At 56.0% G+C, this 115343-nt stretch carries 95 protein-coding genes and 9 pseudogenes (1 of these 104 running past the window's edge); 40 read left to right on the top strand and 64 right to left on the bottom strand.

What is annotated here, in order from left to right; all coding sequences use genetic code 11:
- The 3 genes from hcsS (C5B91_RS18530) to C5B91_RS21980 all read left to right on the top strand — a co-directional run.
- Positions 1–42, top strand: partial view of a halo-CC-star protein HcsS gene (hcsS, locus tag C5B91_RS18530; protein WP_394337592.1) — the end only. 141 nt of this gene lie to the left of the window's left edge; 42 of the gene's 183 nt are visible here — the last part of the coding sequence; the start codon falls outside the window, past its left edge; its stop codon occupies positions 40–42.
- A 62-nt stretch (positions 43–104) separates the two neighbouring features.
- Entirely contained in the window at positions 105–1715 is a 1611-nt protein-coding gene (locus C5B91_RS18525) for a transposase (RefSeq protein WP_115819492.1), read from the top strand.
- Between the two features lie 239 nt (positions 1716–1954).
- Entirely contained in the window at positions 1955–4252 is a 2298-nt protein-coding gene (locus C5B91_RS21980) for an AAA family ATPase (RefSeq protein WP_147298778.1), read from the top strand.
- Positions 4253–4359: 107 nt separating this feature from the next.
- Here C5B91_RS21980 and C5B91_RS18515 read toward each other — a convergent pair whose 3' ends face one another.
- The 3 genes from C5B91_RS18515 to C5B91_RS18505 all read right to left on the bottom strand — a co-directional run bounded on the left by C5B91_RS18515 (position 4360) and on the right by C5B91_RS18505 (position 9318).
- Positions 4360–5559 carry a site-specific integrase gene (locus tag C5B91_RS18515; protein ID WP_115819793.1) on the bottom strand — a complete coding sequence of 400 codons (1200 nt, stop codon included), beginning with the start codon at positions 5557–5559 and terminating at the stop codon, positions 4360–4362.
- Positions 5560–6298: 739 nt separating this feature from the next.
- The gene (locus C5B91_RS18510) at positions 6299–8080 is read right to left on the bottom strand and encodes a hypothetical protein (protein WP_115819490.1); all 1782 of its coding nucleotides are present in this window, start codon (positions 8078–8080) and stop codon (positions 6299–6301) included.
- A 5-nt stretch (positions 8081–8085) separates the two neighbouring features.
- Complete coding sequence (locus tag C5B91_RS18505; RefSeq protein ID WP_115819489.1) at positions 8086–9318, bottom strand: AAA family ATPase; 1233 nt, start codon at positions 9316–9318, stop codon at positions 8086–8088.
- A gap of 728 nt (positions 9319–10046) precedes the next feature.
- Between C5B91_RS18505 and C5B91_RS18500 the strand changes: the two are divergent.
- The 3 genes and pseudogenes from C5B91_RS18500 to C5B91_RS18490 form a co-directional block, all read left to right on the top strand.
- Positions 10047–10115, top strand: a pseudogene (locus C5B91_RS18500) (IS6 family transposase); the annotation flags it as partial.
- 465 nt (positions 10116–10580) lie between these two features.
- Positions 10581–11405 (top strand): sugar phosphate isomerase/epimerase, encoded by an 825-nt coding sequence (locus tag C5B91_RS18495; protein ID WP_158544177.1) that lies wholly within the window; start codon positions 10581–10583, stop codon positions 11403–11405.
- Positions 11406–11457: 52 nt separating this feature from the next.
- Positions 11458–12606 carry an ABC transporter ATP-binding protein gene (locus C5B91_RS18490; RefSeq protein ID WP_115819487.1) on the top strand — a complete coding sequence of 383 codons (1149 nt, stop codon included), beginning with the start codon at positions 11458–11460 and terminating at the stop codon, positions 12604–12606.
- A gap of 748 nt (positions 12607–13354) precedes the next feature.
- On the opposite strand, the gene C5B91_RS18485 is transcribed toward C5B91_RS18490, so the two are convergent.
- Positions 13355–14512, bottom strand: a complete 1158-nt coding sequence (locus tag C5B91_RS18485; protein ID WP_233547715.1) for a substrate-binding domain-containing protein — start codon at positions 14510–14512, stop codon at positions 13355–13357.
- 93 nt (positions 14513–14605) lie between these two features.
- On the opposite strand from C5B91_RS18485, the gene C5B91_RS18480 reads away from it, so the two are divergent.
- The 6 genes from C5B91_RS18480 (at position 14606) to C5B91_RS18455 (ending at position 20433) form a co-directional block, all read left to right on the top strand.
- Entirely contained in the window at positions 14606–15751 is a 1146-nt protein-coding gene (locus C5B91_RS18480; RefSeq protein ID WP_158544176.1) for a substrate-binding domain-containing protein, read from the top strand.
- Positions 15748–16752 (top strand): ABC transporter permease, encoded by a 1005-nt coding sequence (locus C5B91_RS18475; protein ID WP_233514210.1) that lies wholly within the window; start codon positions 15748–15750, stop codon positions 16750–16752. The genes C5B91_RS18480 and C5B91_RS18475 overlap by 4 nt, the downstream gene beginning before the upstream one ends.
- A complete protein-coding gene (locus C5B91_RS18470; RefSeq protein WP_115819484.1) occupies positions 16749–17504 on the top strand; it encodes an ATP-binding cassette domain-containing protein in 756 nt (251 codons plus the stop codon). Before C5B91_RS18475 ends, C5B91_RS18470 begins: the two co-directional genes overlap by 4 nt.
- A gap of 210 nt (positions 17505–17714) precedes the next feature.
- Entirely contained in the window at positions 17715–19085 is a 1371-nt protein-coding gene (locus C5B91_RS18465; protein ID WP_115819483.1) for a beta-agarase, read from the top strand.
- On the top strand, positions 19078–19365 hold the full coding sequence (locus C5B91_RS18460) for a helix-turn-helix transcriptional regulator (RefSeq protein ID WP_115819482.1): 288 nt from the start codon (positions 19078–19080) through the stop codon (positions 19363–19365). The genes C5B91_RS18465 and C5B91_RS18460 overlap by 8 nt, the downstream gene beginning before the upstream one ends.
- Positions 19366–20433, top strand: a complete 1068-nt coding sequence (locus C5B91_RS18455; protein WP_233514209.1) for a zinc-binding dehydrogenase — start codon at positions 19366–19368, stop codon at positions 20431–20433.
- Between the two features lie 24 nt (positions 20434–20457).
- Here C5B91_RS18455 and C5B91_RS18450 read toward each other — a convergent pair whose 3' ends face one another.
- The 5 genes and pseudogenes from C5B91_RS18450 to C5B91_RS18430 all read right to left on the bottom strand — a co-directional run bounded on the left by C5B91_RS18450 (position 20458) and on the right by C5B91_RS18430 (position 24244).
- Positions 20458–21321 carry an IclR family transcriptional regulator gene (locus tag C5B91_RS18450; RefSeq protein WP_233547713.1) on the bottom strand — a complete coding sequence of 288 codons (864 nt, stop codon included), beginning with the start codon at positions 21319–21321 and terminating at the stop codon, positions 20458–20460.
- A gap of 128 nt (positions 21322–21449) precedes the next feature.
- A pseudogene (locus tag C5B91_RS18445) lies at positions 21450–22270 on the bottom strand (IS5 family transposase).
- 160 nt (positions 22271–22430) lie between these two features.
- Positions 22431–23068: pseudogene (locus C5B91_RS18440) on the bottom strand (IS6 family transposase).
- A 62-nt stretch (positions 23069–23130) separates the two neighbouring features.
- Positions 23131–23223, bottom strand: a pseudogene (locus C5B91_RS18435) (IS6 family transposase); the annotation flags it as partial.
- A gap of 121 nt (positions 23224–23344) precedes the next feature.
- Positions 23345–24244, bottom strand: a complete 900-nt coding sequence (locus C5B91_RS18430; protein ID WP_233547711.1) for a hypothetical protein — start codon at positions 24242–24244, stop codon at positions 23345–23347.
- A gap of 591 nt (positions 24245–24835) precedes the next feature.
- Between C5B91_RS18430 and C5B91_RS18425 the strand changes: the two genes are divergently transcribed.
- Both C5B91_RS18425 and C5B91_RS18420 read left to right on the top strand, forming a co-directional pair.
- Positions 24836–26050 carry a hypothetical protein gene (locus tag C5B91_RS18425; protein ID WP_147298777.1) on the top strand — a complete coding sequence of 405 codons (1215 nt, stop codon included), beginning with the start codon at positions 24836–24838 and terminating at the stop codon, positions 26048–26050.
- 139 nt (positions 26051–26189) lie between these two features.
- A complete protein-coding gene (locus C5B91_RS18420; protein WP_115819478.1) occupies positions 26190–27260 on the top strand; it encodes a Gfo/Idh/MocA family protein in 1071 nt (356 codons plus the stop codon).
- A 117-nt stretch (positions 27261–27377) separates the two neighbouring features.
- Here C5B91_RS18420 and C5B91_RS18415 read toward each other — a convergent pair whose 3' ends face one another.
- The 5 genes from C5B91_RS18415 to C5B91_RS18395 form a co-directional block, all read right to left on the bottom strand.
- A complete protein-coding gene (locus C5B91_RS18415) occupies positions 27378–28808 on the bottom strand; it encodes a flippase (RefSeq protein ID WP_199519514.1) in 1431 nt (476 codons plus the stop codon).
- Between the two features lie 351 nt (positions 28809–29159).
- Complete coding sequence (locus C5B91_RS18410; protein WP_147298776.1) at positions 29160–31412, bottom strand: hypothetical protein; 2253 nt, start codon at positions 31410–31412, stop codon at positions 29160–29162.
- A 310-nt stretch (positions 31413–31722) separates the two neighbouring features.
- Positions 31723–33135: a sulfatase gene (locus C5B91_RS18405; RefSeq protein ID WP_115819475.1), complete on the bottom strand. Its 1413-nt coding sequence runs from the start codon at positions 33133–33135 to the stop codon at positions 31723–31725.
- Positions 33132–34784 (bottom strand): hypothetical protein, encoded by a 1653-nt coding sequence (locus C5B91_RS18400; RefSeq protein WP_147374889.1) that lies wholly within the window; start codon positions 34782–34784, stop codon positions 33132–33134. Before C5B91_RS18400 ends, C5B91_RS18405 begins: the two co-directional genes overlap by 4 nt.
- 370 nt (positions 34785–35154) lie before the next feature.
- Positions 35155–36162: a DUF1616 domain-containing protein gene (locus tag C5B91_RS18395; RefSeq protein WP_158544175.1), complete on the bottom strand. Its 1008-nt coding sequence runs from the start codon at positions 36160–36162 to the stop codon at positions 35155–35157.
- Positions 36163–36290: 128 nt separating this feature from the next.
- Between C5B91_RS18395 and C5B91_RS18390 the strand changes: the two are divergent.
- Positions 36291–36677, top strand: a pseudogene (locus tag C5B91_RS18390) (IS6 family transposase); the annotation flags it as partial.
- A 336-nt stretch (positions 36678–37013) separates the two neighbouring features.
- Here the strand turns inward: C5B91_RS18390 and C5B91_RS18385 are convergent.
- Positions 37014–37514, bottom strand: a complete 501-nt coding sequence (locus tag C5B91_RS18385) for a PIN domain-containing protein (protein ID WP_115819472.1) — start codon at positions 37512–37514, stop codon at positions 37014–37016.
- The gene (locus C5B91_RS18380; protein WP_115819471.1) at positions 37515–37823 is read right to left on the bottom strand and encodes a ribbon-helix-helix protein, CopG family; all 309 of its coding nucleotides are present in this window, start codon (positions 37821–37823) and stop codon (positions 37515–37517) included. It lies immediately after the preceding gene.
- A gap of 210 nt (positions 37824–38033) precedes the next feature.
- On the opposite strand from C5B91_RS18380, the gene C5B91_RS18375 reads away from it, so the two are divergent.
- Both C5B91_RS18375 and C5B91_RS18370 read left to right on the top strand, forming a co-directional pair.
- A complete protein-coding gene (locus tag C5B91_RS18375) occupies positions 38034–38396 on the top strand; it encodes a MarR family transcriptional regulator (RefSeq protein ID WP_004968172.1) in 363 nt (120 codons plus the stop codon).
- On the top strand, positions 38389–38733 hold the full coding sequence (locus C5B91_RS18370; protein WP_115819470.1) for a hypothetical protein: 345 nt from the start codon (positions 38389–38391) through the stop codon (positions 38731–38733). The genes C5B91_RS18375 and C5B91_RS18370 overlap by 8 nt, the downstream gene beginning before the upstream one ends.
- Before the next feature lie 262 nt (positions 38734–38995).
- Here C5B91_RS18370 and C5B91_RS18365 read toward each other — a convergent pair whose 3' ends face one another.
- Positions 38996–39922, bottom strand: a complete 927-nt coding sequence (locus C5B91_RS18365; protein WP_115819790.1) for a transcription initiation factor IIB family protein — start codon at positions 39920–39922, stop codon at positions 38996–38998.
- 382 nt (positions 39923–40304) lie between these two features.
- On the opposite strand from C5B91_RS18365, the gene C5B91_RS18360 reads away from it, so the two are divergent.
- Positions 40305–40490, top strand: coding sequence for a hypothetical protein (locus C5B91_RS18360; protein WP_049969016.1), 186 nt, complete (start codon positions 40305–40307; stop codon positions 40488–40490).
- A gap of 35 nt (positions 40491–40525) precedes the next feature.
- Here the strand turns inward: C5B91_RS18360 and C5B91_RS18355 are convergent, their stop codons facing one another.
- The 3 genes from C5B91_RS18355 to C5B91_RS18345 form a co-directional block, all read right to left on the bottom strand.
- Positions 40526–40933: an SWIM zinc finger family protein gene (locus C5B91_RS18355; protein ID WP_115819789.1), complete on the bottom strand. Its 408-nt coding sequence runs from the start codon at positions 40931–40933 to the stop codon at positions 40526–40528.
- Positions 40934–41241: 308 nt separating this feature from the next.
- The gene (locus tag C5B91_RS18350) at positions 41242–41673 is read right to left on the bottom strand and encodes a low molecular weight phosphatase family protein (RefSeq protein WP_115819469.1); all 432 of its coding nucleotides are present in this window, start codon (positions 41671–41673) and stop codon (positions 41242–41244) included.
- Between the two features lie 98 nt (positions 41674–41771).
- Positions 41772–42164, bottom strand: a complete 393-nt coding sequence (locus C5B91_RS18345; protein WP_115819468.1) for a helix-turn-helix transcriptional regulator — start codon at positions 42162–42164, stop codon at positions 41772–41774.
- 314 nt (positions 42165–42478) lie between these two features.
- Between C5B91_RS18345 and arsD the strand changes: the two genes are divergently transcribed.
- From arsD to C5B91_RS18315, 6 genes are all read left to right on the top strand, one after another.
- A complete protein-coding gene (gene arsD / locus C5B91_RS18340) occupies positions 42479–42808 on the top strand; it encodes an arsenite efflux transporter metallochaperone ArsD (protein WP_004062155.1) in 330 nt (109 codons plus the stop codon).
- Positions 42809–42811: 3 nt separating this feature from the next.
- Positions 42812–44743: an arsenical pump-driving ATPase gene (gene arsA / locus C5B91_RS18335; RefSeq protein ID WP_115819467.1), complete on the top strand. Its 1932-nt coding sequence runs from the start codon at positions 42812–42814 to the stop codon at positions 44741–44743.
- Positions 44740–45108: a halo-CC-star protein HcsL gene (gene hcsL / locus C5B91_RS18330; RefSeq protein WP_049905264.1), complete on the top strand. Its 369-nt coding sequence runs from the start codon at positions 44740–44742 to the stop codon at positions 45106–45108. Before arsA ends, hcsL begins: the two co-directional genes overlap by 4 nt.
- Positions 45099–45287, top strand: coding sequence for a halo-CC-star protein HcsS (gene hcsS / locus C5B91_RS18325; RefSeq protein ID WP_115819466.1), 189 nt, complete (start codon positions 45099–45101; stop codon positions 45285–45287). Before hcsL ends, hcsS (C5B91_RS18325) begins: the two co-directional genes overlap by 10 nt.
- A gap of 184 nt (positions 45288–45471) precedes the next feature.
- On the top strand, positions 45472–45831 hold the full coding sequence (locus C5B91_RS18320) for a helix-turn-helix transcriptional regulator (RefSeq protein WP_004977720.1): 360 nt from the start codon (positions 45472–45474) through the stop codon (positions 45829–45831).
- Positions 45824–46672: an arsenite methyltransferase gene (locus tag C5B91_RS18315; RefSeq protein ID WP_115819465.1), complete on the top strand. Its 849-nt coding sequence runs from the start codon at positions 45824–45826 to the stop codon at positions 46670–46672. Before C5B91_RS18320 ends, C5B91_RS18315 begins: the two co-directional genes overlap by 8 nt.
- A 468-nt stretch (positions 46673–47140) precedes the next feature.
- Here C5B91_RS18315 and C5B91_RS18305 read toward each other — a convergent pair whose 3' ends face one another.
- The 4 genes from C5B91_RS18305 to C5B91_RS18290 form a co-directional block, all read right to left on the bottom strand.
- Positions 47141–47749 carry an HD family hydrolase gene (locus C5B91_RS18305; RefSeq protein WP_004977714.1) on the bottom strand — a complete coding sequence of 203 codons (609 nt, stop codon included), beginning with the start codon at positions 47747–47749 and terminating at the stop codon, positions 47141–47143.
- A gap of 223 nt (positions 47750–47972) precedes the next feature.
- Positions 47973–48902 carry an ArdC-like ssDNA-binding domain-containing protein gene (locus C5B91_RS18300; protein WP_115819464.1) on the bottom strand — a complete coding sequence of 310 codons (930 nt, stop codon included), beginning with the start codon at positions 48900–48902 and terminating at the stop codon, positions 47973–47975.
- 73 nt (positions 48903–48975) lie between these two features.
- A complete protein-coding gene (locus C5B91_RS18295; RefSeq protein WP_013035091.1) occupies positions 48976–49314 on the bottom strand; it encodes a hypothetical protein in 339 nt (112 codons plus the stop codon).
- Between the two features lie 81 nt (positions 49315–49395).
- Positions 49396–49791 carry a hypothetical protein gene (locus C5B91_RS18290; protein ID WP_115819463.1) on the bottom strand — a complete coding sequence of 132 codons (396 nt, stop codon included), beginning with the start codon at positions 49789–49791 and terminating at the stop codon, positions 49396–49398.
- A gap of 413 nt (positions 49792–50204) precedes the next feature.
- On the opposite strand from C5B91_RS18290, the gene C5B91_RS18285 reads away from it, so the two are divergent.
- Complete coding sequence (locus C5B91_RS18285) at positions 50205–51395, top strand: orc1/cdc6 family replication initiation protein (protein WP_115819462.1); 1191 nt, start codon at positions 50205–50207, stop codon at positions 51393–51395.
- Positions 51396–51624: 229 nt separating this feature from the next.
- Here C5B91_RS18285 and C5B91_RS18275 read toward each other — a convergent pair whose 3' ends face one another.
- The 5 genes from C5B91_RS18275 to C5B91_RS18255 all read right to left on the bottom strand — a co-directional run bounded on the left by C5B91_RS18275 (position 51625) and on the right by C5B91_RS18255 (position 54699).
- Positions 51625–52116 carry a hypothetical protein gene (locus C5B91_RS18275; protein WP_115819460.1) on the bottom strand — a complete coding sequence of 164 codons (492 nt, stop codon included), beginning with the start codon at positions 52114–52116 and terminating at the stop codon, positions 51625–51627.
- A gap of 241 nt (positions 52117–52357) precedes the next feature.
- Entirely contained in the window at positions 52358–52840 is a 483-nt protein-coding gene (locus tag C5B91_RS18270) for a hypothetical protein (protein ID WP_115819459.1), read from the bottom strand.
- Entirely contained in the window at positions 52833–53522 is a 690-nt protein-coding gene (locus tag C5B91_RS18265; protein ID WP_115819458.1) for a nucleotidyltransferase domain-containing protein, read from the bottom strand. Before C5B91_RS18265 ends, C5B91_RS18270 begins: the two co-directional genes overlap by 8 nt.
- Before the next feature lie 420 nt (positions 53523–53942).
- Entirely contained in the window at positions 53943–54410 is a 468-nt protein-coding gene (locus C5B91_RS18260; protein ID WP_004062178.1) for a transcriptional regulator, read from the bottom strand.
- Positions 54391–54699, bottom strand: coding sequence for a DUF6516 family protein (locus tag C5B91_RS18255; RefSeq protein WP_049896049.1), 309 nt, complete (start codon positions 54697–54699; stop codon positions 54391–54393). Before C5B91_RS18255 ends, C5B91_RS18260 begins: the two co-directional genes overlap by 20 nt.
- A 417-nt stretch (positions 54700–55116) precedes the next feature.
- Between C5B91_RS18255 and C5B91_RS18250 the strand changes: the two genes are divergently transcribed.
- On the top strand, positions 55117–55401 hold the full coding sequence (locus C5B91_RS18250) for a PadR family transcriptional regulator (RefSeq protein ID WP_004062180.1): 285 nt from the start codon (positions 55117–55119) through the stop codon (positions 55399–55401).
- Between the two features lie 236 nt (positions 55402–55637).
- On the opposite strand, the gene C5B91_RS18245 is transcribed toward C5B91_RS18250, so the two are convergent.
- The 4 genes and pseudogenes from C5B91_RS18245 to C5B91_RS18225 form a co-directional block, all read right to left on the bottom strand.
- The gene (locus C5B91_RS18245; RefSeq protein WP_004968161.1) at positions 55638–56027 is read right to left on the bottom strand and encodes a hypothetical protein; all 390 of its coding nucleotides are present in this window, start codon (positions 56025–56027) and stop codon (positions 55638–55640) included.
- Between the two features lie 276 nt (positions 56028–56303).
- Positions 56304–57458, bottom strand: coding sequence for a PQQ-binding-like beta-propeller repeat protein (locus C5B91_RS18240; protein ID WP_115819457.1), 1155 nt, complete (start codon positions 57456–57458; stop codon positions 56304–56306).
- Between the two features lie 223 nt (positions 57459–57681).
- Positions 57682–58581, bottom strand: coding sequence for an SOSS complex subunit B family protein (locus C5B91_RS18235; RefSeq protein ID WP_115819456.1), 900 nt, complete (start codon positions 58579–58581; stop codon positions 57682–57684).
- Between the two features lie 1074 nt (positions 58582–59655).
- Positions 59656–60035: pseudogene (locus C5B91_RS18225) on the bottom strand (hypothetical protein).
- A 694-nt stretch (positions 60036–60729) separates the two neighbouring features.
- Between C5B91_RS18225 and C5B91_RS18215 the strand changes: the two are divergent.
- Positions 60730–65781, top strand: a complete 5052-nt coding sequence (locus C5B91_RS18215; protein ID WP_115819454.1) for a DUF4011 domain-containing protein — start codon at positions 60730–60732, stop codon at positions 65779–65781.
- 273 nt (positions 65782–66054) lie between these two features.
- On the opposite strand, the pseudogene C5B91_RS23095 reads toward C5B91_RS18215, so the two are convergent.
- From C5B91_RS23095 to C5B91_RS18115, 20 genes and pseudogenes are all read right to left on the bottom strand, one after another.
- Positions 66055–66364 (bottom strand): annotated as a pseudogene (locus tag C5B91_RS23095) (hypothetical protein).
- Entirely contained in the window at positions 66361–66726 is a 366-nt protein-coding gene (locus C5B91_RS18205) for a MarR family transcriptional regulator (RefSeq protein ID WP_115819453.1), read from the bottom strand. Before C5B91_RS18205 ends, C5B91_RS23095 begins: the two are co-directional and overlap by 4 nt.
- Positions 66727–66810: 84 nt before the next feature.
- On the bottom strand, positions 66811–67137 hold the full coding sequence (locus tag C5B91_RS18200) for a hypothetical protein (protein WP_115819788.1): 327 nt from the start codon (positions 67135–67137) through the stop codon (positions 66811–66813).
- Entirely contained in the window at positions 67137–67427 is a 291-nt protein-coding gene (locus C5B91_RS18195) for a hypothetical protein (RefSeq protein ID WP_115819452.1), read from the bottom strand. The genes C5B91_RS18200 and C5B91_RS18195 overlap by 1 nt, the downstream gene beginning before the upstream one ends.
- Before the next feature lie 73 nt (positions 67428–67500).
- The gene (locus C5B91_RS18190; protein WP_115819451.1) at positions 67501–68046 is read right to left on the bottom strand and encodes a hypothetical protein; all 546 of its coding nucleotides are present in this window, start codon (positions 68044–68046) and stop codon (positions 67501–67503) included.
- A 67-nt stretch (positions 68047–68113) separates the two neighbouring features.
- On the bottom strand, positions 68114–68548 hold the full coding sequence (locus C5B91_RS23090; RefSeq protein ID WP_115819450.1) for a hypothetical protein: 435 nt from the start codon (positions 68546–68548) through the stop codon (positions 68114–68116).
- Positions 68549–68556: 8 nt separating this feature from the next.
- Positions 68557–69090 (bottom strand): sugar-specific transcriptional regulator TrmB, encoded by a 534-nt coding sequence (locus C5B91_RS18180; RefSeq protein WP_115819449.1) that lies wholly within the window; start codon positions 69088–69090, stop codon positions 68557–68559.
- 149 nt (positions 69091–69239) lie between these two features.
- Positions 69240–69671, bottom strand: a complete 432-nt coding sequence (locus tag C5B91_RS18175) for a hypothetical protein (protein ID WP_115819787.1) — start codon at positions 69669–69671, stop codon at positions 69240–69242.
- A gap of 546 nt (positions 69672–70217) precedes the next feature.
- Entirely contained in the window at positions 70218–71729 is a 1512-nt protein-coding gene (locus tag C5B91_RS18170; RefSeq protein ID WP_115819448.1) for a primase-associated protein, read from the bottom strand.
- Complete coding sequence (locus C5B91_RS18165) at positions 71726–72610, bottom strand: DNA primase (protein WP_115819447.1); 885 nt, start codon at positions 72608–72610, stop codon at positions 71726–71728. Before C5B91_RS18165 ends, C5B91_RS18170 begins: the two co-directional genes overlap by 4 nt.
- A complete protein-coding gene (locus C5B91_RS18160) occupies positions 72607–76446 on the bottom strand; it encodes an ATP-binding protein (protein WP_115819446.1) in 3840 nt (1279 codons plus the stop codon). The genes C5B91_RS18165 and C5B91_RS18160 overlap by 4 nt, the downstream gene beginning before the upstream one ends.
- Complete coding sequence (locus tag C5B91_RS18155; protein WP_115819445.1) at positions 76439–78643, bottom strand: VirB4 family type IV secretion system protein; 2205 nt, start codon at positions 78641–78643, stop codon at positions 76439–76441. Before C5B91_RS18155 ends, C5B91_RS18160 begins: the two co-directional genes overlap by 8 nt.
- Positions 78636–79757: a hypothetical protein gene (locus tag C5B91_RS18150; RefSeq protein WP_115819444.1), complete on the bottom strand. Its 1122-nt coding sequence runs from the start codon at positions 79755–79757 to the stop codon at positions 78636–78638. The genes C5B91_RS18155 and C5B91_RS18150 overlap by 8 nt, the downstream gene beginning before the upstream one ends.
- A gap of 2 nt (positions 79758–79759) precedes the next feature.
- Positions 79760–80821 carry a hypothetical protein gene (locus C5B91_RS18145; RefSeq protein ID WP_115819443.1) on the bottom strand — a complete coding sequence of 354 codons (1062 nt, stop codon included), beginning with the start codon at positions 80819–80821 and terminating at the stop codon, positions 79760–79762.
- Positions 80814–81686: a hypothetical protein gene (locus C5B91_RS18140; protein ID WP_115819442.1), complete on the bottom strand. Its 873-nt coding sequence runs from the start codon at positions 81684–81686 to the stop codon at positions 80814–80816. The genes C5B91_RS18145 and C5B91_RS18140 overlap by 8 nt, the downstream gene beginning before the upstream one ends.
- Positions 81683–83419: a hypothetical protein gene (locus tag C5B91_RS18135; protein ID WP_115819441.1), complete on the bottom strand. Its 1737-nt coding sequence runs from the start codon at positions 83417–83419 to the stop codon at positions 81683–81685. The genes C5B91_RS18140 and C5B91_RS18135 overlap by 4 nt, the downstream gene beginning before the upstream one ends.
- A gap of 29 nt (positions 83420–83448) precedes the next feature.
- Complete coding sequence (locus C5B91_RS18130; protein ID WP_115819440.1) at positions 83449–83862, bottom strand: hypothetical protein; 414 nt, start codon at positions 83860–83862, stop codon at positions 83449–83451.
- Between the two features lie 4 nt (positions 83863–83866).
- Positions 83867–84115 (bottom strand): hypothetical protein, encoded by a 249-nt coding sequence (locus tag C5B91_RS18125; RefSeq protein WP_008094372.1) that lies wholly within the window; start codon positions 84113–84115, stop codon positions 83867–83869.
- Between the two features lie 468 nt (positions 84116–84583).
- On the bottom strand, positions 84584–85111 hold the full coding sequence (locus C5B91_RS22140; protein WP_042662858.1) for a hypothetical protein: 528 nt from the start codon (positions 85109–85111) through the stop codon (positions 84584–84586).
- Entirely contained in the window at positions 85108–85644 is a 537-nt protein-coding gene (locus tag C5B91_RS18115; RefSeq protein ID WP_115819439.1) for a helix-turn-helix domain-containing protein, read from the bottom strand. Before C5B91_RS18115 ends, C5B91_RS22140 begins: the two co-directional genes overlap by 4 nt.
- A 265-nt stretch (positions 85645–85909) precedes the next feature.
- Between C5B91_RS18115 and C5B91_RS18110 the strand changes: the two genes are divergently transcribed.
- The 8 genes from C5B91_RS18110 to C5B91_RS18080 all read left to right on the top strand — a co-directional run bounded on the left by C5B91_RS18110 (position 85910) and on the right by C5B91_RS18080 (position 94626).
- Positions 85910–86230 carry a hypothetical protein gene (locus C5B91_RS18110; protein ID WP_115819438.1) on the top strand — a complete coding sequence of 107 codons (321 nt, stop codon included), beginning with the start codon at positions 85910–85912 and terminating at the stop codon, positions 86228–86230.
- A 675-nt stretch (positions 86231–86905) separates the two neighbouring features.
- Positions 86906–87763: a ParA family protein gene (locus C5B91_RS18105; RefSeq protein ID WP_115819437.1), complete on the top strand. Its 858-nt coding sequence runs from the start codon at positions 86906–86908 to the stop codon at positions 87761–87763.
- Positions 87763–88194, top strand: coding sequence for a hypothetical protein (locus tag C5B91_RS18100; protein ID WP_115819436.1), 432 nt, complete (start codon positions 87763–87765; stop codon positions 88192–88194). Before C5B91_RS18105 ends, C5B91_RS18100 begins: the two co-directional genes overlap by 1 nt.
- An 831-nt stretch (positions 88195–89025) precedes the next feature.
- Positions 89026–90309, top strand: coding sequence for an orc1/cdc6 family replication initiation protein (locus tag C5B91_RS18095; protein WP_115819786.1), 1284 nt, complete (start codon positions 89026–89028; stop codon positions 90307–90309).
- A gap of 981 nt (positions 90310–91290) precedes the next feature.
- Entirely contained in the window at positions 91291–91866 is a 576-nt protein-coding gene (locus C5B91_RS18090; protein ID WP_115819435.1) for a hypothetical protein, read from the top strand.
- Positions 91863–92309 (top strand): hypothetical protein, encoded by a 447-nt coding sequence (locus C5B91_RS23085; RefSeq protein ID WP_115819434.1) that lies wholly within the window; start codon positions 91863–91865, stop codon positions 92307–92309. Before C5B91_RS18090 ends, C5B91_RS23085 begins: the two co-directional genes overlap by 4 nt.
- A gap of 311 nt (positions 92310–92620) precedes the next feature.
- Complete coding sequence (locus tag C5B91_RS21975; RefSeq protein ID WP_147298775.1) at positions 92621–93637, top strand: hypothetical protein; 1017 nt, start codon at positions 92621–92623, stop codon at positions 93635–93637.
- Between the two features lie 80 nt (positions 93638–93717).
- The gene (locus tag C5B91_RS18080; protein ID WP_115819433.1) at positions 93718–94626 is read left to right on the top strand and encodes an ADP-ribosylglycohydrolase family protein; all 909 of its coding nucleotides are present in this window, start codon (positions 93718–93720) and stop codon (positions 94624–94626) included.
- Between the two features lie 178 nt (positions 94627–94804).
- Here C5B91_RS18080 and C5B91_RS21970 read toward each other — a convergent pair whose 3' ends face one another.
- On the bottom strand, positions 94805–95107 hold the full coding sequence (locus C5B91_RS21970; RefSeq protein ID WP_147298774.1) for a hypothetical protein: 303 nt from the start codon (positions 95105–95107) through the stop codon (positions 94805–94807).
- A 785-nt stretch (positions 95108–95892) separates the two neighbouring features.
- Here C5B91_RS21970 and C5B91_RS18075 point away from each other — a divergent pair.
- Both C5B91_RS18075 and C5B91_RS21965 read left to right on the top strand, forming a co-directional pair.
- Entirely contained in the window at positions 95893–97152 is a 1260-nt protein-coding gene (locus C5B91_RS18075) for an orc1/cdc6 family replication initiation protein (RefSeq protein WP_199519513.1), read from the top strand.
- A gap of 474 nt (positions 97153–97626) precedes the next feature.
- On the top strand, positions 97627–97890 hold the full coding sequence (locus tag C5B91_RS21965) for a hypothetical protein (RefSeq protein ID WP_147298773.1): 264 nt from the start codon (positions 97627–97629) through the stop codon (positions 97888–97890).
- A gap of 892 nt (positions 97891–98782) precedes the next feature.
- Here the strand turns inward: C5B91_RS21965 and C5B91_RS21960 are convergent.
- The gene (locus C5B91_RS21960; protein ID WP_147298772.1) at positions 98783–99337 is read right to left on the bottom strand and encodes a hypothetical protein; all 555 of its coding nucleotides are present in this window, start codon (positions 99335–99337) and stop codon (positions 98783–98785) included.
- Between the two features lie 313 nt (positions 99338–99650).
- On the opposite strand from C5B91_RS21960, the gene C5B91_RS18060 reads away from it, so the two are divergent.
- A complete protein-coding gene (locus tag C5B91_RS18060; protein WP_115819430.1) occupies positions 99651–103262 on the top strand; it encodes an Eco57I restriction-modification methylase domain-containing protein in 3612 nt (1203 codons plus the stop codon).
- Positions 103263–103313: 51 nt separating this feature from the next.
- On the opposite strand, the gene C5B91_RS18055 is transcribed toward C5B91_RS18060, so the two are convergent.
- Together C5B91_RS18055 and C5B91_RS18050 are read right to left on the bottom strand one after the other, a co-directional pair.
- Positions 103314–107108 carry a helicase-related protein gene (locus C5B91_RS18055; protein WP_115819429.1) on the bottom strand — a complete coding sequence of 1265 codons (3795 nt, stop codon included), beginning with the start codon at positions 107106–107108 and terminating at the stop codon, positions 103314–103316.
- Between the two features lie 99 nt (positions 107109–107207).
- Positions 107208–109589, bottom strand: coding sequence for a hypothetical protein (locus tag C5B91_RS18050; RefSeq protein ID WP_115819428.1), 2382 nt, complete (start codon positions 109587–109589; stop codon positions 107208–107210).
- A 456-nt stretch (positions 109590–110045) separates the two neighbouring features.
- Here C5B91_RS18050 and C5B91_RS22680 point away from each other — a divergent pair.
- Positions 110046–110323 (top strand): annotated as a pseudogene (locus C5B91_RS22680) (site-specific integrase); the annotation flags it as partial.
- A 35-nt stretch (positions 110324–110358) separates the two neighbouring features.
- On the opposite strand, the gene C5B91_RS18040 reads toward C5B91_RS22680, so the two are convergent.
- The 3 genes from C5B91_RS18040 to C5B91_RS18030 are packed head-to-tail and all read right to left on the bottom strand — an operon-like array spanning position 110359 to position 113164.
- Positions 110359–111012, bottom strand: a complete 654-nt coding sequence (locus C5B91_RS18040; RefSeq protein WP_115819427.1) for a hypothetical protein — start codon at positions 111010–111012, stop codon at positions 110359–110361.
- A gap of 12 nt (positions 111013–111024) precedes the next feature.
- Positions 111025–112944 carry a cation-translocating P-type ATPase gene (locus C5B91_RS18035; RefSeq protein ID WP_115819426.1) on the bottom strand — a complete coding sequence of 640 codons (1920 nt, stop codon included), beginning with the start codon at positions 112942–112944 and terminating at the stop codon, positions 111025–111027.
- A gap of 4 nt (positions 112945–112948) precedes the next feature.
- Positions 112949–113164 (bottom strand): heavy-metal-associated domain-containing protein, encoded by a 216-nt coding sequence (locus C5B91_RS18030; protein ID WP_058365176.1) that lies wholly within the window; start codon positions 113162–113164, stop codon positions 112949–112951.
- 198 nt (positions 113165–113362) lie between these two features.
- Between C5B91_RS18030 and C5B91_RS18025 the strand changes: the two genes are divergently transcribed.
- Positions 113363–113887 (top strand): helix-turn-helix domain-containing protein, encoded by a 525-nt coding sequence (locus C5B91_RS18025; RefSeq protein ID WP_058365175.1) that lies wholly within the window; start codon positions 113363–113365, stop codon positions 113885–113887.
- 210 nt (positions 113888–114097) lie between these two features.
- Here C5B91_RS18025 and C5B91_RS18020 read toward each other — a convergent pair whose 3' ends face one another.
- The 4 genes and pseudogenes from C5B91_RS18020 to C5B91_RS18005 form a co-directional block, all read right to left on the bottom strand.
- Positions 114098–114391 carry a hypothetical protein gene (locus C5B91_RS18020; RefSeq protein WP_058365174.1) on the bottom strand — a complete coding sequence of 98 codons (294 nt, stop codon included), beginning with the start codon at positions 114389–114391 and terminating at the stop codon, positions 114098–114100.
- Between the two features lie 9 nt (positions 114392–114400).
- Positions 114401–114769, bottom strand: coding sequence for an SHOCT domain-containing protein (locus C5B91_RS18015; protein ID WP_058365173.1), 369 nt, complete (start codon positions 114767–114769; stop codon positions 114401–114403).
- A 126-nt stretch (positions 114770–114895) separates the two neighbouring features.
- The gene (locus tag C5B91_RS18010) at positions 114896–115117 is read right to left on the bottom strand and encodes a hypothetical protein (RefSeq protein ID WP_058365172.1); all 222 of its coding nucleotides are present in this window, start codon (positions 115115–115117) and stop codon (positions 114896–114898) included.
- A gap of 111 nt (positions 115118–115228) precedes the next feature.
- Positions 115229–115343: pseudogene (locus C5B91_RS18005) on the bottom strand (IS630 family transposase); the annotation flags it as partial.

The raw sequence follows: 115343 nt of genomic DNA, 5'->3' as shown, positions 1-115343 counted from the left end.
GTCGACTACGGCGATGCTTGCGATACTGACGATTGCTGTTAGTCGACAATCACCCTGATTTCGACGCAACCCTCAATCTATGACGTTAGCACAAGGCGATTGAGATGCCGGACTTGCTGGACCCGCTTTCAGATCGTGCCTGCCGGATGACCGATGCCTACAGTGCGGGGATCGAAATTACTGAACAGTTGAGAGCAGGGGACTCTCTCCGGTTGAGTATCGCAGAGAGTACGGTTCGAGCTGAATTACTTGATGATGGGTATCCCAAGTGGCATCCTGCTCCGCATTCGTTTCTCGGGATGGTCCGGCTCCTCATTTACCGGGAAATCACCGGTGACAGTTATCGGGCACTGGCTCGGTATCAGGAGCTCGCTGAGCCATTGGGTTTAGATCGGGTCCCCGACGAGTCCGTACTGTCGCGAACGTGGCGCAAACGCTTCGACGACGGTGTCCGCGAGTTTGTTCGGATTGCCGCCCACTTCGTTGTCAAAGAGATCCACGACCGTGATATCTCAGCCCCTAGTGTTCGACCGAAATCTGAGGTTGTCGACGAAGAAAACCGGACCACCGAGGACGACGAGGCATCTGGTCGAGAGTTCACTGACGAGCAAATCTACCGGACTACCCGACTCGCTCGGGACCACGGCTTTGGCGGGTTCGACTCTGGCCGCGCTGCTAATGCTACGTATGAGGATACGCAGTTCTTCGAGTTACAGACCTTCATGGGGATGGTTGGCTGTGGGACACCACAGGGTGCAACCCGGTTCCAGTACCGACACGGGGCGGACGGTAGTCCACACGGCGATACACATCTCAGAGCGGTCAAGCAGTTCGACCCTGACTCTTTGATCGATGGGTTCGAGGCGGCAACGGATCGACTACTCTCGGCGATCAAATCTGAAGCCTCGTTCCGTCGACCAGTCACGGTTGCTATCGACATTACGACCGTGCCATACTACGGTGATGTTGATGGGATGCCGATGGTTAGTGGGCTTGATCGGGAGAACCGAGCGTTCAAATTCGCCACGCTATCGATTGTCGGACTGAACATCCCACTCATTCTGGCTGTGGAACCTATCCGTGAGAGTTCAGCATGGGACGAGAACCCATCGAACCAGATTCACCGCGTCGTCCGTCGACTCGTGACACGAGCGAAAGAACACGTCCCAATTGAGACGGTACTCTGTGATCGAGAATTTGATGCGCAGCGAGTCTACCAGACACTCTCGAATCTCGGAGTGAATTACCTTGTCCCGAAACGAATCAACAGCACCGAGCAGGAAGTGATCGAGACGATGGAGGCTGACGGACAGGCTGTCGCGGTGGAATCGGCGTCTGTTCATGTTGAGGCAGGAAGCCATTCGATGCAGTTCCTGTACGTACCGTCAACCAAAGGTGATGGGACAACCGTCTTCGCAACGAACCTTCGAGTCGGGCCCGACGAAGCCGAGACGTTCTGTCGGCGCTACAGCCGCCGCTGGCAGATCGAAAACGAGTACAAGAGTATCAAGGGCGACTTCTTAGCGAAGACGTCCTCAAAGGACTATCGTGTACGGCTGTTCTACTTCGTGTTCGCCGTGCTATTGTACAATATTTGGCGACTCACCGATTTCCTGCTGAAAGCCGATGTTGACGGTGAGATGGACTACGCACCGGTTCTGACGGCTGGCGAGTGTGTCGAGTTGGTTTGCTCAGCACTGATCCCAGCTGATTAGTCGACTAAAGGCCCTCTGAGCCCGCCACTCAGGAGTAGCAACGCTGTTCTGGCGCAACGAAATCTACGGAATCCTCCATACTTGTCCGATAATTGTGGCTGTAGGCCGCTGAGTTAGTGTTCTTAGAGTGGAATACACAACAAATCGTCGCCAATCTAACTCGTAACGAGCCTATCCTCCGAAACTGTGAAGTACTGTGACCAGAGTTTGTTTATACCAATTGTTAGTATAATATCGTAGTGCAATCACTTCCATTCGTTGGCCGCCACGAGGAGTTCGCGCTCCTCAAAGAAAGTCCAACTCGTGATACGGCTCTGTATCCGGTCATTGGTCCAAGCGGTATAGGTAAATCTACACTCTTAGAACAGTTTGAGGTGTGGTGCGAGGACGAAGAGATTCCTATTCTAAAATACCGCGTCCGAGAGCCAGAGTCGCTTGAACAGTTTGGGGCGAGGCTCGCACAAACATGGCAAGAAACTCACCCAGCGGTGTTTGACGCATCGATTCGAGAGCGAATTTCGATTCGACCTCTTCTCTCGAAGGCTGGAGAGATCCTCTCGAATGCTCCTGGTGATGTGACGACAAAGACTGCAGGTGCTGCGCTCCAAGCGCTCAGCCAGCCCAGCCAAACTACTGAGACGGACGGTGTCTCCGACATCTCCAGTGATATTCTTTCGCTCATCGAGCAAACTTGTGAGCACTATACTGCAGACTACTGTGTATTAATCGTAGACCAGTTTGACCGAGCACATGTTGATGAGGACGTGTATCAGGACATTGCACGGACACTCCGTTCAGTAGCGGCTGCGCTTGGCGACACCGGATGTGTCTGTGTTGGTGCCCAAGAAAGATTCTACGATCGCACACACGACTTTATTACTGAGATTGAACTCGAAGAGTTCGATGTGGAGACTGTTCGCTCATATCTGTCTGCGTCTGGCCTCTCGTCAGAATATGCACCCGATGTCCATGACGTTTCTGCCGGTAATCCATACTTCACAACTCGAATCCTCCAGATTGCATTACAGTGCGGCGATCTCCAAACAGCGCTTGCGGACCACCCAGATATCCAAGAAGAGCGCTACGAATTGCTTGAATCCCGCCTTCTTGAGAGCTTGGATCAATCATACCGCTCGCTACTAAAACAATCATGTGCACTTCCAGAGCTGCGACCAGATATTGTCGCTGAGATTCTTGACCGCCCCCGTGAGGAAGTCGAACAATCATTCCGTGAACTCCGGCAACAAACAATTCTAAAGCGGTTAGGCTACGACCAAGGTATCCCTGTCTATCATCTTCATCAGTTGCAGCAAGAGTATCTCAAAGAACGTCGCTCCGATGACGAGCTACTCATTCAGCACCGAAAAGCTGCGGCCTATCATTTGAACGAACTCGTCGATAATCACATTACGAGCTTCGATGAATTTGTCACAGATGGAGGTCGGAGAAGGCTACAAAAATTTGCAGCCTCGGGTATACTCTTTCACTATCATATTAGTCGCCCACTGGGTCATGATATTTCGTTTGAAGATAGGATTGATACTGTTCTTGCCGAACTTGATGATATCTCTACCGACTATGCAAAGATGGTTCTCAAACAATACTATACCAAATTTGCATTGGTCGGGACCGAAGTTCCGGATTTAGCAACCTCTCAAGCGGTTGATTCAGATGAGATTCTGTCTGTCCTAATGGGACCACCATCGGATCCTGAAATTGTCGGGACACAAGAACTCCTCTCAGAGCTAAACACAGACGAACGTGTGACGTCAACGGAAGCTGAACTCCTCGCTTTTTATCATGATACTGTAACTCGTGTGACGTTCGCAGACAATACTGGCGACTCTGTTGAAGCCCCGGAGCTTCTTTCAGAGCGTCTCACGGCACTCGAAGAGACAGAGACCGATATTGACAATCCACTCGGGAACGTTGGTCGGCTCTTGCTGATATATTTCGCTGAGTTCTACGCTGACCGTGAAGGAGATACCGAGTTAGAATACGACTTCTGGAGTGAGCTCGAAGAATGTTACGACCTTTCACGTGATGACTGGGAGACAGTGAAGTCCTCTGTGTTCAAACTCGTTGACACGGTGAGTGATGCGGAGCGTCTCTTTGACCTTCTCAAACAGATGGGTTCAACATCGCAGTCTGATTCCCAAGTCGAACTCCAAGATCCGAGTGCAATCAGTCGGTTTGGCCTCCAGGGAGGACTTTCGAAGGCGATTTTTAATCCCTTCGTGGGCTTTCATGAGGTTCTCGCAGATCTCTCGACTGGTAAGCCAATTGTAGACCTTCGCACTGAATGGCACTCCCAAATTAGGGTATTCGAACAGGGAGGTCATCATTGTCTTGGAGCTCTGTACCGCGACCTTGACACAGTTGTTCTTGAACCGCTTGTTGATGTCGGCCAGGCGAATCCGGCGTTGGCACTCCTCGGTGACTTTGAGAACGAACTACAGATTCGTGATTTCGACCCTTCAGCGACGTTGATTCGAGTACTTACTGCGTACCGGGACGCAATTCGCAAACACGAGTGACCGCTTATCTTGTCGCTCACCTTGGGATTTGACACGAGGTTCACGATTAGGAGTGGTGTGATTGATTCAAAGGCATACCTCAAGTCTCCCTGAAACAAACCTGCGTTTTATCCATCGAACGCCGTTTCCAGTTTCTCGTACATCCTTCTTCGCCGTGCCTTCCGCTCTTGCTCCCTCGACAGGTAGTTACGGAGTACGACTTCCGTAGACGAACTTCCCTGGTCTTCAGCAACACCCTCGAGTCCCTCCAGAACCTCTCCCACTGCTTCCTGATACGCCGAGTACCAGAATCGCCGCCCCATCTTCGGTGTTGGCGTATCCCCATTAACAACCACATCAGCAGTGTCAGCAAGCTGCTTGAACCGACGACGTATCGTACTCACGGATACGTGGCCCGTCGACGACGACCGAGAGGGAAACAGATACCCATTCCACGTTTCACGCTCAGAGAGCGCATCAATCCGGTCAGCGACGATGTCGACACCATACAGCAGTGTCACCTCACCAGGCCCGTTCTTGCGCTCCCCATCACCGAACGACAGATGCGCGTCTTCAGTATCCAATACCACCTGGTCTACGTGCAATGCGGCAACCTCGGAGGGACGTAACCCCCACCCAGCAAGCGCAACAACGAGCAACTCCGCTTCGGGCGAATCAACCTCGCTGTAGATTCGACGCACCTGCGACGCCGACAACGCCTGTGGGTCCAGGTCACTGGCTTCCCACCCGAACTCTTCACCGGCCTCTGAAAGTGGGTTGTACTTCGCGTACTTCCGACGTTTCACGAACGCGTACCACGCTCTAGCAACGTGGAGATACTCGAGCTTCGACCGATCCGTCGATAGCTCCTCGTCGAACACGTCGAGGACGGCAAGACAGCGTTCTATCTCTCGCGGTTGCTGGTCTAACTCAGATAGTGGTTCAAGTAATGCATCTGTCCCGTGCAGTTCTCGATAGGTCCGAACCCACTTGGCCAACCGCGTCCGGTGGGTCTCGACGGTACTCTTTGCTCGTCCACCACGTGTTTCTATCGACGTGAGGTACGCTTCGAGCGCGTTCACAGTCGCGTCGTGGTCAACGTTCCACTCCCACTCCTCTGCCTCGTCGTCTTCGAGACCAACGACGTCGACGAAGAACTGCTTGGGTGTCAAATCGTGGTGCTCGCGCAACGCGTACGCGATACCACTGTATCCGTGTTCGGTGAGCCACTCGTAGGTCGGTACGTCGCGATCTTCGTCGAACTCGTCACGATATCGCTTCGGTGCGATGTCTTGCCAGTAGACGTCGACGAGTTCGTCGAGATCCATACGCGACCAGTTGTAGCGACGACTGCGCGTCTTTGGGGCCGTGGATTCGTCCTCGGCTTGCTGGCTGATCGACTGCTTTGTCATGCCGATTTACTGTCTAAAAGACCGTTTGCCGCATTTCGGGACGATTCTGAGCCGGTGAATTTCATTGGTCTCTGCTGTTTTTCACAGCAAAATAATACTTTGGCTTGTGCGGGAGTGGTCTAACCAATATGCAGTATCCGCAGACCAAGAGAAAACACTCGAAGTCACTTCTCTCATTCTCGAGTAACGAACTCACAGATACACCATATTCATGTGGTGCTCTCGTTGAAAGTCTGCTGAACACTCGAAATGTTCCCTCCCTGTGAGATGTCCGTTGGAATTTTTTGGAAAGTTGATTAGTTGACATAATCTGTTCTTGACAGGAACTGCGTCCAACAGACAGAGGGCGAGTTTAGCAAGCTGCCACTCGTTTGTTCACACGTGAGAGAGTGGATAGGGAGAGGCGAAGCGCCTGTAGAGACACTGTTTCGCGAACTATGCTTCCTGTGGGTCCCAAGTGAACCGAGTGCTGCTCCGAGAGCCATTCCGAGGCCGACGCGGACACTCTTCTTAACTCCCCTCTTTTTGATTCTGACTCAGACACAGCGTGGAACTGGATCCCGGCTGGGCCATAAAGTTACTGTATAGCTCTATCGTTCGTCGGGATCAGTCCTCCGTACCCTACTCGCGCGCTCTATTCAGCACTGCTTCCGCATCACCACTTGAGCTGGATGAACTGTGGCTCTGAGAACTCTTTGATTTCGCCTTTTACGACTCTGACGTTAGTATACTTAATGGCCTCTCCCTCCCAGTCGTCGTCCGCTCCCTCCAGTACCTCACCACTTATTGATTCAACGAATGTCGGGATAGTGAAATTGTAGTCGCTGCCAATTACCATTTCATCTTTGATATGGTTCAGAAGGTCGTGGCGATTCGACTTCGAGAGATTGTCGAAACGGGCGACTTCATCGGATTCTTGAATGACGGACTTTCGAATCTTACTGGCAAACAGGCTTTTTTGCGCCTCATCCATGTTCAACTGATCATAGTTCTCCAAGCTATCGAGATCCACGAAGGATATCTCCGCATGAGCAATAGGAGGATCAATTTCATCTCGGAGATCTTCTATCGGACGGACAATGTGGAAGTGAGATTCTAGATACGCCCGCACCGCCTCACGGAAGCTCGGAATGCTGAACTCTTCTCCCGGACGTACCAAACTGATTTTCCCATCTCTCAGTTCTAAGTCGCGGGAGAGAGAGTCTCCAAATGGAGCGACGAAAGCCATCTCTGTTGTATCTAGAAGAAATGCGTAGCTGAGCATCCGAGTACGAACAGCTTTCCTCTGGGATGGGTCAAGGTGTTCTGAAAAGTACTTGCTGTCAAGCACTGCAACTACGTTTCCTGTTTCTTTGAGAACGTGGTCAGGTCTGTACGTCGCAACCGTGTCATCGTTGTATACCTGCAAAGTGGGTTCTTCTTCGACCGATACGTCGCCCTCAACATTACTCAGCTCCAACTTGTTCAACCGTTCAGCCTCCTGCTCGAGCGTTAGCTGAGTGAATGTCTCGAAGACCTGGTCCATGTCGAGGATGAAGTCGATAGTGAGGTTTTCTGTACCGGATTCGAGAGACTGACCTGTGGTAGATGAGATGATGGTCTTCGATGTCTTCACAGCGTCCTCGTAGTACCTCCTCTGTCTCGGAAGATCCGTTATTTGTGTCTGCTTCATCCGCGTCAAATCGATCTCGCTTGTGGAGACACCCAAGTCCTCCAAGTTACGGACCTCTTCTCTTAGCGAACTGAATATCTGGAAGTACTGTTCGTGGCTGTGGTCGCTCGAGGCATCTTGAAAGAGCCTGAGAAGTTGCTTCCCAGCCGTGTATATTAGACTGTTTGACGGTGTACCGTAGTCGATATCCTTCTCAACGAATCTATGCTTCTGGATTCCCCGAGCTTTGTTCAACAGGCTTTCCTCGACATCGATTCTTCCACGCCCTGTGACTGCGTCATACTCCCGGTTCTCGAAACACCGAATAAAGCCGTTTCTGTGGATCGGCCGTAGGCTGTTGAGGTAATTGATTGCGATTACAACGAATATGTCATCAATCTCAATGTCCTCAGATAGGAAGTCGTCGATCGGAATACCGTGATACTGGAGAGAGCGGTTTCGTCGTTGAATAGCGAGAAACATCTCGAGGATGTCTTCCCAACCTATCTTCGGGTTAATCTGTAGTTTGGAAGTCGGAGTCAGGTTCACTACTCCAATGATATCCTCTACAGAGATTGTGAGAGAGTCGCCTTCGATGGTCGCTGTTACTACTTTTCTACTGTCTTTGCCGTCCCTCGTTGTCCGAGTTTTCTCAAACTCATTGGCTGCAATCTTATCGAATGCTGCCCGCTGAAGCTGCTTACCTATCTCTGGCGGACAGTCCTCGATCGTCTTCTTGTTCTGCTCCCGGATCACGACCCGGTTCGGGAGGGCCCTACTGCTCATCTCCTCTACGTCCCCATCCTCTGCTCTTCGGATGCCAATTCTGACTGCACCAATTCAGTAGCTCTAGACAGATCGAAATCGAACTCGTCATCCAGTTTTTCATAGTGTTCGACAAGTTTGTTGACCTGTGAGTAGGTCGCAGAATTCAACAGCCGTGGAACAATATACGTCCGGAAAGCCTCACCGACCGCAAGCTGAGGGTCTTCCTCGTAGACTCCTCCGGCTTTCGTGGTTTGACCGATGAACTTCGCAACGTCCTCGTAATGCATCGGGCCGAACTGCTGAATCCCGTCTTTACCATCGTCCGTGTTGACTCCATTTAATCGGGTGTAATCCTCCTCAAACAGTTCCTGCAGTTCTCCGGATTTCACCGCGGTTGAGTCGTAGAGATATTGGGCAGTCCAAGTCGAAAAGAGTTCTCGTCTATCGTCCTCCTTGTACTCGGACACCTCTATCATCGCGAACCGGCGAGTGATCGCATTGTCGAGTTCGTTGACGGTCCGGTCGGACATATTCATCGTGCAGATGATATTGACTTCAGGGTCTAACTCGATTGTCCGACCGTCGTCAGTGGTGAAGATTGTCTGGTGCTTATTTTCAATCGCGGTGTAGAGCGGTCCGAAGATTTTTGAGATATCTGCCCGAGTAAGTTCGTCGATGATAACCGAGTAGGGCGCATCGAAGTCACGGGATCTAAGTACTGCTTCAGAGACGCAGCCCGGTTCTTTTCTATAGCTGATTGTGTCTTCGTTGTAGTTCGGTTCGACCCGGCCTATGATATCTTGTTTAGTCCATGAAGGCGATGCTGTCTCCAACGTGTATCCGACGCTGGTTTCGAGGGCCAATTGTTTGGCGAACGTGGTTTTCCCTGTACCGGTTGGTCCGTACAACACGACTGGCTTTCCAGCTTCTAAAGCTCCGAGAGCCGACTTCTTTACAGCTTCAGGCACAAGGCTCTCGAGTTTGGTTGTGTCGTCCCCTCGTGTGGCTACTTTCTGTTTCAGCGAGTTTGGGGCCTTATCTGATTCGAGGACTGCCCTGCGTACTTCGCCTAGTCCATTTTCTTGATTATGAACTACATCGATCTTGTGATCTTCGATAAGGAATTTGAGAACATCAATATTTTCTGCGAGTTCAATAGCGTCGACGGCCATGTCGGCATTCGATTTTAGAGGTTGATCCAGTAGGCCCTCGACACGTTCTTTCGAATAAGTGTCTTCTCTCTGTCTAGTTCCCATTTGGTGCATACGATGGACTACTGCATTATATACCTTCGTTCGTTGAAATTCAAGTACAGTGACATTTGATATGGCTACCTGTTAGGATTTGTTGAAATCTACTTGAGAAACATAATGATACAGCAACCGAGTTCATGAGTGTGAAGCGGCAGTGTGTTGTATCGCTCACACTCAGAAAAGAATCTGATTAGCCAGCTCACCCGTCCACCTCCAACAGCGAGCCAGATAGCCAATATGGGACCTGATTTCAGCACAGCCTCAACAAGCTACCAGTAACTGGGAACTTCAATAGAGTCACTTGTCTGGTAAGATCAACGGTCATAGATGGTATTGCAGGTGATACCGATGTCGAGGAGTTCGTTGTCGTTGAGGCTTAGGACTACTTGTAACGAGCCCTCTCGTCCCTTCGTCTGAAGCTATCTCTTCAACGCTCGAACCCTGGGAGTCAGCCTCCGAATTCGCGCCCGCTCACCGGGGAGTAACCCTCTCGCTCTATACTGGTGTGATTCTGAATATGGAATTTTCATTATTCACTGACTATACCATAGTGAAGCAACACTTTGGCTGATGCGGGAGTGGTTCATACACAACCGCGATTAGTAAAGTGTGGCTGTTGAGGGGTATAATTGATATATAGTTTATACCGCTATACTAAATTTCCACAAACTCGGCACTGTCTAGTTAAGCCAGTTTGAGGTACGAGCAGGTCGTTGAGTGAATTGGTTAGAATGCTCGCAGACCTGCTCAGCGAGTGCTTTGCGGTGGATTTAGAAGAAATTTGGGAGCGTGAGCGGACGGCGAACGCCCGTTGAGGAGGTTACTAACTAGACAGTGCCGACCGAAGAGTCGTGGCTCGAAGCCGCCGTAGTCTGGTGGACTCGAGGTCGACATTAACACGGTCCTGAACTTCGACCCGCGATGCAGGGTGACCTACTGACCGTCCTGTTAGCCGAATAATCGGTTTCAGATACGCTCGAGTCTCGGTGGGGGCGCCACGACTTCTGACCACGACATCCGCGAGGCGGGAGTGTTGGACACGACGGCGTCCACAGCGAGCGTCGCTGACGACCTCGCGATCCAGCGGGTGCTCGACGCAATCGAACGGAGCGACGTACGCGGCGATTGATAATACTCTCTGCTGCGCGCTGGCTGTCACTCGGTAGCATGATACAGAGATCAGTAGTTGGGTATATATCTGTTTTGGTGCAACACGTTTTGTTGCCGAATTTTTAAATAGGATGAGCAGTCATGTAGAATCTGCCATGGTTAGCATAGGCATCAATACCTGGCTCTACGCCAGTTTCCCGGTTTGGACGCCGAGCTACACGCTCGAAGACACGATCGATCACATCGACGCCGCTGGATTCGACTCCATCGAGTTCGGAGCGGCATCACCCCACGCCTGGCCGCAGTACATGGACGAGGAGCGGCAGGCGTCGATCCAGGAGTGCCTCGACGCGAGCGACTTGACGGTGTCGAGCATCTGCCCGGCACTGGGTGGCGGCCCCGGGCCGAACCCGGCCAGCTCGCTCGAAGTCGAACGCGAGGCGGCGCGTGAACACTACCTCGGCTGCCTCGATGTGGCAGAGGCATTCGACAGCGATATCGTGATCTGGGTCGGCGGTTGGCGGCTCCAGGGACAGCGCTACGAGGACGCCTGGGCGAACCAGCGTGCCGTTTTGAACGACATCCTGGAGGCCGCAGAACGGATGGACAAGACGGTCGCCATTGAGGCGAACGCTGCGGACGTCAACCTCATTGAGACGACGCAGGACCAGTTGCGCCTGCTCGACGAGGTGGACTCTCCGAACGCCGGGGCGATGATGGACACGGCACACGCCGCCCACCGTGGTGAGTCACCAGCCATCTACGTGGAGGAGCTAGCAGACGACCTCGTCCACCTGCACCTTGCCGACACCGACCGCCTCCCGCCGGGTGAGGGGAGCCTCTCGTTCCAGGCGATGTTCGAGAAGCTGGATGACATCGGCTACGACGGCCACTACACGGCCGAGATCTTTGGTGGTCACCTCAACCCCGACGAGGCGGCGCTCACCACCAGACAGAACCTCACGGCGATGCTGGAGTGACGATGGCGTTCGTCACCACCAGACAGAACCTCACGGCGATGCTGGAGTGACGATGGCGTTCGTCACTGTCGACGGCATCTTGAAGGTGTACGACGACGATGGATCGGATATTGTTGCGGTTTCCGACATGGACATCGAGATCCACGACGGTGAGTTTCTCGTCCTCGTGGGGCCGTCGGGCTGTGGGAAGTCGACGACTCTCCGGTGTATCGCCGGGCTCGAATCGGTGACAGACGGCGACATCTACATCGGCGGTGAGCGAGTCACAGACCAGGGCGCGAGCGAGCGCAACATCGCGATGGTGTTCCAGAACTACGCGCTGTACCCCCACATGACTGCCCGCGGGAACATGTCGTTCGGTCTGAGGATGTCGACGGCCTACGCCGACGCGGAGATTGAAGACCGGGTGACGACGACGGCCTCACTCATGGGCATCGAAGACCTCCTCGACAAGCGGCCCGGAGAGCTCTCCGGTGGGCAGCAACAACGTGTTGCCCTGGGACGAGCCATCGTCCGTGACCCCGCCCTCTTCCTGATGGACGAGCCACTCTCGAACCTCGACGCCAAGCTCCGGACAGAGATGCGGACCGAACTCCAGAGCCTCCAGGAGGAACTGGGGACCACGACCGTCTACGTCACACACGACCAGACGGAAGCGATGACGATGGCCGACCGTATCGCCGTCCTGAACGACGGAGAACTCCAGCAGATCGGAAGCCCTCTCGAGTGTTACTACCAGCCGGCCAATCAGTTCGTCGCGAGCTTCATCGGCTCGCCTTCGATGAACTTCCTCGAGGGGGCGATCACCGAGAACACGTTCGAACACGACGCGTTCAGCCTACCGATTCCCGCGACGCTGCGCGATACAGTCGTGGGGATGGAACGGGTCGTCCTCGGTGTTCGACCGGAAGACGTCGTGATCGAAGCTGAACCGAACGACGAGACGGAAACCCTGGCGGCGACTGTCGACGTCGTCGAACCGATGGGTGATCTCTCGTACGTCTACCTCTCCGTCGGCGACACCGACGTGACTGCCACGGTCGAGGGGAAGCGGGTGTTCACCACCGGACAGACAGTCGCGATGCGGTTCCCGCCGGATCACCTACACCTGTTTGATCCGGCGACCGGCGACGCGTTCCGAACGCAGCAGATGCCGGACGACCAGATGACGCCGAGGAGTGGAGAGGACGTCGTCGGCTGACAGGGCGCTCCCACGCCACTCCGGGAACAACACACGGACTGGTCGGTGTCACAGAACGGCGCCCGAGACGGTTTTTGCGGAGGGGTTACGGATGTATCGCATCGACTGTCGTTACTATCCACTGTTTTTGCAGGCGTTTTCTCGGTGCGAAAGCACAGAGCGGTGCCACCGGACCGAAGATCGCACTCAACACCGACGAAACCGAAGTACACGCCCTCACGTGACGAGTCGAACGAGTCCAATAAATCGCTGCGTTCTCCAGTGGGAAACCCAGGTCGGACGGTAACTGATACCATACAACCACACGAACAACGGTGATATTCTGCCGAAACGTGTCTCACCACAGATCCGAGCGGATCCCCAAAAGATGAATCGCGTTCTCCCAGTGGAAACAGCTCACACACGACCCAGTCATCCGCTGAAAAAACACCCTGAGCGTTGCTGAGGGGCACAGAATCGGGATAGCGAGTAGCCCGTTGGAACGAATTGATTACCAGTAATGCTGTAATCATCTGCAACACGCCGCTGTCGCCACTCCTACCGGTGGACCGCCGTGTCGAATCACGACTCGTGTATCGTTCAGCTCGTGTAGATGGGTGTATTACAGACGTACGTGTGTAACGAGTGTATTACAGACGTACGTGTGTAACGAATGCATTACAGACTTAGATGTGTAATTTCACGTTACAGAATCGGGTACTGAACCGCGGTGGAGAGGGGAGAACGCACGCCGGGAGCGACCGACAACTCACTCGTAGTGTGACCTGATCTCTTCCGGTGCCTCTTCCTGAAAGTACGTCGGGTAGAGATCGAGCAGATTGCCGTGATGGATCGGGAGCACACCGGAGGCGATGAACGGTGGAGTGCTGTTCGCGAGGAGCGAATTCCCGATCATGTTGGCTTCGATGTGTCCCTGTTGGTACGGGAATTGCGCGCCTGTGGCCTTGATGGGGCCGTTTCGCGCGATGTTCGTCGCCGTCTCAATGCTCAGGCCCGTAGTCGTGATGGCGATGTCGTCCATGCCCAGGTCGAGGGCGGCTGCCGCGGCCTGCGTCCCCGGTGGGTCACCCCAGCTGACGAACAGCCCCTCGATGTCGGGGTTGGCAACGAGCAGTTCCTGGGTGCGCTGATAGACGTCGTCGGGATCTGTGAACCCGGTCTCGGCGATGAGTTCGATACTATTGGCAGCTTCCAGAATGTCGCGCGCCCCTTGTTCACGCTCGGACGTCACGTAGAACGGCGCGTTGAACTTGACGATGCCGACCTGTCCCGACGAGAGCGTATCGCGGAGGATCCGCCCGGCGAAGATACCGAGCCCTCTGTTGTCCGAGGAGACGGTCCCCGCGTAGTCTCGCGGATGCTCGAACCCCTGCGGGACGTTGTCGATGAAGACGATGTCCGTTCCGGATTCGGCGACGGTGCGGTACGCGTCGGCCGTCGCAACCTGATCGATGGGGATCGAGACGAGCGCGTCGATGTCCCGTTCGGCGAGTGACTCGAGGATCTCGGCCTGTTTACTCGTGTCGAACTCCGGGTTGTAGATGCCCTCGATCTCAATACCGAGCTCCCCGAACCGTTCTTCCAGACCCATCCGCTGGAGTCTGACGTAGTCGGTCTTGAGGTAGTGGAAGACGATAGCGGCCGTGTACTCACCGGCACGGATCGCTTCAACGTCTGCGGGTGTGAGTTCGACGCTTTCAGCGGGTTGTGGGGCCGTGCCATTCGGGCCCTTTCCGATTGGATTCCCCGACAGAATTGTTCTCATTGTGCTCTCATTTCTGTGTGTACTAATAGATTTTGTGGAGGGTGGCGTGTTCGACGTTCGAAGGGTGACGTTCGGACAGAAGACGCCGTTTTCGATGGATGTTCGTGCTAGAACCGAGAGATATACATCTACTCGCGTCACGCTCTGACACAGTCGACAATTATAAGTAACTGTACAAAACAGTACTCGTTGTGAAAGCTTAACATGAGAGATAATCACAGTCGTCGTCGGTTCATGAGAGCTCTCGGTGCAACTGGTCTCGGCGTCGGCCTCGCAGGCTGTGTAGGCAGCGGGGGCGGGAGCAACGGAGGCGACAACTCCGGTGACAGCAGCGGAAGCGACAGTTCGGGCGAGGTACTGTTCGACCTTGACGCGATCGAACCGGACGAACTCGTTGGAGAGGGACCGTTCGGTAGTAACGCTAGCCCCCCCAGTTCGGTCGAACTCACCGACGAAGAAGTCAAAGAGATTCAGGAGGGAGACTACTCCGTCGAAATCGTCTTCCAGTTCAAGCAAGACACGTGGGTCCGACTGCAAGAGAAAGCTATCAGACAACGGTGTAACGAGTTAGGAATCGAAATAACAGGCGTCCAGTATCCAGACTTCGATCCTGAACAACAGAGCAATATGCTCCAAACGATTGCCCAGAAACCCGACGTCGATGGAGTCTTCTCGATTCCCGTCGATACTGCGGCGACAACAGGAGCGTATCGCGCCGTCGCCGATGCCGGCAAAGAACTGGTTTTCATGGACAACGTCCCTGATGGATTCGAGCATCCAGAAGATTATACGGGGGTGGTAGCTGCTGATAACCGAGCGATGGGATTGATTGGCGGTCGGATGTTGGAATCGCTCGTCGACGGCGGTAAGATCATCGTGCTCGAATTCGACGTGCCCTTCTACGTCGTCGACGAACGGGAAGCCGGAATGAAGAGCGTCCTCGAGTCGAACGACGACTATCAGCTCGAAACGTTCGGGTTCACCGATCCCGGAAACGTGACGTCGCTCGCACAGAACGCGCTCACTGCGAACCCCGACGCAGTCGGACTCTGGGCGCCGTGGGTGGACCCCCCCGGTGCACAGGCGGTCCAGGCCCTCGAAGAACAAGGGATGGACATACCCGTCGTGTCCTGCGACCTGGGTCGACGTGGTGCTGTACTGATGGCGGAGCGTTCCCCGTTGAAGGGCGTTGGCTCACAGCAACCGTTCGCGCAAGGTCTCGCAGAGGTGGATCTGATGGCGAAAGGGCTCCTCGGTAAAGAGACGCCACCCTACGTCGCGCTCCCGTCACCGGCTGTTGCACGCCAGAACTTGTTAGAGATGTATGAAAATATCATCCGCGAAGAACCTCCGGAAGAAGTCACTAAACACTTCCAGTGACGATTGACGAGAGAACCACACACATGGCAATAAAAGAGAAATCCACTTTCGGACGGATCATCGAGAACACCGTCAGTAGAGTAGGGGAACTCGGGCTCTTAGCCGCGGCGATCGTCGTTCTGGGTGCCTTCTTCACCGTTGTAAGCCCGGTGTTCCTCTCCGTTGGAAACTTCGTTAATATCATCCGAGCGACTTCGATCGTCATCGTCCTGGCGCTGGGAATGACGTACGTCATCGTGAGCGCGGAGATAGACGTATCCATCGGCGGCATCATGGCCTTTAGTGGCGTTCTTGCGGGCTTGACTATCAACGAGTTCGGTGCGATCGCTGGCGTCCTCGTTGCGCTCGCCGTCGGTCTTACGTTCGGGATACTGAACGGCCTCATCACCGTCCGGTTCGGTATTCCGTCGTTCATCGTCACTATTGGCATGCTCGGAGTAACCCGCGGAGGAGCGTTCATCGCATCCGCTCAGTCCACGGTGATCGTGCGAAACGAGAATATAACGTCGGTGTTCGGTGGGAGCCTCGCTGGGCTGCCGAATCTGGTCATCTGGGCACTCGGGCTTTCGGTCGTCGCAGCGGTGATTCTCTGGAAGACAAAGTTCGGGAGACACGTGTATGCGACCGGTGATTCGGAACAAGCAGCGAGATATTCCGGTATCAACACGAACAAAGTAAAAGTTCTAACGCTCGCGTTGGCAGGACTCTGTGCGGGTATCGCCGGCCTCCTGTTCATCGGTCGGCTTGGTGTCGCTCGGCCAGGGATGGGAGGAGGCATCGAACTGGCAGTGATCGCGGCTGTGATTATTGGTGGTACATCGTTGTTCGGTGGTCGAGGGACAGTCCTCGGGACGATTCTGGGGGCGCTGCTGATTAGTGTAATCGATAACGGCCTCGTACTCTTGGGCTATGGTTCGAGTTGGCAACAACTCATTCGAGGCATCGTGATCATCGTTGCGGTTGTGATTCGGGCCAAGGATCAAGAGGGTGGTTGGCTATGAGTGAGATAATTCGAGTCGAAAACCTGTCGAAACAGTTCGGACAAGTTCAGGCACTCGAGGACGTCTCGTTCAGCATCAGAGAGAACGAGGTCTTTGCTCTCCTTGGAGACAACGGTGCCGGTAAATCGACGCTGATCAAAATATTGAGCGGCGTTCTCCAGAGAACGAGTGGTGAGATATACATCAACGGTGAACAGGTCGACCTCAAAGACTACAACGATGCCGAGGAGATGGGAATCGAAACTGTCTATCAGGACCTCGCTATTGCCCCCAACCGAACGGTTGCCGAGAATATCTACCTGGGGAACGAAATCTTACTTGAGGGGCCCCTCGGCCGCTTGCTAAACTTTGTGGACGACGATCGGATGGATGCCGAGTCACGTGAACTGCTCTCCCGACTAGAATTAGATCTGAATCCGCGGAGCGAAGTTAAGAACTTCTCCGGTGGAGAACAGCAAAGCGTCGCAATCGCGCGAGCGCTCCAATCGGATCCAGAGATCGTAATAATGGACGAGCCAACGAGCGCACTCTCTATCGAAGCAACGAGGCGGATACTCGAGCTCATCAAACGGCTTAGAGACCAAGGAGTGACGATCATCCTCATCAGCCACAACCTTGAAAACATCTTCGAGGTTGCCGACCGTGCCGCAGTACTTGCGTCAGGGCGCCTGATAGGCGTGGAAGACCTGGAAGGAGTAACTGACGACGAGTTAGTTGGGATGATGATGGGAAGAGGACGAAGCAGCTCGTAGCCAGCCCATCGTTGATCGCCCATCCACGGGCTGAAGACCGCGTTCACCTCGACGACTAACTCGGTCACCTGACGAGGTGTCGGACAGAAGGCGAACCAGTCGAGATGGTTCCAGTTAGTGTGTCTCGACATCTTGAACGAACAATAATACAAATATTTTATGATTCCCCAACACCAAAGGATTTATATAGTTACAATTAAACACTATTGTATGGTGTTAGGTAACAATAGGGACACCAGCGAGGTACCGGAAGATGTCGTAACAGTTGAACAGACCGACGGAACGTGGTGGTTCGTCGGTCCCGATGGTGACAAGTTTGTTACGTTGGGTGTCAATCATATCGAGCCACACCTTTGGCTCGGATCGTACAACAAAGCGGAAACCCTCAAACGCCACGGAGAGGACTTCACGACGATGTACGACACGTTCAACCCGTACGGCGATGCCGCCAAAGACTGGATCGAGACCATCGTCGAGAAGGTGACCGCACTCGGCTTCAATTCGTTCGGACGACACGTGCAAGCGGGAGTTCCTCACCAGTACTACGCCGACGATATCTACTACGTTGCGCCGATGAATACGGCGCCCATCGCGTCGTGGAAACAGGTACAGGAGAACGCGTTCAAACTGTTCGGTCCGTTCCCGGACCCGTTCTCCGACGAGTTCGAACGTGACGTCGCGCATCGAGTTGAACAGGTCTGTCTGAAGCATCGCGCGGAAGAGAACCTGTTGGGTTACTTCTACGCCGACCTACCGTGGTGGCAACTCCGCCCGGACGAGCAGCGCGATTACGACGAGCACACGTTTATTTTCCCGTGGGCGACGGCAATCATTCAGATGGACGCCGACGCTGCCGGCAAGCAGCGCTGGATCGAAATTCTACAGGACACTTACCACAGCGCAAGTGAGGTCGTAGACGTCTATAATATCGACGCAGACTCGTGGGACGACCTAGCCGAAACGAAAGATTGGTTCGATCCTAACGACGACGAGTCGGTCTACGAGGACCTGCTAAAGCTGATGGAAGGTGCTGCCGACCGCTGGTACGGACTTCACGAGGAGTACATCCGCCAGTACGACGACAAGCACCTCATTCTGGGTGATAAACAGAACTTCATCCCAGAGTGGCTCTTCCCGTTCCTCGAAGAGTACGTCGATGTCACACTCATCCAGAAATACGAACCTTTCGAGGCCCACCACGAGAAGGTCAAGCGAATCTATGAGAAGACAGGGAACCCGATTGTCAACGGCGACGGGTCGTTCAGCGTCGTCAGAGACGAACAATCCATGACAGGGTCGAAAGGCTATCACTTCGACACAGATGAAGAAGTCGGTGAGGCGTACCAACAGTACGTTCGAAAGAGCCTCGAACAGCCGTACATGCTCGGCTGGCACCATTGTGGTGTTATCGAACAGTGGGACGATTCCGAGCGAGGCGACATCGAAACGAGCGAAACCGGTTTTCTGGACCCGTACGAAACCGAATACGACGTAATCACCGATCACATCGAAGAAGCGAATCGAATGGCAGCGCAGTGGCACGGAGACACCGCTGCAGACGGAGGTGTCGTGGATGAGTAATCCCACAACCGCGCAAAGTGATATCGGTGAATCCCTCGGCCACACGCTAAAAGACCCCGCTCAGTCGGGGATTCTGTCGGTCCTAATCCGTGAAGCAGGGTACGAACTCAACCCGTCGCGTATCTGCAAACAGGCTGGACTCGACCTCGAAACGTTTTACGAAAATATCGACGAATTAGAAGAATCCGGTTTGGTGCAGTACACTTACATCGTGGGTAATGGACCAGTGTACGAAGTCGATCGGAGCAACCTCTCGTCAGCGATCGAAGCACTTGCGTAAATGAATCAAGCAAACCACAACTACAACATAAACATGAAAGGAGTATCACTTCCCGGCGACAGAGAAGCGTACGTACAGGAATGGGATCGCGGATCCCTCGGAACCGACGAGGTTCGTGTCGACATCGGAGCGGCGGCACTGTGCCGAAGCGACATGAGTCTCTACAACGGAAACCCACTCGTCGGCAGCAAGCCGGCTGGTGAGGTCATCCCCGGCCACGAACCGGCCGGGACGATCGTCGAAGTCGGATCCAACGTCGACCACCTCTCCGAGGGCGATCGCGTCGCGATCAACTGCTTCGCGGGCTGCGAGCACTGTGAGTACTGTCAACGTGGAGAACCGAACCTCTGCCCCGACGTCGAAATCCTCGGATTCGACCGGCACGGGGGTGACGCGGAGGAGCTCGTCACCCCCGCGTCAACCTGTCACCTGATGCCCGACGAGATGAGCATGGGAGTCGGTGCCATTGCGACGGACGCGCTTGGGAACCTCTACAGTACCCTCAACGAGTGTAACGTCAACGGGACCGACACCGTCGGCATCATCGGTCTCGGTCCGATGGGGCTTGCTGGTGTTCTCAACGCCGATGCGATGGGCGCAGACGTCGTCGTGTACGAACTCGTCGACCACCGCCGCGAGAAGGGGCTCAACCTCGGTGCCGAATACGCTATCGACCCGAGCGAAGAGGACGCACAGGAGCGCACCGACGAGATCACCGACGGTCGCGGCCTCGACCTCGTCGTCGACTGCTCGGGCGCTCAGCCCGGGATCGAGATGGGCTTCGATCTCGTCAAGAAGAACGGGACATTCGCCCAGATCGGCGAGACCGATGAGGTGACGCTGAACCCCAGTGAGGACCTCATCCACAAGAAGGTCAACTACATAGGGTCGTGGTACTTCCGGACGTGGGAGTGGCCGGAGATCGCTGATTTCATCGTCAACAAGATCGGAAACGACCGCGCCGCCCAGATCATCTCTCACGAGTATCCCCTCGAAGAGGAGAGCGTCCAGGAGGCGTTCAGGAAGTTCGACAACCGGGAGACTCAGAAGGTCATCTTCACCCCGTAGGTCGGTCGGGGAGCGGACAGAACACTAGTAGAAATCTCGCGGGATATGAGAGCCCTCAGCAAGTGGGTCTCTCGACTCCAGCGAGAACTTCACCTCGATGAAGTTCTTCGTCTGGAGGACGAGCGACGGCAGTTCCTCTCTGAAGTGATCGTCCGACAGCAACGATACCGGTCCCGACAGACCGACCGCACCAACGACGGCGTCTCCCTCTGGAACGATCGAGGCTCCGATGCTGCGAATCCCGGGGACAGTCTCCTCGTCCTCGAAGGCGATCCCCTCGTTCCGGATGGTTTCGAGTTCGTCGGCCAGCGCGTCCCGGTCCGTGATCGTGTTCTCCGTCTTCGATGCGAGCGGCTGTGAGAGGAGCGCGGACCGCTGTTCGTCAGGCAACTCCGCCAGCATCGCCTTACCTGCCGCTGAACTGTGCAGTGAGATCTGTTTTCCGACACTCAGGTTCGGCGCGACCGCGTCCTCACCGTGTGCAGTGTGGATACAGTACGCGTGGTCCTGTCCCAGTGCCGTGAGATACGCGAAGTAGTTGCTCTTCTCCGCGAGCTTGTCCACCTCGACAGCACCGATCTGATACAGCTGACTGTTGCTCTTGACGTACTCGCCCATCAACAGAAAGCGATAGCTCAGTCGATACTCGTTGCCGTGTTTGGCGACGAACCCGGATTTGACCAGCGTCGAGAGCTGTTTGTACGCGCCGCTTTTAGACATCCCCAGATACTCGGCGAGCTCCGTGACTCCCGCACCGTCGAGTGCCTTCAGGGCGTTGATCACACCGACTGCCCGCTCGACCGCTTCGACCGTATCGAGGGGCTGTCGGTTGTCATTCATGGATGAGGAACAATGATACGGGAGACCACTTAGGTATTCGGGAGTCAAAATAGACCCGATCCCGGCTGAACCACTGTGGCGACTCCGGGATGCTGGCGCAGGTGGCCGTAGAATTTCCACTGTCCTACGTTAGAAATAACTACACGCTCTGTAGCTTCGGTATACGACGCTGGATTTCACGGATATCTCACGCTCCGGCGGAGGTTGTAGACGGTAGCTTTGAGCAGCATTTCAAAGAACTCTAGCCACCAGCTTCGCGCACGCACGGCAGCGCCAAACGTGCGCTTGATTGACGAGAAGACAGTTTCAGACATGGATCGCTGGTGGTACCGGTCACTGTCCATGCGGGCGTTGTGGGCGTGATCGAGTGGGTTCATGATGCTGTGTTTGATTAGCGGTCGAACACCATTTTCACGGAGTTTGCTGCGGAAGACTTTCGCGTCGTATCCGCGATCAGCTGCAAGGCTCCGCAGGTCGCCCGCCGGAACGTGGGAGACCTGCGGGCCGACCTTCGCATCATGCGTCTTCGAGGTTGTCGAGTGGATGTCGGTGATGTACAGCGTTTCGACATCCACGAGCGCGGTGACTTTCAGCGCTCGAACGCGGTAGTTAGTGCGGTTGGCGTAGTGGCGGCTGAGTTGGTCAGCGTCGAAGCCGGTGGAGTCGGTGGCGGCGTGGCCAGTACGTTCCTTGACCGACGCGTCGAGGAACGCACGCCACGTCTTGGTTGGAATCCGTGCGAACCACGTGCGGAGAACGGTATAGTGCGGGAGACGCGTGAGGCCAATCTCTTCGAGGACGCCAGGCATCTTGCTGAGCAAATCCACCGCGACTCGGTAGGATTTGCCCAGCTCGATACAAAGTGCATGCAGCGTGAGCATCGCCCACTCAGCGAACTGCGACCCCCTTCGGGGTCGGCGGGTTCGTCAGGGTTTGTAACAACAGATTTAGACTTAGCGACCGTAACACGAGTGAAGAGACGGATTTCAGATGTCACACCGATCTTTCTCTTCGCTTTCTAGGGCAATAACGCAGTCGTGGTGTCTCAGTCTAGCGAAACTACAGAGCCGAATTTTTCATTTTGTAGTCTTATCCTCTTCAGTGCCAGTTTTTCAGCAGCAACTCGTCAACCAACAAGTGTCCATTTATGGCACTGTCTAGTTAGTGACCTCCTCAACCGGCGTTCGTCCATCGAGCGCTTGATGCGGTCGTTGGAAGTTATAGTATTGCGCGAATTGTATGAACCACTTGCGGACGTTCCCATGACTGCCCCCCACGAATTATGGAAGCGGACGACTCACATTTTGAGAGTATGAAACTACTTTTCGATGAGGTTTCGCTCGACGTAGTCAAGCCAACCACTTAATCCTAATCGAGAGAGGGCAATCTGATATCCGTAGCCATCAACGAGAAACACAGCATCTGAAAGATCGTGTTTCTCCGAGAGTCGATGGAGAAACGCAGCAGCCGGATCAGTACCATATCGTCCAAACAATTCGACGTCAAGAACCAGCTTTGTCTCGATGTCTATTGCAACGTATAACCAAGACCACTCGCCATTGATTTTGACAGCGGTCTCGTCGACCGCAACCCGATTCAGCTCCGCCTCAGGCGGGTTGTGTCCGCTGTCAGCCAGCCGAGGGACCTATTGCCAAACGGCTTTATGAGAGCGTTCTACGTCGAATAATCGAAGAATTTCTTTTGTCTCTCTGAGTGAACACCCGGTCGCGTGGAGCCGGACGGCGTACGCCCTGACGGGCGTCCTCAGAACGTGAAGCGTTCTGATGGGCTGCACGAGAGCTTTGCTCTCGTGAACGTTCGAAAGACGCAAGACGTCTTTCGAGCCCACAAACTCGCAACGCGAGTTTGAGACGTCGCCGTCCGCTCGCGCTGCCAACATTCAAGCGTAGCAGTGTCTAAACTCTCTTTGAGCAGGTCTGAGAGTAGCATAGGAAACTAGCTCTTCGACCTGTTCATCCCTTAACTAGACGGTGCCCGTGGGTGAGTGTGTTGAAATAGATGAAACAATTACGTTGTTCACCGACAACAGACGGGAACACCGAAGCCGACGTTACTCGACGTAGCCGAGGTTCTTCAAGCGTTCCGTTACGATGTCTGACGAGACCGTTGCGTCGGTCGTGACCGACTCGCCCGAGACGATTTCTCTTCGGTCTCCGTTGTCGTAGACGAGCCACGGTACCGTGACGAGTTCCTCGGTGTATATCCCCGGCGGGTGGCCCCACTCGCGGATCGGAATCGGTGCGGCGCGGTCGCCGATCATGTTCCCGTGGTCCGACGTGACAACAGTCCGACCAAGGAGTGCCATCATCAGTTCTTCGACGGCGGGAAGTGCGGCGCGGAGGTTCTCGCGGTATGCCTCCCAGACTGTGTGTCGTGAGACGCTTCGTTTCTGCCCCATCAGTTCGCCCCAGATATCCGCCTTTGAGTGGTCCCTGTCGTACGGTGATCGCGCGTTGAGTTCTGGCGCGTTGATAAACGGGTAGTGCGGTTGCATATAGTGGACGATGAGTCGCTTCTCTGGGAATTTCTCGCTGGCTTCGATTGCCAGTTCGGTCATCGTCTCCGGGAGGACGGTTCCGGTCGTCTGGTCCCAGCCTGCCTCAATCCAGACGTCAACAATGTCGTGAAATGTCGCACCCAGTTTGTCTCGAAGGACGTAGAGCTGTGGACTCGCACTGATGTACACCGTGTCGTCAACCGTTCGGTTCGTGAAGTTCCCCCAGAGAAACTCGCGTGTATGCGACCCCCGTGAAAGCCGTTTTTCCAAGTGGCCCGGAAGTCGGTTGTTCTGTTCGAAGAGGTCGTACCGACAGGCGTCGAGAATAATCAAATTATCCCAGTCTTCGGCCAGCACGTCCACCCCGTCGCGGTGATAACTCCGGTGATTGAGACGGTTGTAGTAGAGCCGATTTACTTCTCGCCCGAGAACTGCCGGGTTCGTTCGGGCCATACTTAGCCCTTTTCGAATCTGCGATAGCGAGTACATCTGGCGCGAGATTGGAATAGAACGGTCATTGTAACTTTTCTGTTAACTGTGAAGTATAATTTTTATAACACTAATTTCGCTACTCGGTCACAGTAGAACCTCCCAAATCGGGAAGTTTAGTCTCTATAATTATATCCTTGTGGTACCAACCTCGGACGAGTCACGATACTAATGGATAGACGGGCGTATCTCGGGGTCGTCGGCGTCGCTGTTGCGTCCGTAGCTGGGTGTATAACCAGGCAAGAACCAACGACACCGACGCCTCTCCCAGCGCCGTCACCGGTGCCCGAGATAGCGGAGTTCGAGCGAGTCAACGTCGTTGACGATCTCGGATGTGATCCCACGGGCGAAAAGCCGTGCATCTCGAAGTTGCAACAGGGACTCAGAGATGGTGTCGCTCTCGAATTTCCGAGTGGAACCTACAAGTTCGAAACCCGGTTCGGGATCTCCGATTTCGAGCGCATCGCCCTCGTCGGAGTCGGCGACGCCTCACTCGTTCCGCCGGATGGGTACAACGGCTATCTCGTCGACGTGGGGGAGGTTAACCAGTTCGTAATGCGAGGACTCGACGTCGACATCACCGCCCGGGACACCACCGCGGGACTCAGGGTTATCTGTCGAAACGCCTTCGAGGTCGATGACGTTGAGTTCCTCGGTCGGGGAGCACACCCAGACAGAGATGTCGCCCACGCGCTGATAGCCGGACTCAGTGAACCCACCGGACGTGGACTCATCCGGCGTTTCAAAGCGGTTCAAGGCTCCGCAATTGGGCACTACAAGAATGGCGACGGGAGAGGCGGTATCGCAATCGGGCCGTGGAGCCTCGGCTCGATACGCATCCAAGACTGCCACCTCGAAGAGTTCGGCAACAACGGCATCTACGCCAGTCGGACGCCGGGGGACGTCGAGGTCGTCGGTGGCCAGTACCGCAACAACAACGTGGCCAGTATCCGCATCTCTGGAAGCGGAAGTTTCGTCGACGGTGCGACTATCGAAGTCGATTTAAACAGTTACACCGGCCCGCTCACGCAACTCGACTCGCAGTTCAACACCCGCGGTATCGCTATCGAACAGGGACCGACGGAGAAACCGCCCGGTGTCGAGGTGCGTAACTGCACGATTCGAATCGAAGAGACGCCCCGTTCGAAAGGCGGTATCTACATCTTCCCTACCGGTCGGTCGGTCACGATTCGAGACACGTCGATTCAGGTGAACGCCGATAACGTCCCGGCGGTCAACCGGAGCGTACTCGAACCGCAAGGCCGGTTCGAACCCGCAGAAGCCCCACACTGGGTTGAACTTGATACCGTTGAAATCAGCGGTCGGGCGAGCGGCGCGGCAGGCGTGATACTGTACGACTCGCCCGGGTCCGTCATCCGAAACTGCAGTATCGACCAGACCGGTGCAAACCGCGACGGGGTCTACCTGACGAACTCCGTGTCGACCACTATCGATGGGGGGTCGGTTGCGACGACGCGGTATCCGTACGTCGTCGAGGTGTCCGGTCAGACGGGTTCGAACACGTGTCTCCTCCAGTTCGAATCCCTCCCCGATGTCCGACAGCCACGTGACGGCGGCGGTGCCTTCCAATCGGGCGCGTCTGTCGTCATCGAAGACAGTCGGTACCGAGTGGACAGAAACGGCGTCATCAGCTCGGACGAGTGTGTTGAAATCGGTGATTTCTCACCACCTGTCGACGGCGACAACACACTCGCGATCACCGACACCCGTGGCGGCCGTCTCGAATGGCTCCGATTTGTCACGCAGTAACGGCCCGACGTCCGGAGAAGACACGTACGTTGTCCCTATCCATCCCTGTGACGTCGTGGTTCCGCGGCGGCGTTAGCAAGCCACGTTCGGCAGTCATCCACCATATAACAATGCACCCGTCAGTCATATCGCCTCACGTATGACAATCAAGGCAGCGGTCGTCGGTGCAGGTGTTGTCTCCGAAACACATCTCTCTGCACTCGAACGAAACCCGCGGACCGACCTCGCCGCAATCTGCGATATCGACGCCAGACGGGCTACCGACGTGGCGACCAAATATGGCATCGAAGCGTACACCGACATCGACGAACTGCTCGACGCCGAGGAGCTCGACTGGGTCCACATCTGTACGTCGGTGCAGACCCACGTCTCGCTAGCCAAGAAAGTACTCGACCACGGGATCCCCGTGATGATCGAAAAGCCCATCACGACGACGCTAGCGGAATTCGTCGAGCTACAGGAGTACGCCGCCGAGCGCGACGTTCGGTTCTCTGAGGTCCACCAGCACGCGTACGACCCTGCGATGCGCGCCGTCACCGACCGGATGAGACGCAGTGATCTCGGTCGGGTCAGAAGCGTCGAAGTCATCTTCACAGGACTGACCCCTCCGGACCTCGAACAGCGCGGTTCGTGGACGATGGAACTTGAGGGAGGTGAGTTCGAAGAGGGCCTTCCGCATCCGCTCTACCTCGCGTTGAACGCGGGAGGGTATCCCGAGAGCGAAGACGCAATCTCCGTGATAACCTGCCTCGCCGGCGAGTACGACCGCGATTTTACCTACGACAACGCCGCCATCCAATATCGGACGACCGCCGGCTCCCTCGTCAGCGTGAAGATGATTTCCGGGGCGATTCCACAGCGACTCGTCGTCGTCCACGGTGAAGAGATGTCGTTGATGGCCGACCTCGTCTCACAGACGGTGATGAAAGTCGGACGCGACCCGACGAGTACGTCCCTCTCGAAGGTCCGCTACAACGTTGAACGGTCCGCAGACCTCATCGGCGGCGTTGTCGAAAACGCGAGCACGGTGTTGAAGACGAAGTACGACGACGGGTGGAAGAACCTCAAACAGACGAACCCACACTACTATCAGATCGACCTCGAATCGGAGGCAATCGCCACGGGAGGACCGATGCCGGTCCCCATCGAGGAGTCGAAGTGGACGATGGTCCTCCTCGAAGCGGTCCGCGAGGCGGCCCGACAATACTGAGGGACCGCCGGGCCGTGCTCTTTTTGCTCGCTTTCCAGTTGCGTTTCCCTGTCTCGCCGACGTGCCCCGCTTTCGGAGAGCATCGGGGTCAACGCCGTCGAGCGGCCGAAAGAGGTGTCACCGCAACAACCCCACGACCTGGCGGAAGTCGAGAAGTCCGCTCACCGACGCGAGGACGGACCACATGGCGAGACCCAGCGCGACGGCCGCAGTGAGACTCACGACGCCCGAGATAAACGGCTCGAACGCGAGAACTGGAAGCGCCATCCCGAGGGTGACGAGACAGACGATAGCGGTCGTCCGGGCGAGGCGAGCGAGCGACAGGCCGAACTCCGTGTAGATGAGATACACCTCGAACCCGACGAGGAAGACGTACGTGATGACAGTCGCCAGCGCGGCACCGACGACACCGAGCGTCGGAATGAGTGCGACGTTGAGAGCGACGTTCGCAACTGCCGTCGCCGACTTCGCGTACGCCCGTGATCCGGCACGCCCGACGAAGTCCAGGCTGTCATTCGTTATCTTGTCTATCGCACGCAGGAAGACGTAGAGGCTGAACACCTGTACGACCGGAACTGCTCCGAGGTAGTCCTGCCCGAAGACAAGTCGGATCGTCGGCTCGGCGAGGATGACCAGTCCGACCGCCGCAGGGACGTACAGCGTGACGACGTACTCGAAGGTCGTCTCATAGAGGTTCGCCGCGCGTTCCAGTTTGTTCGTCACTTTCTGCTCGCCGTACGTCGGCGAGACGGAAAATCCGATTGTCGTCGCCGGAGCGATGACGAAGTCCGTGATTTGCTTTCCGAGCATATAGAAACCGACTGCGGCGGGGTTCAGGAAGTAGCCGACGAGAATGGCGTCGACTCGACTGTCGAGCATCACCGCGCCACGAGTGACGGTGAGCGGTGCGCTGTACCGGAGAATCCGTCTGGTGAGTCCGCGTTCCTCGGGGATGTCGTTGTCAAGTAGCCGGACGAACTTGCGGTACAAGACGGTAAAGCCGACGATGACGGCGAGCGCGTATCCGACCGTGTAGCCCACGATTGCACCCAGCGGACCGAGTCCAAACACGAGGAGACCGACGATGAACACGAGGAAACTCACATTGGCGACGATGTCGATTTTCGCACTCCAGTCGACGCTGTTCAATCCCTGAAACGACAGCGACGCGAACGTCTTCAGCGAACTGAACGCGATGTATCCGACGCCGACGGCGAGGAGAGGGGCGATTCTGGGGTCCCCGACGAGACGGGAGATGGGGTTGCTGAAGACGACGACGGCGACGGTGATGACCAGTATCGTAAGCAGGTTGTACTTCAGCGTCGACCGGAGGATGTGCGGAATTTGCGCCGGCTCGGTCTTCCGGTACTCAGCGAGATATCTCGCCGCAGACTTCGCAAGGCCGAGGTTCGCAAACAACAGCGCGACCGAGAGTATCGATATCGCAAAAAAGAGGAGTCCGTACTCGTCCGGCGAGAGAAAGTAGCGAGTCAAGAGGAATATCAAAAGCCCCTTCGAGAGGAGCGAGATACTCTGCGCTGCGAACATCGCCTTCAATCCTCGGATAGTGTTTTCCAGCATGAATCGGGGTTCTTCATCGTCGCGGCAAGCGGGCGTAGTCGCACGGACCACCGCGGCGCGACCGGGAAGCTATCGCAGGTCTCAGTCGAGAGAGAGAGCGATAGTCGCCGCGGCCGCACGTAGTCATAAAGTGAGGGACAGCGCAGGGCTTTGTTATTGGTGACTTACTCACCGAAACGAGAGCCTGCCGTGCAGTCCGTCAGTTACGGCCAGTGCGAACCACACGAAACGGGCTGTGTGGGAACGGAACACAAAACGAGGGAGACGTTTCGAGAGAACGAGAAGGAGAAGAAGGATTAGTTCAGCCGCAGTGGGTCACTACGCCGTCTGGGAGTCGACCTTCGAGTCGTCGAGGTAGACGCGGGCGGGGCCGACGAGAGAGAACGACGTTATCTTCCCGGTGAACTCGAACTCGTCGATGCCGCGGCGAGTTGTTCCCGAAACGCTCCCGCCGCTCACATCGTCTTCGCCGGGGTCGTCAATCTGCTTGACCGAACCACTCACCGTGAACTCGTAGCGGGCGAGTCCGTTGTTTCCCATCCCGTCGATGGTTATTTTGCTGGTCTCCTCGACCGTCTCCGAGTCCGTCGAGGACGAGGAGTCACCCAGCGTGGCCGGGTCGACTTCCTCGCCGTCGACGGTGACCTTCGCAGGCCCGTCGATGCTGAACGCGGTAATCTCGCCAGTGTAGTCGAAACTGTCGATGCCACCAGCCACAGCGCCGACGACCGAGGTTCCGCTGACGTCGTCTTCGCCGGGGTCGTCCGTCTGCGCGAGCGACCCACTGACGGTGAACTCGTAGTTCGTCAGTTCGGACCGGCCCTCGCCGTCGATGATGATCTCGTGGGTCGTCGTCGATTCGGTGGTGGAGTCCGAATCGGTCGTCGAATCCGAGTCCGTCGAGGACGAGGAGTCACCCAGCGTGGCCGGGTCGACTTCCTCGCCGTCGACGGAGACCTTCGCCGGTCCGTCGATGCTGAACGCGGTGATCTCGCCAGTGTAGTCGAAACTGTCGAGCCCGCCACCGACGGCACCCGTGACACTGCTGCCGCTTACGTCATCTTCGCCGGGGTCGTCCGTCTGTTCGACAGAGCCCGAGACGCTGAACTCGTAGGAAGTCAGCGTCGAACTATCGTTGCCGTCGATGACGAGTTCATGTACATCTGCGTCCGTCGTGGTGTCGGAGTCTGCCGTCGAACCCGTGGTTGAGTCAGAGGTCGTATTGTTATCGTTCGACTCACCCGGGAGCGGACAGCTACCAGACGTTTCGATACCGCTCGTCTCGACGTTCGTATCGACCGCACGGACTTCCTGGCCGTCGACGTTGATGGTCGAACTACCGACGAAACAGTCGGCCGCGTCGACAACGGTCACGCCGTCGCGTCCGGTGTTCGTCTGCTGGATGCAGGTGTTTTCGACCGTCGACCCGGGGCGACCGATGATTTTGATGCTCTCACGACCGGCCGCACTCCCGGTGATAGAACAGTTTCTGACCGTGAGGTCCCACGGCTTGGGTGCTTTGGGGTAGTTCGAGGCTTTGTCTTCCGGACGGTACGCCGTGATTGCACGCGTGTCGTCGCGGTCGATGACGAAGTAGCAGTTGTCGACTTCGAGATAGCCGCCGGTCTCGTCGAGGTCGATGCCTTCGATGCTGTTGGGCGAGTCGCGGACGATGATGGTGCAGTTCCGAACCGAACCGCCGTTTTTCGTCCCGTCGAACTTCGACTGTTTGGTCTCCACCCAGACACCGCGCATCTTCCTCGGGGTCCCGGGGTTGTCGGACTTGCCCATGTCGATTTCGATGAGCGCGCCGTCAACGTACGAGTTCGCACCCATAAAACGGACCTGCGCGACGTCGTTGTTGCGGTAGATACCGCCTTCGACCTGAATATCGCCATCGTTACGAGTGGCGTAAATACCATTGTTCGCCATCTCTTCGAGGTGGCAGTCGATGATTTTCAGCGTCCCGTGGTGGGCGGGCGTCGCTTGGATACCCCCCGCGCTGTTACGGTACGCACCGAGATAGCCCCCGTCGGTCGCTTTGAAGTTCTCGATGATGGAGGTGCCATTGGAGTCGTAGACGTCCGCGAGGATGTGCTGGTCGAGGCGGTCGTCCGCGTTCGGTGCGCGACCGATAATCTCGACGTTCCGAATCTGGGCGTTGTCTTCGCACAGAATCTTGAGGTTGCCGAACGCTCCGTCTGCGGTCTGGTCGATGTCGATTCCCTCGAAGAGGACGTTCCGGCCGCCCTTGTTGAGGAACGCCGTGACATGGTGGTCGGACGGAATCTTGAACACCGCGCCATCCTCGGAGTACAGACCGACGTTGGAGGGGTCGCCGGGGTAGATGTTGTTCGCAATCTTGTACTCGCCGGCGGGGAACTTGATGAGGGTGCCGTCGGTCAGGCGGTCCTCGATGGCGCTCGAACAGTCACGGCTTCCCGTGGTGTCACAGAACTCGGAGGCATCGAGGACTCTGTCGAACGTAATCCCGCGGACCGTCTGGGCGGCGGACGCGTTCTCTACGACGGCGTTGGTCGCTCCGACAGTACCGAGGGCAACTCCGGCCATTCGCAGATACGATCTGCGTCCCATCTTCGATGCGACGCTGGAAGGCTCATCGTGGGTTTGGTTGTGTTCGTTCTGGTCGGGGTCCTTCTGCATACACGCCACAATGAAATTCCATTCAATAACAGATTCGACCAGATAGGATACAATTATGTGGGTTTTCTACACCAGGTGGTTGCATTTGCTACCGGCTTAGTCGCGGTAAAGCTATAATTATGGAACCGGATGCTATCCAAGTACTAACCAGATACATTCGTGGATGCCCCGACTAAGACGATATGCCGGGAACGCATCGACGGGTCGCGCCCGAGCCTTAGTCGACAAGATAGCCGAGATCAGCGAGTTGCGCCCGCATCTCGTCGGTGAACCGGCCCTCTTGGCGCCGTTCGGTCACCGGTGTCCCCTGTGTCTCGAACCATTCGTGGAGTTTTGCGTCGAGGTCGGCCACGACAGCCGGATAGTCGTTGGACAGGTCGGACGTCTCGTCCGGCAGTCGGAACAGTTCCGTACCCGCTGCGCTGTGTTCGTATCTGAACTCCATCGTCCGGAGCCCGGTGAGCGTCGAGTCGGGGAACCGCGACGCGTCGAAGTTGGGATTCAGTTCGACGAGCTTGGAGACGTTCTGACGGCATCGGTCTGCACCGCGCTGGACGATAGCGAAGTCCCGGCGGCCCGTCCGGAGGTCAATTCCCTGCGTTCCGTCGGTCGAACAACCGGTCAGTCCCAGCAGCGTCGTCATCACGTCAGCGTGTTGGACCAACTCTCCACCGTGTGTCAACGCGGGTTCGAGGCCATGTGTGACGAGTGGGACGTGGGAGACGGCATCGTTCGTGACGATTTGGTGGGCGAGGAGCCCGCTCTCACCGAACAGTTCGCCGTGGTCGGCAGTTATCACGAACACGGTGTCGTCGATATCGAGCGACTGCGCGGCGTCGAACAGTTCGCCGACGAGCTCGTCCGCGTGCGCGATTTCACCGTCGTAGAGTGCCCTGAGTGCCTCCCACGCCTCCTCAGAGAAGGGACTGTTCTCGGCCATGTGTCCGTAGAGGTTCTCGTGGTGATCTATCCCGACGGCTTTGAGTTCTTGGAGCGACAGTTCGCGGTCCCCTGCGAACTGTTCGAGGTAGCGGTCGGGTGGGAGGTACGGATGGTGCGGCCCGCCGTAATGGAGATACAGGAAAAGCGGGTCGGACGTCGTCTGTCGTTCCTCGAGCCAACGGAGTGCGAGCCGGTTTAGCATATAATCCGTTCCGTGCTTCCGAGTGTCGAGTGTCAACCCGCCACCGTGGGTCCGGATGCTTCGAATGTACGAGAGAATCGACCTGATGCCGACCGCCTCGCGGAGTGTCGACTTGCTGAGCCAGACGAACTCGTTGAACCCTCGGTCGAGGCCGGTCGCGGAACTCAGATGCGAGTTCGGAGAGATGCACTTCGTGTCGTAGCCACGCTGTTGAAACCGCTCCGCGACGGTCGGCAGCTCTGACGGAATCGCATCGCCGGTCATCCCGGCACCATGATGCGATGGATAGGTTGCGGTGAGGATGGATGCGGAGGAAGCGAGCGTCCAAATACCGTGGGAAACGCACTGATCGAAGTACCGGCCGTCGTCACTGTCCGCGATTCGCTGGAGGTTCGGTGTCGTGTTTCGGTCGTACCCCCCCATCGTGGTGTGGTCGGCCCGCGTACTCTCCAGCGTAATCCAAACGATATTCGGACGCTCAGTCATAGCTCTGGAGCCACCGTTCGACCTATTACTGGATAGTTATAATTCACATACTCCGTGGCGTCAGCCTGCGACATCGGCGCTGTCTCCTCTCGGACCGCGCGTGCTTCGACGAAGTAGAGCGTGAAGCCACCGTTGGAACTGACCCGGTTGATTCCGACACGGTTGTCGAGCGATTCGAATCCCGACTGCGTGTATCGAAGCTCTTTGTACGCCAGTACCTCCCGTTCACGGTCGTACTGGGTCACCGCGAGGTACCCATCGCCGGTGAACGTCCCGTTGAGCGGTTGGAGCGACCGAGTCGGCACCGAGCGATCGTACGCGTCGCGTGGTGTTTCGTCGGTTCCGAAGACCGCGTCGTTGTACCGCCACGGCCCCTGCCTAACCGCCGCAACCGTGAGGCCGTCCTCGTGGAGCTCGAACGCCTGTTCGTACCCGTCTAACTCAGCCTGTGGCACGTGCGGGTTCGGTTGGTAGATGTACGGCGACGGGTACGCCGTGAGTAGCGCGGCGGGAAACAACACGAGCAGGACGACCGCAACCGCGACCAGTGCGCCGCGAGCACCGAGCCGAGGCGCGAGCCGTCGGACTCCGAGAGCGAGGGTGACCGATCCGACCGCCGTCGCAATTATCATGAGATAACCGAGGAGCCGGAAATGGAGTTCGCCGACATCGCCGAGAATGTAGACGGCGACGAACGGGAGCGTCCCGAGTGCGCCAATGGTGAGATACCGGATTTTCGCGTCGGTCTCCGGGTATCCGTCGAGATGGTGGCGGAGAACGGCGAAAACAACGACGCCCATGAGTATCACGTAAATCAGACTGACGAGGAACAGTTTTGCGAATATCTCTGGAATACCCGCACCGATCGCCTGAAGCGACGCACCCTGTGACGCAGCGCTCCCTGCCGCAGTCGGTGGCGCTCCACTGAGGTAGCCGGCCCCAGCCCGGACGACGGCTTCGAGCGTGTTCTCGAAGGAGGGCCGACGACCTGTCCACAGCAAGAAGACGACACCGAGGATAGCCATCTGGGCGTACGTCGATTTGTGTCCCCGAATCGCAGGAACCCACCCGCGCCATCGCGAGACGAGTTGGATAGCCGACGCAAGAACGAGCAACACGAACAGATTGAACGCCTGCATCGGGTGGTACAGCACCGACGCCGTACCAACGAGCGCGAGTAAGGCGCCGAACGAGGTCAGCCGAACGCTTGACCATCCCGGTCCTGCACGCGAGACGTACAGGAGAAACAGGTAGATACCCAATGTCGAAAACAGCATCGACTGGCTGAACGGGTGTGGCATAAGATGCGTGCTGATGGTGTTGATCGGAAGCAACAACAACCCAGAGAACGCCGCGATAACAACCGTGTCGGGGCGCGGGAAAATCTCGAAGGCGATGAGCGGAATGAGCACGAACGTCAACGCGACAAACGACAGGACCACGAGCAGTAGCCCGCGTTCGGGGGTGTAGCCAGTTACGTTCGTGAGCAGGATGGCAAACGAGTGGACACCGGGATACAGCAGCTCGGCAATGGCGGTCTCGCCATCCATGACGTCGCGGACCCACCCGAGGTGGGTCAGAGAGTCACCCGCGCCGACGTAGTAGTACCCACGAACGAGTGGGAGCGAGATGACAGAGAATACGCTCACCCCGGCGAGGAAAAGCGCGTGGGCTCTGAACCGAGGCGCACCGCCGAGCGCAACGGTGAGCGCAGAGACGAGGGCGACGGCGGTGAGTAGCCAGTACAGTAGTGGAGTACTTGCGTAGAGAGACAGTTCGTAAGCGGTCGCAGGCTGTCGATACGCTAGCGCGAGTGCGAGAATGAACGCTGAGAACCCACCAATCAGCGCGAGTTGACTCCATGAACCGGATGATAAGGGAGTCATCGAGTCTACCGATGCGATGCCGCACTATTGTTATGGGTTTCCAACCACCCGAATCGCAGGGGCTCAAGACCGACCGACGTGTCGGCGGCCACCGGCGACGTCGGTCTTCGGTCCCGGGTGAGCGACGCCACGGTCAGTTGCTAACCCAGATGTGCGTCGACCGATATGCGTTCTCCGCGGTGGGTCGTTTAGGTACGTCGCCCTTGTACAGGAGGTAGACGAGGCGGAGGCCGGTACCGGTCATCTCAGCCCGTAGTTCGGGACTGGTAACCCACGTCTCACCGGGGGGGACTGCTTGGGACGCACGGCCGAGTTCCTCGTACTCAACGACAGAGACCGAATCGGAAGTCGTCTCAACGCGCTGTAGCTGGACGACGACTGTGTATCGAGTCAGTTCTCGTTCGTGGTTGGTCGTGCTCACGAAGAGTTCGGCGTTGCCCTCCGTCGACAGCGACTCGGGATAGCCGGACGCGACGTACTCGCCGTCCGACTGTCGAGTGACCAGCGACAAACTTGTGTACTCCTCGCCGGAGTTCGGAACGGTGAGGGCGTATCCAAAACTGACGACCGAGACGAGAATCAAGACGGCCAAGACAGCGTTCAACCGGCGGTTCAGCGTCGCACCCGTGGTGAAAGAAGCGACGACGGACTCAGCCCCGCTTCGTATCGGGAAAACGTACCGCTCTGTCGTCCTGAGTTGTCGCCGGCGATACTCTCCGAGCACGAGAACGACGGCGATACCCGCGCCGAAGCCAGTCACGACAGTGACCGAGTCCACCCGCGGTGCGATCGCGAGGAGGAGTATCCCGAACACCGGGACTAACGCGAGACTGACCCCGAACGAAAGGACGGTCCGTTCGAGGAACGTGATTCCGGTTCGGGGGCGCTCCGTAGTCCTGAGCGCTGGTCGTGCAGTTCGGGGGTCAGAGTAGTCGTGGGGAAACAGTACGAGAAGAAATGCGTACCCAGGGAGGAAAACCAAAAGCGGGATACCGAAAACGGCGCGCACGACGACCGAATGGACGTACACCACCGATAGAGAAGCGCCAACGAGAATTGCCAGTCCGACGACGATATCGGCCGGCAAGGCACCGAGAACTCGACGCAACCCAGTGTTTTTCGCCACCGGAATCTCTACCATACGTAGGACTCGCCCCATGCCTACTTTGTTTGCAAGTCACTGAACTACCGAATCACTGGATTAGAAGACAGTTAAACCGCTTAACGAGGTCTTACCCAGCTTCGTGCTGTCGAGTCGGCGCGTCTTGATTGTGCGCTGCAATAAACATCGAGACGATGCTGATTCTTGACGTCGAATTGGTTGGGCGATATGGGACTGATCCGACTACTGCGTGTCTCCATCGACTCTCGGGAAAACACGATCTGTCAGATGCCGTGTTTCTCGTTGATGGCTACGGCTATCAGACTGCCCTCTCTCGATTAGGATTGAGCAGTCGGCTTGACTACGTGGAGCGAAACCTCATCGAAAAATGGTTTCACACCCTCAAAATGCGAGTCGACCGCTTCCATAATTCGTGGGTGGGAAGTCACGGAAGCGTCCGCGAGTGGTTCATACAATTTGCGCAATACTATAACTTTCAACGACCGCATCAAGCGCTCAACGGACGAACGCCGGGTGAGGAAGTCACTAACTAGACAGTGCCGGTGAATAGTGTCTGTGTGAGTATCCACATACCTGTCCATACGGTAACCAAAACACAGTTGCTGTTTTTACTTTTTCACTGAGCCATTAGCAGATTTCAGACTAACCGCTGGTATTCGAACTACACATGCCATTGCTTCCGGAGAAACGAAGTCAGAATGCAGATAATTCGCCATCAGATTTTATCTAAGCTCGAGATCGTCTTTGAGAAGGCCCGCACACATCCACTCTCCGAGGATGTGTCGACACACAGTTTCAGAGGATGGACTAGTTCCGTACCAATCATCTTGTAGCAGTAGAGTCAGAAGGAGAGTTTGAGAAGAGATGCCTTACTTTGAGGTACCTTCGAGGAGCTGTCGAGCGTACCGGTAGATCGGCGCACCGAGCCAATCACGTCCTTCTGCCATTGCCTCGAAGGTGACTCTTGCTTCCTCCTCGCTGAGGGCATCGCGCTTGACCAGCGCCCGGAGAACGATCGGAGATAGCGCAACTTCTGCACTCACTAGTTTTCGAAGTTCAGGAAGAGCTCTGTAGTCGTCGGTAATCAAGAACGCTGCATCCACCTCACGGACTGCAGCTACGCAGCTGGCTTCACCATCGTCGATTCGGCTCGTCACAAACTCACCACCAGCGACAGCAACAACGGTGAACTCGTCGGCCGTATCGAGGACGGCATTGGCGGCTTTGCCATGGCAGTCATCGTACTCAGCAGTTCTTTGGAGTTCCTCAAGAACTGCCTCTGTGGTTGCGACGTCAAACTCGGTGACGAAGACGTCGAGAACTTCGCCGACTGAAAGAGAGATGAATGCGCTCGTGTCTACAACGAGCATTTAGAGGTCTGCGAGTTTGTCTGCGAGTTCTTCACCACGATCAAGTACCTCTTTCGAAGCGCGGACGGCTTCGGCATCCTGTCGCCCGATAATCTCGGCAAGTTTCTCGAACTCGATGTGGTTATTCAGATACAGTTCGACAACAGCCTCACGGAAACTCTCATCAGACTCTTTCTCTTCGAGATACTGTCGGAGTGCTTCGATGAGAATCTCCGTTCGGTTTTTGTGAGTGACTTCGGCAGCGATGTCCGCGTGTGCTACTAACTCTTCGGGCAGTCGGAAGTTAACCCGTTTCGTGCCCATGTACATACAGTGTATGTACGTATTCAAAACTTTGTCGGCCTGCTCGTCGCTTGGTTACCCTCGCAAAGCCCCCTCAGATATCGTCAGAAGATTTGGAGTCCAGTTCTATAAGGAGCGAAACAGAGTCGACAGTTCTCACCACACCCGCTGCTATCCGAATAAGCGCTGGTGCTGCTGTCCAATACATTCAATACATCTTAGTACATCTAATATACTATGCCCATCAGCGCGGATCGCTTCGAGACCATTGACGACGGCAATGAAAACCCAAAACCGGGGACGAACGCCTACAAGCTCCTCTCGTTCTTAGCTCAGAATGCTGACCAAGCGTTCACCCAAAGCGAGATCGCCGAGCGGACGTCCGTCAAGCCCGGCTCGGTTGGTCCGACTCTCGTCAGGCTCAGAGAACGAGGTCGTGTCGAGCACCGGGGGACATACTGGCGCGTGAGTGACCACGTCTTGAGCCTTGACGCTGCAGCTAACCATGCTGCTGCTACAGCAGCGAGCCGTGAAGAAGAACCATTCGACTACGACGAGTGGCAAGAACACGCCGTTGACCCGCGACAACAGCGTGACTGACACCAACCGCTTCCAGAAGGGCGACGTATTCTGGGCACCGGATCCATTTCGACGCGGCTCAAATCCACGCCTCTGGGTCGTTCTTGCTGCAGACTCGCTCCCGTATCCTGGCGAGGAGTATCTGTGTGCAGCTCTCACAACCAGTAATCTCCCGCGAAACTTCGAAGTTGGAGATGAGTGGGTAAGTGGCAAAGACCCGACCAAGACCTCGTATTGCTCTCCATGGGTCGTCGCGACAATCAAACATGACGCCGTTGTCAATCCACAGGGACAAGTGACCGAGTCATTCGTCGACGAAATGATTGCAGAGTGCAAGCAGTATCTCGGCCCCCAGTAGTCTGGACACTCTAGTGCTTGTCTCACCACTACGATTCAAGTCCGCACACATTGTGCTTAGCGTCTGCTGGTTCGCTGCTCATGACCGACCACTAGCACCTTTAGTGAAAATTCTAGTGTGTCGTCACATACAGAGAAACAATCGAGTTGGTGCTCAACACACCCCATCGTTTCCGGAGAAAACTCGGATATTCAACCGAGGAGTCCAAACGACTCGAACTTCTCGCTCAGATACGCGTGATCTTTGCTCTCAGCGTTGAGGTTCACCCATCTGCATCACACAACGTCTGGTAATGCGTTCGAACCGTTTTGACTGAGGTGTCACTCACGGCCGCAACACGCGACTGTGTGAGCGGCCAGTCCCGCTCAGCTGCAGCCGTATACACACACGCCGCAGCGACTGCATGCGGATTCGCGCCTCGATGAGCCCACTCGTCGCTTGACGCCTCGGCTAACGACCGTGCTCGTCGCCGAATCAGGTCCGTCACATCAAGCGCATCCGCCACTCGCGGAACGAACTCAACCGGTGTAACTGGCTTCGCAGACAGCCCGAGTTCTGTATTGAGTGCATTGTACGCCGACCGGACGCGCGATTCAGCCACCCGTGCGAGTGGGGCAAGTTCAGCGAGCGTCCGCGAAAGCCCCGCACATCGACAGGCCGCGTGGACGCTTGCAGCCGCGACTGCTTCGATCGACCGCCCCGGCAACAGATCCGCCTGCTGAGCAGACCGGAAGCACCGGCAGGCTTGGTCACGCAGGCTGTCGGGGAGGTCGAGTGCGCCGGCGAGCCGCCCGACTTCGTCCAATCCGTGAGCCAACCGTCGCTCACGACTCGATTGATACCGACTCCGACTGTGCTGGGTACGGAGTCGGGAGAGTTGCTGTCGTCGCTCGCCCGGAAGCGGCGTCCCATTCGCGTCGACGTGTCGTCCGATCTCGGTGGCGAGGCCGTGATCGTGTCGCGTCGGCGTTCGCGGCATCCCGACTCGCTTGCGCTCGTCACGTTCGAACGACCGCCACTCGGGACCGCGGTCGATGCCGTGACCGTCGATGATGAGACCACAGGAGTCGCACCGTCGCTCGCCAGCGTCCGTAATGACCTGCCCACCACACTCTGGACAGGAGGCGTTCCCACAGGATTTCCCGCACGATTCGTCGAACTGTCGCTCGTAGACATCTCGTGTCGCCATCTCGAACACCGCGCGACGCATCTCGCTGCGCCCCGCACCCTTCAGGGGCCCAAAAACATCGTCGCCGTCTCGAATAGGCTGGCTTCGGCTGGAGGGGCGATTAATGACTGAATCACAACACCAAACATGCTCACAGGTAGATTGCCGTTGCAGGCTCGTCGTGTCACCCAAGACGCGCCCTGTTCTGCAACGGGTGCGGAATCGCGTACCAAGCCATCTGCATCCACCCCTTGATAACTCCCTCGTGGGCTTCGTGCCCACCGAGTTTCGTGCACTCGACAGTCGTATCAGTAGGTCTCTGCAGGCCACGGTCCGTGGACTGTGTTAGTAGAAATTTCTCACCAGGCGAACAGTTAACTGAACCAATAGATAACTATCTTGTATGAGTAGCTCACCATGGACCGCGAACTTTGCGACTGAAAAAAGCGAATGTGCAGCCGACGTCCAACGCCTCCTCAACAAGTATCCCCAGCCAGTCGTCTACGAAGTGATGAGCGAACTGCTCCGTCGAGAGATGCGCGAGCAGTTTGCTGGTGCGTACGCTGCGTCCCAGCAGTCTGACGACTGACGAGTACTGGTGACGTACGAAACCCACACCAACGACTACTCAGACAGATTACGCCGCCCAGCGTCGACACAGTTCCAACAGGGAAGAGCTTCAGACAGCTGTTCACACTCGCAGGGCAGGTCCCCTGTGTCATCATCGCCATTTGGTGGGCTACCACCGTCAGCGACGACACGCATCTGGACCGCAAGTTCGAGTATTCGTGGGCGAATCGCGACCGCAACCCGATGTTTACACGGGCCGTCACCGCTCGCATCAGCGGGACACGAACACGAATCGGGCACGCCGTCCTGAATCCGAACCCAGTACTCGTGAGCAGTCGGGTCAGCATAGCTCTCGTTGCGAACACGGACATCGCCCTCGAGGAGTTCGAATGCAAACGCCTCGTACTGCACCCGCTTGAGGACGCGCGTAGGTGGATCGAACTCTGGTAGTACAGGAGTCATGGTAGCCAGCGCGCAATGCGCGCACCCCTTCGGGCGCATCAAAAACTACGCTGTCGAACGGAGTGACAGGTGACACAGAATCAGGTCGGATTCTTTATGCTGACCTGTCCTGATTGTCCTGAAGTCAATACAGGTGAGCTACTTGCTGTGAGGCATCGAAATGTCTCTGAGATCTGTCACAACCTGCGTGGCTGATACAGAGGGTGAATGCAGCAATAGCCGCTCAGTTGTTCATCCGCAATCGTACAGCAGCTGATCGGGCCGATCAGCCCAAGATGCCGATACACTCGGCCGACTCGGTCAGTCTGTCAGTACTCGGTATCGTCGAAAAACTCGTCAAACAAGTCTTGGACTCGCGTCTCGATCTCATCGCGAATCTCCCGGACACGTTCGATGTCTTGGCCGTGGGGGTCATCGAGGTTCCAATCACGAATCTCGACTCGTTCTGCGTCGAGTTCGAGCGTCGAACATCCCATCGTCGCAACGACGTCGCACGACTCCAGGGTTTCCGTCGATACCTCTCGTGGCGTCCGGTTGGACACGTCGATGCCGACCTCATCCATGACGGCGACGACTTCGTCGTGGACGCTGTCGGCGGGATGCGTACCGCCAGTAACGACCGCAACGTGATCGCCGAGATTTCGTTCGTCGCGTTCGCGCTCGGCGAACGCTGCGGACATCTGACTCCGCCCCGCGTTCTGTACGCACACGAACCCGAGCTTTCTCGTGGGTTCTTCCATACCACTCTGACTTTCCATGGCTTACTTGACCGTTTGTATGTCGGCTTCCATAGACAATAGTCCACTCAATAGCTGATCGAGGCTCGACAGTGAGCGGTTCACAGTTGTCGGGAACCGTCGAGTGCGACGAGCGCCGCAGTGGCACGAGGAGTTGGACGATATTTTCGCCACTTGCCGTCCTTCCGTCGAGTGACGAGCCCGGCGTCGGTGAGCCTGGAGAGCGCGTGGCTGATGGCACTGTCGCTGACGTCGAGGAGCGGGCTGAACTCGCAGACACAGAGTTCGTCATCGGCGACGTGGAGGATGCGGACGATTTTGTATCGGGTTTCGTTTGCGAGCGCTCCGAGCAGGTTGAGATCGTCGTCGAGCTCCGGGCCACCTGCGGCGACGTGCAGTTCCTCGAGTTCCGCGAGGCGTTCGTTGACCGCTTCGTCGCCACACCCGCCGCGTTCGTCGGCGAGGTATCGCTGGAGCCGATCGGTGGAAGACATCGATTCGAATTGAGTGGATACTTGATTAAGACTTCTGGGTGCGCTGTGGATGAATACCGATTCAACCGAGTCGAAATACTTGAGCAATGTCAAATACGTACTAACGCCACAATCATTCGAAATATGCTCGTGGAACTCGTATAGAACCGTGTATTGTGGCGATTTTGCTCACTCATGTGGCTTAGCTGAAAGCCGAAGATTTATCCAAATGTTTGAGTAACGGCTCAGATGAATGGGGCGGTTGTGATGCTGGTGAGCGCCACTCACCGGGCAGCCGTTCCAGACGACAATTGAAACACGACTCAATCCAACTCATGACTGAACTCACACTGTACGAAGAAGCGATGTGTTGCTCCACGGGCGTCTGTGGCCCGGACCCCGACGACGAGCTCGTCGAAGTCAGCGCGGCCCTCGACCAGCTCGAGACCGAGATTGACGACCTCGATATCTCCCGAGCGAATATGCAACACGACATCGACCAGTTCCTCGAGACGCAGCGTATCTACGACCTCGTCGAAGAACACGGCCCGTCGATTCTCCCGATCACGATCGTCGACGACGAGATCGTCGCCAAATCCGAGTACCTCTCCTACAACGCCCTCAAAGCCGCGGTTACCGACCGTGAGTCCGCGCCGGAGGCCTGACTGATGAGCCAAAGCGATACTGCCGCACGTGCCGTCGTCGAGCCGACAAGCGAAGAGACCGAGTTCGTCTTCTTCAGCGGGAAAGGCGGCGTCGGCAAGAGCACTGTCAGCTGCGCGACCGCGACGTGGCTCGCCGACAACGACTACGAGACACTGCTCGTGACGACCGACCCTGCGCCGAACCTCTCCGACATCTTCAATCAGGACATCGGCCACGAGGTCACCGGCATCGACGATGTCCCGAACCTCTCGGCCATCGAAATCGACCCCGACGTCGCTGCCGAAGAGTACCGTCAGGAGACCATCGAACCGATGCGGGCACTCCTCGACGACGAGGAGATCGAGACTGTCGAAGAGCAGCTCAACAGTCCGTGCGTCGAGGAGATCGCGGCGTTCGACAACTTCGTCGACTTCATGGACAGCCCCGAGTACGACGTCGTCGTCTTCGATACCGCACCCACCGGACACACCATTCGGTTGATGGAACTGCCGTCCGACTGGAACGCGGAACTCGAGAAGGGCGGTTCGACGTGCATTGGACCCGCGGCGTCGATGGACGACAAGAAAGCGGACTACGAGCGGGCCATCGACACGCTCTCTGATGAGTCCCGGACGTCGTTCGCGTTCGTCGGGAAACCTGAGTCGTCGTCGATCGACGAGATAGAGCGGAGTGCGAGCGACCTCGCTGAACTCGGCATCGAATCGCAACTCCTCGTCGTCAACGGCTACCTGCCGGAGTCAGTGTGCGACGACCCGTTCTTCGAGGGCAAGCGCGCGGACGAACAGGCCGTCATCGACCGCGTGGAGTCGACATTCGAGCACCAGGCGCTCGCGACGTACCCACTCCAGCCCGGAGAAATTGCGGGTCTCGAACTGCTCTCGGACGTCGGTGGCGTCCTCTACGACGGCGACGTGGCGACCGTTGATGTCGACGCGGCGACGCGACGCGCGAGTGACGACGAAGCTGTCGACTTCGACTCGCTCACCGCCCCGGACGCGGTCGCCGAGGAACTCGCTCCCGTCGAAGACACACGGTACCTGTTCTTTACTGGCAAAGGTGGTGTCGGGAAGAGCACGATTGCGTCAACGACCGCGGTCTCGCTCGCGGAAGCGGGCTACGAGACGCTCGTCGTAACCACGGACCCGGCCGCGCACCTCGCGGACATCTTCGAGCAACCTGTCAGCCACGAACCGACGTCCGTCGGGCAGGCGAACCTCGATGCGGCCCGCATCGACCAGGAGCGCGCGCTCGAGGAGTACCGGACGCAAGTCCTCGATCACGTTCGTGAGATGTACGCCGAGAAAGACGACACGCAGATCGACGTGGAGGCGGCCATCGCGAACGTCGAGGAGGAACTGGAATCGCCGTGTGCTGAGGAGATGGCAGCCCTCGAGAAGTTCGTGAGCTACTTCGAGGAGGACGGCTACGACGTCGTCGTGTTCGACACGGCCCCGACCGGGCACACGTTGCGGTTGCTGGAGTTACCGTCGGACTGGAAGGGGTTTATGGACCTCGGGTCGCTCACGAAGGGTGCTGCACCCGCCAACGGTGGGAAGTACGACGAGGTCATCGAGACGATGCAGGACCCCAGTCGGAGTTCCTTCGCGTTCGTGATGTACCCCGAGTTCACCCCGATGATGGAGGCGTACCGTGCCGCGATGGACCTCAAGGACCAGGTCGGGATCGAGACGTCGCTCGTGGTGGCGAACTACCTGCTCCCCGAGGACGACGGCAACAACGCGTTCTTCGAGAACCGACGCGCACAGCAAGCGGAGTACCTCACGGAGATTAAAGAGCGGTTCGACGTACCGATGATGCTCGCACCGTTGCGTCAGGAGGAACCCGTCGGCCTCGACGACCTCCGCGAGTTCGGTGCGGAGGTCACGGGATTGGCTGGCATGCAGGATGACCGCGAGGAGGTGACGGTGTCGTGAGCGACCCCCTGGTCGAGACGGCGGACGTCGAGACGGAACTCGAAGCGTTCGTCGACGAACTCCTCACGTGTGAACGTTATCAGGAGTTGGTTGAAGCACGGGAGGCACTCGAAGCTGACGCCGAGGCTCAGGAACTATTGGATGCGTACCGGGAGACCGAGCGCGAACTCCAAAACGGCGAGTTCGACACATCGCTCATGAGCGAACTCCGGAGCATCCAGAAGGACCTCTCGGAACTCGAGTCTGTCAGGCGACACCGCGAGGCTCGCGAGGCGTTCGAGAGCTTACTCGCTGAGACGGACGAGATCGTAAGCGAACGCATCGGGCAGGCGTTCGCGCAGTCGATTGGAGGTGGGTGCTGTTGAGCGACGCTGACGACGTGCTGACCGCGGCGGAATCCCTCGGTGCGGCGCTCGCCGACGCGAAAACGGAACGCAGTCGAGAGGACTTCGAAGCCCTCCTCGACGACTGTACGGAAACAATCACTGCGGCGACCGGCGTCGATTACGGCGACGCCTGCGACGCCGGCAGCGACTGCTGTTAGAACACGCACTCGCAGTCCGAACTCGGGTTCTTCGCCGCGAGACGGGCCCCGGGTTCGGAACTCTTCGGTTCGCTGGAACCCGTTGGACAGTACTCAACGTTCTCTCGGAGCGTCTCTGCGTGGAGCAGACGAGGGACTCGCCAGAGAAACATATTAGTAGTTCCTTGTATAAGCTATTGCTAATATGGTTCAGGATACTGTCGCCGACGGGGCCACAGGCGACGCCGATGCCTGCTGTACTCCACTTGGGGACGTCGATGCGGACGCGATGGCGATTGACCTCCAAGTTCTCTCCGCCATGGGGAATGACACGCGCTACGAGCTCCTCCGACGCATCGCGAACGCCGACGACGGCGTCTGCGTCTGCGATCTCGAAGCGGCGGTTGGCGTCAGCCAGAGCGCTGTCAGCCAGGCGCTCTCCCGGCTGTACGCTGCCGGTCTGGTCACGCGCCGAAAAGAAGGCTCCTGGCGGTACTACGAGCCGACCGAGACCACCGTGGCGCTGCTCGAAACGCTCGACGACCTGCGAGGCACCCATGAGTGACGACACCCAGACTGGCACGACAGCCGACGACCGCGATCCAGAGGCGACTCGCCAGTTGGTACGGGAACGCTACGCCGGAATCGCATCGAGCGACCAAGGCTGTTGTAGCGACGTCGGCCTCAATGTCGCGGGCGATAGTGGTTGCTGTGACGACGACAGTCAGTCCGAGAGCGAACGTCTCGGGTACGACGCCGATGACATCGCGTCGATCGCCGACGGTGCGGACCTCGGCCTCGGTTGTGGGAACCCGAAGGCGTTCGCCGCGATGACACCCGGCGAAACCGTCCTCGACCTCGGCTCCGGCGCGGGGTTCGACTGCTTCCTCGCCGCTCAGGAGGTCGGCGCGGACGGCCACGTCATCGGTGTCGACATGACTCCGGAGATGATCTCGAAGGCCCGCGAGAACGTCGCAAAGAACGACTCTCGGAACGTCGAGTTCCGTCTCGGTGAGATTACTCACCTCCCGGTCGCCGACGAGACCGTCGACGTCGTCATTTCGAACTGCGTCGTCAACCTCGAACCCGAGAAACAACGTGTCTTCGACGACGCGTATCGCGTCCTCAAGCCCGGCGGCCGCGTCGCCATCTCCGACGTTGTCCAGACCGCACCGTTCCCCGATGACGTTGCAATGGACCCCGACTCGCTTACGGGGTGTGTCGCCGGGGCCTCGACCATCGGAAAGCTCGAGAAGATGCTTGACCGCGCTGGCTTCGAGGCGGTCGAGATTGCACCCAAGGACGAGAGTACTGAGTTCATCAGCGACTGGGAGGCCGACCGCGACCTCGGCGAGTACCTCGTGTCGGCCACCATCGAAGCCCGGAAACCGACCTTCGACGACTGACCGGGGCGGCCGCACGTCACTAGTCGCCACATTGGAGCGAAGTGGCCTGTTGTTGCTGTTCGTGTGTGCAATCGCCGTCGGCTTCGTCGCGGGGTCGTATTGGCCGGTGGTCGATGGACATCCGCAAGAAGGCGAGCACGAACTGTACTGGGTCCGAAGGCGGTTCACGAGTTGCTCTTTGTCGGTCTAGCGTGTTACGGCGTGTTCTCGCTCATGTTCGTCGTAACGGTTACAGACCTTCTGCAGAAGATGGGCAGTATTGGTGTGGAGGATCTCGTGTGTACCGCTCTGTATGCGTACTCTGTGGACCGACGCGACGCGAGGTAAGCAAACCGGGTAAGCACAGCTGAAGCACGCGTCAAACCGGCAACACAGGGAATAGAACGATTGGGACTCCCTCTTCTGAACTTCCGAATCGCTCAATGTAGGTGCTACACCGACCAAGCGAGTTGCAACTGAAAGACGTATTCAGAGTTGGCAGGGTCGCCCGAGTTCTTGTTCGTACTGCGATTTAATTTGCTCGAACAGGTCTTGGCCGAGTTCTGTCCGGAAGCGAGGCGCGGCGGTCGCAAAGAACTCGTCCAAGTTCTCGAACTCGGCAAAGTGGTCGTTCGCCTCGGCTTCGTCGTACCGACCTTGGCGCTCGTACTTGAGCGCCTGGAGACAGTTATCGATCAGATCCATGTCTTTGACGAACTGTGCCGTCGGGGTGTCACGTGCTTCGTACTCCTCCCAGAGCGTCAGCAGTTCGGTGTCGAAGGGTCCGACGAGATCGGTTACTGCGCTCCGTTCAGCTGCTTCCTTTTCAGACGTGGGGATGGTCTGGCGTCCGTCTTCCGCGCGGGTTGCGATATCGCCCGTTCGAGCTTCGCCGAGGTCGTGAATGAGTGCCATCGTCACTGCTTTCTGAGGGTCAACGTCTTCCTGCTCGGCATAGAGCAGACAAAGCGACGCTGTCCCCCACGTGTGGGCCGCGACCGATTCAGGCGAGTCGATATTCCGAAGCACCCATCCCGTCCGAAGTTCGTCCTTCAACTCGAACCATTCGAGCAAGGAGTCGAGTTCGTTGGTCATCATATCGTGGAGAAGGGAAGTGGCCAGTTCAACTCATCGAGACTATTCCACCGGGGCGCCGACATTCAATCAGTAAATCCGCAGGAGCAGTGTGCCGAGTAATTCACCGCTGACCTGCGAAAACAACACCTGTGAAGTATCCTATGAGACTCTCTGTTACAGACAGAACTACGTCTGACAAAGAGGCATCAACAAAGGCCGACAACTGAACCACAGATAAGAGATCTCAGACCGCTTCGAGTGTTGAGAGAATCTCTTCAGCCGTCCCGCTCATCCGACCCAGTCGCTCTTGCAGCACGTCTGTCTCCTCGCCCTGCCACGCCGCGAGATAGAACGCCGACCCACTCGTGTCTAAGCCGAGGTATCGACCGACAACGTACGCGACGGCCTCAGCTTCGACCTCGCGTTTCGCCCGCTCGGTCGCGTCAGTAATGTCGAAATGCAGAATCGCGTGGACGTACTCGTGGATGATCGTCGACGCGAGGTCGGCACGGTTCGGACGATCCTTCACTTCCACGAGCGGGGTGAGATCTTGGACGCTCCGTGACTGGCAGACACCCTTCGCCTCACCATGTCGCCAGTCATCGGGATCGACGATGCGGATGGTCACGCCGAGGTCCGACGCGATGTTAGTGAGGTCATCGACGAGCGTGTCACACTCGCCGGTCGCCGCCGTATCCAGCTTTGGGAGTGGTTCGCCCTCGGTCTGCGAAATGTCGAAAACCGGTGCAGGCTTGAAGCCCACGAGGCCCTCCGACCACTCTTCGGGTGGCGTCTCGTCGTACTCACACTCGCTGTTTTCGTGATAGCTCGATGCGTTCCCACACTCGGGGCATTGGGTCGTGATGATCGGCGCCCAGATCCAGATCGCCGACTCGCCTTCCTGGACGTGTCGGTCGAACTCTTCTTGCCACGTCCGGTAGCCAGCAATCTTCGTCGCCTCAGGGCATTGGAGGGTGATGAGGAGTGTATTGCGGTGGGAGTAGTCGTGGAATCGGCTCTGGATGTCCAGCCATTCTTGGAACTGCTCGCTCGCCCGAGCGTCGTCGACGTCGTCAGCGAGGTCAGCAAGCCACTGTTCGATCGTGCGATGCATTTCATCGTGTCGCGTGTCGGTCTCGTCGAACGACACCGACGGAGAACTCGTTGTTGCCATTGGTTTCAGTTCTAACACGTCTCTCTAGGACGCGCCGCACCCCTCTGGGGCGCACAAAAAACAGCGGGGCGAACTACTGGTCGGTGTCCTCGCACTCGAGGCTCCGAAGGTACTGTCGACACTCGCCGAACAGGCCGCTTGCAGTCGATTCACCGGTTGTGAGGTGGCGAACCCACTCAATCGCCCAGCAGTACACGGGATCGGACTCACCTGTGCCGTGGATGTACCACCAGCGAGCGGCTTTGAGCACAACGAGCGGATTCGTCGGCGGTTGTTCACTCAGAAGGTCCCACGAAATCGACTCGATTTCATCGGGAACGTCGGCTCGGGTGAACTCCGAACGATGCACGAGGTCGAGGTCGACCGGAACCTGATCGATTGACACGTCTGACTCTGTTTGTTGGTGACTCATGGAAATCACGTCACACGGACTGTGTCTTCAGCCCGCACCCATCACGGGCGCAAAAAATAACGACGGGTCTCCCGACCGACGCTATGCGAGGTGCGACACTTCCTCCGGTTCGGATTCGTCAGCGAACTCGTTGCGCTCGACTGGTGTCCAGTCTTCGGTCGTGGTTGGTGCCCACCAATCGACGTGGTAGTCACCGGGCGCACCGAGAATCTTAACGCATGCTTCGTCGTCGGGAAGCGGCCGGCGAAGTTTTTCGTCAACGTGGAGATTCCACGTCGTCGTCGCGTCGAATGTGATGATGACCGCCTCATCGTAGCCACGCGACTCAGGCGCCTCACGGCACGTCACGCTGGTATTGCACTCTGTGCAGAACACTCCCTCAAACGGAATGTGCGTGAACGCTTCCGTGCCACACACCGGACACCACAAAAACTCGAACAGCGCCTCGTCGTGGCGGCACACACGCTCAAGACTCATCAGATGCTCACCACCTTAGCGAGCATCGTGGGCAAGTGGTGGGGAAAACGAGACAACTCAGCTGCCAGCGTTGGAATCGACATCTGTTACTGCGCCTCCGCCCCTTCGGGCGGCGCAAAAACAACGCCGTAGTGTAGACCTGCTGAACGCTCAATAGTGCTGAATGAGACACATCAGAGGGGTTGCGAGCTCGTGAATACAATCGTGGAAGTGGGAGGGTGAGAGTACGTTTCGTCTGTCTGCCACACTACGCTGGAAGGTACAAGAGGACGATAGAGAGAGTACATTTCGTCTGTCTTCCTCTAGTGAATGAGGAGTAGTGCTCCGATTTTAGCCCGATGCGACACTCCATGAGAAGACAGACGAGACAAACGAAACAAGGTTTTATTACTCAAACACTCACACAATATGTTATGTCGGGCCCATTTAGTGACCTTGAGGACACTATTTTCTCCGATAAGAGTGTCCTCACCGAAGATTATCAACCAGAAGAAATTCTCGAACGAGACGAAGAGATCGAAGAGTACCGATACGCCTTGCAGGATGTTCTGTTCGGGAGAGCTCCAGAAAACATCATGCTCTACGGGAAAGCCGGACTCGGAAAGACGGCTGTTACGACGTACATGATGAACGCTCTCAAAGCGGAAGCAGAGGAGCGAAAACAAGCAGACGACCTCTACATTCACGAGTTAAACTGCAACGGCAAGACGTTGTTCGTAGTCGTTAGGCAGCTTGTGAATAGTTTGCTCCCAGAAAACGCGAGTGAGTTTCCAAAGCGTGGTCTCGGGACTAGCGACGCGTTCGAAGAACTCTACCGGCAACTCGACCGAGTCGGTGGGACGCACTTCTTGGTGTTCGATGAGATTGATCACCTCGACGATGTGAACACACTCCTCTATGAGCTCCCACGGGCCTCATCCAACGGGCATATCACGAACTCTCAGGTTGGTGTTATCGGGATTAGCAACAACTACACGTTTAGACAGTCACTTTCGTCGAAGGTCAAAGACACGCTGATGGAAAACGAGATCTCGTTCAGCCCATACAATGCGGACGAACTGCAAACGATTCTCCGTGACCGCGCTGACCGAGCGTTCGTTGACGGCGCGTGTGATCGGTCGGCCATCGCCATGGCGTCTGCAATCTCTGCAAAGGATATGGGAAATGCGCGACAGGCGATTGACCTTCTCCGAGTCGGTGCAAAGGTCGCCGAAAAAAATGAAGACGAGAAAGTAGAAGACAACCACATCGAGAGCGCGAAAGAACTCGTTCAACGTGGGCGGTTGAGTAACCGAGTCCGTGATCAGACGGACCATGCACAGTATATTCTTGAAACAATTGCACATCTCGAACAGAAGAAAAAGACTCCCGCTCGCTCGAAGGAGATTAAAACGTACTACGAGCAAGTCACGAAAGAGTGGGGTTCAGAACCTCTTACGACGCTAAAGAGTATTCAAGATCACCTCTCTGACCTCCATATGCTTGGCTTCTTGCAGCGGTCTGAACAGAATGACGGTGAGAGAGGTGGCCGCCGCTATGAGTATGAGCTTGACCTCGACCCACAGATAATCATCGACGCCCGCAAAGAGGTTGAATCCAAGTGAGACGTCGCATGCGGTGAGACAGACGAAATGTACTCTCACTCTCCGTCGCGCCGTAGCCGACGCTCCCACCGAACACAGCCCACTCGTCAGTCACCACACCGCTGGACAGCGACGTGTACTTGACGCGATGGCGATAGTTGTCAGCCGCGTCGTCGACGACGATTCGAACAGCGGTACCACGATCAGAAAGCGGTTCTCTCAGGAGTGCCATTGGCCACAGCCTCCAAAGTCAGTAATGGACATCAGCGGGAACGATCCACAGATGGTCGTTCGACCCGACGAGCTGCTCAAGTCGCTCGCGGTGCCGAACCCCGTCAGCGAACTCGTCGTAGAGGTACACCGCCGGCCCACGGTACGCCCCGAGATTGTGGCACGCATGTCTGACGAGGTCCTCATCGCGCATAATCGCCGCGGCGTCAAGGTCGTCAACGCCCTCTCGAACACGCTCAAGATTCCGCTCGAACTCGCGTGTCGTCGCCTGCCACCCGCGCTCGAGGAGTTCCTGGCCGTCTTCTGAGTCAACGGGCACTGCAACCGGGAGGTCACCCCACCGGGCGCTGCCGGCGACCGTTGTTGAGTCGTCATCGAACGTCACATAGTAGTCGAACACCGCCTCGGCGTGCGGGGCAGCACCCGCCAGTTGGTCGAAGACGTCAGCGGCCCGCGAGAGGGCTTGGTCTGTTGTCGATGCAGTCACGAGTGCGTAGATTATCTGGTGCATTCGTCGTTACCTCGCCAACTCAGGAGTCGATGTCTGTCCGACCCCCTGCGCCGGCGCCCATCGCCGGCGCAATAAAATACGCGCTCAGTCAGCGAGACTAACCAACTGTGAGTAGTGTTCTGGCCCCGGCCCCATCCATGACTCCGGAGAGATACTGAAACGGTGGTGGGTGTCCCGTGAGTCTATGAAATCGTCCCTCAGAATCCAAAGCAGAATTCCTGAACCGGTGGTATCCCCCTACTTAGCAAATGCACTCGTATTTCTTTGTGGATTGGTTCACTACGTATTCGTGTGTCTCTCGTGCGAGTTCGAACAGTTTCTCCGCACGGCTTTTTGAAGCAAGCCCATCCTGATAGTAGGTTTTGGCGCGGTGATTCCGCCAGAGGTCCTGGAGATTCTCAGCGACATGGTGCGAGATAATACCGCGTCTCGCCGCTTCTGTATACACACCTGGATGTGTACCGGGGAGGTCACGAGGTTCGAGACCTCCCTCGAGCAGTTTGAATTCAATCACACGCTCAATCGCGACGAACGACGCCTCAATCACGAGTGTGTAGAAGCCCTGTTCTAGAAGCACCGTCGCACCAGCGAGGAGACGACATGACTTCCGCAACTGAAGGATATCTGCTTCGTTCGTCTCAAGTCCAGATTCAATCGTACTAGGACGATGGTCGAATGCGGCTTGCACTTCATCAACGAGCGTCTCGATTCGAGTACTACTCATCGGTCATCACCGCCGTCCGGACATGTTGGAACTCCGCGTCACCATAGACGGTGACACCGTCGCGAAAGATCTCGTGGAGTTTCTCGCTCGCTCGAAGTGCGCTTGCTTCGGACTCGACAAACGGTTCAAACGTGTAGCGGTCGCCGTCGAACCGTTCTTCGCCCAAGTCAGCGGCCACCGTCGAGATGACGCGTCGCGCGATAGTCCGGTCACCCTCAACGAGCACAAAGACGTCAATGTCGCTTTTGCGGTCGGCTTCACCACGGGCGACACTGCCAAAGACGAGAATGCCGAGTACGTTCGTGACTGCATCTGTCTGTTCGATTGCGGCGTTAACCCGTTCAACGAACGCTCGAACCGGTGCGTGATACTCAACTTGTGGAATCCCGAGAACAGGGTCGTCTTTCTGCAGTCGAGCGGGGTTGATCGAGACGTACTTGCGCTGTGTTGTCTGTCGAACCTGTACGATATCAAGAGCTTCAAGGAACTCAACTGCTCGCCAAACTGTCGACCGACTCCGGTCTGTTATCTCACTCAATTCTTTGAGTGTGAACTCGGACTGGTGTGCATCAATGAGGTGGCGTACCACGTCATCGGCCGCACGCAACCGAAACACTCCCGTGTCGCCACGTGGATCAACTGGCAAACAGATATTTATCCCTTGTTCTGTATTCTCGGACACTATCTGATTTTATGCAACAGCTTATAATAAATCTGTGCGTCAACCCTCTGCAAAGGGACTTACTCCAACAGTCCGCCCCCATAGCGCGGTGTTCGACACACGGAGCACCGCCAGACAGGCTCTCCAGCCCACGCTGCGGATGGGCTGTCGTCGCGTGAGTCGAACCGATGCGGTGTCTGCTCACCACAGGACTGACAGCGGAGCCGTTGCCGTGTTGGCGAGGCTGACGACGACTGTGACGGCGAGACATCAACAGACGCTCGCCGAAGCGCAATCGCCGGGACAATCCACGTCTCCGAGTCCGAGAGCAACCGTTCACGACGGGAGTCCTCAGTAATCTGCGTCCCAGCAGCGTCGTACCACCGGGAGCACCAAGAAGGTTTCAACAGGTTCAAGAAAATCGTAACCGCGAATCTCCGGCTACGCTGATGCGGGCGACGAAGACCCCTCATCACGCGGCAGACCGAACTCAACCTCAATCCGGACCGTATCGTAGGGGACGTACGGCTTCTTTGCGCGACCATCCTTCTCGAAGTGGACGATGTCGTACTCGGCTAGTAGGTGTAGATCGTCGTGCACATCGTGGACGTCGCGCTCCAAGCGACTAGCCAGTGCGCGGATACTCTCGGGCGGGCGTTCCATCACCTCTTCGAGGAGTTCCATCCGCCGGTCAGTTAGCAGTTGGCGGAGCCGCGTCCGATCCTCGAAGTTGACGACATGCGGTACCTCTTCACCCTGCTCCCACCGTTCGGCCCGCTCAAGAGCCGCCGCCTGTGCCTGTTCTGCTGGGAGCGACGTGATACGGAGAGTCGAAGGGTACTCGACCTCGTCCGGGTCGGGAGTGAATTCGTCGTGCGTCGGTTCAGTATCAGTTGGTTCGTTGCTCATAGATCTCGTTCACCTCGGTTTGGAAATCGTTGACTAGGTCGGACAGCCCTGTGAACTCCAACTTCGTGATGTCGCCCTCGGGTGTATGTCGGTGGTGTCGACCAACATCCAAGTGGTACGGCGAGTTATCATACCGCAGGAGTGTGTCGCCGTCAGCGTCCATGTACTGAAAGCTGTATTTCAGTCCCTGCGGGAAGTCTTCGCTTGAGGGAACCTGCCACGCGACCATCTCATACCGACTTCCATCTGGCTTCTCGTTTTCGTCCCGGTACACAACCCTTGCAGGCATCGTTCTCCTATGTTGTGGTACAACCCCAACAATGTTAAAGCTTAGCGTTTGGGACGTCCCCCAACAGTCAGATTCCGTACACTCAGCACCGCTTTGAGCTTTTTTAGCGATAGTACTTCGTCCGTACCCTTTCTTTGAACGGTATTCAACGCCATCTCACGCGGTGCTTAACTCTCGTGTGGGAAAGTTCGTCTCAAGCCCGTTTTCAATCGCAGCAGGACGTGGCCGAATGCTACTTGCACCTCACCAACGAGCGTCTTCGTTCAGTCGAAGTTCCACGGCCGGGTCACGGGAGGGCGGCATACCGCGTCGTGGCTGTATCTTCCGATATAAACGTTCGTCCAGCGAGGTCACTCTGAAACCCGGCCGATGGCCAACAAATGTATATGTATTCTTAAACTAGCTACGGACAGCAAAATGTACGACTTGACCGGGTTCCAACGCGACCTGCTGTACGTTACCGCTGGCTTGGACGAGCCACACGGCCTCGCAATCAAAGACCAACTCGAGGACTACTACGAAACCGAGATCCACCACGGCCGGCTGTATCCCAATCTCGATACACTCGTCGAGAAGGGACTGCTCGACAAAGGCGAAAAGGACCGCCGAACGAACGTCTACGCGATCACAGCCAGAGGTCGCCGAGAAATCGAAGCCCGTGACGACTGGGAACAACAGTATACAAGCGAACTCACCACCTAACTGTACGAGACGAGTGACTGTTTTCGTCGACTGTCCGTACGAGTGAGACTAGCGTCTCCTATTACGTTGGATCGACCCCGTTGAAATCCTCAGACTGTGACAGGAAGTGCGTGCAACATACAGAGAGTGAAGCCAGCATTCGAGAGTATAGATAGGTTACATCTCGGGAATTGAGACCGACAGAAGCAAGGAAGAAGCTCGACTCTCACACCGTTCACATTCTTGGGTACAGAAGACTACTCGCGCTCTTCGATGACGATCTTCCGGGCCTCAGCTACGATACCTTGAGTCTCCGCAAATGCCTCTGCGTCTAAAGCGACAGCTGCACCGACCCCATCTCGGAGGACGAAGTTCATCTCGATGACGTTCTCGAAGCACTGGACCAAGCACGTCAATTCGCCGTGGTCCTCTGCAAACGTGTCCTTGTAGACCGGTGCAGTCAACGAGTCCAGCCGTGACTCGTCAACCGCTTTTTTAATGTCGTCCTCTGTGTATCGGACAGCCACGTCATCTCGCAAGTAAACGACGTCGTGACTGTCTTGGTTGTACTTCACGATGCTCCGAAGATTGCCGTTTGTCCTTTCCTCGAAATATTCTTCGAGCCGAGACGCCATCTTGGTAGCCATTGTCAGTATGTTGTCTGTGAAGAATCATATAACCACGGTCAAATCCACCTCAATTCGCTAATTTAGCGGAATCAATGGCTGGGTTGCTAGTTGTCTGGGCCACTGTAAGGTGTGGCAGTTGCGTGACCGACTTGCGCCCTCTATTCAGCACGCCTTCGACAAACCATCAGGGGCTTAGGATTTCAACAGAGCCCACTAGACTTAGATCGTCGACTTTACCCGACACGATGAAACCCGTGGTGAACTGTGAGTCCAGTATAGAGTCGGTGTTGTTCATCAACCGAATGCGTACATACCACCCAAGCGGCTCCCGATATAGAGACGCCGGTTAACGACAGCTGGCGACCCTGTGATCTCAGTACCGGTGTCGAATGACCACATCAGCTTACCTGTCCGTGCATGGAGTTCGTATACGTACCTGTCGTAGCCGCCGAAATACACACGGTTTTGGACAACAGCAGGCGACGAGACAATTCCTTGAATCGGGTGGTCACCAACGCTGAAGGCCCATTGTTCTTCACCAGTCGCTCGATCAAGTGCAAGTAGTTGGTTGTTGGTAGAGCCAAGATAGATGAGTCGATCAGAAATCGCTGGCGAGTTGGAGATTGTCCCGACATAGACACGCCAGCGTTCTGTTCCATCGACTGCGTCGTAGGTCGCGAGATACGGCCAGCCACCAACATACACAATCCCATCGACGAGGACAATGTGTCGTGGAGAGTACGGAACAGGATGAGACCACTCGACCACGCCAGTTGCTGCGTCGAGCCGAGAGATCCGTGAATTAGACCCCCCGAAGAAAATACCCCCATCACTCATCGCAAGTGATGTGATTCCAAAGCCGGTGTCGAGACTCCAGATAGGAGTCCCGTCAGCTGCTGAAACCGCGTGAATAACCCCATTCGCGTCACTAAAATACACCACCCCATCAGCAACAACTGAATCATGATTAAGTATCGCACCAGCATCGTAGCGCCAGCGTTCACTGCCAGTGGTGCTATCGAATGCATAGAAGATATGCTCCCAATCGCCAATATAGACAACTCCGTTGGCTACCGTTGGTCTTGAGGGACCGATTCGCCCGTTGGTCGGACTGTTCCAGACGGTACTCCCGTCCTCGGCATCATAGGCGAAGAGGCCTTTCGCGGCTGTCCCGTGATACAGCAGTTCTCCGGCGACGGCTGGACTGCTCGAGAATGATCCGTCAGTCGTTTCCCATACTTTTGTGAGTTTGCCTGTGGGACGTCTCCCGTGCGGGTTGTATCCGGACCGCCCATTGTCAAACTGGAACGTTGGCCATGACGGCTCTGCTGGCGCACGAGCAGTAACGGGGCGACCCGCGCGGAGAGCTGCAGTTCCAATCGCAAATGAGGTCCCGAAAATTCGGAGTGCCTGTCGTCGATTCAGCCCTTGTTGGTTCCCCCGAAGCATGCTAGTCGGTGGAGAGACAGGGTAATAGTCATGATAGTGATACCCCAGTTTAACAGTCACTTTCATTGGTGAATATCGAAGGCACCAATCCCCACCGTGACGTCAAAAAGAGTTCTAGAGGTCGTGGCTGCGCGCGCAGCGTCTGCGAGCACGGAGCGGAGGGTGGGGCGGTGGGGTCTGGGTCGGCCCGGCCACCAACAAAAAAGAGGGCTGCCTCGCGCCGTTAGGCGTCCCACCAAGCGTCGCGCTCGGGGAACATCACGGTCGTCCACCCCGTCAGGGCAATCGAGACGCGCCCGTCGTACCAGTTCCGCGCTGCCCCGTGAATCCGCACGCGTTCACCCTCGCGAATCCACGGCACGTCCGAGGCTTTCCAACTCGTCAGCTTCACCTGCCCGCTTTCGTCTTCGAGGAGCCCCGCTTGCTGAATCGCCGGCGACTCTGACTCCCACATCGTCGTCAGCGTCCCTTCAACACACACCTCGCGTCGCGACACACCCTCCAGTTTCCCGATCGGCACCATCGTCCCCGGTGCACCTTCGAGTTCCTCGAACACGCTCACTGCCGCCGACATCATGTCCTTGCCACCCAACACCGCCACGCTCAGCCGCCGACTGATCGCCGCTCGCGACCAGCCATCCAGCTTCTCCGCTAACCGTTTTGCCTGAGAGTTCACCGCGCCCAACTGTGCTTGGGTCAGCTCCGTCCGGGGATCTGCCCGGTCGGGGTCAGCCATCGGATTCACACTCGCCGCCCGCTTCTGGAACTGCCGCCGTCGCGCAGCGCTCCGCTCGGCCGCAATCATCCGCGACCGCGCCTCACGACCCTCTTGCGAGCCCAGTTCCGCACGGGCACTAATCCGTTCGAGTTCAGCTTCCCGCGCTCGAATGCGCTCTTCTTGGGCCAACGTCACGCCGTCGATCCGCTCGTCGCTCGTGTCTGCGATCCCATCTGGGTGGTTCGCATCCACCTTTGCTTGGATTTCCTGTTGCACCGTCGCCTGAAACTGCGGCGTCTCGTCGACAACCTCGAAGCCGTCTTCGTCGACTGTCGTCTCATCCGCTTGCTCGAACGCCTGTTCAGCCACCGAAACTACCTTGCGATTGGAGTTGTTACTAGACATTGTAGTTCCTGAAGGCGCTAACGCGCCGACTCCCGCGACCTCACTCGCGGGATTCTCACGAACCAACACTTGAGCCACGGCTCCGACGTCGACCGATGACGCCGTCACCGAGGTGCCCGCGCCGCGCCTTCACGCCGGACCCTGTCCGGCGCGGCGCGACACCGACGGCACCCCCACAGACGAGTGCGGGGGGTGAACCTCGAGGTGAGCGCGCGGTCACCACCATATACCCAACCGGTCACCGCGGGTCGGCGCCGCGCCGACGCCCGTCCGTCGGCAGACGCAACGGCAGCGGTCGCGGCGCCGAGGCGGCACGGCCGGGGGGTATACGGTGGTGAACGGCGTCGCATACGGCCACAGCGAGGCCGCAGAGAGCGAGGACCCGCTGGAACAGCACCGCGCCCGGACCCGCACGAGCCTGTCCCGTCCGTCGCAGACGCAACGGAAACGCCTCGTGCGGCAGCCCGGTGCGGGCTGGACGCCCGCGGACCCACAGCTCGTCGCGGCCGAGTTTGAGCGCACGCCCGGCAGGCCGCACAGCCAGCCCTGAGTGAGCCCCGGACCGTGGCATATTGGGGGTGAGCACGGCGAGCCCCCAATAGCCACCGCAGCCCGGGCGAACGAGGGGTGAGGGCAAGTGCCCGAACGGCGAGCAGCCCGCCCGGACCGCGCAAGCGGCCACGTCTGAACCAGCCGGCCGGCGGCGCGACCGCATCGAGGGAGCGCCGCCGCAACGGCTGGTGAAGATGCAGCCACCCCGGTCTCGGTCACGGCCCGGTCGCGGGCCGAGCGCTCGCAGGCCCGCCCTCGGGGCTGACCGGTATCGGGTGGCTGCACTTGGCCCGACCCGGCCCCGCGACCGTGCCCCGTCCGTCGCAGACGCAACGGCAGCGCGAAACGCCCGGGCCCGGCAGGAACGGACTGCCCGCCGGAGTGCGCACAACCCGAGCAGTCGCCCCCCAAACGTACCGACACAACTCACCTCCCAAACACGTGCAGACGACTGATTTGATTCTCCTAGCCGGTCGTCAAGAACGTCGGAAACGTGGGGTCCGTTTAGGAGGGACGAAAACGCTACTCGTCGATCGGGTCGGAGGAATTGAGGTTTGCATACAGAACCTCGCCGTCGCGAATGACGTACCGCTTGGCCAGCACGGGGAAGCGACATTTCGTGAATCCGTCCGTCTGAATATCGAGTTCCTCGTCGACTTCGAGGTAGCCGGCGAACTTTCGCAAGAATTCGTGGGTCACAATGCCGCTCTCGTAGTCCAGGAGGCCGTTCTCGCGCGCTTCGTACACTTCGAAGTCGTCGTATCCCCAATGGTGAATTCACCGTCGCTGGTGACTTCCCAATTGAGTGTTCCGAAGAAATAGATCTCACAGAGTTCGCGGACTGCCTGCGGATCTGATACAATCGCGTCGGCCAACGTCGTCGCAGCTTGCAGTGTGGCCATATCTTAGTCTCTCGGGGTTGCCCCCGAACCCCTGTCGGGGGCGGTAAACCAACGCGAGAGGTGCCTTGCTAGCCGTGGTTGACGACTCTAGTTAGGAGTCTGCGTGGATGTTCGCCCTGGCTCTGGTCCAGTCGCGTGAGAAGGCTCACTTCTTCTAGGAGGTCTCTCGCGGTCTCGACTCGCTCTTGATCCGCGGCGTCAAATCGGTCGAGGTTGAGTCGATTGAGATTGCTGAGGACACGATGCCTCCGGTAGCCTTGCTTGGACTTTTGGTCCATAGGAAGTGCCTCACCGCTTATCGGCGTGGATAGACTCATTTCATGACCGTCGTTAGACTGGTAGGAGGTTACGTTATTAACCAACATAAGTAATCTATCTGTCTTGTGTTGGTTAAGGCGGCACGAGGTCTTTTCTATCAAACTGACAAGCGACCTAGCAGTCAGCCATCAAGCAAGACCTCCGTTAATAGGCGAACAAGACACAGAAGGTTGCGTTCCCGTTTACTTACTATTCTGTAGTTCTACTACATCCGCTGCAAAAACGCGAGTTAGAACAAAGCGACTTAACTACCTCCCCCAAACTTCAGCCCGCTTTAATTGTGCAGTACCCTGCCAAAGAGTAGTCGAAGAGAGAACGACTTCGGCAAAGACATATATACTGACTGTACTTTCCTTACAACCTACTCAAAACACACATGAGTGAAAAAACGTCTTTTTCTTGTGACGAATGTCAACGCACACTTCCTGCGTGGATGGAACACGAGGAGATAGGGGTCTGTGCTCAGTGCGCCGACGAAAATGAATTTTCTGGAAGTGACGATAGTAGTCAACTCGAAGTGTCCACAAAAACCGACGAAGAAACAGATACAGACACAGTTAGTGAGTCACTCTTAGCTACACCAACAGACGGCAGTACCACTTCTGAGGACCGCACGGGTGGTAAGAACGCGACAGATGAGACGCAGTCGGACACATCAACAGGGGGCCACATCCTTGATCCAATGTGGGATACGACTATCGATACATCTGATATCGAGAATGCTACCGAGGAGACAAGCAGGTCCGAAACAAAGTCAGGTACTGATGCCGATCCGTTGGACCGGAAGATCGACAGTTGGAAGCAACAACTACTGGACCTGACGAGGCGCAGTAACTTAGTCAACTTCTCTGCTACAAAGACTAAATCGCTACCGTTTCACCGTGCTAACCCACTCACAGTTGCAGACAGTCTCTTTGAGCGAAACCCACTCTATATTCGTCGGTCAAAAAAAGAAGAGGAGGGTGGGTCCCCAGCAGATCCGGCGGATCTCAAGTCTGATGAAGTCTCGTCTATTCGAGCAAATGGCGCAACTGAGAGCTCACTAAACAATATTCGACTCCATGGAAAACGATTCCTCCGGGAGCGGGGTGTTGACTCGTTATTTCTTGCGCTCGGGACGCTTCGATGGTACGATGTCGACCATAGTGACTCCGAGCTTCGAACTCCGCTTTTCCTTGTTCAAGTCACCCTGAGCGAAGAAACAAACCGAAATCCAGAACGCCACGATTACGAAATCACGAGTGAAGATGCCGAGATACAGGTTAACCCGGCACTTAGAAAGCTTCTTAGCGCAGAACGCGGGATTCAACTCTCACCAGATAAGGCCTTCTCAATCGGTGAGTTAGAAACTGCATTCGCATATATTGAGGACGTCATTAGTGGATTTGACAGATGGCGTATCGCGCCTGAGGTGATCCTCGGAATCTTTGATTTCTCAAAATTCGGTCTCTATACCGATCTCGAAGAGAACCGTGACGCAATTAAAAGCGACCCATTAGTCGAAGCAATAAATGGGGATCCATCTGCACTTCCCGAACCAGCACCCAGTCCGGGCGCCAGCCAACTAGACAGCCAAGTCCCACCAGCAGACACCTATCAAGTACTGGATGCAGACTCCAGCCAACAAGAAGCGATCGAAGCAGCCAAACGAGGTGTGAGCTTCGTCCTACAAGGTCCACCAGGAACCGGAAAGAGCCAAACGATTTCCAATATCATCGCGGAAAAAATGGCGGCTGGTGAGACGGTCCTGTTCGTGAGTGAAAAGCAGGCTGCCCTTAATGTCGTGAAAGATCGATTAGATAATAACGACCTAGGACGGTTCTGCTTAGAAGCCCATGGCGAAAAAGCCAGCAAGAAGCAAGTCCTCGAGGATCTCAGCCGAGAATTAACTGCTGACCCACTCCAGCACCCCAGTGAACGTAGTGCGGCTATGACAAAACTCGAGGACACCAGGCGGACGCTGAACCAATACAAGGAAAAACTATTCTACCAACCGCCAGAGCAGGATATTACCCCATACGAAGCGTTTGGAATTGTCTCAAAGCGCGATACTTATCCGCGAATCGATAGCTCATTTGGAGATCCGACAAGCTACAGTCAGTCCGAGATCCAGTCACTTGAGGAGCAACTGGCGTCACTAGCATCCTATGAACACGAGTTCAACCGCGATGGTAACCATCTATGGCAGTACGCCACCATTGAAAGTTGGAGAATTGATACATCTGAGTCTGTCGAAGCGACGCTCAGAGACACGGCAACAGCCATCGAGAATCTGCAGGAAATACGGACAGATGCTGAAGCTGTTCTTGGAACTTCACTATCGTCGATATCTGACCTACGAGATGCAAGCGAACTAATAGACCTACTAGCAGATGTTCCTGAGGTGGAACTCTCGGAGAGACATCTTGAGAAGGAGTTTTACGCGCGTAGAGACCGCCTCCGAGAGTTAGCAACTCACAGTCAAGAGATAGCGGAAGCCCGGTCGGAACTTATCAAACACTACGATGATTCGTTCTTCAGTACCAATGCCTCCGAACTCAATAGTGAGTTGAGCAAGTATGGGATCCTACGATACGTTAGCCCGTCTTATCGACGGCTGAAGAAGCAGATTTTATCTCACGCTGTCGAGGACTATAGTCCGACAATCAAGGACTTGCGCGCTGATACGAAGCGCCTGATGGAGATTAACGCACTCACGGAGGAGCTCAACGAATACGATGGCCTGACGTCCCAGTTAGGACATCTGTACGATGGTCACACTTCAGATTGGGACACCATCGTTGCTATCCAAGAATGGGTGGCTACCGTCGCTAATAACGATCTTGTCGACACCGAAGAACTGAATGATCTCGTCCTTGAGTCCGAAGAGGTTGAAATTCAACGCTTCAACGACAGACTGACCAAGGCAATCGTACGTTGGGAGAATACCATTCCCGATCTTGAAGAGATCTTTGATCTTTCCAAGGTTCACATTAATGGCACAACTATCGATACTGCAGTTCTCGAAGAGGTCTCTGCTTGGATTGAAGAGCGCCAGCACAACGTTGATGCCCTACAATCTTGGATACAGTATAAAGCCAAGCGTAACGAGGTTCTTGACGGAGCAGCAGGCAAATTCTTGAAGATCTACCTCGCTGAGGACCGCGCTGCAAGCGACTTAGTCGATACCTTCAAGCGGAATTTCTATACTGAGTGGCTGAACGCCGTCTACGCTGAGACGGGGCTCGATTCGTTTAGTGCGACGGAGTACAACGATTTAGTTGATGAATTCCGCCAACTAGATCAACAACAACGAGAGTACGCGAAAGCGGAAATCCAACACCGCGTGACGAACCGGCGTCCACAGATGGAACTCCAGCATGCTGGTAGTTCCGAACAAGTCACACTCCGCCGTGAGGTCCAAAAAAGTAGGCGGCATATGCCACTCCGTGAACTCTTTGAGGAGGCTTCCACACTCATCACAAAACTCAAGCCATGTTTCATGATGAGTCCCCTCTCAGTCGCCCAGTACGTCCGACATGGGTCCATCAAATTTGATACGGTCATTTTCGATGAAGCCTCCCAAATAATGCCTCAGGACGCTATTAGTAGCATTATCCGTGGTGAGCAAGTTATCGTCGCAGGGGACAGTAAACAACTGCCACCAACATCGTTCTTCCAAACTGACGTCGAGAATGCAGACGGTGTCCGCGAGGACTTAGAAAGTATTCTCGATGAGGCGTCAACGGTCCTCCCGGAGAAACAGTTACTCTGGCACTACCGGAGTCGGACGAACGAACTTATTGAGTTCTCGAATGCAAAGTACTACAACGGCGCCCTACGGACGTTTCCGGATAATAATACTAGCGACGCGATGGGTGTCGACTTCGAATATGTCGAGGATGGGTTGTATGACCGAGGGGGATCCAGCACGAATCAGCCAGAAGCAGACCGTGTCCTTGAACTAATTCAGCAACACATCAAGGAGCGTCCAGGAAAGAGTCTCGGTATCGTCGCGTTCAGTTCGAAGCAAGCACAAGCCATACGAGATACAATAGAAGAAGTACGCGACCAGAACCCAGAACTAGATGCATTCGTCGCTGAAGATGATGCACTTGAAGGCTTCTTCGTGAAGCCACTAGAGAACGTACAAGGTGACGAGCGGGACGTTCTTATCTTCAGTATCGGTTATGGGCCAGATGAGGCCGGTAAAATATCGATGAACTTTGGTCCACTCAACCAAACGGGCGGTGCTCGCCGGCTAAACGTCGCTATCACACGCGCCAAAGAATACATCCAAGTTGTATCCTCACTCCAACCGGGCGATATCGACTTACAGCGTACTGACAAAGGTGGTGTCGAGGATTTCAAACACTATCTCGAATATGCTAAACACGGTGAGAAAGCTCTCACGCGTTCGGATTCAGAAAACCAGTTCCTGCAGTTCGACTCTGAGTTCGAAGAAGCAGTCTACACAGCACTTGAGAAACGTGGACTTGATGTCTCCACACAAGTACAAAGCTCAGGGTACAGTATCGACCTTGCAATCAGACACCCAGAGAAACCAGGGAAGTATGTACTCGGAATCGAATGTGACGGCGCTGCCTATCACTCCTCAAAAACTGCGCGTGACCGTGATCGGACTCGGCAAGCAGTACTAGAGGACCTCGGCTGGAATATCCACCGTATTTGGTCGCCAGATTGGGCGTCGAACAAGAGCCGTGAAATTGACACGATTGAATCAAAAGTCGCAGATCTTGTTGAGGGAAATATAACTGCTGATGGGGGGACAGCGGTTGGAGAGGTTCAGAAAATCGAAGTCGACATCATCCCCGAAGACGAACGTGGCGGGATCCAAGACCACATCACGGAATGGCAAGAACCGCAAGTTGCAACTCGTGGGGACAAATCACTAAATGAGGTTCCCAATGAGCATATTGGGAACGGACTCGTTAGTGTCGTGGATGAGTTCGGGCCAGAACCGCGCGAGAAAATCTTCCGCACAACGATTGCCCGGTGGAATATTTCGCGACTTGGGAAGAACATTCGAAAGAGACTTATTGGGTTTCTTGGTAGTCTCTCCCGAGAAAATTCGGTTTACACCCAAGATGGATTCGTCTGGCCAGGAGAACGACCAGGCTCAATTGAAGTGCGAACGAATAGTGAGACTGCGAGTCGGTCTGCCGATGAGATTCCTCTTGAGGAGTTGGCGAAGGCCGGGTATCTAATACTCAAAGCAGGGAACCGGATGACTCGAGAAGATCTCGTACTCGAAATTGCGCGCTTGTATAATTACCAGCGAACAGGCTCAAATATTAAGAATCGGATCAATGACGCAGTTGATGTGCTTATCGACGAAGGAGGAGCACAGTTCGACGAAACTGGGAACCGAATTGGGTTCGTGGACACCGATATTGACCAGCAACTCCTAAATCGGATTTACCGGTAAACGGTCAAAGGTGATTAAGTCCTTAACCTGTTAGTGTGCTAAGTGTAGCGCAATCAGGTGATAAAGTTCGACTCCAAGGAATGCTAGCTTAGTAGACTGGGCAATGTTTGATCTCAGTTAGGCGCTCTCCTACCTAAGGTGAATAATGTGTATCCGGGTGACCCGTGCGCAGGGCACCCGCACGGTCGAGCAGCCGCTCACAAGCCCTGTCGACAGATGCGTGCGCGGGATTGCCAGTTCGTTCTTCGATGTCGTACACGGTCTCGTGATCGGTCAGCCCTCGGTCGGTGATTCGAGATACGCTTCGAGTGCGTCGACGACGGTCTGGACGAACGACTCGTCGAGGCGGCCCTGCCGTCGAACATCACGGCGTGCTTCGGCGACGCGACGGCCCACGGCGAGGCGTAGCTCTGCCTCGGCATCCCACTCACGACCCAGTCAGCGTCGTCGTTAGTGTGACCGTCATATACCCCTCGTCACCGAACGGGTGCGTGTCGTTGTTGAGGATCAGCCACGGACGCGGGTTCTCTCCCGACTTGAACGGGTCCGGCCCCCAGACGACATCCCCGCGCTGATAGCTCATTTAGTCGCCTCGTCCTCGTCGTCGACGGCGTGCTCCAACCACTCGTCCATGTCCTCCTCACCGAAGCGGTCGTTGGCTGCTCGCGTACTCTCGAGCATGCTGGCGTACGCGGCGACGTCATCGACCTCACCGAGCGCCCAGTAGGTGCCCTTGTGCCGGACAAGCCCTCGGTCTTCGAGCCGAGAGAGGACGACACTGATGCTCCCTGATTTGACGTCAGTTGAGTCGCGAATCTCGCTCTGCGTGAACGCCTGATCGGGATGCGCAGCGAGGAACCGCATCACGCGGTCTGCGTTCGTCTCTCCGGAGTGCTGAAGGCGGTCTTCGGGGGAGGACTCGAAGGTCTCGATGTCGATGGGCATGTGTATTCCTTTGTCAGTGAATGTATTAGATGTATCGACATATCTCAACGTGGTGGTGCCTGCGACCATCGGGTGAGAAGCCAGCTACTGCTCAACTATGTGCTCCTCGAGGTCGCGCGTCCAGTACGTCGCAAGGCCACCCGGACTACAGCGGGCGCACAACTGCAACGGGCCTTCCAGATGCCCGAGTTCGACCCGGAACCGGGTGAGCGCCGCGAGCGTGTCGACGACCAGTCCACAGCCGTCACAGGCGACGTGGTCACGCTCGTCGGGGTCTGACTCTGTCTGGATCGCGCAGTCAACGCAGATCGGGTGGGTGGCCCGTTCGTCCTGTCCCCAGGTGTGCGCCTCGCCAGTCTCGGTGCCGGGTGGGGCGTCACAGAAGGCACAGCCGGCGAGGGTTTGCTGCATCATTCGCCCTCCCCGTCGGCGTCGCGGCCGGCCGTCCAGCCACCGTGAAAGACGGCAAGCTGCGTCGTCGAGTCGAAGGCTGTGCCACTCGGTTCGTGAACGAGGACGCGGTCCTCGGGAATCGGAGTGACGACGGCCGCGTCGACGAGGTCATTGACCAGGCGCTGGGCCGTCGCGTCGTCGACGTCCGCCGTGTCGACGCTGGTGGCGTCGCGGTCCTGGGCGAGTTGTTCTTTCTCGAACTGTTCGTAGTCGCAACTCGTGTCGTCGTGAGGATCGGGACCAGGCATGGTGAGTCACGCAGCGCACGCTATTGCGCGCTGCACGCCTCCTGGCGCAAATAAACAGTCAGGGCCGACAGTATCAGTCCGGTCGCGGGTCGCGATAGCCGATGACGGCGACGTCGTCGATGAACAGGATACCCTTCATGAAGTCGAGCTTGGTCAGGCTGTGCTGGTAGAGGTTGTCGGACCCTCGGTAGTTCACCGGCACGACCAAGCATCCGAACTCGATCTTCGGCCGGCCGCCCTTCTTGGTGCGGTAGCCTTTCTGGAACTTGAGCAGGTCGTCGCTGATGTTCTTCCGCTCACTCTTCTCGACCTCGATGGCAATACGCTCGTCAGCGTTGTACAGATCGACGCTGTAGTTGAACCCCAGATGCGACCAGAGCTTGCAGTTTGGGTTGTAGCCGCCGGCGGCGTCTCCCTCGTACTCGTACCGTGGTAGTGCCTCAGCAATCGAAGCATCAAATGCCCCGATCTCTTTGTGCTTTGCCGTATCCTCGAAGACACTCGTTGAAACAGCTTCGACGGCTGACCGGATCGCTTCCAATGTGTCGTCCGGAAACGTCTCCGAAGAGGTCTGTGAGCGCCGGTCGCTCAGGCGGGTGACGTGCTCAATGGCGACCATTCTACCTACTCATTCACAATGGGGTGACAAAGTCGTTCGCGATACAGGCTCACCTGTGGGACATCCCTTACTCACTCCACAGGGCAGCTATCCGGTCTTCAATTTCGTCGAGGACGAGCCGAAGCACATCGCGATGGTCGGTCGGCCACGAAGCGTCGTCGCCGGGGGTAGGAGCAGCCGGTGCAGGGTGGAAATGGTCTCGGGTATTGTGGGGGTTTGGGTGGCGATCCCACCGACATTCCCAGGAGCGGTCTGACTGAACCTCCCGGTAGTGAATTTTGAAGTCGTCGTTCGTGTACCAGCGAACAGCCAGCGTCGCCTCCTCGACGGAGTCTGGATAGTACGATGGTGTGAGTGTCACACGAAGTTCGAGATGGCCGCCCGCGTCGGTGATGCGTGCTGTTGCGACCTGATCCGTTGCTTGTAGACGTGTCTGTAGGAACTCGAGTATCGGGCGATCGATAGGTGCGGGGCTTCCGCCGTCCCCTGTTGGCGGCACCATCGATGTGGCTACCCGGATACCTGTTCGGTCTCAGTGCTCGCGCGTTGCTGACGGGCACGTTCGTAACGTGTTCGCTCGTTCCGAGCGGTCGCCCAGTCGCCGAGGTCACCGTACACGTCATCGATTGTCCGGTTGTCGCTCGATTCTGCAGCGGCGACGGCGTTAACGGCCGCTGGCGTCGGGGCACCATACGTGTCCTCGTACTCCTCGATCCGCGAGCTCAGTTCCCGAACGCGCTGCTGGAGGTCTTCGACGGAGTGGTCGGCCGCGAGCTGGTTGATTCGCCGCCACTCGAAGTAGGCGTCGTTGCGCTCGTACGTGGCCGGATGGCTATTGTGGCGCGTGACGATACTGAGTTCACTGAACCAGCCCAGATATTTCCGAGCCGTTTTCGGGTCACAGTCGGCAACGTCGGCGATGGCGCTTGCTGTCGTCGGCTCGCGAGTCTGGAGAATGGTCCCGTAGATGCGTTGCTCAACGTCGTCGCCACGAAACGCATCCTCGAAAGAGGGCGGGCCGCCTGGGGACTCGCTGTTAGACATACTCGTTCTTGCGTGGCACAGGATATAGTTCTTGCTTCGAGGAATAGTTTCCCGACTTTGTGCGGGGCGGAATTCACAAGCTTACCACAATCTTAACCAACAGACGTTATTCTCCTGTGCTATTGTTGGTTAAGGCGTCAGTCCTGAATTCACAGCTCCGGAACTGGCATCACCTGGAATTTGTCTTGATCATCGACGACGCCATGCTGACCCACACCACTGCCCAGTGACGACCGCTGTGTGAGTCGGTTGACCAACTCCTCACGAACCGCTTCACGGCTGACTATGGTTTCGTGCCAGCCGAGACGCTCGTCGAAATACCGCTTCTGGAATTGCTCGCCGACGTCGTCGACGGCAATGAACTGTGTCCGCTTCACGCCTGCTACGCTCGTCGAGACGAACTCGGCTCCGACGTCTTCGTGGGTGAGTTCGACGAGTGCGCACTCGACAACTGAGACGATGCCAGTCGGACTTCTGCCGTGCGGGAGCGTCAGTTCGAGATCTGTCCACGGTTCGTCGCTCGGTTGTTCAGTATGCTCGCTATGAAGTCGTGATCGCTGTTGCTCGTAGTCGGAAGACATGGTTGTTGAGTAGGTGCCTACGACAGCCTCCTCACCCCTCTCGGGGGTGACAAACTCCACCGCGGATCGCACCCTCATCTAATGAGTTGATTCTGATATGTTTACGAGAGACGCTCGTCGTTTGATGGCCCTTCGGCCGGAGAGAGCCAGCGGCGTTTGCACTCGTGTACCCTAGCCTTCCTTTGGATGATTTTGGAGGTGCAGAGAGAGTTGAAACGGCCTTAGATTTAGCAAGAGGCCCGTCGGGCAGTTTTCAGGCGTTACTAATGTCCTCGACGGGTTCCGAAAGATGGTGATTCAGCGAGATTGTGCTTGACGAGGTGTTGAAAGCCCCGTATTCGAGAGGATTGGAGTCAAATTAGAATCAAGCCCTAGCAGAACTGACCGACCCCAACTGATGAGTTGCGAGACTATCCTTCCAGCACGATACCCATTCTTGCCCGAATTGGTCGACTGAATGCCTGAAAAGTGCATGACGGGTTTTCAATCTCCGTCACATCGCTGTCCGCTGAGAATAGTAATCTAACTGATGGTTGGCTATCTGCGTCAGAACTCGTTTCCGTTACCCTCCGCTCCACTTAGTTGGTCATACATCTCGTCTGGGAATGGGAGACTTCCCCAGATCGAGTAGGGGCACTGCTCCTGGCCGATGCAGTACCGCTGCATATCGTCGTTGTCACAGTTCATCGGAAGCGGGGTGTCGCCTCCAATGGTGTTCGAGAACTCGTAGCGTATCTGGTAGTCGGTGACCTGTTCGTCGTACCAAGGCCATCTCGAGAAGACGCCCTTGAGGTCTGCAACAATCGTCTCAAGGTCGCTGTCCTGATACTGTGGCAGCCACATCACCATCCGGGCAAAGTTGTACAGGTCCTTTCGGACTGGCTTCTTCTCGTGGAGGCGCTCGGCCATATTCGCCATACAGGGAAGCTCGAACAGGTCTTCGATTGTCTCGACGTCGATGGACTGGACGCCACGCGAAGACCCCTGAATCCGATACTGGTTCGTATTTCCGTGCTCTCGAATGGTCAGGCTCCGGTGGTTGCGCTGGGATGCGAGAAGGTTTCCGAGACTCCGAGGACTCGAGATGCGATTACACACGTCTCGCTTCCAGCCCGCTTCCGGATCGTAGGACTCCACTGCTTCAAACAACTCCTTCGCCGAGTGGAACTCCCCCAGTGAGACGACTTCGTCTGGAGCGTCTCGAATCGCATCTCTGAGCACACGGATGGTCCGTTCACCGGGGTTCCAATCTCGCCAGATTCGTTCGTGGTGTCCCGTCTCGATGAAGCGGTCGATACGCTCTGTGATGGCTGACTCATTCGTTGTTAACCACGTCAGCTGGTCTTCAGAGAGATTCACCTCCTGGACTCGCAGGAGCTTCTTGAACGCACGTCTGGCGTACTCGCGATACTTTGTGTCGAAATCACCGACGGGCACATAGAGGCAGTTGTTTTCGACGCGAGTGAGCAACTCCCCGGCTTCTCCGGTCTCAGTTTCGGCATGAACGAGGCACTTCCTCGATGCTGCGGCCATCGGGATTTCGAGATACAACCCGTCACCGAACTTGGGCATCTCTTTGATCCCCGTACAAACGCGACCGGGGTGTGGTCCGTCCTCTCCGGGGTCTTTTGCGTATAGCACCTCTGCGATATCCTGTTGGAGACTCCCATCACCGAATTCTCGAAGGAGAGAGGCGAGATTGTTGACGTAGAGTTCGCGAATATCGTAGAGGACCTGTATCTTCCGTGGCGGCGCGTGCTCGAACTTCGGGTGCGCCTTAACGCAGATAGCACTCAACGTCGCGAGGACAGCGAGTATTCCAGGTTCATCGACGAAGGGTTTCTCTGCGGCGTTGGCTCTGACATCTTCTTTGAATGCCGCCGTCCCAAACCGTTCGAGGTCAGTCAGTAGATCTCCTGGTTGCTCTTCGCCGTCGACGATGTAGCGATTGTAGCCCCGGGTGAACAGTTGGTTGATTCGCGTCGTCCCATATTCGGGCGGAAGCGTCGCAACGCGATAGGCGGCCCGCTCGTCCTCAACAGGTGTTGACTGAGTCATTCTCTGAGCACCTCCGGTCTCGCAGACCGAACGTCGAAGTTCGGGCTCTCGATGGGCGTGACGATACGACAGACGTCAGTATGCAACGAGTACGGGAGCCGGGCGACCCGGCGACGATCGGCGGTAACTACTGGGTCGATGGGAATCTCGTAGGTGTCTTGCAGAAGGTCGTTCAGTACTTCTCGACTCTTGGCGTCATATCGATGGGGAAGGTCGGTATCGAGAAGGTAGACATGAACGCCCTGACCGCTGTACACTACCATCGTCTCCTCAGCGTTGAAGTCGTCCTCGAAGATGTCTCGTACCTCGAAACCGTACTCGATGGCCTGATCGATATCCTCGAAGGCATACGGGTAGCCTGCCGGGTCTGCGTCGAGAATACCCGCGGCATCGAGTAATTCCTCGCTGTCTCCCGAACCATCCTCATCCGACACTACCCGTGTTGCTCGCTCCCGAGCGATCGTTTTCGCGTCGATATCGATGAGGAGCACCCACGGTCGTTCCCAGTGGTCGAGGGCGTAGTAGACCGCATTAGGACGCGGGTCTGGTTTGTCGAGTAGATCAGGATCGACGAGTGCGAAGTCGCTCCGCCCAAGTGGATCGTTCCGTGCTGGATGGCAGATGAACTCAAGGACGTCGTCGAAGTCGTGGAAGGCTGCCGTGGTCCGGTCACCTGAGGTGTTCGTCTGCCACGTATCTCGACGGATGAAGTCCTTGTCTGGGACTCCGTCTTTCCGTACCGGGTGGGACTCCTGAAACGCGAGTGCGTACTGTTTCGGCCCCTTCGCGGTGATAAACGACGGGAGTTCGTCGACGTACGAGGGGAACTCCTCCGTGTAGTACCTATAGATCTCTTCGCGGGTTGCGTGACGCCAACTCATGGATTCAACTCCTGATCGAGTTTGTTGAAGCTCCGAATCGTCGTCATCCCTTCTGCATTTAGCGATTCAACGGCTTCTCGAATATCCGAGAACCGACGCGCGGCGCGCCCACCTACGCTATGCTCTATCCGGTCGGCTTCTGCAAGACAGTCCAACACCTCGACGGCTGTCTCGCGCCTATTGAACGCCCAGACAGCGTTCGCATCCACCGCACTCTGCTTGTCATAGTCGTCAACCGGAGCGTGTTTGTTGTTACTCTGGAGTTCGGCTTCACCAACCCACACGAGTTCCCCGTCAGCGTCGAAGCCGGCGACGTCGAACACCGTCTCCTCATCGTATTCGTAGTACGGCTTGACCTGTGCGACGTCGTCGCGGGAGTCTAACCACCGTTCGAGCAGCTTCACACCGACCTTGTGCGGTGTCTTCTCACCGATGTCCCCCTGACCAGGACCGACCTTAAGCTTCTGACCGAGGAGTTCACGCCCTGCCGGGAGGACAGTATAGTATTTCCGACTACAGGCTCGCCCTTCTTCCAGCAGGTTTTGCTCGGCAAGTCGTTGTACGTCCAGATTCCCAAAATCGCTCTTGAACGCACTCATATGATTCAGGAGCGTGTGATTTGGTGCATCTCTGTTCATCACGTCCAAGACGTGAGCCAAGAACCGAACATCATCATGAGTAAGCCCACGGCGCTGGAGCTCGTCATCCGGGACGGGTACACCACCAGACTGGACTGGTGACGACCCATTTTCGTCGACAGCAGCCATCTCTTCTTCATCGGCTGGTTTGTCCGACTCAGCCATTCCGGCATTCGCAAACAGGGAGGTGGTGGTGTCAGCGCCGTTCTCTTTCTTCTCTTCGTCGCTTGCTGAACCACTGGTTGCTTGTCCGATGAACGACGACTGCGGCGAGTCCACCGAGTTAGCCGAATCAGCTGGTGCCGGCTGTTTATTGTTTGGTCTACTCCCCCAGCCCTTGTCTTCGGCTGTCTCCGGTTCGCTGGTAGTCTCTGCAAGCCCATACCGGGCCTGTGTTCGCTCCGAAAGCCGTGGCAGGGCCACAGTCTCGAAGTGGTCCGCCTGTTCGACAGACAACGACTCGTCGCTCTCTGGATGACCGGCCGCTATCGGGAGCGGCTTCACCGAAAACGGGGCCGGGCCTGTCTCCCCGAATGACGGACTCGGGAGTTGGGCGATCCACTCTCCGCTGGGGAGCGTATTAATCCGATTTCGGAGGTCAGTCGGGCTCAGATCTTCGTGGGCCAGCGATTCAGCGAGGTCATGCTCAATCGAGATGTTCCCAATGAGCTTCGTCTTGATGTTGTTGAGAACCTCGTCGTAGGCGCGTTCGTTACGGTTTCGAACCTGCCCGGGGAACTGCATTACCAGTCCCATACTCAGACCGAACGACCGTCCCTGTGGAAGCAACTGCTCGGAGACGAGTTTCGTTGCTGCAACAGGAGCGGCCTCTTCGATGATGAGATTGGTGAGGTTCTCGTAGTCCGTATTCCCGTCACGTCGACGCACCTGTACTGCATCCCAGAGATTACTCAACAGGAGGAGTGTGATCGCTCGCTGTGCCTCCGGGCGAAGGTCGCCTAAGTCGACCAGGATCGTGACGTCTTCGTCGAGGAACTCACGGAAGTCGAATCGGTTGTCGACGTATTCGCCGTTGTCGTCCCGTTCCGGAACGTGGCTGAAGATCCGTCGCAGGTGGGCGTCTTCTCTGAGTTTATCGAGGCGGTTCCCGACAGCGTCCATCGACACTTGGAACTGGTGGTCATCCTTCGCGAAGTGCCGCGTGAGCGACTCCTCAACGCTCCGATTGTCCGCCGAAACCGGCGGCACAGTTCGCTCCCGCTGCATCTCGAGCGCGGCCGCAAAGAGATCATCCAACCCGAAGACGTCGCTGCCGTACTCCTCGTCGAACAGCGCCTTGATGAGGTAGCTGAGAATCTCGTTTGCGACGAACGCCTGCCCGTACTGCTCGCGGCCCATGATCATCCGCATGATATCGTGGAAGTGGTCGACCTTGTCCTGAATCGCGTCCGCCCGATTCCGTCCAGCGTCGAGTGCCGGCCGAATATCGAAAAAGGAAAACGCGGGAATCGTCTCGGGGACGCGGAACTGGTAGACATCGTCGAGCCCGTTGAAGCGCTCGTAATGACTCCGAAGATAGTTGGCGCACATCCCGTCGCCCTTCGGGTCAACGATGACGACGGGGCCACCAGTCGTCTCACGGAGGGACAGCGCATCGTTGATGATTGCTTTCGACTTCCCACTTCCAGTTGAGGCGAACCGACCGTAGTGTGTCGTCAGGAGCTTCGGCGGAATCCGAATCGGACGCTGTTGCGGCGAGCCGTTTTCATCGAGTGCATACCCGATGGCCATCCCCTCCCGGAACTGCTGGACTAAGTCTGGATTGGGCCACGGAAGCGGATCACGACTCTGCTGTTCAGCACGCGTCCCTCTCGTCCCTTCAACCGTCAGTTGGTCCGACGATGGTACTAAGATAAAGTTCGCAAGCTCAGCCCCACAGAGAACCAACTCCGGCCGGGTCTTACCACGTCCAGTCGTTACCTCTCGCGAGAGGAGTCGCTGGAGCGCTGCTCGCGCGTTTTGTTCTTTCTTCGATTGTCGGAAGCCACGATCTCGAAGTCGCGTCGCTTCGATCTCGTAGAACGGGCCGTCGAGTGGGTCAAAGACCGGCGCGAGTGATGACAGGCGGCCATCAAGGGCATCGCGACCAGCCTCACTCGTTGGTACGCCAATCGCCCGGATATTCGTCGTGTACGAGCGCTTGGGATTGACCGCATCAATCGCATCAAGTCGCTTGACGACGATGTCACTCAACTCGTCACGGGTGCGACGTTCGTACTCCAGTTCGGGGTCGAGCAGGTCGCCAAGGATCTTCTGCGAGAGCGTATCCCGCCCATCATTCAAGTCCTCTTTGCGGAGTTCTGCATCTGCTTGCCAACTCTCCCGGCGCTGAAACACGACTTGGAACGCGAGCGGTTCGCGTGCATCGTTCAGATGGTCGATCAGCGATGCGAGAACAGCCCCCGGTTCGTCGACCGCCGGCAACGTACTTTCGTCGGGCGTCGCAGTCAGCGGTGTCAACGACGACATCCAGTCCTGCTTCCGAACTGCCGACCCACACCACCGCACGCCTTTTGGTGAGACGGTGTCGGCCGCGAGGCGGGCGAGAATCGTCCCGTCTGCGGCCACCGTCGGCTTCTCGACCGACGTGGGCGAAACCTCGTCTGCTAGCGAATCAGCCGTTTCGAGTTCGACAACTGTCTCTCCAATCGACACCAGTCCGTCCGCCGTTCTGCCGCCAATCTCGTCGGCAGCGTCCGTCGGTGAGCCCTCAGACTCGTACACGGTGCTTTCGCCGGCGTCAGGCGTCACGTCCGCGTCGCCATCTGCAGTCGAGTACTGCTCGTCGTCGGTGAACTCATATTGCAGGTCACCCTGCTGGTAGCGCTCAACGAACTCCTCGTGAGACAATGCAACCGGGTGAATCAACTTCGACGCGACGTCCACCTCGACACGCTCGATGTCGAACGTCTTCGGATAGATCGACCGAAGCCGCTCTTCGAGTGTCCCAAGATAGTCGTCAGCACCATAGTAGAACTCAACCGGCGCGTCTTGTCCGGTACTGAGTGCGAGGAACTCGAAGCGCGGTGGGGTCGCGGATGTAAACGGGTTGAGTTTCGACCACAGCCCCGAACTGTCAGGGGTCAGTTTGTGGAGACTCTCGAGCGTCTGCGGGATACCACGAGCCGTGAGTTCCTCCGAGGTCGGCGTCACGCGAAGATACTCACGCTCAGGCATCGTCGGTACCTCCAAGCTGGCCGGTGTCAGTTACTGTTGAATCAGTCTGCATGTCCTGTGACTCTCCGTTTGCTTGCTGCGCTAACTCCGTCCGAAAGGTCTCAATCTCGGGTGAGACCGCCGTCTCACCAGCCCCGGGGAGCGACGCCCGGCGCTGCTCGGTCGGGTCGAAGTCGATGACCTCCGTTTCCTTGGGCATCGCTTCGACTCTGATACCACGCCACTCACCGTCGACGCCGACCAAGGCTTCTGAAAAGCCAGCGTCTTCGTTCCCGGGAACCGCGTCCTGTACATACCGCATCTGGGCGTGATTCAGGCCGAACTCGTCGGCCCACTCCGCGTCCATCCCATCCAAGCGATGGAACTGCTTGACGGCACACTGGTCAAGGATAGCCTCACTTTCAGCGTGCTCGAAGAACTCGTCGACGGTCTGGGTAACGAGGCGAATCGAGAGGTCGTGGTGGCGATGGTGTCGGAACACCGTTTCGAGGAACGCCAGACTCGCGGCGTCCTGCATGATGTACCGCGCTTCGTCGATCACGAACACGACCTCCTTGTCCGTCTCTTTCGCTCGCTCGTAGACGAGCGAGATGAGCAACTGCATCGTCAGCGCCGTACTGCTGTCGACGCTCCCCTCTTGCTGGGCGAGGTCGAGATAGATGACTTTCTCGTCGCGGATGTCGAACTCCGACTCCTTCCCGAGGTTCGCGTAGCGGCCTGCTTCTTCGAAGGGCCGCAGTTGGTCGATCAACCACGTTGCATCGTCGCTGATTTTCTCGGCTTCCGCATCCGACCGAACCACGAACGACTCGGGGTCGCCGACCATCTCTTCGAAGACATCCAGCATCTCTCGAATCGTCGGGCTAGGGTTACCGTGGGTCGTGATATCATCGGTAATGCCATGACGCTCGTAGGCGTGTCTGAGACCGAGTTCGAGTGTCGTTCGCCGGTCGCCGAGTGAGATGCCACGGAGAGCGAAGAAATTCGTCAGGAAGCTCATCGCGTCGTCGAGTTTCTCGTTGAACGGGCTCGCGTCTTCACCCATCGCCCGTTGGACGTGTTCGGGCGTCTGGCGGATTTCGAGCGGGTTCAACCCGAGTGTCCCACCAACGGTAATGCGCTTGGTATCGAGTGCTTCGGAGACGCCCGCCCAGTTGTTGAGCGGTTCGAGAATGATCCCGATGCGGTCCTTGCTCTGTTCGATCGACCGAATGAAGTTCTCCTTCGCACCGAACGATTTTCCGGAGCCTGTGTCGCCGACAGTGAACATCGCATAGCCGTTATCGCGGGCAAACGGGTCGATGACGACCGGACTCTGGTTGTCCTTGTGGATCCCGAACTCGACGCCTCCTTCTTCGAGAATCGTCGCGTTATGTGGCGACGCCAGAAGCGACCCAACAGCACCCCCGAGGGCAATCGACTCCCTACCAAAGACGTTGTCGCCAATTGGCGCGGCGGACTGGAGCGCGAGGTCCTGCCGGCAAATAGCCGTCTTCGGCGTGAGATTCGCCGGTTCGTCACGGAGCGCGCTTTTGACTGCTCTGACAGCATCTCGGAGGTCGTCCGTGTCGTCGGCGCGGACAGTGACGAACAGGCCTTGGTCGAACACACTCGCACCGCTCTCGACGGCCTTGTACGTCGCCGCTGCCTCGTTCGCCCGCTCTTGGAGGTACTCACTCCGGACGCTCTGTTCTAAATCGGCGTCGACCTGCAGGTCGTCCGCAATATCCTGCAGTTCGTTTCGCGCGCGCTGTTGGTTCTTCGGCGTGATGTGCGCCGTCAGGTCAAACTCGACGTCGGTCAACTCGAAGAGGTCACTCAAGTAGCCGTCATTCGGGTAGTCGGCGTAATCAGCGATGTACAGCGTCGTCGTCCATTGCTCACCGACACGGGCAGCTCGTGTCTCCCATTCGATTGCCGCCGGTGCTGTCGCCGTCTTGTGTGACTCCGAGATGTCGTCGAGGAGTTGACCTTCCGCGTCACCCGCTTCGAGGGTTTCCTCGTCGAGGACATCCGAAAAGTCGACTTCCGGCTCGTCGTCGGTACGATATCGTTGCCAGAGGGCTGTCCCGCCGACGCCGAGCACCACGATAGTCCCCAGATAGAATGCTGCACCTTCGGGGGATGTCGGCTGTTGAGCCCACCGGCTGAGCTGCGTGAGAATATCACGACTCGCCTGCAACGGGAGGTTACGCATCGAACGCCTCCTTCCGGCGTGAGCGACCGAGAATCGGCTGTTCACGAATTACGTCGGCTTCGGTCTCGAAATCGTGTTCCTCGCCGTTCCAGAAGTCCATGTTCAGGACGAACAATTCGACCGTGCTGAGTCGGTGGGCAGACCAGCCGGAGGCCTGCTGGATGAACTCGGAACGGACGTCTGCGATCCGGTCGTCCAGCTTCTCGAACATCTGGGCGCGGCGTTCGACGTCAGAGAGGTCCTCTCGTCGTGTGACGAACGGGTTGAACAGGATGCCAATCACGGGGAACTGCGTCAGCTTTTCAGCCGGCGTTCCCTCGTCACGGTATCGGTCGTAGACTTCGAGTGGCGAGACTTCCACGCCGATGTAGTACCGAACTTGCTGAATACCGCGGTCACGCATTTCTTTGGGCCGCGTCTCCCGATACTCCTCGAGGAGTTCCCGGAAGATCGGGTTCTGTGTGACGTCTTCGTCGGTGAGTCGCTCCTCGATCGTCTCGGTGATCTGTTCGACCGGGAATGACCGGGTTGTTGCGTGGAATTTGAGCTTCGAGTCGAGTTCTTTGTTGGCGAACTCGGTGCCTGCGTCCTGGAGTTGGGCCCAGTCGTCGGCCATCGCGAAGTCCATGTTCCCCGGGTCGATTTCGATGAACGCCTCCATCGCGCCGTCAGTCCGCTGAATCGCGCCGGCGCCAGGCCACGCTCGCTCGATATTCGTGAGGTCTTGGGTTCGCTCGTCGGGAGTAAACGGCGTGTAGTTCGCGAGCCCGCCCTCGTTGCGCACGGTCTCGTTCGTTTGGCCGTCAGGGTGCTCCGGCGCGCTCAGCGTAACCCGGGGCCGTTTGGCGTAGCGATAGACGTCTTTCGTCCACGTCCACGCGTTCAGATGGTCGGGAGTGACGTAGACGATGGCTGCGCCCATCCCGAGGCCGCTTGCGATAAGCGGGACGGCGAGTGATTCAATGCCCGTGAGGCCGGCGAGGAGCAACCCACAGATGGGGAGAGCGATAAGGATGCCGACGTCACCCTCTTCGATGTTGAGGTAGGGGATGCGACTCGCTTCGCCGAACTGGTCCATGATGCGCCGAGCGGCTGTGTCTTGATCTGTCGACATGGTTAGCGGGTTCGGGGTTCGTTTTCGGTCCGCCGGTACGACGGCAGTCCGTCGCTGTCATCAGTCGAGTTACGCTGTGCGGCTGCTCGCTGGGCGAGGGCTTGGCCGGCGGCGGCTTTCGGCCCCCAGCGGGCGGCCGTCGTCGCGACGCCAGCACCGCCGACATACGCGCCGGCTGCGACGCCGCCGACGAGGGCTGCGCCTCGCGTTGCACCACCAATCACCTTCGCGGTGAGGGGCGTCGCGTACGTGAACGTCTTCCAGGTGAGATAGAGCGCGATTAGTGGAAGTGACGTTGCTACAAGATACCTCAAGAATGGACTACTTGGAGCAAGAGCATTCTGTGAGAACAGTAGGTCGTACCCTTTGAATACGACTGCTGCAGGGAGAGGGAGAACTGCAAGAGGGACAAACCGTTTGCTGAACCCAACTGCGATATCAGAGATGACCGGGAGGTTACCGTAACCGAGGGCGAACGCAATCGGCATCCCATACACGTAGACATAGATGAGAACTTCACGGATGTAATAGAACGCCTCAAGAGACCACATTGACAGTCCGCCAGCAACGCCGAATAAAAAGGCGAGAACGGGGTTAGTTAGCGACACCTCTAGAAGTTCGAACATCGTGTCTCCAAGTGAACTCAGACTCGGCATCAAGGCGATCGTGAAACCATCAACGAGGTAGAGGGACAGAATACTAACCCAGTACCAAGATACGATGAGGAGCGCACCAACCCACGCAGTTTTCTTAGTGCGTCTTGCCTCGTACGCACTCCCGATATTGAAAATTCGGAGCGCATGACGCCCCTGAACACACATTACCAACAACAACAGCGAGATCAGCATAATCTCACCGCCAACTAAAGCGTCTTGTATCGCAGGCCACGGCCCATTAGACGCTGTTCCAAACACAATCGGCCCATCAGTACGTGGAGTCGGAGTTCCAAACATACCCTCCGTGAGAGACTGATATCCAGTTCTCAGACCCCGCATGAACAGGCCAGTCAACCAGCTAAGCGCCTCTTTGAATCCCTCAAGTACAACGTCAATTAGATCAACCATCGTGCTCTCCGATGGAGATACTGCAACCCTCAGTACTAGTCGAGTCTGTATACTGAACGTTGTAGGTCTTAGACACCTCAGAAGCAGCTACACGTGTTTTGAGGATGAGGTTGAACTCACCACTCTGCTCCCCGTCTTGACACGAGATATCTGAACCGGGAACAAAAGCAAACGGAGACCGGAAGCTGTAAATCGTGAGTTGCTTCCCGGCTGGAATAACAACTTCAGCTACTTCAGAGTCAGACTCGGGGTCATAGATCCCACTAACATCGTCATGGTTGGCGTAGTTCGTCCCCTCTTCATCGGAGGGATACGGAACGTCTCCGATGAAGAGTAATTTCGTGACTGCGTTTGGCCCCGTTCCACGGTTCTCAACAGTCACAAACGCCTCATCAGTAACTTCGTCACCCGAAGAGTTCCACATCTTCTCTGGCTGATTTCTCCCAATCCCCATCTCGACGATGCTGAGGTCCGGTTGAATCGAAAGTGAACCCTCAGCAACGGTCTCCTCACCATCCAACGCGACGACACGGTACTCTCCGGGCTCGTAGGCAGTTCCGATTTCGAACGAAACCTGTCGTGCTCCGGCGGCGAGCCCACGCTTCCCGAAGAGCTCTCCATTCGGTTGGATGAGGTTTATCTGTTCGACGGATGCGTCAGTATCAACCTCAACGACGACGGCTTGCCCCTCAACAGCGATGCGTGAGAGGGGACCAGCACGTTCGGTCGTCGCCGATGTCTGGTCGGGCGTCGTTGTACCCGAGCGACGATTACCATCAAGGCAGCCGGCAACGCTGGCGAGGGCGGCCCCGCCGAGTGTTCGAAGGACGGTACGTCTATCAATCGGTGAATCGGTCGGTATCATTGGTTTCGGTAGTAGCTATCTGTCGGTCCAAACATACGGAGGAGTCGGCGACCGGCGTAGAACGTCACGACGAACGGGATTGCCTGCCAGCCGACTTCGAACACGAATGCAACCCAACCCTCGAGAGTCCCGAGTGGGTGCCAGCGAACGGAGGCCGTATCACCCACATATGCTGGGTCGTGGCCAAGCCACGTGCCGGGGTGGTAGCGAGCGGTGTAGATCCCCGGCTCGTCCAGCGTGACGATCGCGACGCCACTCCCGTTGGTCTCAACGCGCTGGTCACCAACGGTGATGTAGCCGCTGTGTGACGACCCGCCAATCGGGTACTGTCGGTCACTCCCATTCGACGCGATCGGCGCACCCGTCTGATTATCGCGCAACTCGACTCGGAGCGTCGCGTTCGACGTCGTCTGCGAAACGAGCTCAACAGAGAGGTTACTCTCTCGAAGCTGTCGCGCCGACCCGACTTGGGGGTCGACAACCGTGGCATTCACCCCGCGAACGATCCCGCCTACCCGAAGCGCCTCCCGGTCGACAGTCTCTGCGCGGACGGCCAACCCGTAGGTCGGGGTGTACGACTCGTTGACGACCTCGATAGTCACGTTCTCGCCGATCGTCTCACGGGGTGACGCCCGGTCAGCCCCCCACGTGTCGATGATATCCGGCCCATCGCGAACCGGCTCTGCTCGCGGGCCAATCTGTGAGGGATACGCGTGAACTCGGACGGGAATCGCATCCGACTGTGCCGTGGTTGTCGTTGACCCGGTCGATGTGACGAGGGTGTCCCAGTTCGTGTTGCGAGCGGTGTAGAACCGCCACACACCACGGACCCGAGAGTTCTCATCGTCGGTGAGCGTATAGCCCTGCCACGGCCGGGACTGGAAAATCGCGACGCCAGTATCCCCGTTCGGGTACTGCGCGTAGTAGGGGTACGCCGCGAGGTCGTAAATCTCGGTATCGAGTGTATCCGAGACGGTTCGTGTCTCCGTCCGGTAGTTGACTGTCGTCTTAGATTCGCCACCAACCGTTGTCTCGACTGTCTTCTTGAGGCGAACAGAGATGGTCGCTTCGAGCGTGAGGTTCGCACCCCACGAGTGAGTGGTGTGATACTGTAATTCTGGCGTGTGAGTGCCGCTCGCAGTTGCGACTGGAATGCCGTCGATTTTCAGACGGATGTCCTCAATCTCATGGGAGACGAGTGCCCAGTCGGTAGTCCGGTTGCCCGTTTCGTTCCTGGTTGGAACGCGAACGCGGTAATCGACGAGTCCACGAACCGTCCCGTTGGGAGCGATATAGAGCGGTGTCTCACCTGCATCGAGATGGCCGCGCGTCGATGGCGTGACCGCGAAGATCGTCGCGTGCGCATCATCGATGAACGTCCCATCTTCGAGTGATGCGTGGGGCGGATACGTCGACGTGTCGGGCCCGCCGGCGTCGAGATCCGCGAAGTCGTTGCGCGTCCACGTCGCGGCTGTTGCCGGCGGGCGCGTGAACGTGATGTCAGTCCCGTTGGCGAGTTGGTGGAGTGCCGTTCGGTCGTCGCCGTACTGCTGCTGGTAGGCCTGTTGACTGACGTAGCGGTCGCTATCACGAGACCAGAGCGTCGCCGCCTCGCTTTCCGTGAGGCCGTTTGTCTCAGTCCCTGGTCTCGGGGGCTGTGCCGTGGCGAGGCCGATAATGGAACTCGACACGAGCAACGCGGCTACCAGTACGGAGGGCACTCGATGCTCCATGGGAGGGTAAAGGTGGATTGGTGGGGCGCTTACCAGGGGGCGAGGTTCACGCAGTCGCCGAGTGGGAGGCCCATAATCGACGCCACGACGGTGTAAAGCGGGCCAAGCACCGCCAAGATGAGGGCGGATTTGAGTGCCGCGCGCTTGTGGACTTTGAGTCGCTTTTTCTGTTCGGGGCTGGCGGTGAAGATCTCAGCGAGGGAGTCGGCCTGCCAGATGACTGCTAACCCAATGAAGCCGAGCGTCGTCGTGATCTGGAAGAAGCCCTCGACCATCCCCGGCAATTTCTCAGCGCTGCAGACCACGCTGTCTTGTGCGGCAACTGGCTGGACAGCAGCGATCGTGAACAGGACGCTCCCGATCGCGACGTGTCGGAGGATGGATTGGGAGGGCCGTCGCTGGTCGGTGGAGCGAGCGTCAGTAGGGGAGTGTGAGTCAGACATGAGGTCACTCGGTGTGGTCGTACACGAGCGCTTGGAGGTCGGCGTAGCGACTCGTCATGGTTGCAATCTCATCGAGCGAGTAGCCCAACTCACGCGCTTCGGAGAGTTGTGCGCGGAGTTTGTGCGGCTCAACGTCGCGAAGTTGCATCTCGTCGCGGAGGGCTTGCCGATAGAGGGCCGATGCGTTGAGATGGTCGTTCCACCTGAGGAACAACTCATCGATGTCTTCGACGGTGACTGAGCGGGAGATCATGGGTTCGGTATCGTTCCACACCGATTGTCTTGCGGTGCGTACATGTCAATCAGATTGGTGGAATATTATATACTTACTGGCCGATATGAAGTGTGGTAGCATGCCAAATCAGATGTAAGGTTCACAAAAGAAATCTCGAAGGCAGATAGATTTGGATCGTATTCTGCTTGAGTCCTTGATTCCTACCTGTCTACCAGGCGTACTCCGGGAAGACGCACGCGTCGAAATCCTCAAACGTGGATTATAGGTTAACGTCGTCGGACACGGTTCACGTCTATTCATCATCAGTACGGCTGCCAGCGCCCCGTGCGGCGAACCCCCACCTCACGAGCAGGTTGTGTCAATAATTCCTGCCATCGCCACCGCGACGTTATCCCCTGTTCTAGGGGTAACGCTCAAAGCTTCGGCGAGAGTTGTTTTGGAACGGGAGGATGATCGTCGTTCATCGGTCCTCACCTCGTCGCTGTGTTATCGAAATTCATTGGCCGTGATCGTCTCGAGATACTCAACGCTGACATATCGGAATTCGATACGGTCACTGAAGCCATGTTGAGGAAGGAGTGTTTCGGCCGCCCGACCCGCCGGTTTGTCGGTCGTCAAGAGAACGACGTGATCCGCCTGCTCTGTATCGAGTACCTGAGCAGCAAGCCCCACGAGTGCCGTGTCCGCTTTCTCGGTGATATCTTCGTCACGGCCAGTCTCGTTAGCGATAAACCGGCGGGCTTCGTCCATCACCGTCGAGACAAGCGGGTTGGTGTAGTCAAGTTCGTCGGCAACCACGATCCAGCCCTCCTCGAATCCATCGGGATAGGGAATATTTCCCGAGGGATACGCGTCCGCTGCCGGATCGCCACCGAGTTCTTCGTAGACGCGTTGGGGGACACGCAATGAGACACCAGCCTGTTGGAGTGCTCGACGGAGCCGTTGAAACTTGTCCTTGTCTGGCCCACCACACCGAACGAAGACACCGGTATCAGCGATATACACCGTCTTCATGCACCGGAACCGGCGTACTCAGTGGCAACTGGTTCCAGCGCCTGGAGAATGATCTCGGCTTCAAGCGGTGAAAGGTCAAGTTCCCGGGCCGCAATCCGATGGTTGACCGTCCCGTCGACGTACTCGGAAGCGTACTCGAGGGCGACAGCAAGCCCGTCGAAACCATGCCGCTCGATGTAGATGTCGATGTCCTCGTCTTGGTCGCGGCGGGCAACAGCGGCGATAAATGCTGGTGTGATTGTTTGGGTTTCACCGTCTGTCGAGAGCGTAAGTGCGATCGACTCGGCATCGTATTCGTACGGGCGCTGCTCACGGACTTTCTCTACTAACCCAGCTGTTTCGAGGTTCTGCATATAGTCGTAGGCAGTTCCCTGTGGGATATCGAGTTCGTCGACCAACTCGGACACGGTGACCGGTCCGTGTTGTAAGATATGGGCATACAGCCGAGCAAGTATAGGTGTGTCGAGGAGGTCGGCCACCGTCTGAAGCTGCTGAATTGGTGGGCGGCCTGACCGGGGAGGTGATTGCGCCATCTCAATTACGAATTATGGATAATTCGTGATAAGACTTCCGGCGAAGGGCCAAAGCTCAAAACTCACTTGCCACCCACCGAGAGCCAGTCACTCGCTGCGGCACCACCCCATTCTTGTTCTACAGAGGAAACAAGGCGAGTCCCTGGGGACTTGAACCCGAGGAGGTTCACTCTGTACCAGCTCGAAGCAGGAAGTCGGCGTCATCAATTTAACCAACAAAATTTTTGATTAGCGTCGGTTGTTGGTTAACACGAGTCAACAGCCGATGTCCGACGAACCACCGACGCCGCCGACGAATCTCCCCAGCGAAGTCGTCAATACTCTCAATGAATCATCACCGAACCGTCTTCGAGACGTTGCCCGCTATGCCGAAGAGTTGGCCGAACACAAGGAGCGCGCGGCTCGTCTCGAGGAAGATACACCGGAAGGGGAACTCAAAGAGCGGCCCGACGATCTTCCAGATGATGTCCCCACGAAGGCGACGATTACGATCAAGGAGATCAACGACAATCGCTACTACTACTGGCAGTGGCGAGTGGGTGACAAAATCAAATCAAAATATAAAGGCCCAGTCAACGACAACTGAGTTGGTTCTGGTTAGGTCTCCTCAGTGAGGTGAGTTATTACTATAACTTTAAAATATAGATATAGACTATAGTTATGAAGTATAGTTGTAGTTCGAATGCTACTGCTGAGCTATTCCGTTGATGCCTCTAATCTGGCCGATTGACGTGTACTGCTGGAAAGTACGCCTATTCTTGACGCCGGTCTCGCACGACCACACACTTGATAATCTTCTCCAGATCCTCATTTGAGCATGGAACTGCTCAGTGTTGTAGGATAGTGAGCGACTATTACTGAAGAGTATAGGTGGGAAATACAACTATAGTCTGCAACTGCTCTTGTCTATGATCGCCATTCAGGGTGGCATTGATTGTGAGATCAGTATAGCCAGATAGTATAGTCCTGAGCTATAGCTATATCAAAAGTGGAGTCTGGCCTACCCACTCGTCAACCCCCAGTCAAGAAGTACGGGGAGTATAGTCAGGCACTATAGGTGTATAGGTGACCAGCTAATCTCTACTTTCAGGTATTCTTAAGGCCAAAATTCTCGATTTAGTCCACAGAGTATGGTTCGGATCATCAATGGTCAGCAAAACCAACGGGTATAGCTATACACTATAGCTATACAATATAGCTGGATGATGTCGCTACAATGTCTGACCTATATTTATATTCATGTCTACTGAATACTCTCGTAATGCTCACTTATGCCCCCGTCTCGGAGGCTGGCGGCGTCGGCAAAACGACGACTGCCGCGACGCTCGCAGCGAGTCACGCACGCGCAGGACACGAGGTCCTCGTAATCGATATGGATACACAAAACGGGAGCCTCACGTACTTCTTCGGTCCTGACTACGAACGCGGTGACCCAGAAGTCGACAACCTCGTCCGACATCTTGTCGGCCGTCCGAAAGGCGGTTTCCACGACCTCACCATCGAAGTCGAGAGTGGGATCGACCTAATTCCCTCGCACAACATGCTCGAGGACCTCCATGAGTTCCTCCTCAACGAGAAACAGCAGGCCGAGAACTTCGGTGAGTCCTACAGTATGTACCACCAGCTGCATCGTGTCCTCCGTGAAGCGAACGTCCGAGATGAATACGATGTAATCATCGTCGACTCTGCTGGTAAGGCAGGTCCCATCCTCTACAACGCTCTAGTTGCTGTCAGAAACGTCGTGATACCGTTTGAGGCGACTGCAAAAGGCCAAGAGTCAATTGAGGGACTCGATGACCTCGTCGACGGGTTGGAACAGAGCATCGACGTCGATGTGGGTGTTCTGTCAGTCCTCCCTATCGGGTACAAAGACACACGTGACCAGCGGGAGATTCTCGAAGAACTTCGTGAAAGTGGCTTCCCTGTCCCGGTCGTGATCGGGGAACGTGGCTCTCTGATGGAAGGGTGCTGGAAACAGCAGTGTAGCCCATACAGATACGTGGAGGAACATCGCGACCGAAAGCGTGACTACGAACTCAAGACACTCGACCAATTCGATGAACTCGCCCGATATCTCGAGAAACAAGCCGAGCTTGAAGCTCCCGAGGTGACTGCGTGATGGGACTCAAATCTGGCTCACGAGATGCTGGTCTCGACGATTCTGAAGGTGATGTTGAGCAACCTGAAGAACAAGGAATCAACGAAACAGTAGACGACACCACTACTGAACCCCTGTCCATCGACACCGAAGAGACCGAGACGGAGTCAAAAGATGAGTTAGACCACAAATCCGAATCTCAGCGGCCGACGATGGATTCACTCCCGTACAAGCTCCGCCGTGATAAGGTAAATGAGGGTCGCGAGCAGGTTCCGTACTTTCTTCGTGAAGAGGTAATTGATGGCGAGGCCGAGCTTCAGGATACACTTGAAGAGTTACTGGATGAGAAGGTCTACAAATCAGACTACCGAGAGGCTGCGATGGTTGTTGCCCAGCGGAACCCCGAGCTAATCGCAGAAGTCCTTCGTGAGTGGGGATACGACCTGAGATGACTTGTTGAGACGTAGTATCTCGTGATTCAGTAAACGGCCTTGGGTGGACACCACGTGGTACTTGGCCAAACATCTTTGCTGTGACACCACGTGGTTACTACTGGAGACAATCTGTGTCACACACGTCTCCACAACTCCCCCATGACAACTGATTCAACGATACTTGGTCGGTGTCCTGACTGTGGTGACGAGCTTGCGCCGCATCAATTGCTGATTGAGTTTGAAGAAGCAGATGGTACAACCGGCGTGTTCGCGGAGTGCTACTCGTGTGATGACGTTGTTCGACCGGAGTGACCCCTTTTCTTTGTTGTATATCGGTACGCAGGAATCGATTTTTACACATCGATGATGGGGGGTGCCGTATATGCAGGAGAGTACCAGTCGAGGGCTGCAGGAGATGTTCGGTTTACACATCGATGACGGGGGGTGTGGCTGACAAATTAATTGAATGACAACAACATAGTAGTATCCAAATTCAGTCGAACTGCCTAATTTTACACTTCGAACACGGGGTGTGGGTCGCTACAATATACTTCGTAACCGGTACTCACCCAATAAAATTCAGAATGTCGAATTCGGGGGGTAGCTCAAACAACGCGTAGAGATATACATCGATATAGGTTAATCTTTTTAACACCTCCGACACACAGCAAAAGTATGGCCGGCAGCAACCAGAGTGGTACTGATCAATCTACGTTGGAAGATGAAAGAACGCAATCACAGACAGAAGACGCGTCCAAGGTCACTCAGGAAGACACTGCTGTCGACAACGCGCCCCCCGAAGTCTCCGAAGGCGAGGTTGAGAGAAGCACACAGCAGTCGATCCGAGATATGCTCAACGAGGATGGTGGCGGGTCAGTCTTCGTCAACCGTGACCTCGTTGAGCCCGACACCATTATCGACGAAGAGCGAATCGTCGGTCGCGACGACCAACTCGAGTCCGTCGTGTCGTTCTTGAAACCAACACTCCAAGGAAATCGGCCGCCAAATATGCTTCTCTACGGCCCTGCCGGTACTGGTAAATCACTTATTATCGGCGCCGTGACGCAGCAGATCGTCGATCTCTGCAAATCGAGGGGTGAGAGCTTCGGGGTTGTCGATATCAACTGCCAGCCGATCAATACCCTCGACCAAGCCGTCTACGAACTCGTCCAGACAGTCGCAAAAGACGTCGGCGCAGAAGTGGGCGTGCCCGAAACTGGCGTGTCGACTAAACGGAAGTACCGACGTCTCTACGAACTTATCAACACCCACTACGACTCGGTCATCTTCATCCTCGATGAGATCGACCTCCTAGTTGGACGCCGTGCTAACGACGAACCCGCCTACTCGAAGTTGCTCTACCAGCTCTCGCGAGCCAGCAACACGAACGAGATTGAGGGACGAGTATCCGTCGCAGCACTGACGAACGATCCGAAGTTCATGGAGGACATCGACGGCCGAGCCGAGAGTTCGTTCAACCCCCGAGACGTATACTTCCCGGACTACGATGCTAACCAGTTGCGCGAGATACTCCAGAATCGCCGCGACGCCTTCCGAACGGATGCGCTCTCTGATGACGTGATTCCACTCGTCGCTGCCTTCGCAGCACAAAGTCACGGCGATGCTCGGAAGGCCATCGACCTGTTCCGTGGCGCTGGCGACCTCGCCGATGAACGTGGTGACGATAGCGTTGAGGAACACCATGTCCGCGAGTCACAGGAAGAGATCGACAAGGATCGTTCACTAAAGCTCGTTGAGGGACTCACGACACAGAAAAAGATCTCCCTGTATGCTACTGCTGCCATCGCACATTACGCAAAGCGCTCAGGAAGTTCCGTTCCGAGCCCCGTCGGATTCAAAGTGTATCAGTGGGTAACGGATGAACTCGATGCGGATCAGATGACTCGGGAAACGTACGTCAAGTACGTCAAAGAGCTTTCCACGTATGGATTGATTTCGACGTCAAGGAAGAGTCGAGGTCGCGGTGGCGGGATGTACATGGAGTTCACCTTCACGGGTGACCCCACGGGTATCATGAAACGGATCACGGAGGATACTCGTTTGGAGAGTATTGCCGAGCAAGAGGAACTCCTCCGAACGGTGGTCAATGCACAACTGAAGGACTTCCATTAGAGCTGAGGTGGACGCTTTTCGTGGAGGACGAGTGTAGACACACCCCCCGTCGTCGATGTGTAAGTTCCCAATCCCTCCCCCCGTCATCGAAGTGTAACAGATATCGACAGAGTGACTGGTTGTACGAAACCTATCAAGGCAGTCTAGTGTTACTGAACGAGGAGTTCAAGTCGCCAATACTGCAGGCCATTCTCGTGAGAGTCTACTGATTAGGAAGATCGCTCGCCCAAACGAGGGAGGAAGGCTTTGACGAGTTATCTCGAGTCAATAACGCAACCCCCTCCCCCCGCAATCGATGTGTAAATCACCGATAGACGATGGGTAGAGACGACAAAGCGAACGGACTCAATCAAGAAGAAAACGTCTAACACTAGTGTTACCAGGGAAGAGAGGGACCAAAACAACGGTCATTCAAACCAGCAGATCTTGTTTGGCCAGATAGAGTGTCTCTTATTCAATATTTAGTTTAGCTCCACTACGGATTTGGTTAACTTGGTAGATACATAAAACTTCGTCAGACAATAGTCATAAGTTCTAGAGAGGTTATTTCTGGACCGTTACAGCCTCTCGTGCGGATATACGGCTGTTACGTTCGGTTTACCCTCATTACGTCTCTTCCCCCCACTCCCATCTCACGGTTTTACACATCGATGACGGGGGGGGAGGGTCTTCAATCTCGACCTCGATGAACACGTCAGTCGTCGGGTTGAGTGTGCCAAATGGTTCGTTGCCCAAACCTACTTCCTGCGGCGAGATCCTGTCTTGGGTGGCGAACTAACGCTACTCAATCTCAACGTCCAGATGTCTCATTTTCGATGTACTTGTAATAAAGCACTACACCAGATATGAGACATCGACAACTATGTTAACCAACAACTGGGCGTATCTAGCCGGCCTGTTGGTTAATACAGCCTCTCGAATCATGCAAACGGAATAATCCGTGCCAGCAAGATTTATTCCTGTTAATCACGTGGTGTGAGTATGGAAGAACCGCGCTCTGAACTACAGGCCAATGCCGAGGAGCGAACTAAAGCGCCAGATTTCGACGTCCTGACCTCGCCAGAGGAACTTGTCCGTGGAGAGCGGACGCGAGACGACTTCTTTGACGCTGTGCTTGGGCTCAGCACTCCAGCGACCGCCAGCGAAGTTGCTGACCTCGCAGGCCACGGCGTCGACGCCGCGAGAGAGTACCTTGAGTGGTTCGAACAGATGGGTATCGTGAAGCAGGTTACCGAGTCGCCGGCCACGTATGTACGCAACCAATCATACTTGAACTGGCGACGGGTCCAAGCGTTCCAAGATGAATACTCAACGGCGGAGCTCCTTGACTTCTTGAAAGACGAAGCAGCACGGGCAGAGGAGTTGTCCGAGGAGTTCGATGTCGCCTCGCCGGAAGCGGTCTCTATCTCAAAGTACGCATCGGCTACTGAACAATCGATAGAAGATGTTTGGGAGGCTGTTTCTGCGTGGAAGACGGCTCGCCGTCGGGTTGACCTTCTCGAACGGGCATTAGCAACCGAGTCGGGTGACGCTGCTGATCAGCGAACGGCGGTATGACAGGGCAGGATGAGAGTAGTGGGTCAGATTCCGTTTCGGGTGCTCCAGTTGATTTTGACCGCTTGGACGTCATTCGAGATAGATTTGCTACTGACGAGCGGTTTACTGAGATAGTCGACCGACCTGAGTTCGCCCCTGAACGGTTGGTCTGTGTGTACGATACACGACTCTACCCATCGAGTGTTCAAACTGGTCGAGTAGAGATTGTCTGGTTCGAGAACGGCGACTTCTCGTTACATTACCACGAAGACCACGAGCAAGGAACGTTTGATCATCGATGGGACCGCCATCCATCGGACCACAACGCTCGCGACCACATCCATCCCGGCCCAGATGCACCGACACCTGGAGATGATTCATCTCATCCCAGCGATTGGCGTGACGTCCTCTCAATGGCTCTTGCCGAGGTTGAAGCTCGTCAGCGTGCATTCTGGGAGGACTGATTCTGCATGCCACTCCTAGGGTGTGGCAGCGAGTTTGCCCGGATACCCTCGCTTAGGTGGAAAAGTGCTAGCACAACGGAATTGTTGTAACAGCCGGGACCCTCACTTGGATATCTGCCCGTACGAGAGGTTGTTTCAGGGCTGACCGCGCTGTTTGAATTCTAAGGACAGGGCTTGCCGAACGAAATCTAAGAGAACGGCCTAGTTGCTCGTATTCCTCAGAAAACATACGGACAAATATCGGTTAAAATGGTCACTATACTGCAGTCACCCCATTATGTTATTACTTTGACTGACTCTCGTCTAAACTGATGAGAGTATTTGAAGTGCCTTTGCACCTCCTGTACGAGAGGACCAATGGTTCTCAGACTCTGACGTCGGACGATTTGGCACTTGCACACCATATACTGACACCGCTATCTAAAGACCAATTATTGAGTGAGGTTGATGTTGATAACCCATTTGAGGTTATCAGAGACAATCCCGCTGAACAGCCACAATTCTACTTGGCTCAACTATGTGGCTACGGTGAAAATGAGTCCCCTTCGCTAGACACTCCATCGGCACAACTACCACTCAATTGTGATGTTGCGTTTACTCAGGCTGTAGACGGACGGTTGGGACAAGCTCGTGAATTGCTAGAATACCTGATTCAGCGAGACGCAGAGGTAGATTCTCTCGACACTGCACTAATTGAGCGATACGAACAAAGACAAAGCGAGTTCACGTCTGAAGAACGTGACATCACAGTCCGTGCAGCCTCTGGGACTACTGCTGAGGAGGACGCATTGGCTGGGAGGTTGCTTAGATGGTTAGAGACGCAGGAGAATGACTTTGTATTCGCTCAACAGGAGGTTCCAGTTGGAATACAGAGATCCGCGGCGACTTTAGATAGGGAAATTACTACTGATCGAACTATCTCGGAAGTCCTCAAGCCAAGCGGTCCAAAAAAAACTCCGAAGGGCTTCTGGACAGAAGCAGAAATCGCACAGAGTTTCGGCTCTGGTATTTCCTCTGGCGCTGCTCGGGCCGATCTTGTTATCGTTAGGCCAGAAGCAGTCTACGTAACCGAATTAAAAACCAAGAGTCAACCTATTCGGACTGTTTCTGATGTCTACCAGTATCTCGGCCAATCCCTATTTTACTCGGACTGCTTTACTGAGGACTATCCGTCAATCGCAGCTGAACAAAGAGTAATCCCTGTATTAGCCGCTGAGAGTATTAGAATCGAAGACGAGATGATGAAGCCAAGCTTCGAGAAGCACGGTGTTGCGCTGTTAGATGTCTCCAAAGAGAAGTGGGTCGTACATCCCCACGACGTTGTGTGAACATCAATTTTGAAGCAGGGCTTTTGCCGGTGACGTCATCTGTGCGAAAATATTTCTGATTTGTCACCGGAGCCTTCCACATGGATTCTAATCGGGCCGGTGGCGTGCTGTTAGGACTCGCGTGTGGGGACGCACTTGGCCAACCAGTCGAGTTCACGTCTGCAGAGGCGATTGCTGGTGAGCACGGACGCCTGACCGACATGGTTGGGTACGGAACCTGGAACCAACCAGCCGGAACAATTACCGATGACACTGAGCAGGCCCTGTGTATCGCACGAAGTCTTGCAGATAATGACGAGTTCTCTCCAGGGGATATCGCTGACCGATTTGTAGCGTGGTATGATAGCGAACCATTCGACATTGGACGGATGACACTCCGGGCACTAAGTCGACTCAAACACGGTGCAGCATGGGATGAGGCCGGGCAGGCAGTCTGGGAGTCAAGCCCGGAAGGCCAAAACGCCGGGAACGGCAGTGTGATGCGATGTCCACCACTGGCGATTCCGTATGCGACTGACTGGGACACTCTCGTCGATGTGAGCCGACAATCTTCCCAAATCACACACGCTGATCCTCGATGTACGTGGGGGTGTGCCGTGTTGAATCTCACAATTGCTGGTCTTCTTGAGGACACTGACACACCGCTTCGTGACGCGCTTGATTTTGTTGGTAATGATGCTCCTGTGGCGCTTACTGATGCGCTCGAACCGATTGCTTGTGGAGAGTCTCCGGACGCATTGAAAACCTCTGGATACGTCGTGTCCTCGCTGCAGACTGCACTTCACGACGCACTTGGTGCAGCGACCCTCGAGGACGCGGTTGTAACTGCGGTCAACCGCGGTGGTGATGCAGATACGATTGGTGCCATCGCCGGGGCAGTCGCTGGTGCTCGATTTGGCCAGTCACAGCTACCTCGTCGTTGGACGGACGCCGTTGATGAGACAGCAGAGGTCAGAGACGTCGCAGATCGGTTGGCCAGTCGGGTGTGAGGGTAGTTACTCTCTATTCAGAACTGCTGTGTTCGGTCGAGATGGGGTGTTAGTGGGTCACCCCAAATTCGTTCGAACAGACGAGCAGTCACACCGTCTTGGTCGGCTTGATATAGAAGTCGGCTCACAACTCACGACTATTCTCAGAAACCGTATTCCGGCAGTCCAGATACAATTATCAAACACTTTCCTCATCTGACGGTGGTGCCCACTCGATCTTCTCGAGTTCGTCCAATGCTATTCGGAGAGCGGATTTCCGCTCGTACTCAGCTAAAGTTTCTACACTACCGTTGCGTAACTGCTGCTTTGCCTCATCTAAATGGGATTGGTACTCTGGTGGAACCCAATCTACCTTGTCAAGATTACGTAGTCCGGTATCGAAAGTAGAGTATCTCTCGTCTTCTGAAAAACTCTCCCACGAGGCTAATCCACTTCCAATCACGACTTTTGCCTGTTCAAGAGGTTCTCGTTCTTTGACCATATCTAAATTGACTGCCAAATTCGTAAATGCCTTCTCCCTCCATCAACCCGAACTCAGAGAATAGGTTACTTCGACGAGTGAGAACAGATACGGGAGTTAATCTAATCTATAGGACACATTTGCTTCCGAGACACTGTCCAGTTTAGAACCTCCTTGACTGCGTTCTTCCGTCAAGCGCTCGATGCGTCCACTCGAAATAATTGTATTGCCCGAGTTGTATACTTGTCTGAATTATTACTACGACACCCACACCCCATGTGTCGAATGTAAACACTCGAAATAGATAGTATGAGACACTCAGATACTCGTCTGGAAGAGGCTGAGGTTGTGTCGATTGTTCTAATCTCTGCTCGCTGATATCTATATTTAGCGGAAAGTATAAGACGAATACACGAAAACGATTTCCGTATACCAACTAGCTGAGACAGTATGTTTGATGTGCCTCTCCCTATAGGCCGATAGATGTTCTGTCAACCGCGTTCTCCGGGTATTTACTTTCGACAGGTGGGGTGTGTCTGCTCGGCCGACGCTAAGTGAGTGGTTTGTAACGACAGAACGGATCGATTTACATTCGACACCTGGGGTGCCCCCCGGTACGAACCCAACCCTAAGTAAGATTTACACTCGACAGTTGGGGTGTGTGTTACAATCGACGCTTGGATTCCCAAGTGGTTCTCGAATATGCAGAAAACAGGTTCTAAAGACCGTACAAAACGGTACTTACATTCGACGCATGGGGTGTGAATTACCCTATATTTATATGCTCTCCACCGGGTGTCGATTGTATGGATTCAGGCGGTAACGAACAACGCTCACTTGATGAGATGTGGGCTGCTGAGGACCCGATATTCGAGCGAAAACAACTGCTCGAAATTGACCACATCCCTAACGAGGACCGCATCATTGGGCGGGACGAGGAGATCGAGAATATCGTCTCCTCTCTTCATCCAGCTATCAGCGGTGGCTCACCCCGGAACACGCTTATCTACGGGAAAACTGGAACAGGAAAGTCTCTCGTCACGAAACACGTCACACGGAGTGCCCAACGCTACGCCGGAAATCAAGGCGTGGATATGGGTCGAGCCTACGTTGACTGTACGCAATCGTCTACCGAAACCCGTGTCGTCGTGAACCTTGCTCGAGAACTCAATAACCCCGAGAGGACTGGTATCTCTATCCCCGAAACAGGGCTCTCGACCGACGCGTACTATCATCGGCTCTGGCAAATCCTCGACGAACTCTATGATGTCGTGATTGTCATTCTCGACGAGATCGACAAACTCCAAGAGAATGAAGTTCTGATGCAACTCTCTCGTGCTGGTGAGGCTGGCAAGGTTGATTCGTGCAATCTGGGGATTATCGCAATCAGCAACAAAATCTCGTTCAAAAAATCACTCGACGAGCGCGTGTTGAGTAGTCTCCAAGATACTGAATTCATCTTCCCGCCGTACGATGCGAATCAACTCCGTGCCATTATGGAGAACCGTAAGGATGCCTTCAGACCGGGTGTGATTACTGACGACGTCATCCCGCTCTGTGCCGCGTATGCAGCACAAGAACATGGCGACGCCAGGAAGGCACTGGACATCCTCCGAAACGCGGGCGAACTCGCGAAGAATAGCGATGCTGAGAAAGTAACTGATCAGCACGTCAAGGACGCTCGTGATAAGGCTGACATGGACCGCTTCGCGGCCTTACTCAAAGACCAACCAACCCAGGCAAAAGCTCCAATTCTCGCGCTCGCGGCACTCGTTGAGTCCAAGAACGAGGCCGAGTTTTCGAGCAACGAGATTTACGAGGTCTACAGATACATCACAAACCAGCTAGACATGGATACGCTCTCGCAGCGCCGGATGAATGACCGGCTTAACGAAGCCGTGTTTCTCGATATTCTCGGGCGGACCGAGCGCGTGGTCGGAAGGGGCCGAGGCCGAGGCGTCACTCCCTACCTCTACCATCTACTCGAGGACTCGGATATCGTCCAGGCAGTCATCCTTCGGGACTCGCGATTCGAGCCGCTTGGTGGGCAACCATTAATTCCCTGAAAGCGTCTGTCGCCTGATTTTACAATCGACGCCTGGGGTGTGGGCTGCCGTAATTCCGCAAGACACCTTCCATACAATAGACAGGTTGATTAGTGAGTTGACCAATTGGAAACTGCTGTTATTAGAGGCACCCCTCCCAAGCAAGTCCACGGTTCGGTCGTCCGCTGACGCCCCTCTCCCTTCGTTGGTCGGTGCAGTAGGCACCTCATCCTGATGTTGCAGGCACAATGGTGATTGTTTGCGCTTAGAAGTTTTAGAGATGAATGAGAAAAACACGGCTCCGAGAAGCAGAGACCGGTGAGGATGAGACTCGCCTAACCTATGAGTAGGCTAGAACAGGTCAAAGAGTCCCCGGTTGCTGGTCTTGTCGTGCGTTGATGTCTCGTCGAAGCCGAGATCGAACCCACGGTCGCATCCGAATTCGTTTAGTTCGAATGGACCTGCACTCTCGAAGGCCCGGCGTTGAGACCTGGCATGGGCGCTACGGTCACCGCACTTCTCTGTCTCACCCCGAATGAGTTCGCCCGTGAGACGGTCTCGGTATTCGTAGTCTGGGATATGGCCACCGGTCGAGTCTGGATCGGGATACTGGTTGGTGTGGTCTGCGGCGACGACCTCAGTGAGCGGGTTGCGCTCGAGTTCACTGATGCGGTCGAGGTTCGCCTTGTCGTGGGCAGAACGTTTGTTGTCAGTACTTCCTCGTCGGTCTTCTCGGAAACCAAACATCATCTAAAATGATGATGCGTTAATACATAGTATTTGCCCCTGAACAAACAAGTTCTCGAACGACATGTCCGCAAATTAAACAACGAGACTAGTGGATGTACGGACCAAAATTCGCCACCATTCTCTGGTCACGACAGATCGCGTCTACGAACATTTCAAACACAAGTAATGGTTGGCAAAAATTCATGTTTCAGTCTATCTTCTGAGACAACATGAGGAGAAGGTCTCGGACGACCAGATATCGACTAGGTCATACTCAACGAAGACAGAGAGTTGACTGGCGACACTGGATTTCCAATGCACCACTGCGGCAAGTCCTGTTGGTCATCTTCGTCGGGATACCGCTCGCATTCGTGATTCTCTCTCTGATGACTCCCTACCTCTTAGCCGTTGGATTTGTACTTGCTTCCGTGCTTGGGTTACTGTTCATGAAGATAGGAGGGTTCGCTATTGGTGCGGTCTCAGCTCTTGACCGGACCAACGCGTACGACGCACCCTTGTGGTTTCCGTACTTCAAATGGGGTACTGCTCCAATGCGATTTATTGATAGCTCGATTTCTCTCTACGAGATGATCACCGACGTGTGGAAGAATCATTAATCATAGCATAGCCACTGTTCGACGGATTCGATTAATATACCCTTCCAGTGCTTATGAACATTGGCAGGGAAAAGAGGCAGATAATTTCGCGGTCCGAATGATGGACGAAGCTTGTCTTCGGTGTTACTCTTCTGACCCAGATGATTCGCCGCTAGAGCTGTCTCCGCTGGAGCTTTTTGCCGAATCCGAACTGCCTTCCGAGTTGAATCGACCCTTTGAGGTCTCGTGCCCGGTCGACTCGAAAGGAGAACTTTCAGCCACATCCACGGCTGATTCTCCTGAGTCACCGGATTGTTCTCCGTCGCTCATAGTACAGTTGCTAACAATGTTCCAATCGTAATAAGTCCCACTCCTGTGAGAAATAATGATTTTGCAACATTCACCGCAGATCCGTTCGCGCTCGTCTTTTTGCGAACGTCAGTAATCCACTGTTCATATCCATTTAGTGTCTCATAGAGGTACGTTATCTCGTCAGGGTCATGCTTGCGGACCATCTCAAAGGACTCAGGAGATTGCCCTACAGACACTGTTCGTTGCTGTTGACCGTACATAGCAAAGAGAGTCGAAGCGAGAAGTGACACGAATCCCAGAACCACGGACAGCAAAGCGCATCTTGGAAATGTAACTCCAGAGAATGCGTTTGCTACTGCGGCAACGTAGATCGTTGCAACGAGGCCATTCAGACGGACAATCCGCCACGCTTTCTCACCGATATCGTTGTAAGCATCTAATTGTTGGTCGTGAGTTCGTCTTGCATCTTCGATAGCGTGACGGTATGTTTCAATATCGTACGTCGGTTGGTCGTTGGACTCAGTATTGTTCCCTGCTTCGTCCTCTCCGTCATTCTGTTCCTCTTCCACACAGATCATAGTCCCAATATCGGTAAATATCCTTCTTTGAGAAAGACATATTTGTTGACACTATCGCAGACAAATGACCGTCTATCTCCCTTTTCGAAGACTCTACCAAGGGATCGCTCGACATCGATGGAGCGAAAACGTCGGTCTCCTGCCATTCTCGTGGAACCACGATCTGGGTTTGCTCGTTTGCCTTCTCTTTCTGTAACCCAAATCTGTCGGTGCTGTCCAGACTAATCGAAATCCTACAACGAATTATGTAACCCAATTAGTACATTGTCGGTGACTTTTTGGCCCATCATTGTGACTGCCGATTATGTCACTTCAGCAAATCAAATCTGATGATATTGCGACGTGGGATTCTCTTGAGGACGTCGCAGAGTCGCTGAAGAAGAGGGGCCTCCAACCGGAACCAAGTCTCGGGGAGGACAACGAACTCGTCCTGCGTCTCACTGACGACGACGAGTTCATGGTACTCATCAAAGCACCACCGGGTGAAACTGCGGCGTCGTTCAAGTCACGAACGAACGTCAACACACACACGGGGATGGTGGCTACCGACGACTTCGAGGAGTTCACCTTCATCACCCGAATCCGAACGTGGGACGCACACGGTCGGACGAAGTACCAGCAACTCTCGTTCTCGAAAGAGCAGATGACGAGTGAGACTGGAGAGAAGAATACCATCCTCCAGAAGCTCAACAATATCGAGTTCAACAAACCCGAGACGATTTTCAACTCTCTGTACGACACGAAGCAGGTCGTCAAGGACTTCTACGAGGATTTCGAGGAACTCCGGACCGAACTCGTGCAGGAAGTCGCCGGAATCCCCGACGACCGTGGTGACGCCAAACAGCGCTACGTGCAAGTGACCCTCGACCGGATGATTTTCCTCTACTTCATCCAGGAGAAGGGTCTGCTTGACCACGACACCGAGTACCTCCACAAGATGCACGAGCAGTTCTCGGAGGACGGCGACGTCTACGAGGAGTTCTACGACCCGCTCTTCTTCGACATCCTCGCGGAGGGCAAGAAGGACACGACCTACGGTAACCTCCCGTACCTCAATGGCGGTCTCTTTAGTAAGAACCCCGTTGAGGAAGAGTTCGACGACGCTCGCTTGGGTGAAACCGCCGAGGAGACATCTACACTCTTCGGGAAAATCCTCTCTTTTCTCTCGGACTGGAACTGGAACGTCGACGAGCGACTCGACATCGTCGACCCGAAGAACCTCTCGCCGGCCATCCTCGGGCACATCTTCGAACAGACGGTCAACCAGAAAGAGATGGGAGCGTACTACACCCCCGAGGAGATTACCGGCTTCATGTCCCGGCGGACGGTCCACCCGTGGCTGCTTGACCGGGTAAACGACACCCATGGAACGAACTACGAAGCCATCGACGACATCTTCGAGTTAGACGTTTCATCGGTGGGCGGTGATAAGGTCGAAGCGATGGCCGACGGTGGAATCGCACAGACTGTCGACCTCGACGCAGTGAATCAAGAACACGTCAAGACGCTCTATTTTGACGCCCTGAACGAGCTTCGCGTGCTTGACCCCGCAGTCGGGAGTGGGGCATTCCTTCTCGCAGCACAAGAAGTGCTGCTTGACATCTACCTCCAGTGTATCGAGTACTTCCAAGCACTTCGTGACGAGCAACCGTGGGAACTTCACGGTGAAGTCGAAGAAGAGTTGGACAAAATTGACGCCACAAATGGTACGGCGACACTCTACGCGAAGAACCAAATCATCCTCAACAACCTCTATGGGGTCGATATCGATGAGGGAGGCGTCGAAATCTGTAAACTTCGGCTGTGGCTCTCGATGGTGGCCGACATCGAAAACGAACCGAAGGAAGTCGAACCACTCCCGAACATCGACTTCAACATTCGGCAAGGGAACTCGCTCGTCGGGTTCGTTGACTCTGTCGAACCGTCTGGGAACCCAGAGCAGACGACGAAAGAGAACTCGGAGGGAACCACAATTGGTGATTGGAACGTCCGCAGCAAGTACCAGAATATCCGAGATGCAGTCAAGAAATACCGAGACGCGGATACCAGTAGTGAGGCTGTTAAGCACAGAAAGAACGCCGAGGAGCTGATGGACAAGTACCGTGAAGAGTTCAACGAAGACCTTCTTGAAGAGTTTCACGACGCAGGTCTCGACGACGTTGATATCTCTGATGTCGAGGACTTTGACCCATTCCACTGGATGGTTGAGTTCGCCTTTGTGTGGGGTGACGGGAAGTTCGACGTTGTGATTGGCAACCCTCCCTGGGATCGAATCAAGCCTCTTCGTGATGACTTCTTTTCGAAATATGATGAGACGTTTAGAACGCGCCTCCCTGATGAGAAAGATGCCGTTCAGGAAGAACTACTTTCGGACGAGACGATTTCAAAGGGATGGGAAAAGTATCAAGATGAGATGGAGACACGGGCGGAGTACTTCAAGAAATCACGCAGTTACAAGCTGCAGAGGCCGGAGATTGATGGTAGAATAAAGCCCAACCCGAATGACTTGTCTTCTCTATTCTTCGAACGTGTATTCAGTCTTGCAGACGATTCATCTCGGGTTGCACAGATCCTACCGGGTGCGATATTCAACGGTGCCTCGTGTAAAGACCTCCGCACCCACCTTCTTGACACGTCTCAGGTGGATGTTTTAACGATATTCCAGAACAATGGTATATTTGACCAGATCCACCACCAGTACAAATTTGGGATTCTCATCTTCCAAAATGAGGGGTCCACACAATCCGTGTCTGGAAAGTACTCGAAAGGTAGCCTAGAAATCCTGAAAAAGTTTGACTCAGAGGCTATATCAATCCCCAGGGAAGTCCTCACCAAGTACTCGCCAGAAGCCAAGATATTCCCCTATGTAGAATCAGAGACGAAACTCAAAGTCCTGAGAAAAATAATACGGAATCCAGAATTGGGGGATGAAAATGCCTCCGGCTGGTACATGGAGCCGTACCAAGGTCTCCGGCGAACAAGTGACTCTGACCGCTTTGTAGATGAGTCCGTCGGAGAATATCCTGTCTATGGGGGAAGCAACATATACCAATTTAATTACAGTCCGGAGTTCATTGGCGACATAGAGCCTCCGAAATTCTGGAGTGTTGAGCCAGACACAGACCCAGAGCGGAGTGCCAAACAACGGATGCGCGAAAAAACCGTTAGAGACCTCAAGAGAGCAATTTATGAGACATTCGATGGGTCTGGATCCCAAAAGTCGTTTGTGAACGAATTGCTCGAAGAAAATCGAGGAAAGCCTCTCTCTGAGGACGACGTCCTCTTAGATTCCAGTGAATACAGAATCGTACTCCGAGACATAACTAATGCCACAAATGAGAGAACGCTAATTGCTGCGGTCATCCCAAAAGGGGTTGTTTGCCACAATACGCTTAGAACTATCCGCAACTTCCGTATTGAACCCTACGAAGAGGGCTTAAAAGAGGACAACCTCCACTCGTTCTATCAAACAATATTCACTGACGAGGAGTTGTTTGCTGGACTTGGACTAATAAACTCTCTTCCGTTCGACTATCTGTTAAGGACCAAAGTCGACACGCACGTTGTGACTTATAAGTTCAAGGAGTCACAAGTGCCCCATCTCACAAATGATGATAATTGGTTCCACTACATTTCTGAGCGCGCTGCTCGGCTCAACTGCTACGGTGACGAGTTCACAGAGATGCGTGAACGTCTCGGCGACATCGAAGCTTCAACGGACGAAAACGAGCGGATGCGACTTCAAGCCGAAATCGACGCTGCCGCCTTCCACGCCTATGGACTTGACCGGAGAGACACCGAGTTCGTCCTTGATGATTTCCACCGCGTCAACAAACCCCGTGTGATGACTGAGGAGTACTTCGACCTCGTCTTCGAGAAGTACGACGAATTGACAGAGACCGGTCCTCATCCGTAAGACGAATCTCTATTCATAGACCCACTGCACAGAGGAGGGACCCACTTTCACTCAGGTTCCAAGGACACCCCAACAGAGGAGCCGGGCGTCGACATCTCCTGTCCCTGCTAACTTCGACTGATACTCAGTCGAGCCTTCGATGTTCTCGTCGAGGAAGTCAGTCAGCTCTTGCAGGAACTCTTCGACGTCCCACTCGCCGAGGCCCATATTCTCCTTGCGGAACGTCTCACGAAGGATACGGTCCTCGTCGGTATTCTGGAGTTTCACGTCCTTGAGTCGACTTCGGAGGTGAGCCGCCGCCTCTGGGAGCGACGTATGCCCATCTATGGGGTGAGACAGTTTTCCACTCGAATTGCTCTTTAAATGCAGTAAGTAGGAGAGTATCTTCTCTTGTTCTTTCGAATACTCGTCGCCGCCGCGGTAGATGTCGCCAAGGAGCCCCTCTTTTGCCTCTTCGAGTCGCTGTTCAACCACCGCCTCAATAGAGGCACGCTCATTGAGGTACTGTTTCTGACTCCGGGTGATTTTCTCGCCGTCAGTGTCCGGGCCAATCTTCAGTGCTCGAATCGCGCTCAAGTCTTTGACCTCTCCGCCGCGTTTCTTTCCATAGAGGGCTCGACGTGTCCGACCGAGTGGGGCGTCCTCTTCATCGTCGAACCAGAGATGGGTCATCCCAAAGATACCCGGTGCGTGGTTACTCTCCGAATCAGGGACGTTAGTGTAGAGGAAGTCGCGTTCTCCTGGTGGCGTCTCGAAGTACTCATCTGCAAACTCGAAGTCTTCGTCGGAGAGGCCGAACTCTTCGTTCAGTTCCTTCTTGAGGAGCAATCGCTCAAAGGCCTCGTCCTCGTTGCTCCCAGCGTTTCGCAGGAGTGGGTTTTTAGAGGTGTCATCGAGCTCGTTGTAGTCGTCAATTTCACGAGAGGCCCGTAGCGTACCCTCTATCTCTTCGAGTTCGAGTTCACCGATAGTCTTCTCCGTCTGGATGCCTGCCTTCTCCAAAATCTCGTCTTCGTTCGGGTCGAGGATGTTGTTCTCCTTCCCGACGATGAGTGCGATGTCGTTGATCTTCGCCTGAAGTCGCTTGAGGAGTTTGATAGCGGCCTCGATGTCGCCGTCGGGGTAGAAGTTGTGAACGTGCTTGTCGGCAGTCGAACCGATTCGGTCTATGCGGCCAACTCGCTGCACGATACGCATGGGGTTCCACGGAAGGTCGTAGTTGACCGCAGTGTGGACGTCCTGGAGATTCACACCCTCACTGAGTGTGTCTGTGGCGACGACGTAGGTCAATTCTGAGTCGCCCGTGCGTTCGAGTGTCTCTTCGTAGCCGTACGCTTCGGGTGCGAATCGCCGGATGACTTTCTGCTTGTTTTCGTCGCCGCCTTTGACGACAGCACTGTTCTGCGGTGTCAGTGGCGAGTCCGAGTCGTTTAGGAGCGTCCGGTAGACGTAGTCTGCCGTCGCCCGGTACTGTGTGAAGATCAGTACCTTGTCGTCGTACTGGTTCACCACATCGTTGAGCCGGTCCATCTTGGGGTCACGGAACTCCAAGAGTCGGAACACAGCATCGTAGAAGTCTCGTGTGACGTCCTCGACCTCGGAGAGGTCTTGGTCGGGGAAGAGCAAGGGATCAATCTCGTCTTCAGGGACATCTGGTACGTAGCCGATGTGCTTCCGGCTGAGCCACTGTCTGACTGTGACTGCGTGGTCGTTGACGTGGGTAGCGTTCTCTGCGACGTCGCCGATGAACAACGTCAGGAAGTGCGCGATGAGGGCGATGTCTTCGTGGATCCGCTGTTTGACTTCAGAGACGGTCAAGTCGGCTAGCTCGTCCTGCTCGCTGCTTTCTCCGCCTCGAAGAGACTCGGCATCGAAGCCGAACTCTTCGAGTGTCTGTGCCAGGTCTTCCGCCGCTTCACCGTCTTGAACGTAGTCGTCGAGTGTGACCGCTGCTTGGTCGTCCTGTATCGTTCGGAGCGTGTCTATCTCTTCGTCGTCTGGAAGTGCCTCTAAGAATCCGAGCAGCGTCTGCTCACTTTGGTAGAGAGTTTCGATGCTCTGGACGAATGCGAACGTCGACGATTCGAGTCTTTTGAGCAGGTTCAGTTTGTACAGTGCTTTCAGCGTACTCCCTGCCTGTGGATTCTTGATGGTGATGTGTGGCAGGTGGAGTGCATCCATCACGTCGGGTAGCGACTCATAGACTGGGCGGTACGCCGTCGGAAGCGAGTACTCTTCTTTGTTAACCTCCGGCGGTTTGAAACTCATCTCCAACTCGTCGTCCTTCCGCATCAGCGACTCTTTGACGTGCTTCCGTGTCCGGAGAACCATCACCTCGTTCAGAATCTTCGAAATTTCCTGGGACTCGTGCCGGAGTTTCTCGGTGAGGTCTTCGAGGTCCTCCGGGTCCATCTCTTCTTTCCCGGCGGCGACACGCTTGCGCTGTTCTGCAATATCGATGTACCGGTCGAATGAACTGAAGTCCAGATTCGCTTTGTTCCGTATCTCGTTCTTCCCGGTGAATAATCCGATGAGGTTCTTTAGGTCGGTCGCGCTGTTGTTAAGCGGCGTCGCCGTCAGGAGAATCATCGTCTTGTCCCGGAGAAGTCGAAGATTTGCGTGGCGACGGGTTCCTTTGTAGTCGTCGTCATCGTCGGGATTGGGACGCCACTTCCCGAAGTTACGGAAGCGGTGGGCCTCGTCGATAAGCAGTACGTCGAACTGCTCTCTGAGGTCGTTCACTTCCTCGTAGGAGAGGTTCTGGAACTTGCTGATGCTCATGACGTCTAAGTGCGTCCCGTCTATCTCCAGCCCGAAGAACGGGTCTCCGTCTTCGTCTGTTGCGTCTTGGAGGAGATCTTCCCACTGGTCAGTCAGATTCGCAGGGACGATGAGGAGACAGCGTTTCCCGTCTTGGCGGTAGTCGTAGAGCAACTCGCTCCCGATGAAGGACTTGCCAAGGCCGACCGAGTCGGAGATTATACAGCCGTTGTATTGGGAGAGTTTCTTCGCTGCACTCTCGTAGCCAATCGTCTGGAAGTAGTACAGTGGGCTGTCTCGGGCGCTGATATTCCCGTCGAGCGCGTCGTAGGAGAGAATCTTGTAGAGTTCAAACGGCTCGATGTATGTCCCGAGGTCGACGTCGTCGTCTTTCTCCTTGATTTTCTTTTCTTCCTCTTCTTTCCAGTCCTGGTACTTCTCGCTGTTCTCGATGACCTTGACAATCTCCCGTGAGAACTCCTCGGAGTTGGCCCACTGGTTGTCGAACCATTCCTCGAAGGCTTCGACTTTCTGTGGGTCGGAGCTGGTGAGGTTGAGTTCGATGTTGTTTCGATGGCCTGTTTGAGTGAAGTTCGACGACCCGACAATGAGCGCTGGTTCACGTCTGTCCGTCGGGCCTTCCCGCTTAGAGGGGTCGTCAGTCGCAAATCGGAACGACGCCCCTTTGGCGTGAAAGTATCCTTTCTCGGGGTTTCGGATCCGAACGTCGACTAAGCTTTCCTTGATGAAATCACGAAGCCGGTCGAGTCGGTCCATCTGGGCGTTGTTCAGGTCTTTGAGGTCGTCTTCGAGTTGCGTTCGGAACTGTTCGTGCAGACTCATGCCCTCTTCAATCTCATCAGCAGTCCTGGCGTCTGTCTGCTTCCCCATCAGAATCCGCATCGGGGCGTGACCGAGTGTCTCAGAGTCGAGAAGGGCATCGAGATCGTCTTTGAACAGATCGAACCCAGAGAGGTAGAAGTAGCCTGTCGCAACCCGTACTTCTTCGCTCTCAGAGATTACCTCTTTGAACGTCTCTTCGAGCGTTCGTTCTGAGTTGTCGATGAGGGGATCGAGATACGGCATCTGTCACCCATTTTTATCTATCATATGTTAACAGTTTGTCCTAGACCGACGAGTTGTGAGTAGAACAGGTTGCTACTCGAATCAAAAGTGGTGACTCCGCTACGAAACTGCTCTGGTCGGCACGCCTCTTTCCGAAGGAGTATTAACTGTGAAGACTTCGTCCCTGGAGAACCAACTCCCGACCTCTGATTCTACTAACTGACTAACGACTTCTTTTAGACGCTGCAATATCGCTTCAGAGAGGATATCTTTGAGCATCGGAACTATCTGCTTGAGGTATTCTGCTGAGAGACCATCGAGGATATCAAAGAGCGTGATACCGGTCACTTCGAAATATCCAATCTCGATGATTGAAGCGATCAATTTCGTCTCACCGATATCGATGAGGCTTCGGAGTGACCAATGGAGTATGCGCTCTACTCCACCGACACATCTCCAACCACAATACTTAGCGAGTCGGGCAAGCCCGGTCTTCGCTGCGATAGTTCCAGTTGCAGAAAACGCCAACTTGTGACCGGACGCAAGTGAAAATGTTCCACCCGTCTGGTAGAGTAAGTAGGCATCAATGACGAGAACAGTGGTTGCTATTAACACTCCAACTTTGGCAGCACGGAGTTCGGATTTGTTTGCGTTCACTACGTACTCTGCTTGGTCGTGCAGCGTTGCGTAGTCTGAAACAACTGCGACAACAGAGTTCATTCTCGCGCCAACACTAATAGCCTGTTTTAGACGTCCCTTCAGTGCGCTGCTAGGTATACCCACGCCGAGATTGGTCTGGACTAGGTCGAGGATTTGATATAGGCCAGCTTGCTTAAAATTCGCTACAATCGTAGCCTTCGGCCCGGTGGAATTCACATCACCTAATTCCACGATTGCTTGGCTGTATTCCATAATTAGGCCTGCATCAGGGTCATTGGTGGCTACTGAATGGAGGAATTTCACCATCGAATCGATGAAGTTTCCAAGCGCTTGTTCTTGGCTAGCTGTGACCTGGAGACCTGCACTCTTGTTATGTAGTGGGTCTTTTTCCACCGGGTCATATCCCTTGACAGCCACTTCGGTACCGTCTGGGATTCCATCTCCATCAGTATCAGCGTTCGTTGGGCTCGTCTGGAGATATTTGACTTCTCGAGCGTCGCTCAGACCGTCTCCATCTGTATCGTTCTTCAATGGGTCAGTTCCATACTCGTTCACTTCCCGTCCGTCAATCAGAGCATCGCCATCGGTGTCCGGGTTCGTCGCGTTGGTTCCGAAGGTGTGCTTTTCTGGACCGTCTTTGAGTTCGTCACCGTCGGTATCAGGGTCAAGTGGCTCTGTTGCGAATCGGAGCGTCTCGTTACCATCCAGAAGGCCGTCAGAATCAGTGTCGTTGATAACTGGATCTGTCGGGTAGACCTTCGTCTCGTTCCAATCGTCTAAGCCGTCCGCATCTGTGTCGGCCAGTGTGACGTTGGTCTCTCCGTACCACTCAACGCCGTCATTCAAACCATCGTCATCAATATCTGGATCTGAGACGTTCAGTATCTCATTTCCGACCTCGATGCTGTCGCTTACGTTGTCGAAATCGGTGTCGTTGTTCAGCGGGTCACTCCCGTACTGGTGAATTTCTGCCCCGTCTAACAGTGAATCGTTGTCAGTGTCATTGTCGATGGGCGAAGTGGCATGGTCAAACTCAGGACCATCTTTGAGACCATCATTATCGGTGTCACTGACGTTTACCAAAGTGACCAACATCAACTCACGGCTATCATTGAGCCCGTCTGAGTCTGTGTCTGCCTTGCGAGGATTCAGTTTGTCTGAAGTCGCTTCTCGAACGTCGCTCAGAGAATCGCCGTCAGTATCCCACGAGACAAGAGATGTGTTCAGTTCCCACTCTCGCTTGTCGGGTAAGAGGTCGTGGTCTGTGTCGCGATTTGTCGCATTAGAACCAATCTCAAATTCGAGCCCGTCGTCAAGCCCATCCCCATCAGAGTCCGCGTTTACTGGCGAAGTGCTGTTAGTCACCTCGACTAAATCGGAAAGAGAGTCTCCGTCAGTATCAGACTGTGTAGGGTCAGTTCCGTTGGTTGCTTCTGCAAGGTCGTCGATTCCGTCCCCGTCAGAATCCACTGAACTCGCATTCGTGCCGAGTTCGACTTCTTCGGTATCGTTCAATCCGTCCGCATCTGTATCTGGATCAGTAGCATTTAGATTCGGTGAGGAAACTTCTCGGCCATCTATAAGCCCGTCACCATCAGTGTCCTGTGCCTGCCAGTCAACATTCTTGGCCCATTCTGTCCCGTTTCTGACCCCGTCGTTGTCGGCATCCATAATCGGAACAGCAACCACACTTGGGCTAATCACAGCCAGAACCATGATGACAACCAGCGCACGCTGTGAGAGCTGCTGGATGGTCTCCAGTTGCACAAACTGTAGACTTGGAGGGATACGATTGTGGAGGGTAAGGAGGACCTTTCTAAACTTCTCAGTCGTCCCTTTCATTAAGTCAATTATGTATCAAAATCTCTGAGTAAATAAGTTTTCTAGGTGATGAGTAGAATCCTACCGTTGAGATTCTCTGCTGTAATATTCCGAGTGATTGCTTCAATCGGTTAGGTGAATGGGTATCGACCTTACCGAACGGAAAGACGGTATTCAAATCCAGTAGCTGACTTCGCTCACGTCTGGTAATGAGAATTTTGCAACCCCGATTTGGGATGTATCTTTCTCAAGACAAAATGCACTGAAGTACAGTGAGATATCTCAATAAATGGCGTACAAAAAGCTGTTTCTAAGTACTCACAACCTCGGAGGATAGATTTGATGCGTGCCTTCGAATCAGTTCGAAATGAACTGGAAATAAATCATAGTTGACCTCTTGTACCCCGTCAATATCGACGGCACCGACAGGGCGCTCCGACGACTCATACAACGGCATAGATGTGTCCGTAGACGTTGCCGCAGATTATGACTGATGGGTCACGGTCGGTTCTCCAACGACTTCAGAGGCTGTGGAGATCGATATCGACCATTGGAAACACGATTACCTTGCTCCATATGGCAGTTGACGCGGGATGGGCGAGATTCTTGTTTGAGTATTTGGGTTGGCGGTTGTAGCTCGATACTTGGACAACTCTGAGGGGATGGTTTGCGTGGGGTACTCTCATATCGATGTCGGCGAGTTAGGTGATGGCGCTACCAAGGTACCCAAGGAGCCCAACAGTATATCGCGGTAACTCTCATTACGAGTGTGAAGGGTACACCGCCGCGTTCATACCCCTTCGACGGAGAATAGGGAGGCGTCTCTGAGAACAGCCTGCACGCGGCGGTGCCAAGCGTCAGCGAAGGCCTCCCGTTGCTGGTCGCTTGCCGATCCGTCGAGAATCCTCTGGAGGTTCCCGATTGCGGGTCCACCGCTAGGAACGTCGCTGACGTGGTAGGCCACTTCGACGGTCTCGTCCGTGTCGGTTCGCCGGAACCGGAACGTCGGGTCCGCCGTGTCCGGGTCGAACGCGTCAAAGACGAGGAGGTCGCGGCGGCCGCCATAGCCGCCGGCGAGCCCGCTGAATCCGTCATCGCCGGTCGCGCCAGTCACGTACGAGATGATACGGCTCATCACGCCGTACGCAGCATCCTCCTGCGGGCCGGCCGTCTGGACCTCGATTTCGCTCCGGACTGGATAGTCGTCGGGATACAGGGCGTCGAGCCCGAACTGGACGATTCGGTAGGCGCCCGAGGCAGTCGGGCAGGAGTGCCCGGCCTCTTTCACCGCGTCCGCGTACGTGATGACGAACGGGTCGCCCGGTTCGAGGACGCCGAGGGCTTCCGCGACGGGGTCACGGATCTCGATCGGGTCGACCTCGTAGTCGACCTGCCAGTCGGTACCAGTGGGAGTCGCGTCAGTCGAAGTTGAATTAGTTGTCATTGGTTGTGGTGGTTAGTGTCGGAGCAGTCGCATCCCGTTGAGGATAACGAGGAGAACGCTGGCCTCGTGGACCAGCATCCCAGCGGCGAGCGTAACGTAGCTCGTGAGCACGCCCGCGAGCAGGACAGTCACGGTCAGCACCGCGAGCCCGACGTTCTCGAGGACGTTCCAGCGCGTCGCCTTGCTCAGTTTGACCGCGTACGGGATGCGTTCGAGGTCGTCGGCCATCAGCGCCATGTCCGCCGTCTCGATGGCGGTGTCCGTGCCGGCTGCGCCCATCGCAATACCGACGTCGGCGGTCGCCAGCGACGGCGCGTCGTTGATGCCGTCGCCGACCATCGCGACGACGTGGCCGTCGGACTGGTATTCTTCGATGACGGTCTGTTTGTCCTCGGGGAGGAGTTCGGCGCGGTAGTCGTCGATGCCCACCTCCCCTGCGACGGCAGCTGCCGTCCGCTCGTTGTCGCCGGTGAGCATCACGGTCTGGATGCTGGCATCCTGCAGCGCCGCAACGACGCCAGGAGCGACCTCTCGGAGTTCGTCGCGCATGGCGATCACGCCGATGACGCTGCCGTCCCGCACGACGTGGACGGCCGTCTCACCACGCTCCTCACGGTTACGGACGTACTCGGCGACATGAGCCGGAACGTCGATGCCGCGGTCGTCGAGCAACGCCCGGTTACCAACGACGAGCTCCTGACCGTCTGCGTGGGCGACGACACCTTTCCCGGCGACCACGTCGAAGTCATCCGGATCTGGAACCGACCGGCGTTCGGCGTTCGCGTCGTCGGAATGGGCGACCGCCGCTCCGCCATCGGTTGCGGCGGTCGGACGGTCGCGTGCTGCGTCGACGATGGCGTCGGCGAGGTGATGTTCGCTCTTCTTCTCGGCGGTCGCCGCGAGCGAGAGGACCTCGTCGTCGGCGACGCCGAACCCCTCGACGTCCGCGACGGTGGTCTCGCCCTTCGTGAGCGTCCCCGTCTTGTCGAAGGCGACGAGGTCGATTTTGCCGGAGCGCTCGAGGTGTTCACCGCCCTTCATCAGCACGCCAGACCGAGCGGCGTTACCGATAGCCGAGACGATGCTGACCGGCGGTCCGATGACCAGCGCACCCGGACAGCCGATAACCAGCAGGGTCAACGACAGGATCGCATTCTGTGTGACCGCGTATGCGCCGATCGCCAGCACGATGACGCCGGGCGTGTAGTACTTCGCGAACCGGTCGATGAGATTCTCCGTTGGCGACTGCGCCTCCTGGGCCTTCTCGACGCGGCGGATGATGCGTTCGAGCGTCGTATCCGAGCCCGCACCCGTCGTTCGGACTTCAAGCGCCCCTTCTTGGTTGACCGTCCCGGCGTAGACTTCGTCGCCGTAGGCCTTGTGGACGGGGGCGCTCTCGCCGGTGACTGGCGCCTGGTTGACGGCACTCTCGCCGTCGACGACGGTCCCATCGACCGGAATCTTCCCACCCGGCTTCACGAGGACGACTTCACCCTCCTCGACGTCGTGAGCAGGTACTTCTTGGAGGTCTCCGTCGCGGCGTACTGTGGCCGTGTCGGGCGTCATCTCCAGGAGTTCCTGGAGGGCCGTCCGGGTCTTCCGCATTGTCCGGCCTTCCAGGTAGCTGCCGAGGCTGAACAGGAAGACGACGGCGGCAGCTTCCCAGTATTCGCCGATGACGATGGCACCAATGGCCGCCAAGGTCACGAGCGTCTTGATGCCGAGCGTTCGGTTGGTGACCTCGTAGTAGGCGGTCTTGGCGATGTCGTAGCCGCCGATGATCGCCGCGAGGATGAGAATACCGGCACTCGCTGTATTGAAGCCGGTGAAGTGGCCGAGGCTCCAGCCGGCACCGTAGAGCAGGCCGCTGGACGCCGTAACGATGGCCTTCCGGTTCTTCCGGTAGTACTGGGTGATCGTTTGTGCGTTCATTGGTCTAGGCGGGCTGGGGCGTGTAGCCCTGGTTTTCGATGGCCTGTGCGAAGGCGTCGGGGTCAGCGACGTTGTCGTCGTACTCGATCTCGACCCGGCCGGTCGTGTAGTGGACTTCCACGTTCTGGACGCCGTTGACGTTCGAGAGGGCGCGTTCGACGGTGCTCGCGCAGGTCGGGCAGTCGAAGTCCATCACGCGGAGTTGGGTTGTCTCGTTCATCACAGTTCTACGTAGCACCCGGACTGCCATATATATTTTTTAGATGATATGTTTGAATAGGAATATGGGGCGTTGGAACAGTCAAACGAGTCGTATAGGACTTCTCCACGCTCCGACCACAGGATCAGCCACCCGGCCGAATCGTTCGACAGCCGTATGCTCCGCTACCTTTTCCCGCGCGTGTCTCGCAGTCCCACTATGAGCAGTTCCGGCGCCGACCACCATCTCGACGACATCGCGATCAGGGATACCCGCGTCTCGGACGCCATCGACGAACCGATGCGGGCGATGATCCTCGACATACTGGCCGATGAGGCACGGACGGCAGGCGAGGTTCACGACCGACTTACCGAGCGAGGGATCGAGCGGACCGAAAACACCGTTCGGCACCACATCAACGAACTCCGCGATTCCGGGCTCGTAGACGTCGTCCGCTTTGAGGAGGGGCGTGGCGGCACGACGAAGTACTACCACGCGAACACGATCGTCCTCTCGTACTCACTACCGGGTTCGGCTGATGCCGCCGTGGAGGAGATGACGGATGCTATCCAGCCGCAGGTCACGGAGGCACTGAACCATCTCACGGAGGAGTACGAGGAATCTATCGAGGAGATCACAACGGAGATGCAGCCGTGTGACCACTGTCGGAACCAGAAGTACGAGACGTACGTCCTGCTGACCGTCCTGCGGCGAGCGTTCGTCCGCGCTCAGCGGGAATCGTAAGCGACGCCAGTGACTCATAACGATATTTACTGACTCGGTCCATGGTGAGAGACTCCGTTGTTGTTGGATCTTCTGGTCACCCCATTCAGGACCCGTGTTCCCCGTGTCGCGCACGATCACCCGGGTGAAACGAATTGGCAGATGAAATCGCACGCCGTGAAGAGAACGTTAACAGCGTCGATATCGTCGAAACACGAGTGATTGGGGGCGTTAATCGTTGTCGAGTTCGGAACCCGCGTCTCCTTCGGCGAAGATTCGCCGGGAGATGATCGTTCCGTCAGAGATGGAATCAGGTTCGTCACGGCGGACGAAGCGTTTCTTGAGAACGTCGTAGGCGAACAGACTCGCACCGATGATAACGAAGCCCCAGTGGTAGCCTCCGACGTAGATCGTCCTGTCGACGCCGTCGCCACTGCCCGGGAGATTTCCAACGCATCCGGAGAGACCTGCGATGCCGGCTCCGAGCGCAGTGAGAAACTCGCGTCGCTGTACTGTCGAGGACATGATTGCAGACTACTGCGACTCCTCGCGGGTGAGTTTCGCACGCCGTTCCTCGAACTCCTCGTCGGAGAGGTCGCCACGAGCGTACGCCACTCGGAGTTCCTCGAGTGCTCTATCGCTGGTCAGCGACGACCCGACACCACCGACGAGGCCGCGATAGAGGAGGTAGCCGATGCCGACGAGGACAACGAGCCAGACGAGCATCATTCCGATACCCCACAGCGGTGAGAGGCCGCCGGCCATGCCACCACCCCACCACCAGCCCATCATGCCCATCATCGGCATCGCGAACACCATCATCAACAGCGGGAACAGGACGATCACCGCGAGGACGATCAGGACGATGCGGAGCAGGCCGTCGGACGTGCGCTCTTTTGACATAGTGAACCACTACGGACTTCGTTGGCTGCATTCATAAAGTTGGACGGCCAGTACTGCTCCGTTGGTGGTTCCTAGGTTGGGTGGCGGCTAATACGTCGCTCTGTGTCTTGCTTGGGGCGAATCCACTCAGCAGCAGTCGGGGTCGTCGGGCGACCACTCACACGCGTTGCCAGTCGTCAAGTTGTTTTCGTCAACGTAGGTCGAGAGACACGCGTAGTTGCAGAAGTAGGTCGGCGACCCGCAGTCGTCGGTACAGTCGCGCACACAGATCGGGTCGTGGTCGAAGATACGCGACCTGCAGTAGGCGCACGTCTCATCAACGTTGGGGAGTTCGACGGTCGTAGACATACCTGTGCTACGGGCACGAGTCAAAAACGCATTTCGCCAGCTGACCATCGATATACTCCGCCTCCGGGCTGAAGGCGGTGTGTGAGTGACAAGGAACGACTATAGTATTCGTTAGAAGTAATTACTCACTTTTGGGACCGAAAGCTGGTCAAGAGCGGCGTCTATCGCTGTCGTTAACTCGTCAAGTGAGTCGAAAAATCGGTTGCTCAACGCTGCTTGAAGCTGT

It is taken from the genome of Haloferax sp. Atlit-10N (assembly GCF_003586325.1).
Classification (GTDB): Archaea; Halobacteriota; Halobacteria; order Halobacteriales; family Haloferacaceae; genus Haloferax; species Haloferax prahovense.
This window is presented reverse-complemented; position numbering and strand designations above follow the sequence as displayed.

What these genes read in the sequence shown, in the direction of transcription:
- C5B91_RS18525 (WP_115819492.1), top strand. Translation starts at nt 105, where the DNA reads ATGCCGGACTTGCTGGACCCGCTTTCAGATCGTGCCTGCCGGATGACC.
- C5B91_RS18515 (WP_115819793.1), bottom strand. Translation starts at nt 5,559, where the DNA reads ATGGATCTCGACGAACTCGTCGACGTCTACTGGCAAGACATCGCACCG.
- C5B91_RS18510 (WP_115819490.1), bottom strand. Translation starts at nt 8,080, where the DNA reads ATGAGCAGTAGGGCCCTCCCGAACCGGGTCGTGATCCGGGAGCAGAAC.
- C5B91_RS18505 (WP_115819489.1), bottom strand. Translation starts at nt 9,318, where the DNA reads ATGGGAACTAGACAGAGAGAAGACACTTATTCGAAAGAACGTGTCGAG.
- C5B91_RS18495 (WP_158544177.1), top strand. Translation starts at nt 10,581, where the DNA reads ATGGTTAGCATAGGCATCAATACCTGGCTCTACGCCAGTTTCCCGGTT.
- C5B91_RS18490 (WP_115819487.1), top strand. Translation starts at nt 11,458, where the DNA reads ATGGCGTTCGTCACTGTCGACGGCATCTTGAAGGTGTACGACGACGAT.
- C5B91_RS18480 (WP_158544176.1), top strand. Translation starts at nt 14,606, where the DNA reads ATGAGAGCTCTCGGTGCAACTGGTCTCGGCGTCGGCCTCGCAGGCTGT.
- C5B91_RS18470 (WP_115819484.1), top strand. Translation starts at nt 16,749, where the DNA reads ATGAGTGAGATAATTCGAGTCGAAAACCTGTCGAAACAGTTCGGACAA.
- C5B91_RS18465 (WP_115819483.1), top strand. Translation starts at nt 17,715, where the DNA reads ATGGTGTTAGGTAACAATAGGGACACCAGCGAGGTACCGGAAGATGTC.
- C5B91_RS18460 (WP_115819482.1), top strand. Translation starts at nt 19,078, where the DNA reads ATGAGTAATCCCACAACCGCGCAAAGTGATATCGGTGAATCCCTCGGC.
- C5B91_RS18455 (WP_233514209.1), top strand. Translation starts at nt 19,366, where the DNA reads ATGAATCAAGCAAACCACAACTACAACATAAACATGAAAGGAGTATCA.
- C5B91_RS18430 (WP_233547711.1), bottom strand. Translation starts at nt 24,244, where the DNA reads ATGGCCCGAACGAACCCGGCAGTTCTCGGGCGAGAAGTAAATCGGCTC.
- C5B91_RS18425 (WP_147298777.1), top strand. Translation starts at nt 24,836, where the DNA reads ATGCGAGGACTCGACGTCGACATCACCGCCCGGGACACCACCGCGGGA.
- C5B91_RS18420 (WP_115819478.1), top strand. Translation starts at nt 26,190, where the DNA reads ATGACAATCAAGGCAGCGGTCGTCGGTGCAGGTGTTGTCTCCGAAACA.
- C5B91_RS18415 (WP_199519514.1), bottom strand. Translation starts at nt 28,808, where the DNA reads ATGTTCGCAGCGCAGAGTATCTCGCTCCTCTCGAAGGGGCTTTTGATA.
- C5B91_RS18410 (WP_147298776.1), bottom strand. Translation starts at nt 31,412, where the DNA reads ATGGCCGGAGTTGCCCTCGGTACTGTCGGAGCGACCAACGCCGTCGTA.
- C5B91_RS18405 (WP_115819475.1), bottom strand. Translation starts at nt 33,135, where the DNA reads ATGACTGAGCGTCCGAATATCGTTTGGATTACGCTGGAGAGTACGCGG.
- C5B91_RS18395 (WP_158544175.1), bottom strand. Translation starts at nt 36,162, where the DNA reads ATGGTAGAGATTCCGGTGGCGAAAAACACTGGGTTGCGTCGAGTTCTC.
- C5B91_RS18385 (WP_115819472.1), bottom strand. Translation starts at nt 37,514, where the DNA reads ATGCTCGTTGTAGACACGAGCGCATTCATCTCTCTTTCAGTCGGCGAA.
- C5B91_RS18380 (WP_115819471.1), bottom strand. Translation starts at nt 37,823, where the DNA reads ATGTACATGGGCACGAAACGGGTTAACTTCCGACTGCCCGAAGAGTTA.
- C5B91_RS18375 (WP_004968172.1), top strand. Translation starts at nt 38,034, where the DNA reads ATGCCCATCAGCGCGGATCGCTTCGAGACCATTGACGACGGCAATGAA.
- C5B91_RS18365 (WP_115819790.1), bottom strand. Translation starts at nt 39,922, where the DNA reads ATGGCGACACGAGATGTCTACGAGCGACAGTTCGACGAATCGTGCGGG.
- C5B91_RS18360 (WP_049969016.1), top strand. Translation starts at nt 40,305, where the DNA reads ATGAGTAGCTCACCATGGACCGCGAACTTTGCGACTGAAAAAAGCGAA.
- C5B91_RS18355 (WP_115819789.1), bottom strand. Translation starts at nt 40,933, where the DNA reads ATGACTCCTGTACTACCAGAGTTCGATCCACCTACGCGCGTCCTCAAG.
- C5B91_RS18350 (WP_115819469.1), bottom strand. Translation starts at nt 41,673, where the DNA reads ATGGAAGAACCCACGAGAAAGCTCGGGTTCGTGTGCGTACAGAACGCG.
- C5B91_RS18345 (WP_115819468.1), bottom strand. Translation starts at nt 42,164, where the DNA reads ATGTCTTCCACCGATCGGCTCCAGCGATACCTCGCCGACGAACGCGGC.
- arsD (WP_004062155.1), top strand. Translation starts at nt 42,479, where the DNA reads ATGACTGAACTCACACTGTACGAAGAAGCGATGTGTTGCTCCACGGGC.
- arsA (WP_115819467.1), top strand. Translation starts at nt 42,812, where the DNA reads ATGAGCCAAAGCGATACTGCCGCACGTGCCGTCGTCGAGCCGACAAGC.
- C5B91_RS18320 (WP_004977720.1), top strand. Translation starts at nt 45,472, where the DNA reads ATGGTTCAGGATACTGTCGCCGACGGGGCCACAGGCGACGCCGATGCC.
- C5B91_RS18315 (WP_115819465.1), top strand. Translation starts at nt 45,824, where the DNA reads ATGAGTGACGACACCCAGACTGGCACGACAGCCGACGACCGCGATCCA.
- C5B91_RS18305 (WP_004977714.1), bottom strand. Translation starts at nt 47,749, where the DNA reads ATGATGACCAACGAACTCGACTCCTTGCTCGAATGGTTCGAGTTGAAG.
- C5B91_RS18300 (WP_115819464.1), bottom strand. Translation starts at nt 48,902, where the DNA reads ATGGCAACAACGAGTTCTCCGTCGGTGTCGTTCGACGAGACCGACACG.
- C5B91_RS18295 (WP_013035091.1), bottom strand. Translation starts at nt 49,314, where the DNA reads ATGAGTCACCAACAAACAGAGTCAGACGTGTCAATCGATCAGGTTCCG.
- C5B91_RS18290 (WP_115819463.1), bottom strand. Translation starts at nt 49,791, where the DNA reads ATGAGTCTTGAGCGTGTGTGCCGCCACGACGAGGCGCTGTTCGAGTTT.
- C5B91_RS18285 (WP_115819462.1), top strand. Translation starts at nt 50,205, where the DNA reads ATGTCGGGCCCATTTAGTGACCTTGAGGACACTATTTTCTCCGATAAG.
- C5B91_RS18275 (WP_115819460.1), bottom strand. Translation starts at nt 52,116, where the DNA reads ATGCACCAGATAATCTACGCACTCGTGACTGCATCGACAACAGACCAA.
- C5B91_RS18270 (WP_115819459.1), bottom strand. Translation starts at nt 52,840, where the DNA reads ATGAGTAGTACTCGAATCGAGACGCTCGTTGATGAAGTGCAAGCCGCA.
- C5B91_RS18260 (WP_004062178.1), bottom strand. Translation starts at nt 54,410, where the DNA reads ATGAGCAACGAACCAACTGATACTGAACCGACGCACGACGAATTCACT.
- C5B91_RS18255 (WP_049896049.1), bottom strand. Translation starts at nt 54,699, where the DNA reads ATGCCTGCAAGGGTTGTGTACCGGGACGAAAACGAGAAGCCAGATGGA.
- C5B91_RS18250 (WP_004062180.1), top strand. Translation starts at nt 55,117, where the DNA reads ATGTACGACTTGACCGGGTTCCAACGCGACCTGCTGTACGTTACCGCT.
- C5B91_RS18245 (WP_004968161.1), bottom strand. Translation starts at nt 56,027, where the DNA reads ATGGCTACCAAGATGGCGTCTCGGCTCGAAGAATATTTCGAGGAAAGG.
- C5B91_RS18240 (WP_115819457.1), bottom strand. Translation starts at nt 57,458, where the DNA reads ATGCTTCGGGGGAACCAACAAGGGCTGAATCGACGACAGGCACTCCGA.
- C5B91_RS18235 (WP_115819456.1), bottom strand. Translation starts at nt 58,581, where the DNA reads ATGTCTAGTAACAACTCCAATCGCAAGGTAGTTTCGGTGGCTGAACAG.
- C5B91_RS18215 (WP_115819454.1), top strand. Translation starts at nt 60,730, where the DNA reads ATGAGTGAAAAAACGTCTTTTTCTTGTGACGAATGTCAACGCACACTT.
- C5B91_RS18205 (WP_115819453.1), bottom strand. Translation starts at nt 66,726, where the DNA reads ATGCCCATCGACATCGAGACCTTCGAGTCCTCCCCCGAAGACCGCCTT.
- C5B91_RS18200 (WP_115819788.1), bottom strand. Translation starts at nt 67,137, where the DNA reads ATGCAGCAAACCCTCGCCGGCTGTGCCTTCTGTGACGCCCCACCCGGC.
- C5B91_RS18195 (WP_115819452.1), bottom strand. Translation starts at nt 67,427, where the DNA reads ATGCCTGGTCCCGATCCTCACGACGACACGAGTTGCGACTACGAACAG.
- C5B91_RS18190 (WP_115819451.1), bottom strand. Translation starts at nt 68,046, where the DNA reads ATGGTCGCCATTGAGCACGTCACCCGCCTGAGCGACCGGCGCTCACAG.
- C5B91_RS23090 (WP_115819450.1), bottom strand. Translation starts at nt 68,548, where the DNA reads ATGGTGCCGCCAACAGGGGACGGCGGAAGCCCCGCACCTATCGATCGC.
- C5B91_RS18180 (WP_115819449.1), bottom strand. Translation starts at nt 69,090, where the DNA reads ATGTCTAACAGCGAGTCCCCAGGCGGCCCGCCCTCTTTCGAGGATGCG.
- C5B91_RS18175 (WP_115819787.1), bottom strand. Translation starts at nt 69,671, where the DNA reads ATGTCTTCCGACTACGAGCAACAGCGATCACGACTTCATAGCGAGCAT.
- C5B91_RS18170 (WP_115819448.1), bottom strand. Translation starts at nt 71,729, where the DNA reads ATGACTCAGTCAACACCTGTTGAGGACGAGCGGGCCGCCTATCGCGTT.
- C5B91_RS18165 (WP_115819447.1), bottom strand. Translation starts at nt 72,610, where the DNA reads ATGAGTTGGCGTCACGCAACCCGCGAAGAGATCTATAGGTACTACACG.
- C5B91_RS18160 (WP_115819446.1), bottom strand. Translation starts at nt 76,446, where the DNA reads ATGCCTGAGCGTGAGTATCTTCGCGTGACGCCGACCTCGGAGGAACTC.
- C5B91_RS18155 (WP_115819445.1), bottom strand. Translation starts at nt 78,643, where the DNA reads ATGCGTAACCTCCCGTTGCAGGCGAGTCGTGATATTCTCACGCAGCTC.
- C5B91_RS18150 (WP_115819444.1), bottom strand. Translation starts at nt 79,757, where the DNA reads ATGTCGACAGATCAAGACACAGCCGCTCGGCGCATCATGGACCAGTTC.
- C5B91_RS18145 (WP_115819443.1), bottom strand. Translation starts at nt 80,821, where the DNA reads ATGGTTGATCTAATTGACGTTGTACTTGAGGGATTCAAAGAGGCGCTT.
- C5B91_RS18140 (WP_115819442.1), bottom strand. Translation starts at nt 81,686, where the DNA reads ATGATACCGACCGATTCACCGATTGATAGACGTACCGTCCTTCGAACA.
- C5B91_RS18135 (WP_115819441.1), bottom strand. Translation starts at nt 83,419, where the DNA reads ATGGAGCATCGAGTGCCCTCCGTACTGGTAGCCGCGTTGCTCGTGTCG.
- C5B91_RS18130 (WP_115819440.1), bottom strand. Translation starts at nt 83,862, where the DNA reads ATGTCTGACTCACACTCCCCTACTGACGCTCGCTCCACCGACCAGCGA.
- C5B91_RS18125 (WP_008094372.1), bottom strand. Translation starts at nt 84,115, where the DNA reads ATGATCTCCCGCTCAGTCACCGTCGAAGACATCGATGAGTTGTTCCTC.
- C5B91_RS22140 (WP_042662858.1), bottom strand. Translation starts at nt 85,111, where the DNA reads ATGAAGACGGTGTATATCGCTGATACCGGTGTCTTCGTTCGGTGTGGT.
- C5B91_RS18115 (WP_115819439.1), bottom strand. Translation starts at nt 85,644, where the DNA reads ATGGCGCAATCACCTCCCCGGTCAGGCCGCCCACCAATTCAGCAGCTT.
- C5B91_RS18110 (WP_115819438.1), top strand. Translation starts at nt 85,910, where the DNA reads ATGTCCGACGAACCACCGACGCCGCCGACGAATCTCCCCAGCGAAGTC.
- C5B91_RS18105 (WP_115819437.1), top strand. Translation starts at nt 86,906, where the DNA reads ATGCTCACTTATGCCCCCGTCTCGGAGGCTGGCGGCGTCGGCAAAACG.
- C5B91_RS18100 (WP_115819436.1), top strand. Translation starts at nt 87,763, where the DNA reads ATGGGACTCAAATCTGGCTCACGAGATGCTGGTCTCGACGATTCTGAA.
- C5B91_RS18095 (WP_115819786.1), top strand. Translation starts at nt 89,026, where the DNA reads ATGCTCAACGAGGATGGTGGCGGGTCAGTCTTCGTCAACCGTGACCTC.
- C5B91_RS18090 (WP_115819435.1), top strand. Translation starts at nt 91,291, where the DNA reads ATGGAAGAACCGCGCTCTGAACTACAGGCCAATGCCGAGGAGCGAACT.
- C5B91_RS23085 (WP_115819434.1), top strand. Translation starts at nt 91,863, where the DNA reads ATGACAGGGCAGGATGAGAGTAGTGGGTCAGATTCCGTTTCGGGTGCT.
- C5B91_RS21975 (WP_147298775.1), top strand. Translation starts at nt 92,621, where the DNA reads ATGAGAGTATTTGAAGTGCCTTTGCACCTCCTGTACGAGAGGACCAAT.
- C5B91_RS18080 (WP_115819433.1), top strand. Translation starts at nt 93,718, where the DNA reads ATGGATTCTAATCGGGCCGGTGGCGTGCTGTTAGGACTCGCGTGTGGG.
- C5B91_RS21970 (WP_147298774.1), bottom strand. Translation starts at nt 95,107, where the DNA reads ATGGTCAAAGAACGAGAACCTCTTGAACAGGCAAAAGTCGTGATTGGA.
- C5B91_RS18075 (WP_199519513.1), top strand. Translation starts at nt 95,893, where the DNA reads ATGGATTCAGGCGGTAACGAACAACGCTCACTTGATGAGATGTGGGCT.
- C5B91_RS21965 (WP_147298773.1), top strand. Translation starts at nt 97,627, where the DNA reads ATGGGCGCTACGGTCACCGCACTTCTCTGTCTCACCCCGAATGAGTTC.
- C5B91_RS18060 (WP_115819430.1), top strand. Translation starts at nt 99,651, where the DNA reads ATGTCACTTCAGCAAATCAAATCTGATGATATTGCGACGTGGGATTCT.
- C5B91_RS18055 (WP_115819429.1), bottom strand. Translation starts at nt 107,108, where the DNA reads ATGCCGTATCTCGATCCCCTCATCGACAACTCAGAACGAACGCTCGAA.
- C5B91_RS18050 (WP_115819428.1), bottom strand. Translation starts at nt 109,589, where the DNA reads ATGAAAGGGACGACTGAGAAGTTTAGAAAGGTCCTCCTTACCCTCCAC.
- C5B91_RS18040 (WP_115819427.1), bottom strand. Translation starts at nt 111,012, where the DNA reads ATGACAACTAATTCAACTTCGACTGACGCGACTCCCACTGGTACCGAC.
- C5B91_RS18035 (WP_115819426.1), bottom strand. Translation starts at nt 112,944, where the DNA reads ATGAACGCACAAACGATCACCCAGTACTACCGGAAGAACCGGAAGGCC.
- C5B91_RS18030 (WP_058365176.1), bottom strand. Translation starts at nt 113,164, where the DNA reads ATGAACGAGACAACCCAACTCCGCGTGATGGACTTCGACTGCCCGACC.
- C5B91_RS18025 (WP_058365175.1), top strand. Translation starts at nt 113,363, where the DNA reads ATGAGCAGTTCCGGCGCCGACCACCATCTCGACGACATCGCGATCAGG.
- C5B91_RS18020 (WP_058365174.1), bottom strand. Translation starts at nt 114,391, where the DNA reads ATGTCCTCGACAGTACAGCGACGCGAGTTTCTCACTGCGCTCGGAGCC.
- C5B91_RS18015 (WP_058365173.1), bottom strand. Translation starts at nt 114,769, where the DNA reads ATGTCAAAAGAGCGCACGTCCGACGGCCTGCTCCGCATCGTCCTGATC.
- C5B91_RS18010 (WP_058365172.1), bottom strand. Translation starts at nt 115,117, where the DNA reads ATGTCTACGACCGTCGAACTCCCCAACGTTGATGAGACGTGCGCCTAC.